The organism is Halomicrobium sp. HArcel3 (genome assembly GCF_058933135.1).
This window is the reverse complement of the sequence record NZ_JBZYDN010000004.1, coordinates 277,025-372,993: the sequence shown is the minus strand read 5'-3', so window position 1 is coordinate 372,993 and position 95,969 is coordinate 277,025. Positions and strand designations below refer to the sequence as shown.

Here is a 95,969-nt window from a genome sequence, read left to right as displayed (position 1 = left end):
CCGAGCATGTTGTCACCAGCGGGGTCAGCGTTAGTGTAGGAACCGCCTTCCTTCTGGAAGGTGACGGTGTCGTCGTCGTCCTCTGCCCAGACCTTCTGATCATCAGGAGCGCCGGATCCTGCAGTGTAGGAGTTGAACTGGACGGTGACTTCGCCGTCGTTGTCACCGTCTTCGACGTTCGCCTCGAGCCAGTAGTTCTGGTCCGAGCTACCGATGACGATCGTCCCTTCGTCGGTGTTCTCCATCTGCAGGGTGATGTCGGCGACGTCACCGACCTGATCCTGAACGACGTCTTCTTCGAACTGGATGTCGCCGTCACCGGCCTCGCTCACGTTGACCGAGGCGCTGGAGCTGGCGGTGGTGTCGTCAGCTTCGAAGTCGAACGTGTACTGACCAGCGTCGACGCCAGAGAAGTTCGCTTCGTAGTCACCACGCGTGACTCCGGAAACGGTGATGCGGTCCTCGTCGTCGTCCTCGTCGATGTTGGACGCTTCGAACCCGGCAGTGTTACCCACGTCGTTGAACGTGGCGTTCAGTTCGCTCGCGCTGAGGTCACCGTCAGCGGAGATGTTAACCGCGAAGTTGTTCCGGTTGGAACTGAGTTCGTACTCAGCGTTCTCCTCTTCGTCGGTGACGTTGGTGTCGTCGAAGTCGACATCGAGCGTCTGCTCGGTCACTTCGAACGAATCACTAATGTCAACGGTTTCCCCACCGGTGGTGAGGAAGTAATCACCTTCACCGAGGTCATCCGTCTCGATGGTGATCGCTCCGTTCGAGCCGGAATTGTAGTTCCGTTCGTGAGAGCTATCCGTGATGTCACCACTACTACTATCTGTGTCGTCGACACTACGCAGTTGATAATCTACACCCTGATCCAGACCTGTCGCATTGACGGTCTGACCAGCGTACACGAGGTTCGTGGACGATCCATCCACCTCGTAAGTTACACCGCTGTGATTCGCAGCGGCTGAGCCAGGCAGCGCGACGGTCATCGCGAAGACCGAGAAGACCATCAGCGCAGCCAGGAACAGGCTACGAAGTTTGTCGTTTGTCGTTGTCATAGGTTGTCGATTGTCCGATTGGGCGGCGTCAACAGCTTTCCTCCCAGCACGGACGCGGTCGCCCCGCGTCCGAACCGAACCTGAGTACTCGTTGTCGGCGCCATGGGTAGGGGTGCTTGAATGGTCTTATCTAAGTGGTAATAAGCCTTGTCGATACTGTTGAGTATAGAATATATTTACGGAGGGAACGGAAGTGCGATATTTCAACGTCTTCGGTCTAGACAATTACCATCAGGGAATCGGTGATCGGCGACGTGTTACAATTCATAAACTAATTCTCATTGACGTTATGGGTGCCGTCAAGGAGGTTCGATTCCCCCACGACAGTCGATGGACTGACCCCCAACGCAGTGCTCGAACGAATGACTCGTAGCTGATTGGGCCAGCGTGACCAGAACGAGTATCGTCAGAAAGCAGGGACCGCCGCGATTGAGCCTACCGCTACGCCGTCACGACTTCGATCTCGTGACCGTCGGCGTCCTTCGTGAACGCGTAGTTCATGTCGCAGGACTCGGGGTCGCGGTAGTCCTCAGCGTCGCGCTCCAGCAGCGTCTCCCAGGCCGCGGTCAGGTCGTCAGTCCGGACCGCGAGGTGACCCCAGGCGTCGCCCATCTCGTAGGACCGCCCGTCGTAGTTGTAGGTGAGTTCGACGGTCATCGCCTCTTCGGCGGCGTCCTGGGGCGCGACGAAGTAGTTCGCGAAGGTGTCGGACTCCCAGCGCCCGGCGGGGGCGTAGTCGAGCTTCCGGGTGTACCAGCCCAGCGCGTCGTCGGCGTCCTCGACGCGGATCATCGTGTGGTCGAGGCTCCAGCGGGCGCCGTAGTCGCGCTCGACGATCTCGATCTCGTGGCCGTCCGGGTCCTTCACGAAGGCGTACCCGGGGTTCTCTTCCGGCGGGCGGTAGTCCTCGACGCCCTCGTCCATCAGCTCGTGGTAGGCCTCGGTGACGTCCGCGACGCGGACGGCGATGTGGCCCCAGGCGTCGCCCATCTCATAGGAGCGCCCGTCATGGTTGTAGGTGAGTTCCAGCAGGGCGCCGTCGTCGTGGACGTCCTCGGGCCCGAGGAAAACGTTGGTAAAGGTGTCGGCCTCCCAGCGGCCCTTCTCCTCGTAGTCGAGGTGGGACTGGTACCAGTCGAGGGACTCGTCGAGGTCTTCGACGCGGATCATCGTGTGGTCGACAGTGAACGTCATAGTGGGATAGACGCCCGGACGGCCGAAAAACGTACCGCCAGTGGTCGCGCAGGTGACAGAGCAGCGAGCGAGTGGGAAATCGACCCCCGGATACCGGGCTTGCGCTCACGTGCGTGCGCGAAGGAGAACCACCTGCTCGTCGTGTACTACTTGCTCGTCGTGATCCGGAGCACGTCCTCGTCGGCGAGTTCGTGTGACTGCCCGACCTGTTGCTCGTCGTGTTTGGCGCTCGGACCGGTGACGCGAGCGAAGCGGAAGCGGTCCTCGAAGTCGCCGCCGAGTTTCTCGCAGGCGTCTTCGACGGTCTGGCCCGCCCGGAGGATGAGCGGTTCCTCGTAGTCGATTCCGCGGCCGGGCTTGTCCATGTAGATACGGATGAGGCCCAGTTCCTCCCAGATGACGTCCTTGAGCGCGTCGAGGCCCTTCTCCTCCGCGGCGCTGATGAAAACGGCCTCGTCCGGGTCGAGATCGTGGTCGCGCAACTGCTCGTCGACGGTCCCCTTGTAGTCGGGCTCGATCAGGTCGGCCTTGTTGACGGCGACGACGGAGGGGAGGTACACCCGGTTGTCCATCACGCCGTCGATGAGGCGGTCGATGTCGACCTGTTCGCCGATGGTGACGTCGGCGTTGACGTGGCCGTGCTCGCGCAGGACGCCCTTGATGGTCTCCTCGTCCAGGTCCAGGTCGACGCTGGAGTTGACCGACAGGCCGTCCTTGGCCTTCCGGCGGATCGAGACGCGCGGCGGGTCGCGGTCGACGCGGACCTTGTTCTTGTAGAGTTCTTCGCGCAGGCGGGCGTACTGTTCGATCTCGAAGACGGAGAGGACGAAGACGACGAGGTCGGCCGTCCGGACGACCGAGAGCACGGCCTGGCCGTCCCCGCGGCCGCTCGCGGCGCCCTCGATGAGCCCCGGGACGTCGAGCATCTGGATGTTCGCGCCGCGGTACTGCAGCATGCCGGGGTTGACGTCGAGCGTCGTGAACTCGTAGGCGCCGGTCTCGCTGTCGGCGTTGGTGAGGGCGTTGATGAGCGTCGACTTGCCGACGCTGGGAAACCCGACCAGGGCGACGGTGGCGTCGCCGTGTTTCTCGACGGAGTAACCGGTGCCGCCGCCGGCGGAGGACTGGTTCTCGAGTTTCTCCTTCAGCTCCGCGAGCTTGGACTTCAGCCGACCGATGTGGGCCTCGGTCGACTTGTTGTAGGGCGTGCTGGCGATCTCCTCTTCGATCTCGCGGATCTCCTCTTCGAGCCCCATTACGTTAACGTCCGCCCGCCGTCCCGAATAAGGCTTTCCTACCGTCCCGGCGACGGGCCTCCGGTCGGCGCGCCCCCGGCCGCGGTCACCCGCCGGGTCACTGGCAGCGTCGGCTCGTGAGACCCGGCGGCGTGGGCCGTCGGTGCCGCGTGCAACCGACACGATGAATTCGAGGGAACGGCTTCGACACTCCTCCTGACGGGCGAATCTCTCAGTCACACGTGCATTTCGACACACTAATACGGGGCCCCACACCACAACCGACAATGGCAGACGTCGATCGGTTTCGCGACAGCACGCAGATTCTGCTGCCAGCGACTGCCCTCGACGGGATTCGGGACGAACTCGAAACCCGATTTACCCTCACCGTTCGCCAGGAAGGCCCACAGGTCCGCATCATCGGTTCGCCGGTCGAGATCAAGGAGGCCACGGACTTCCTGGCGATGAACGGCGTCACCCTCGCCTGAGAGGGGTTCTCGAATCCCCATTCTGTCGGTCAGTGTGCGACAGTAGGTCGCGTCGGTAAGAGCCGGTCGCACGTAGAAGCGCCGAGCGTTCCCAGCGAACCCTCAGAACAGCGCGTCGGACTCGTCGAGGACCTGTGCGGGACCGCCGACCTTCCACTGGCGGGTGTCGACACCGCAGTCGGCCACCGCTTCCTCGACGCGATCGACGTACTCGGCAGTCGTGTTGACGTAGACGCTCGCGCCGGTGTCGACGGAGAAGTAGACGGGGACGTCCTCCTCGGTCCTGAGCTCTCGCACGGCGTTGAAGATTTCGATGGTCCGGGGCTGCCAGTACACCCACCCCGCGGGGCCGGTCATCGTCGTCGCCGCCAGCGAGAGCGAGTCGTGCTCGGCGAGTTCGAAGGCGTCCTCGAAGTCGCCATCGCGGAGTTCGCCGCGCATCGCCGCGATCTGTCCGTGGATGTGGGCCATCCGGCCCTCGAACATGTGGCTCTCGGCGGCCTCGGCGTGGGCGGAGTCGGTCTCCTTGTAACTCGGAACCATGCCGGCGACTATACGAACGTCCTCCTCCAGTTCGTCCGCCACGTCGATGCGCTCGGAGCGGCAGTCCTGGTCGTCCGCGCCGGTGCGCAGGTGTGAGTACGCGCCAGTGACCGCGCGCGCGGCCGAAGCGGACCCGCGACGGGCGATGGCGGACACCTCGGGTCGGGTCAGGTCCAGCCCCGCCGCCTCGCTCAGCGCCATCGCGGCAGCGGCGAATCCCGACGCCGAGGACCCGAAGCCGATGTTCGTCGGGAAGTCGTTCTCGGACTCGAAGCGGACCCGTTGGTCGACGCCCGCCCTGTCGCGGACCTCGTCGACGACTTTCCGGATGCGGTCGGCGCCGTGTCCCGCCACCGATTCCCCGTCGATGACGTACTCGTCCGCATCGAGCTCGGGATCGAACTCGACCGTCGTCAGGCTGTGGCTCGGCGCCGTACAGACGCTGATCGAATCGTGGTAGGGGAGCCGCAACTCCTCGTCGCGCATCCCGTGGTACTTCACCAGCCCCTGGATCGGGTGTGCCTTCGCCGTCGCTTTCATACTGGTTTCTTCTGTGGGGTGTACTTTGCAGTTGCGTCTCTCAGCTGCCAGTGTTTCCTCGTTGAACGGTGGACAAACACCGCGACCGGGCGGACCGTTTCCCCGATCGGGACAGTCCATCGACACCCCCATGATGGACGCAGGCGATTCCCCGGGACGAGATGGACGAGCCCGACATCGACTACAGCGAGCCCATCAGCGTCGTCGAGTACGATCCGGCGTGGCCAGACCGCTTCGAGCGCGAAGCGGCACGCCTCAGCGACGCCCTTGCTGAACTCGACGTCCGCCGGATCGAACACGTCGGTAGCACGTCGGTGCCCGGCCTCGCGGCCAAGGACATCGTAGACGTCCTCGTGGTTGTCCCAGACGAAAACGTCGGCTGGGAGTGCGTGGACCGACTCGAATCGATAGGGTACGAGTTCTTCGGGGAGTGGGACGAGCCCGACGGACGGCTCGAACTCGGCCGGTGGCCCGAGGACGGACAGCGGTTCAACCTCAACGTTCGGTTCGAGGACGGGGACGGCTGGCGACGAAACCTCCTGTTGCGGGAGTACATGCGCGAACACCCAGAAGCCCGCGAGGGCTACGAGGCGGTCAAACGCGACGCCGCCGCGCGACACGCCGACGAACCGTTCGAGTACACGAAGGCCAAGTCGGACGTCATCGAGGAGATTCTCGACGACGCGCAGACCGCCGGATACGACGACCGAATCTAGATCAGGACGTCGCTCCGCTTCGTTCCCGAATTCCGGGACCGATCGCGGTTTTGAAGCCTGTCGGGCACAGAGTCTCGGACAATGGACCGTCGCGCGTACCTCCGGGCCGTGGGTGGGCTCTCGACCGTCGGGCTGGCTGGCTGTTCCGGACTCGTCGCCGAACAGGGGACCGGGAGTCAGGCCTACGACGTCGGGATGTCGTCGTCCGCGTTCCGACCGGCGCGTATCGAGATCGACCCCGGTGAGACCGTGGTCTGGCGCAACACCAGTTCCCACGCCCACACCGTCACCGCCTACGAAGACGCCATCCCAGCGGACGCCGCGTACTTCGCGTCCGGCGACTCTGACTCGCAGACGGCGGCCGAAGAGGGCTGGAGGCAGGGGTCCGAGGGCGCGCTCTACCAGGGCGACGAGTACGAGTGGACGTTCGAGGTCCCCGGGGAACACCACTACTTCTGCGTCCCCCACGAGCAGGCGGGGATGGCCGGGACCGTCGTGGTCGGCGAGGCCGAGCGAAGCGAGCCGTGAACAGCGACACAGAGACAGAATCGACCGAATAACGAACGAGTGACGAGCGAACGCATCGCCACTCGTCGACGGTGAAAAATCCGAAACGCTGCGGCGAAAACCGGCTTACTCGGCGGCTTCTTCTTCCTCGACGACGTCGCCGACGTCCTCCTCGTCGACGTCGACGGAGGCCTCCTCTTCGGCGGCGACTTCCTCGGGGTGTGCCTCGAGGGTCGTCTTCTGGATCTCGACCCGGCGGAGCGGGTAGATGTCCTTCGCCTCGCCGTAAATGGCCGAGGAGAGCCGCCCCTCGACGATGGAGTCGACGACCTGCTCGAAGGTCCGGTCCTGGGCCGACTCGCGGACGAGGTCGATCATCGTCCGGCGGATGGCCTGCTCCTGGGACTCGTCGGCGCTCTTCGTGGTGAGCGCGACGGGCTGGATCTGGACGCGGTAGTCGTCCGTCGTCAGGACGGTGATGAACGCCTCGATCTTCGAGGATCCCCGGCGGACGAGCGAGCGCAGGTAGTCCCGCGTCAGCTCGTGTTTGACGAACTCCGTGTAGGCGGAGTCGGAGGCGACCTCGTTGATCTTGAAGGTCAGCTTGATGTTGTTCTCGCTGGCGTCGTTGTTCAGGTCACCCAGCGTGGTCTCGATGGTGCGGCCGAGCACCTTGTCCGGTTCGTCTGCCGTGGTCTGGCCGAGCTCCGCCCGGTCGAACTGTTCGGGGGCGAGCACGGTGTACCACCGCTTCTGTTGCTTGCGTCGGGATACGGATCGTTCGCTCATGTGTTGTTAGTAGTCGTGTGGTCGGATAACTGTGCCGCGACGGAGAGGTTGACGACGTAGTCGTCGACAGTCGACTGCAGCCCGCCAGTCGTCTCGCGCTCGATGGTCGTCACGAGCGCGTCGTCCTCGACCGTCGTTCGTATCTCGTCGGTGTTGTCCGGGCGGACGGCGCACGCGAGTCGCTCCGCAGTCTCACTGTCGCCGTGGGTCGTGCGGATCGTCGCGCGTCTCATAGTGCCTCCCGGAACGTCTCGACGAACTCGTAGCGTTCGCCCGCGAACTGCGCGCGGGCCCTGTCCTCGGTACCGGTCGCGTCGCCGTCTGCCGCACTGGCCGCGGCGGAAAGCGCCGCGAAGACGTCGGTGCCGTCCGTCGACCGGGCGGCCGCCCGGTCCTCGCCGACGACGAGCGTCACCGGTTCCGGCGAGCGGAAGTCGGCGACGAGTCGCGCGACGGTGCCGACGGGCATCGCGGCCCCACGGGCGACGAAGACGCCGTCGTACCGGCGCGTCGTCGCGTCGGCGACGGCATCGTGTGCCCGCTCGGCGTGGCTGCGCCACGCGGCGAGCGCCTCCTCGCGGAGGCCGTCGTGGCCGAGCGCCAGCGCGACGGCGATACCGGGGCGCTCCCTGGCAGCGGCGTCGAGCACGTCGGCGTACCCGTCGACTGTCTCGAAGGGCCCACCCACGTAGGGCTGGAGCGCGCGTTCGACGCGTTCGCCCGCGCGGTCGGCGGCGTCTTCGGAGCCCGTGACGGCGAGGGCGACCAGCGACGCGACGCGCCGGTGGTCGTCCTCGTCGAGCGCTTCGGGCACTTCGCCGTCCGCCGGCAGGTCGAGTTCCGCGAGCGTCTCGGCCGTCGCGTCCGCGTCGCCGGAGAACGGCGCGTTGACGAGCGTCGAGTGTGCGAGCCCGTCAGCCAGGTCCGGGACCGGGACGGCGACGCCCAGACGGCGTTCTATCCCGGCGGTTTCGGCGGCTTCGGCAACCAGCCCCGACACGTCGCCCGCGGCGATCGTACCGGCGAGGGCGAGGGTCGGATCCGCTGGGTCGCCGAGTTCGCCAGCTGCCTCGAAGGCGGTCACGCTGGACGGCTCGGGGCCCGTGACGGAGACGTCGGCCGTCGCGTCGTCGTGGCCGACGGCGACGGTCAGGTCGGCGTCGGTCGCGCGAGTCGCGTCGCTGAACGGGCGCACCACGGTCGCCTGGAACGGCGTCCCGCGAGCGTCGAGCGCCCGGGCGAGCACACCCGTCGCGGCCAGCGAATCGCCGTCGGCGCGGGCGACGAGGCGGACGAATCCGGCCTCGCGGAGCGCGGCGGCGAGGTCGCTGGCGGCGGGGGCGGACGACTGGTCGCGACCGGTCGTGGACATCTAGTCGAGGAGTTCGACGGCGGTGTCGTAGCTGTAGGTGAAGTCCTGGTCGATTTCGTCGCCGCGGTAGTAGTCGACCATGCGACGGATCTTGGACTGCGTGTTCTGCAGCGCGCGCTTGTTCTGGTGGTCGCCGGGGTTCTCGTCCATGTGCTCACGGAGTCGAACGGCCCGCTCCATCAGGTTGCGCAGGTCCTCGGGGAACTCCGGCTCGGCGTCGTTCTCCTCGAGGATCTCGGTGACTTTCTTTCCCGTCGCGAGTTTGACGTCCGGCACTGGCGTGCCCTGGACGCCCTCGTCGCGCAGTTTCTGGCCGATGACGCTCGACGAGTGGCCGTCCTCGGCCAGCTCGACGACGCGCTCTTCGATGGCGTCTTCGTCTACGTCGCTCCACTCCGGCGGTTCGTCTGCCGCGGGCCTGTCCGAACCGGACGAGCCTCGGCGGCGTGTGTGCATTCGTGCCATTGTTCGTATTGGAACGGCACAGACCGCTATGACGCTCCTGCAGAGCAGCGTCTGGCGTGATGTTGCGTGGTCCGAGCGAAGTGAGGACCACGTCGAACGCGAACGGCGTGAGCCGTGAGCGCTGGTGGTTCACTCGCTCCGTCCGGACGCACGGAACACGGCCGCAATCTCGGAGCCGCCCAAACGGGCGACGAGTCAGATTTGCGGTCGTGCTGTTCCCGTCTCTACAACGACGAGCGCCCGACTAAACGGTTTCCATCTGTCCGTCCGAAACCGGTCCTTCGCGCGCGAACTGTACCGAATCGCCGCCGGGGAAAATTTCGGCGCGGCCTTCTCAGAACGCGAAACCGGTCGCACGGATATAAGACGCCGGGGAACAGGGAACACACAGAGATGTGGAGGATTACGGACAGGGTGGGAGTATCGACTGGGGGAAGGGGGGATTCTCGCGCCCAGACTGCGCCGCTCGCAGTCATTCTGGTCCTGGCGATGGTCATCGCGGGATCGACGCTCGTCATCGCCGTCGGCGGGCAGGCTATTTCTGAGACGCAGACCCGACTCGACGGGGAACGGGCAGAGAACACGATGACGCAATTCGACTCCCAGGCCGCGATGGTCGCGATCGGCAGTGCCAGCGTTCAGCAGGTGAGTCTGGAGTCGAGCGGGGCATCGAAGTACACGGTTCGGAACGAATCGGGCTGGATGAACGTCTCCTACACGGACGGTACCAGTGGCGACGTCACCACGGTGTACAACTCCTCGATGGGAGCGGTCACCCGCACGTCGGGAGACAGCACGCTGGCGTATCAGGGCGGTGGCGTCTGGCGGTCTGACGGCGAGGGGAGCGTGATGATCTCCCCGCCGGAGTTCCACTACCGCGACGCGACGCTCACGCTCCCGATGGTCCAGGTCAGGGGCGACTCGTCCCTGAACCGGCGGGCCACTGTCACGCACAACAGCACGACCCAGCACTACCCCGACCGGGACAACAGCGACTTCAGAAACCCGCTCGACGACGGACGGGTCGAAGTCACGGTCCAGAGCGAGTACTACGAGGCGTGGGGGAAGTACTTCGAGACGAGAACCGACGGTGACGTCGAGTACGACCACTCGAACGGTCGCGTGACGCTGGAGCTGGTGACCCCGCCCGAGAGCACGACCGTCACGTCGGCACTCGCAGCAGGCGCCGGTGGAAATCTCAACGTCCAGGGAACCGGTGGTGGCCCAGGTTCGTGTGCGGACTGGAACTACCTCGACAGCTACAACTCCTCGAACACGCTCGACGACTACTGCAGCCAGACCCACGGTACTAACGGGAACGTCACCTACGCAGGCGATATCACGATGTCCGGGAGTGCGAACTTCGAAGGGAGTATCCGAGGAGGAGGATACGTCCACCTCACGGGGAGTTCCTACGTCACGGATGACGTTTACTACGCCTCGGGATCCGAACCGAGCAACTCCCGCGTCGGTGGGTCGGTCGAACAGATAGACGGCGTCGAGTCGGCGAGTCCGATCAACACGCACGTAGCAGGGCGTGTGAACGACATCGAGAGCAACAACGACAACGGCGACACCGGCGTTCCGATAGACGGGAGCGACCGACTGACCGGGAGTGATCCGACGCTCGAAAGCGGTACGTACTACCTCGAACGCATCGACATGGGAAGCAGTTCGGTCGACTCACTCGAGATCGATACGACAGGCGGCGACGTCACCATCGCAGTGAACGATTACATCCACGTCAGCGACGGCGGATACGATATCACTGTTACCGGTGGCAACGACGTGCGGGTCTACGTCAACACCTCCGAGAAGAAGGGCGGAAGCACCGGCCTCCACGTCGGAAAGAAGTCTTCGATTGCCACTCCGCACAACAACGCGACGCAGCTCTACGTCTACGGGAAAGACGATTTCAACGCGACGATTCAGGGGGCAGGCGGCTCTAGCAGAGCCCGCTTCTCCGGCGTCATCTACGCACCGTCGGGCAGTGACGGCCCAGGCACAGTCACTGTCGGGCACGGCGACGTCTACGGCGGTATCGTCACCGGCACGGCGAACATCAACACGCAAGCGGGACTCCACTACGACGAGGCGCTCGCCGCGGAACAGGCGCTCTCGCCCGACGCAGACGTCGTCCGGGTAACGTACCTCCACATCTCCGTCAATAGCGTCAACGTGACGAGTGGCTGATTCCCCCTTCGCTGCTCCCTACGCTGCCCACTTCACTACTCCCTGAAGCTGTACCTGAAAAGACAGGTGGCCACAAGCGCTAATGAGTGTCCCCCGAGGGCAGCTAGCATGCTATCCGAACAGGGGTCACCTCACGCTGCGGTGAACTGGTCTCTCACCGCGGGAATCGAAGCCGAGCTACAGCACGATTACACGGAGCGATAACCTGACGTGCTAGTTTATGGCCACTGGTACACAACACGGAGAGAAGAATGAGTGAGCCGGAACTCCGTTCTACGCTCCGGAAAAAGGGGATCGGGGGATCGCGAGGGCAGACGGGACCGCTCGCTGTCATACTCGTGTTCGCGCTCGTGATAACCGGGAGCACGCTGGTCGTCGTCACCGGCGGCCAGGCCATCACCGATACCCAGAACAGGCTCGACGTCGAGCGAGCCTCGAACACGATGACCCAGCTCGACTCGCAGGCGGCGATGGTCGCCATCGGCGACTCGAAGACCCAGCAGATCCCACTGGACTCGGAGTCTGTCGAGGGATTCAGCGTCGAGAACGAGTCGGGCTGGATGAACGTCTCCTACCAGAACACGGCCACGCGCGCCGTGACGACCATCTACAACGAGTCGATGGGAGCCATCGTCTACCGGAGCGGGACCGAGACCATCGCCTACCAGGGCGGCGGCGTCTGGCGGGCCGACGGGGACCGGAGCGTGATGGTCTCCCCGCCGGAGTTCCACTACCGCGACGCGACGCTCACGCTCCCGATGGTCCAGGTCAAGGGTGACCGTTCGCTCACGCGCCGTGCGACCATCACCCGCAACTCGACGACGCGGTACTACCCGAACGAGAGCATCAACTCGAATTTCGTGAACCCGCTCGTGAGCGGGAAGGTCAACGTCACGGTCGGTGGGCCGTACTACCGCGCCTGGGGGTCGTACTTCGAACAGCGAACTGACGGCGAGGTTACCTACCAGCACGGCAAGAACAGGGTCACGGCGTCGCTCACGGTCCCAGTCGGTGACCGGCGAGTGAAGGAAGCAGTTCACGCCTCGTCGACGTCGGGGACGATTACGTTCAAGGGATCGACCGACCCCAGCATCGACGCGTACACGTCGGCGGACGGCGACGGATACGCCGGCGAAGGAAAGGACAACAGCTGGAACAACGCGACGCTCACGACGGCCGGCGACGTCGACGTCCAGGACAACGGCGTCCAGATCTACGGGAACATCTCGGCCGGCGGCGCGGTCGACATGAAGGACTGGTCCAACAACTTCCACGGCCAGCGCGTCGAGTACGGGACGAGCATCAACCCCTCGCCGCCGGCCGGTATCGAGACCGAGCAAATCTCCGAGACCGCCGACACTTCGAAGATAGACGGACCGATTAACGAGCGCGTCGACCACATCAGGAAAAACCGGGACGGTGACAGCGACTTCTCGGGCGACACGATCACGAGCAGCGCGACCATCGGCGAGGAGTCGCCCGGCGGAACGATGTTCTACGTCGACCACATCGACCTCGGGTCGACCGAGACTCTGACCGTCGACGCGACTGACGGCAACGTCTCCATCGCCGTGCGCGACTACGTCCGGCTGGACCAGGGGACTATCGAAGTGGTCGGCGACCATCCAGTGCGCTTCTACATCAAGGGCGAGAACTCGCTCTCGTCGTTCTCCCCGTCTGCGACCAGCAACTCGGTCGAGCCGAACTTGCTCGTCGAGGGCGGTACCGTCCACACCGGCGGTGACGAGAACGCCACGCAGGTGTGGTTCTACGGGAAGAGCGACTTCGAGGCCGCTTCAGTGCAGAACGGCGGAGACTCGAAGATCGTCGGCGTGATATACGCACCGGGGAGCGACAGCGGGATGATACTGCGGAAGAGCGAGGTGTACGGCGGTATCGTCACGAACGAGATCGAAATCCTGGACGACGGCGTCATCCACTACGACAAAGCGCTGGAGAACACGCGCGCCGTCCCGGAGGCAGCCCGGACGACCAAAGTCACCTACCTCCACATCTCCGTCAACCGCGTCAACGTCACGAGCTGAGACTCACCCGGAACCCGCGCCGCCGGCGGTGTCTATCACCGGTCGATGGTGACGCCGACGTCGTAGACGACGACGTGGACGACGCGTGGGTTCGAGTGCTCGCACTCCAGGTACTCCTCACCGTTGATCGTTTCTATCGGCGTCGCGCCACAGTCGAAGTCGGGGTCGTCGACGAAGTAGTCGCGCCACAGTTCGTTGCGAGGCGAAGAGACATTGAAGTACAGCGAGTCGACGGAGCCGCGAGAGTCCGACACGGCGACGTCGGTCCCACGGTTGTTGGCACGCAACAGGACAGTCGACCCGCCAGTGCTCTCCACGCTCGAAGACTGAGTCGCGACGACCGGGAGCAGCACGCGGTCGTTCTCGACGACGAACGGCGGTTCCTGCAACACCAGGGCCCCATCACGCTCGACGCGGAACACGGCGCCGGCCTCGTAGACGAGTTCGCGTTCCCGGTCCCCGTCGTAGACGATCGGACGAATGTCGCGTGTCACCGTCGTCGGGTTCCCAGCGCTGTCTTTCACGGTGACGTTTATCGAGACGTTCTCGTCGGTGTACAGCTGTGACTCACCGAGGCTGACCTCCGTCGCACGGCTCGGCGCCCCGCGTTCGTAGATGTCGGCCATGTTGTCGCCGAGGACGTCGAAGGCCCGCTCGGCGTTGTTCATCTGCTCGGCGTCGCGCGCCGACTCGAGCGATCCCAGGCCGCTGACGCTGACGATAGCCACGGAGGCGACGACGAGACCGAACACGAGGGCGAAGCTCAGCACCTCGCTGGCGGCCCGGTCAGTCATTCGTCACCTCCAGTTCGTTCGCCGAGGTGTGCGTGACGACGACGGTCCCGCCGCCAGCGTTGGACGCCGCCACGTGCGTGGTCGTCTGGATGCGCACCGAGACGGTTATCTCCGGATCCGTCGAGGTCAGGACGAGTTCCGTCTCGGGAGTGGTCTCTAACGACAGCCGATACCCCGTTCCGCTGATCCGCTCGGGAAGCGACTGGGAGAGGGTTACCTCCTGGTTGCCGTCACCGGCCGTCACGAGCCGGTCGGCGCGCTGGACGTCCGAGGCGACCTGTTGGCCGATGACCTCGAGTTCGGACCGGATGACCTCCTCCTGACGGTCCTCGACGAAGCCGCCGCCCGCCGACAGGAGCCCGGTGACGAGTACCGCCATGATGCCCAGGCTGAGCACGTAGTTCAGCGTCGACGAAACGGCACGGTCGGTCATCGTGGCTCACCCGGGGCGACCCGGACGTCCGTCTCGTACTCGAGCTTCGGTGAGTTGTAGACGTACCGGACGGTCACGTCGTAGATGGCGTCGTCCCAGTACGGTGAGTCCGAACCGACGCTGGCGTTGAGGGTGTTCGAACTCGCCATCGACTGATTTCGCGTGACCAGCGAGTAGTTGCCGTGGGCCTCGTCGCCGTGCTCGAAAGTGACGTTGTACCGGTCGCCCACGCCGCTCGCGAAGCGATAGTTCCCGAAGTCGCCGTTCGTATTGGGACCCTGCCGGAGCGCCCCACAGGGTTCGCCGGCGAGGCGACCCTCCGTGACGTCGACGTGGACGAACGCCCCGTCCACCTCCTGCATACATCGTGCCTCGGGCTCGCTGTCGACCTCGACTTCGACGTGGACGTCGTCCGACGGTCCGTCGCGCCACAGCGTCATCGTCCAGGTCGCGGAACCCTTCCACTCCTCGACGACGATCTGGAAGGCGCCGCTCTCATCGGGTTCGAGAGACGACTTCGTGACGTTCAGTTCGAACGCCCGCGTCGCATTCCCCTCGCTCCCGGATCGGTCGACGTCGTCGACCACGTGCCAGTCGGAGTTCCCGTTTCTGTCCTGGAACGCCCGGCCACCGCTGGTGTTCTGTGCGATCCGAGAGCCGTACTCGATAGATCCGGATTTCCGCGAGACGTTGACGATGGCCGTGTCGGCCGCGCTCTGTTTCGAATAGGCCGTGTTCACGTTGCCGATTCCCCTGTCGACGCCCTGTTCGAGTGTGCTCTGGTCTGTCGTGTTGTAGACGTTCGCCGACGCGATACTCTGGCCGACGCCGCGTTCGACGTCGTGTCTGAGCGTCAGGGCGTCGCCGCTCCCGCCCGTCTCGCCGCGACTCGCCAGGTTCTCCGTGAAGATGGCGGAATTGACCACGAGCGCGAGCGCGACGAACGTCACGGCGAGGGCGAAGGCGGCGACGAGGATAAGCTGCCCGCGGCTCCGTGACCCTAGATCCGCCACGCGACCACCTCCACGCGGACGACGTTGTACACGCCCGTCCCCACGTCCTGGGCGTAGAACGACGACGACTCGTTGAGCGTCACGTTGGTCCGCCGCAGGTCGTGATCGTACAGTCGGTCGTCGTCGGCCAGCGTCACCGTGCGCGACGCACTCACCGCGTTGTCGCTCGGGACGCCCCGATACACGACGCGGTTCTGGATGGTTTTCCCGGAGGGTGACTGGAAACTGACGTACAGGTTGTACGAGATTCCCTTCTGGTCGAACGACCGAGACAGCATACTCCCGAGCGTCGTGTTCGGCGGGTCCGACGTGTAGTAGCCGATGGAGCTCGTGTTGTGGAAGTCGCCGTCGCTCTCGTTCCAGTAGAGTACCGTTTCTTCGAGTCCATCCCGCTCGGCGGCGGCCGAGAGGACGCCGGACGCGACCGACCGCTGCTGGTTCTCGATGTGCTGGCTCGACGTACTCGCCGATAGCGGCGTCACCGCCGTCATCTGCAGTGCGAAGATGACGCTCGCGAGCAACAGCAGTGCGGCGACGACCCCCTCCAGCGTGTGTGCTTGGCCTCTGTCCATCTTACCACATCTCCACGACGACCGTCACGTCCTCGCCCGCGAGGGACGCGACGCGCGTCGCCGTCACCGCATCCGCGTTGGTCGTCGGTGGCGTCTCCCCGGCAGCCAGCCTGACGTCACACGTCCCGTCGTCCGCTTCGACCAGCGCGTCGCTCGAGCCGTCCCAGCAGAGCTGTTCGGACCCGACGTCCGCGGCGGACGTGTTACCCTGGACTGTGACGTTCACGTTCTGTCTGTCCTTGATCCCGACGAAATCGGCCAGGTCGTCCTTCGACGGGCCACACGCGGTGATGTCGGTCCCGTCCTCGGCGTGCTCGAAGAAGTCGACCGTACACGCCGTATCGAGGACACCGGGCCGCTGGGACGACCCGAGCTGGTTCTGGGTCAGCCCGTCAGCGACGCGATTGACCGTCACCGTCTCGTCCTGGGCACCGACGGTGAACGGCTCGACGATACCAGGGACGAACAGGAAGATGAACATGACCACCGCGAGGAAGATACTGATCCCGATGGCGAAATCGAGCGTCGTCTGGGCGCGACTCTCTCCGCTGCTTCCCTTCGCATCGTCGTCCCCCCTAAACATTGGTAATCCAATCAACGCCGAACGTCTCTAATCGCTCGACGGACCGTGTCTGCAGACAGGTTAGTCTCGACTCTCTTAGCCATTGTGGCCGATTCTACCCGAGGAATAACGGGAACGTGTGACACGCCGTCCGGCGCTTCGATGCCTTTATCAAAACCGACCGGATACGAATGAGTGCGGGCTCGTAGATCAGTGGTAGATCACTCCCTTGGCATGGGAGAGGCCCCGGGTTCAAATCCCGGCGAGTCCATCCCGTTTTGGCTGCTGTGCTCGTCGAACTCGATTCTCGCTCTGGCCGATACTCAGATGACGCCATCGATTGATCCGACCAACTCGCCCATTGCAATCGTGGACTCGACGAACGATTTCACGTGAGCTATCAGTGACGCGGGCGCGCTACGTGAGATCTCGCGAACGGCGGTCCGGGGTGCGATTTTTTACACGAGTCCCACATAACAACGTCTGCAACTCGACTTCGCTGGTGCCGAAAACTGTCATTGCAGCGACGTAGGGCCATTTTTCCCATTACGAGTCGTGAAACGATCGATAGTTTTTCGTACCTCCATACTCCTTCAATTAACGATAATCATGGGGTGTGGGCCCGAATCCGAACAGCGTGGCATATCTCACCTCGTTGGCGCAGTCCTGCTAATCGGTATCACGATGACGGCAGTCGTGCTGATCATCGTCGCCGGCACAGGGACGATAGGGGACGTCAACGAGGACAACAAGGCAGAGGTCGCTGGGCAGACGTTCGCCCAGACCGACGAAGCGTTCCAGGCGTTCGCGCGTCAGGATCGAAACCGCAGTCGAACGGTCGAACTTCCCGAGTCGATGAACGGGGACGTCGAGGTCCGGGACTCGTCGTGGCGGTTGCGACTCAACGACGATTCCGATTGTTACTCCGGAACGCGTCGAATGGGGGAGATGCGTTACGAAAGCGACGAACAGACCGTCGGCTACGAAGGTGGCGGCATCTGGAAGAAAGACGAATCCGGCGCGACGATGGATACACCGCCGGAACTAACGTACCAGGAAGGTTCTCTCAGCGTTCGATTCCCGAACATCACTGGAGAGATGACGACGTCGAATCGGGTCTCGCTCTCCTCGAACGTCTCTCGACAGGACCTCCACAACCAGCGACTCTCGAAGGCTCTCTACACCGACCTCGACTACGACGAGACTGGCAGTTACTCGGTCGTCTGCTCGCCGGCCGAGCTCGACAGCGCGACGCTCTGGATAGAAGACAGCGAGTACGCCAGTGCATGGGCTCGGTACTTCGAATCGAACTACGAAGATAAGCTGGTAAGCGTCGAGACTTCGGATCCGATCGAACCTGGAGACACTGTCAAGGTCAAGTTCCAGCTTGGAGACGTCTCGAATCCGGACTACAACATCACCGATTACGACGTGTCGCGCGCGACTGGCACGTCCGACATGATCGTCGAGGCAGAGATAACCAACGACGGGGGCCTCGACGGGAGTCAGGACGTCAAGTTCGACTACACGGGCCCAAAGACTGGTTCGGATGCGAAAAACAATGTCGAACTCGAATCCGGGGAATCGACAACGGTATCGTTCAGCGTCCCGGATGGGGACATCGAATCTACCCCGCCAGAATACAACCTGGAAGTCCGGACCGAGAACGACTCGAAGGATGTCGACATTGCGTTCGGGTCCCCAACTGGAACGCCTAACGCGGCACTCGACAGTGACGTGCCACAGAACGCCAGTACACGAGAGGACGTCGAAGCAGACGTCACTATAGACAATACGGGCGGGATGACTGCCTACGAGGACGTCGAATTCGAGTACAAAGCCGCCAGTGACTCCGATTGGACCTCAGTGGGGACGAAGACAGTCGTAGTTGATCCCGGTACCGACGAGACGGTCCAATACGACTTGCCAACAGAGAGTCCAGGATTGTACGACTGGCGGGCAAAGATAGACGGAAGCACGGAGTCCGGCCAGTATGCCGTCGGGTCCAATCCGTACTTCTCAATCAAGGAGACGGACAGTCCCGCAGTGGTCCACTCGTACAACGACTACGAACTGGACGTCACCATCGAGAACATCGGAAACCTACAGGGAGAAATGCCCGTCGACGTCATCATCGAACGGAACGCGAGTTCCGGTTGGTCACACGTGGATACGAAACGTGTGACGCGAACGATCGACGGGACTGCTTACTCGTCGAACGAAGACGACGTGACCTACCGGAATACGTTCACTCGACAGGGTGAATACCGGTACACGATCGAGACGCCGAACGAGACGACGTCCGAGACGTTCCACGTCGGTTCCCCGGAGAAACCGATGCTCGTGGTCGATTCGGTCGAAATAGATCCGAACCCGACGACGTTCGACAGGTACTCGTGGTTCAACGTGACGGTCGAAAACGCCGGACCTGAGACTGCGAACCAGCACGTCCAAGTTCGCAACGAAGACGGCGAGACCATCGCTTCGGAGTTCGTCTCTGTCGACCCAGGTGAAAGTGAGACAATCCATCAACAGGGCCACGTTACCGACTCGCGGTTCGATATCGGACACAACTCCGTGACCGTGAAGACAGCGAACGCCTCCGTCTCGAAGACGCTGATAGTTCAGGAACGCGATAACATCGGTGGAGGTGACAACGGTACTATCGTCGTCAACGAAAACGTCAGGGCCGAGATACAGGTTCTCGGCGCCGAACTAGAAGGGAGGAATTGGTATTACGACGACGGAAACCACATCACACAGGCGCCGACGGAGATGTGGCTGGACGTCGAGAACGACAGTTCCAACGAGCGGGTCGATCTCTTCGAAGACGAATACGACGGGGACGTCAACCACCCCGCGGCCGAGAAAGCGATGATCGAGAATTCGAGCGCATACACCGTTACACAGACGTTCGGCGCCGGTACCGAGATATCCCTGTTCGCGAGGTCGTACTACTGCGGGGACACGTCTGAGACGGGTGTGATATTCGAGGGGATCATGCCTGGCGGTGAGGACGCAGAGGGGCTAAAGTGTACAAAGGGGGGTGAACGAATCACCATCAGTGACGACTCGAACAGCCAGAACGTGGTCATCCTGAGTGACGGTGACGAGGTTCCCGCGTTTGGTGCCGCCGATGCGTACCAACGTGACCTCAACGACATGCTGGGGCACCGCATCGAAGACGACGGAACGCTGTCGCTGGGGAACGACGAACGAGTGTTCCTCTACGAACTGTCGGATCCGAATGCCCGCCCGGAGGAAGCGACAGGGTCGGGCGACCCAGACTACAACGACGCCGTCGCGCTGTTCCGCGTAGTCGACGTTCAGCGAACAGTGCAGACTCCAGCGGACTTCACGATAGAGGACGTCGACGCTCCTGAAAGTGTCTCGCGCGGCGAAGACGCCCAGATATCGATCACCGTCAACAACACCGGCGGAACAGCGGGCGACACGAGTGTCCTGTTCGACATGGAAGCCCAGGACATGATCCAGGGGCAGACGAACGAACTGGAGCCCGGGGAAACTGACACCGTGACACTCGACATTCCCACGGACGTGGATCCAGATACGTACCAGTACACCATTCTGCTCGGGTCCGCACCGCGCGAGTCCCACTACGGGGCAATCACGATCGGCGAGGAAGACGGGCCGAACTTCCAGATCACGTCGATGTCAGCGCCCAACGTGAACGAGACCCACGAATCTCCGACAGTCGAACTCAAGGTAACGAACACCGGGAACAGCGCCGGTTCACAGGACGTTCGAATTCTCGAAGAGCCCTACAACTTCGGTGACGAGATCGACTCCGTCCAGATGGACCTCGCCTCGCACGAGTCGAAGACCGTCACCCTCGATCTCCCTACACGGGGTAGCTCCGGCGAGGTGTACTTCAAGGCGGCGACGGACGACACGACGACACGCGAACAGCGGATCTACTACGGTGAATCCGACGTCGCCATCGAGTCGCTGGCCATCGGAACTTCGACGTACGGAAGCGGTGGCGACCTGATCGAACGCCGCAACGCGGACACGATGAGCTTCAAACTGGAGAACGGCGGCGACGTCGGTGGCGTCCGCGACGTCGAACTCGTCGTCGGGAACGACACTGATCAGCAGAAGTTCACCGAGGATTCCGTCCAGGTCGGTGATGGCCGTATCTACTCGTCGTATCCCAAGTGGCTCACGTTCCCCGTGGGCCTCGACACCGGATACTACGACTACTCGCTCACCGTGGAGGACCACGCGGGAGTCGAAGATACGTGGGAGGGTGAACTGTTCATCAGTAACGAAGTAGACGCAGGGGACGCGAAGAACAGTAGTTCGCCCATCTCTGTCGACTCGAACGAAGTCGTCATCTCGGGCTGACCGGGTGGTTGCGAGCGGTTTGATTTTCGTCGCCTGAACAGGCGACACGCCTTGGAAGATTTCCGAACAGTCCTCGATACGTCGAAAGAACGCACGTGTATCAGGATCTGGACAACGTTGCCCCGCACCGTATCAGATTCCACTTGCTCGAGAAGCCAGTTGACCAGCGCCACTTACAGGTAGTCGGTTGACCCGTCAGCCTGATCAGTTACTGACTTGACCGTCAACTCCGACCACGTTTTGAAACGCGCGAGTAGCACCGTACCGTCCGTGTCCTCAAACTGATTCAGTGGGGAGTAACTGACGTCGCGGTGCCAATCTCGACACATGACTAGCACGTCGAGCGCTTCGCTCTGCGTGCACGCAAACGATATATCCCGAAACAGGCAGACTTCATTCCTCGTCGGCGCACAGTCGTCGGATGGTAAATTACGCCGCTACGGAGAGCGATCCGTCAGTTCACAGCAGATAGCTCGACCGACGTGTTATGCACGTAGACGCGGTCGACGTCGTCACAGGTGTAGGTTCCGCCGCCCCCAGTCCACTCGTCCATCTCGCGGTCGAAGAGTTGCTGCCAGGCGTCAGGGTTGTGCGTCCGGCTAACGTCGATCGTAACGTCCGACGCGGACCCGTTCTCACCGTCAGTCAGCTTGGGATACGCCGACATAGACCCGTTCTCGCGAGCCCGCAACGCCAGCGAGTCGCTGGAGACGTTCACGTCGCCGCGCACCGACACCAGACCGATGTTGGCAGTATCCGCCCCGCAACGGAACGGCGGTTTACTGACGACTGTCTGCCCGCGGTCTTGGCTCCGGTAGACGGCGCCGCTTTCGTAGGCAATCTCCGTATCACGGCCGGTCTGGCGGACGAACGCACCGACGTCGACGGTAATCGATAGCGGTGGCGGTCCCCGCGGCGTCCCGGAGATAGTGATCTCGATAACGGAACTGTGGCGTTCGAGCTGGTCACCGTTCAACTGGAGCTGGTGGGAGCGCTGTGGGACGCCGTCGACCCTGATGTCCTCCATCGACGAGTCGAAACCGGTCATCGCCACCTCGGCGGACTCGGCGCGCGCGCCGTCGCGGTAGTCCTCCAGTGACCCGAGTCCACCGATAGAGACGACGCCGACGGCGGTGATGATGATCGAGAACGTCAGGACGAACGCGACGAGGTCAGAGACACCGCGTGAATCGCTGCTGGCCCAGTCAGGGAGAGGTATCTTTCGCATGGTCAGTTCTCCCTCAGGACGATGCAGCCTCTGTCCGTGTCGTAGGCGACTTCGACCTTGCCACCGTCGACAGTGCTCTCACAGACGTCACTCTCGGCTGTGAATCGGACCGGAACCGAGTCGTGCCTGACCGACGCACTGCTATTGACGAAGACGATGGTCTCACTCGGTTCCGGATGGACGTCGATACTGTAGTGGCTGCCACCGATCCGTTCAGGATGCTCGGCGGTGAACGACACCGGCGCGTTCGTCGTGTTGAACTGATCGATCCGCATCAGATCGCTGACGACGGCGCTACTGACGTCTTCGAGCCCGCGTTCGACGACGTACTGGCGCTGGTCGTCGACCATCTGGCTGGCACCGATCATCAGCCCGGTAAGCATGATGGACGTGATGCCGATGGTTATGGCGTGGGAGACGGCCGTCGAGACGGCGCGGTTGTCGCGGATCATCGTGGCGCCTCCGGATCCTCGATCAGGATAGTTCGGTTGTACGAGAGCTCTGCGCTCCTGTATCGGACCGTTACACCGGGGCGGACGGGGTAGTCATCGGCGGCTACACGCGGGTTACCTTCAACCAGGGCTCGATAGGTTCCCTCGACGTCGTCGTCCCCTTCAAACCGGAACGAGGAGGGCGTGCCGATGTCCTCACGGACGCCGGGGAACGAACACTCACCGCTCTCGTTCGTCCCCTGAACGAGGTCCAGCTCTGGGGCCGCATCGGTATCACAGTGGGTCACGGACCCGTCGGCCGTCGTCACGGTTACCCGTGCCGCCGGCGTCGGCGGATACTCGTACGCTTCGAGCTTCCAGGTTTCGCCGGTCGTGGCGTTCCTGGCGACGACGTCGAACGAGTTCGTACGCCCCGGTGCAGAGAACGAGTCGATCCGAAGGACGAAGCTCCGAACGTATTCGACGTCGTCGACGACGAGGTGGGGCGTTCCCGGCGCGAACGGCTGACTCGTCGTCTGCTGGATTCGGTAACCCTGGTGTCCACGAGTGACCGAGTCGTTGTACGTGACGTTGACGGTCCCACTGGAACCGTCAAGCGTCATGTTCCGCGTGTAGTTGTGGTACGTGGTCACATTGCTTTCGACGTACGTGAACGCGTTTCCGGGATCCGGATTTTTCGCCAGGATCTGACCGGTCAAGCGGCCGATATCGCGCTCGACCATCTCCTCTGTCCGCTCGGCGTCGTCGAGTACCCGGTACTCGGTCTGCGTGCCCGTGGCGTCGGCGTACTGCATACCGTTGAGCATGACGACGGTTCCGAGGATGGTGAGGCCGATCAGAACGGCACCGATGAGTAACAGTTGGCCGCGGTCCGTTCTCACCATACGATGAGTCGCACCTCCACGACGTTGTACAGCTGCGAGTCCTCGTTGACGTCCGGGACGTAGAAGTCGTCGAGGTCGGATATCCGCGGCCCTTCGTCCGAACAGTCGTCGCCATACCGGGCCCGGTCGTCGTCGTAGAGGGCCAGCTGGTACGTCGCCGAACCGGCGTTTTGCTGCGGGATGGCGAGCGAATCGTCGTCGGTACTCGTGAGAACTGCACGCTCTCGTCCATCGGAACCAGTCCAGTAGCTGACGTAGAGGTTGTAGTTCACCCCCTGTCTATCGAACGTGTGGTTCAACTGTCGCTCGAACGGAGCCGGATCCCCGCCGGGCGAATCCCCGTCGATGACCGGTTTGCTCGAGCTGTAACACCTGACCGCCTCACCGAGCGACCCGTTGGCGGCGGTTACGCTCAGGAAGTCGGCGGCCTGGGTACCGAGCTGGTCCGGTTCCCGGTCCGAATCGCCCGACCACGGCCCCGTGTCGACGGCCTGGAGGCCATAGAACACCGCCAGGACGATGACGATGGCGGCGATGGTACCCTCCAGCGTGTACGCCTGGGCTCGGTCCATCTTACCACGCCCTCACTGTCAGCCAGCACACTGTCTTGCACTTGTGCCCGGGGTCGGAGAGGCGAACGATCCGGGTCGTACTCGCCGCGCCGTCCTGTCCCCTGTATTCGGGCCCCCAGGCCAGGTGGTCCGAGTCCACACCGCGTTCGGCGGGGGCGCGTGTCCCGTCCTCTATCGCCGAACTGTTGACGATGGTGACGTTGACGTTCGGCGTTCGCCGTCGGTCGGTCCCGACGTCGATGCCACTGGCGGCTTTCAAATTACGCAGATCGGTGTCGGCCTCGAGTTCCTCGTAGATGCCGTCGGACTCGTTGTACCGGAGAACGTTTCGCTCGGCGTCGACGCTATAGTGTTCCACGAGGTACGTCGCCACCTGTCCGGACGCGGTTTCGAGGTCACCGTCGATCGGATCCTCGTAGGCCTGGTAGACGCTGCCCTGGACGAACGTGAACGTCGCGATGATCGTCACGAGCAGGATGCTCGCGCCGACGACGAAGTCCTGCGGCGTCTGGCCCCTGTTATTCATCGGATCCCACACCCCTGGTCGCTGCTGCGAATTTGCTGTCGTACATTGGTTCCCACACCCGTGTTCCGCCCGCTAGCCCACTGCCATCCACACCACCAGCGCGATGGTCGGGAGTATCACCGCGAATTTCACTCCCGAAATCAGGTCGACGTCCCTGATATAGCCGGCGATGAACGACGACAGCAGCGCCTGCATCGTCACCGCGTGGAAGAACAGCATCGAGAGCTGTTGTGTGTCCACGCTGCCGCCGAAGCCGGCCCCGGAGCCACCGCCCGATCCGCCGAGCCCGGACATCACGTCGAGGAACTGCGTCTTGAGCAGCGCCATCACGCCCAGCAGCGTCAGGTAGGTCATCAGGATGATGACGACCTGCATCCGCGTCCGGGCGATGCGCTCGCGGTCGATGTCGTCCTGGTTCTCGGAGGCCTGCGCGGCCGTCGAGAGCACGTCCTGGATCTGGCTGGAGGCCTCCTGGGCTTCGCTGATCAGCTTGACCGTCCGCGCCAGTCGCGGGACGTGGTAGTTGTTGTTGAACTCCCGGAGCGCGTCCTTGAGGCTGGTCCCGTAGTTTACCTTCGCGTGCATCACCTCGAACTCGTCGGAGAGTTTGCCGGCGGAGGTGTCTGCGACGACGCGGATGGACTCGAGCAGCGTCATCCCGGTGTCGTTGGCGCTGGCGAGTTTCCGCAGGTTCTCCGAGAGGTTGCCGACTATGGCCTTGCGTGCGCGCTGGTTCCACTCGTAGAAGATCGCCAGCGGCAAGAGGTTCAGATAGAGCGGAACGTACACCCAGAAGAACGTCCCGCGGACGGGGTTCGCTATCATTCCGTCGAGCGACATCGGCGCCCAGTTGAAGACGACGGTAAAGATGAGCGCGACGATAGTCAGCGGCGTCGACACGGCAAGGACCATCAGCGGGTGGTCGCGGAAGAAGATGTGGGGCGCCGTGATGATCTGCATCAGCTCGTAGGTCCCCTCCCGGTTCCGGATCCGGTCGAAGAGGCTGTAGTCGCCGGTGTAGTTCTCGATGAGACCGAGATCCAGGATGCCCATCCCCTCGTCGACGACGAACTCGTCGTCACCGTCGCTCGGGCGGAGGTAACCGTCACCGATGGTGTCCTGGGTCACCGTCGAGACGAGGACGAGGAAGCCGACCCCCACGAGGGGGATGAGCCCGTAGACGGTACCGTACAGCAGCGTCTCCTGGGACTCGCCCATCATCGACATGATGACGAGGATGATGATGAGGAGGAGCGGGAACAGCGAGAGCGTCATGTACATCTCGCCGAAGAGCTCGAGGGTGTCGAGTTGCTTTTGCTGTTCCTGCTTGGCGGTCCGCATGTGCTTCTCTTTCTGGTCCTGGAGGAAGCTCGTCATGTCACCACCGGAGTTGATGATCGAGAGCATGTCCGTCAGGAACTGGCTCAACTCCCCGGAGGGAGTCTCCAGGGCCTGGTTTCGGATAGCCGTCCGGTAGTCCGTATCGAAGTACTCGGTCTCGAGGACGATGGACTGGAACTCCTTGGCGCACTCGCCGTAGGTGTCGTCGGCCTTGGCCATCGCCTGGAGGATTTCGAGCTGATTGAGCCCGCCCACGGAGAGGGCGTACATGAACGAGATGGCGTCGGAGAGGAGGACGTTGACTTCGCGCTTGCGGGCGGACGCGCGGAAGTACGGAATCGAGACGAGCGAGCCGAAACCGATGCCGAAGCCGATGGCGCCGAAGACGACGCCCGTGACCACGATGAGGAACGGGATCTTGACGGCGTTGAGCACCGCCACGACCCCCTCCGGGAGGCCGGTCAGGCCGAGGAACGTCGGTGCGTCGCCGGCGCCGGCGAACAGCATGGTGACGACGAGATAGCCCACGAGCGTGCCGACGAGCCACAGCGCGACGCCCGAGAGCGTGCCGACGGCCATGGCTCGCGCGAGGAACATCTCGACGTTGTCGGCCATCCGGGCCTGGGCGAGTTTCTTCTCGACGCTCGCGACGAACTCGCCCTCCTCGTCGAAGGCCCACTGGTAGGCCGGGTAGAACGTGTCGCCGAGCGCACCGCCACTCCCGAGTGTCTGCTGGTCCCGGGTGTCGACGCTCATTCGCTATCTGCCTCCTTCCCCGCCTTGGGGACGAACTGGCCGAAGTCGATGCCGTCCTCGGCCTCCCCCGCTTCGCCGCTACCGTTCTCGGAGTTGACGCTCGTGAGCGCGGAGATGATGTCAGGCGTCTCCATCTCCTGGTACCGGTCGAACAGGGGCTGTGCGTTCTCGAGGACGTCCCCCGTCTCCTCCAGCATCTCGCCGCTGGCGTCCGGCCGGGGAACCATCTCCTCTTTGGCCTCGTCGATGTCGATCTCGACCGACTCCATCTCACGGAGGTCCTCGAGCGAGTGTTCCAGCTGGTCGTTCGCGATGAGGGTCAGGATGGTGTCCGGATCGTTGACGAACGCCTGTATCGTCGCCGCCACCTGCGCGTACGTGTTGAGCCCGTTCTCCATGAGGTAGGCGAGGACGACCTTTCGCTTGAACAGCTCCTCGTCGAGTTTCTCCTGGGTCCAGCCGCGGTCGAACTTGATCTCCTCGAGGGTGTTCGAGTTGCCCATCTGGATGTACTCGTCCGTCTCGGCGCGCCACTCGTAGACGTCCCGGACGTTGATCTCGTCGTTCTCCGCGGAGTACTCGTTGATCTCCGTGAGCGACTTGTTCCGGCGGACTTTCTTGCCGTCAACCCGGGTCTGGGTCTGGATAGAGACGAGATCCAGCGCCGTGAACAGCGTCTTGGAGACGTTGATCGGGTCGGTGGTGAACCGCTTGATGACTTCGCCGACCGAGTCGGCGTGGAACGTAGTGTAGGTGGTGTGACCCGTCGACATGACCTGGAAGAGGACACGACCTTCCTCACCACGGATCTCACCCATGACGATGTAGTCGGGGCGTTGCCGCAGTGCGGCCTCCAGCAGGTCGAACTCGTCGACGTCACCCTTGTCGTCCTCGCCGAAGGAGGGGCGCGTGACGGAGGCGACCCAGTTGCGCTGGGGCAATTCGACCTCGCGCGTGTCCTCGATGGAGACGATCTTCGAGTTCGACGGGATGAACAGCGAGACGGCGTTCAGGCTCGTCGTCTTCCCCGATGCCGTACCACCGGCGAAGATGAGCGACTTGTTGTTCTCGATACAGAGCCAGAGGAACGCCATCTCGTCGAGCGAGAACGTGTTCCAGTTGATGAGGTCGATCGGTGTGAACGGGACGTCCTTGAACTGACGGATGGTGTAGTTGGTCCCGTGGTCGGACACCTCGCGCCCGAGCGTTAGCTGGGCACGCGAGCCGTCCGGCAGCGTCGCGTCGACCTGGGGCTGGCGCTTGGAGATGCCTTTGCCGGAGCGCTGGGCGAGTTTGACGACGAAGTCGTCGAGGCTCTCCCGGCCGTGCTGGACGTTGGAGATGATCTGCTCGTAGTCGGTGTGGTAGACGAACACGCGCGAGTCGTAGCCGTCACACGAGATGTCCTCGACGTTGATGTCGTGTTTGACCGGGTCGATCTTCGCGTAGCCGATGAAGTCCCGCTTGAGCATGTACAGGAGCTTCTCGACCTGGTACTCGTTGAGGTCGTCCGGGTCGTCGGCGACGATGGCCGGTTCGGGCCGGGCCTCGATGCCCTCGAGTTCGCCGGCCCGTTCCTCGACCTCGCCGCCCTCGACGCCGAACAGCTCGCCGATCTGGTCGAGGAACCCGCCACCGCCGGCGCCCTGGCTCGCCTCGACGCTCCCGTCGTAGAGGTCGTAGCGGCCCAGCAGCCGTTCGGCCTCGCGCTGGATGACGTCGGCCCGGTCCGCGTCAGACCCCTGGACGATGACGTCGTCTTCCGAGTACTTGATCGCGGTCTTGAGCTTCCGCGAGAGAAAGCCCTTGAGTTCGTCCTCGATCTCGTTGAGGTGGGGCTGAATCACGTAGTACTTCTTCTCGTTCTCCTTCTTCGAGTGGAAGATGACGACGCAGGCGTAGGGCTTGTTCACCCAGTAGCGTTCGATCTCCTGGAAGTGGCTCTTCTTCTTCAGGGGAACGGACTTCTCCAGGTCGTAGCGGTTGACGACCGTCGTGTGACCCTCCTGGGTCGAGAAGAACTCGTCCTCGTCGAGTTCGGGGTTGACGTTGACCGTGTGCTCCTCGATCAGGTTGGACATCAGGTCCCCGACGTCGCCCGCGTGGGCGAGTCTATTCTCGGTCTCTTCGGGTTCGAAGCCGAGGTACTCCTCGGGTTCGAAGGGTACCTTTTCGCCGCCGCGAGTCCGCGGGACGGAGCCGTCGTCCTCGTAGTAGTACTCCCGCTTGAAGTGCTCCCAGGTGTAGACGTCCTTGGCGACCGGCGTCGCCTCCGGGTCGAGGAACTCCTCGAAGACTTCGTTCAGTCCCTTCGCCTCGCCGGCCGCGGTTTCGATGCGGTCGCGGATGCGCTGCGGTTCGAAACCGAGGTACTCGCTCCGGTCGAATCGTCCCCCCGTGTGGTGGTCGCGCCGCAGGTCGTCCCACGTGTAGTCCCCGACGGAAACGTCCTCACGGTCGGTCTGCGAACCTCCCCCGCGGTTCGCGCCGTCGGACGCCTGTCCACCCGTATCATCAATAGCCATTATCATTCATCTACCCGTATGGGTGAAAAAGCTTTACGCCGTTATACCGGTCGAAAACCGGATAGTTATCAACTGATGAACGTTTCGATGCGGGCCATCGCTTCTTTGAGTTCCCCGAGTCCCGTCGCGTAGGAGACGCGGAGGTGGCCCGCGCCGCCTTCGCCGAAGGCCGTCCCGGGGACGACGGCGACTTGCTGCTCCTCCAGGAGCGCCTCGGCGAACTCGTCGGCGTCCTCGCCCGGACACTCCGGGAACGCGTAGAACGCGCCCGCGGCCGGGAAACACGAGAGGCCCATCTCCTCGAACCGCGAGAGGACGAAGTTCCGACGGCGGTCGTACTGGGCGCACATCTCCTCGACCTCGTCGCCGCAGGTCTCCAGGGCCTCGATGGCGGCGTACTGGGCCGTCGTCGGCGCCGACAGCATCGAGTACTGGTGGACGCGGTTCATCGCCGCGATGGCCTGGGGTGGCGCGAGCGCGTAGCCCAGGCGGAGCCCGGTCATCGCGTAGGCCTTCGAGAAGCCGTTGAACACGACGGTCCGCTCGCGCATCCCGGGCAGGGTGGCGATGGAGGTGTGCTCGTGCTCGTAGCTCAGCTCCGAGTAGATCTCGTCGGCGAAGACGAGCAGGTCGTGCTCGCGCGCGAACGCGGCGACCGGCTCCAGTTCCTCGCCCGTCATCGTCGCACCCGTCGGGTTGTTGGGGTAGCAGTAGACGAGCGCGTCGGCGTCGGCGGCGCCCGACTCCCGGAGCACCTCTGCGGTGAGTTTGAACTCGTCTTCCGCACGCGTGGTGACGTCCACGACGTCACAGCCGGCGAAGATGGCGCCCGGGACGTAGGAGACGTACGCCGGCTGGACGACGGCGACGGTGTCGCCGGGGTTGAGCAGCGCCCGGAACGCCAGGTCCAGGGCCTCGCTCGCGCCCGCGGTGACGAGTATCTCCTCGTCGGCGTCGTAGTCGAGGTCGTAGCGGTCGTCGACGTCCTCGGCGATCAGTTCGCGGAGTTCGCGCTTGCCGCGGTTGGCCGTGTATGAGGTCTTCCCCTGCTCCAGCGAGGCGATGGCCGCCTCGCGGGCGGCCCACGGCGCGGAGAAGTCCGGCTCCCCGACGCCCAGCGAGATGATGTCGTCCATCTCCTCGGCCAGTTCGAAGAAGCGCCGGATCCCCGACGGTGGCACCTGGTCGACGCGGTCGGCCGGCTCGATGGTCATGGGGAGATCGATAGCCGGTCGTCGTCGTGGCCGTCGCCGAACTCGATGCCCTGCTCCTTGTAGGACTCCATCACGTAGTGGGTGACCGTCTGGGTGACCTCCGGAATGGGCGCGACCTTGTCGCTGATGAAGTGCGAGACTTCGCTCATCGAGTCACCCTCGACGACCATGTCGAAGTCGTAGTCGCCGCTGATCAGGCGCAGGGAGCGGACCTGTGGGAACTTCGCGATGCGGTCGGCGATGTCGGCGTAGCTGGTCTCCCGGTCCAGCGTGACGTTGAGTTCGACCGACGCGCGGACCGGCTGGTCGTCCTCGTCGACGGCGCCCCAGTCGAGCACCGCCTGGTACCCGCGGACGATGCCCGCGGACTCCAGATCCGCGATGGCCGCCTCGACGTCGTCCTCGCTGGTATCGCTGAGCCGGGCGATGTCCTCGACACTGTACCGGGCGTTTTCACGGAGTAACTCCAGAATCTCGCCGCGACTATCCATACCTACACCCTCGGGGGCGCGGACTAAAGGATTTCTACATGTGTGTGGCGGTGTGTCACTCTGACTATCGGCCCACGAGGGGACAGGTGGGTTTATCCCGGTCCGGTCGGTTTCCCACCGCATGGACGGGTCGGACCCCCTCGATTCGACGGGCACCGTGGGTGGGATGGACGGGCAGGACGACGACGCGACAGGCTGGGACCTCGTGGCCGACTACGACGGTGCCGCGGCGCTCATCGCCGGGCTCCTCGAACTCGACGCCGATTCGGAGTACACCAAGACCGAACTGAGCGACGCCTCGGGCGTCGCCTACAAGACGCTCTATCTCGACGGCACCGTCGAGGCGCTCGTCGACGCCGGATTCCTGGAGTGTGAACAGCGCGACGGGGAGGAGACGACGTTCCGCATCGACCCGGAGTCACCGGTGTTCGAGGCGGCGGCGGCGTTCGAGATCGCGGCGGCGGACGGCTAATCAGTCGAGTGCGTCACCGTCGCTCGTACCCCTTCGAGGGGAAGTTTCATCTGTGAGAATAGCCGACTACCCCCAATGCGTGTCGTTGCCAACCGGAGCGCTGGCACGATAATCGCCGGCGCCGGTCTGCTGCTGACCGGCTTTCACCTGTCCAGCGCCACCGGGTTCGAAACGAGCGCACTGGCGGTGCTCGTCACGTTGCTTCCGGTCGTGTTCTCGCTCGTCATGACGGCCGTCGGCGTCCAGGTCGCCCGGGGCCGTCTCGTTCCGGACCGGTTCGCGGGCCGGATGTTGGCCTGGACCGGTGTCGGCGTCACGGTCCTGTTTGCGTTCGGCCTCTGGATGTTCGCCGTCACCCTCGTGCTGGAGGTCACGCAGTCGAACTCCATCGTCCCCATGGTCAACGTCGCGACGTTCGGCGCGCTCGTCGGGCTCCTCGTCGGACTCTACGACGTCCGTCGCCTGGAGCAACGGCAGTCCGTCGAGCAGCTGAACCGGATCAACGACACGCTCCGCGTCGCCACCGAGGAACTGGTCAACCAGACGGACCGGAAGTCGCTCGAACAGGCCGTCTGCGACCGATTGAGTGAGTCAGCGGCCTACGAGTCCGTCTGGGTCGGCCGGTACGACGATGCCGAGGGCGTCGTCCGTCCGGCGGCGTGGTCCGGGCTCGACGACGACTACTACGAATCGATCGACGTCACCGTCGACGACAGTCCCACCGGCGGTGGTCCCGGAGGGCGCGCGATCAGAGAGCGCGACATCCAGTGCGTGCCGAACGTCTTCGCGGACCCGTCCATGGAGCCGTGGTGGGACATCCTGGAGAGCCGTGGCGTCCAGTCGATGGCCGTCGTTCCGATCGGACACGAGGGGACTGTCTACGGCTTCATCAGCATCTACGCCGACCGACCCAACGTGTTCGAGGAACGCGAACAGGCGGTGCTCACCGACCTGGGCGAGACCATCGGTCACGCCATCGCCTCCATCCAGGCGAACGAACGCCTCGCCGAGCGCGAGCGCGAACTGGCCCGACAGAACCAGCGTCTGGAGGAGTTCGCCGGCATCGTCAGCCACGACCTCCGGAACCCGCTGACCGTGGCGGTCGGCAACCTCCAGCTCGCCCGCGAGACAGGGGACGAGGAGTGCTTCTCGAAGGCGGCGGACGCGCTCGAACGGATGGACGAACTCATCGAAGACCTGCTGACGCTGGCCCGGCAGGGTGAGGCCATCGACGAGTTCGAACCGGTTCCGCTTCGAGAAGTCGTCGAGGAGGCGTGGGCGACGACCGGAACCGACTCGTCCACGCTCGTCTGTGAGGACGACCTCGGGACGCTGTCTGCCGACCGGAGCCGATTACGTCAGTTGCTGGAGAACGTCTTCCGCAACGCCGTGGAGCATGGCTCCACGAGCCCTCCTTCGCACGCTCAGGAGGACGGCATCGAACACGGTGGCCCCGACGTGACCGTCACCGTCCGCCGGACCGACGGCGGGTTCGCCGTCGAGGACGACGGGCCCGGGATTCCGGCCGACCGGCGCGAAGCGATATTCGACGTGGGCTACTCGACGAACGAGGACGGGACCGGCTTCGGCCTCGACATCGTCCGGAGCATCGTCGACGCCCACGGCTGGGACGTCGCCGTCGGCGAGAGTCCCTCCGGCGGCGCCCGCTTCGACTTCTCGGATGTCGAGCGGGTCGAACCGGAGACCGAACCCGCGTGAGGGCCCGCCGGACGTCGCGCCAGGCCCTGCACTACTTAGTTTCCAGCGCGATTAGTCCCTCACATGGTCGAACTCGAATCCGAGGCGGACGTACTCCAGCGCGGCGACGAGGCACCGGAGTTCGAACTCCGGGGGACCGACGGCGAGACGCACTCGCTGGCCGACTTCGCCGACCGCGAGGCGGTGCTGCTGGTGTTCACGTGCAACCACTGCCCGTACGCGAAGGCGAAGTTCGACGAACTGAACGCCCTCGCCGACGAGTCCGACGACCTGGCCGTCGTCGGCGTGAACTCGAACGACCCGGACGAGTACCCCGACGACTCCTTCGAACGCATGCAGGAACTCGTCGAGGACGGGACCATCGACTACGACGCCTACCTCTTCGACGCGACCCAGGCCGTCGCGGCGGGGTACGGCGCCCGCTGTACGCCCGATCCGTTCCTGCTCGCTAACGACGGGAGCGGAACGTTCACCGTGGCGTACCACGACCGCCTCGACGACGCCACCAACCCCGACGACGAACCCACCGAGCGGGAGATGAAAGCGCACGTCGAGACGGTGCTGGCCGGCGAGGAAGTCACCGCCGAGCAGCGGCCCTCCCGCGGCTGTTCGATCAAGTGGCGCGACGGCAACGAACCCGACTACTGGAACAGCTGATTCCGAGACGTCGGCTGCGACGGGACCGGCCGGCGTTCGACGAAGTCCCCGGGCGCGTCGGACTCCTGGTCATCCGGAACCGGGGTTCCGGGCGGCGTCGTTCGGTCCCGCGCTCTCACAGCGCGTCGCGAACGAACTCGGTGACGATGGCGTCCTCGGCTTCGCGCAGGCGGTACTGGGCGGTCGAACGGGCGACGTCGAGTTCGCTGGCCAGTTCCTGGACTGTCGTCTCCCGCGGGCGCTCGTAGTAGCCCGCGGCCACCGCCGCTTCGAGTATCTCGTGCTGTTCCGGCGAGAGCTGGTGGGTCGTCCGCGTCTCGGCGCTCCAGTTGCCCGACTGCGTGAGGTGGGCCAGTTCGAGCGACAGCCCGTCGCGCAACTCGGCCTCGATGGCGTCGAACAGTTCGCCGACGGGTTGCTCGTCCGGGAAGAGGGCCTTCCAGCGGTACTCGTTGCCCGTCCTGTGTGACTGGAGCACGGCGCCGTCGCCGACGTGGTCGACGACGAAGTGCGGGACGGAGTGACACCTGTGGACCTCCTCGCGGAAGGTGTAGACGGTCCGCCCGCGGGGTTGCCGGTCGAGGACGTGGTACTCTCGCGTCGTGTTGCAGTCCGGCGCGTTCAGGCACTCGTTGCAGCGCGTGTCGTCGAGGAACGTCTCGTCGAAGCGCGCCATCGCCTCGCGGGACCCGCTGGCGTGGTCTATCCGCCACATCGACGAGTCGTCGGTGTAACACGCCGACGACCGGACCGACAGCGACGGGTGCTCGCGGAAGACGTCCATCAGCCTGTCGGCGCCCGCCTCGTAGGCGACGACGAACTCGAACTCCTGCATAGCCGTGTGTACGCCCTGCGAGGCTTGAAGGTTAGCATGTGCCAACACGAGAGTGGCGAAGCGGTCCGGACGTCTCCGAACATCCCAGTTCGGCGACGGGCTGTTCCGCGTCCCTTCGGTGGGCCACCCTCGCCCGCCGTAAGCCAGCCTTACTGCGGTTTTGGCGCTAAATACTAATGACCGGTAGTCGGTATCGGTGTTGCCATGCGCTACGAAGGGATACGGACGAGGGGCGTGGCACTCGTACTGGTCGTGATTACCGTCGTCGCCGTCGGAGCGGGGGGTGGGCTGGCTGTCGCGGACCTCGGAGGACCATCCGTGGACGCCGGAGCACACGGCTTCCAGAGTGAGAACGTCACCGAGGGGACGGCCGGCGACGAATCGGGCGACGGCGCCGACGGCGATTCTGAAACGGCGACCGAGACGGAGCCCACAGAGTCGGCCACGACCGAATCGAGCGACGCGGGCGCGTCCGCCGACGGTGGCGACGGTTCCACAGCAGACCGTGACGGTTCCACCGCCGACGAACCGGCGGACGAGACGATGGCGACGGAGTCGGCGACTGTGAGCGAAACGGAGTCGACCGAGTCGACGGAAGCGCCATCCGACGGGGACACGTCGACGCCCGACGACGCGGCGACTGACGAGGCGGCGACTAACGACGCGGCGACTGACGAGGCGAACACCACCACGGTGGAGAACGACGCTGGACAGGTCAGCGCGAGCGGAGGCGCGAACGACACGCAGACGCCAAACGGGAGTGCGGCGGATGGATCGGTGGCCTCGTGTGCCGTCATCGACGAGCCAGGCCAGTACGAACTGACCGGTGACGTCTCGGGCGAGTCTGAAACCTGTCTCGTCGTGGCGGCGAGCGGCGTCGTCCTCGACGGGAACGGACACACCGTCGCCGGGTCGGGGAGCGGCACTGGCATCCGGGTCGCCGGCGGCGTCTCCGACGTGACCGTGCGCGACGTCGACGTCAGCGGCTGGGGCGTGGCCGTCGCGCTCGGCGGCAGCGGCGCGAGCGGGCCGACGGCGAACCTGGTCGAGGTCCGGGCGACGGACAGCGACACCGGCGTCCGCCTGACGGCGGCCGACGGCTCGGCGATGCAGGCCGTGACCGCGCGTGACAACGGTGACGGGGTCGTGCTCGTCGACACCGCCGACGTGCAGGCGAGCGACGTCACCGTCGACGACAACGACGGCACGGGTCTCTGGTTGGCCCGCGGCGTCGCCGACAGTTCCTTCAGCGTCGTCCAGGCCACCGACAACGGCGACCGGGGCATCCACGTCGCGACGGGGGCCGTCGACAACTTCGTCGGCGACGCGACGGTGACCGACAACGGCGGTCCCGGCGTCGAGTTCGCGGACAGTTCGAACAACGTGCTCGCCGACAGCCGAATCGAGCGCAACGACGGGCCGGGCGTGCTGAGCTACCCCGCCGGCGGCGACAGGCTCGAGAACGTCCAGATCGCCGACAACGGCGACGGCGCCTACCGCGATCAGGCCGAGCGAGCGGGGGCAGTCGCCGATACCGTCAGCCTCGGCGGCGGGACCTCGGTCCAGTTCGACCAGGGCGTGACCCACCTCGCGTCGGTGGGGACTCCCGGTTCGCTGCCCGACGGGACCGAAGCAGTCGGACCCGCCGTCGAAGTAATGGTCCGGGACGGCGACAGCGCGGCGGCGACGGTGACGGTGCCCGTCGACGTCGACGGCGACGTCACGGCCTACCAGCGCGTCGACGGGACCTGGCAGGAAGTCGACGGCGTCACGGTGGCAGACGGCGAAGCGGAGATGTCAGTCACGCAGAGCGGCACCGTCGTCCCGGTCGTCCAGAGTGCCGGCAGCGGGACCACCGAAGCGACGCCCGGGGACGGCACCGACACAGCGCGCGACGACGACGAGGCGACCGAGAACGAACCGGGCGACGACACCGTCCGCGCCGACGCAGCGTCGAACGAGGAACTCGCCGCGAGCGACGGGGCGTCAGTAGGGGACGAGGCGACAGCGGGGGCGAACACAGGGACCGAGAGCGGCGACCCCTTGCCCGCGAGACGGTACGCGTTCGACGACGACCGGTTCGCCGACGTCGGCGCGCCCGCCGCGGCGCAGTACGAGAATCGGACCCAGACGCTCGTCATCGGTCCAGCGGCGGTCGACGACGCCATCGAGTACACGTTCGCGGTCGACGGGAACGTCTCGAAGGTCACGACGGGCGGCGTCACCGCTGACGAGACCGACGCGATATCGCGGACCGACGGGACGGTCACGGTGACCGGAACGACGTCCGCGGGCGACGCCTACCTCGTCGACGGTGACCTCAGGTCGATTCGCCAGACGGACGGTGCAACCGGATTCTTCGTCCGCTACGACGGTCCCGTCGACGCTAACGGAACCCGACCCTGACGGGAGGCCGGTTGTTCCGCCGGCCCCTGTCGTTTTGTGACCGCCCACTGTAGTGGACGCCATGAGTGACCCGCTGCCCGACGTGACGGAGGAGTTCGCCCGGACGCTGGCGCCGACTTCCGACGAGGTCATCGAGGAGATGGACGCCCGCGCCGACCGAGAGGGGTTCCCGACGGTGGGCCCGGCGGTCGGCGGGTGGCTCCGTCTGCTCGCCCGCTCCGTCGACGCGGAGCGAGTCTTCGAGTTCGGCTCGGGCTACGGCTACTCGGCGTACTGGATGGCGCCGGCGCTGCCCGAGGACGGCGAGATCGTCCTGACCGAGATCGACGCGGACGAGCTCGACGACGCCCGCGAGAACCTGGAACGCGGCGGGTTCGCCGACCGCGCCCGCTTCGAACACGGCGACGCCATCGAGACCGTCGAGCGCTACGACGGTCCCTTCGACGTGGTCCTGATCGACAACGAGAAGCACCGCTACGCGGAGGCGTTCGAGGCCGTCCGCGACAAGGTTCCCGTCGGTGGAATCGTCGCGGCGGACAACGCCATCGAAGCGGGCCCGCTCGACTTCGACGACGTGCGCGCGCTGCTTGCCGGCGAGGACGTCGACGCCAACGAGATGAGCCACGGCATCGGCGACTACCTCCAGACTGTCGGCGAGGACCCCGCGTTCGAGACGGGTCTGTTGCCCCTGGGAGAGGGGGTCGCCGTCTCGATCCGGATCTGACCGGTCTCGCCCCGTCGTCGCTCCAATTCTCGCCTGCGAAAATCGGGGTGGATCGCTTATGTGGGTGGCCGGGAAACGACCCGCAACGTTCGTGTTACGCCCATGAGTCTGAAGATAGATATACGCAAACTGGGGTTGTTCAACCAGATGGCCAAGGAGGGCGGGAACACCGTCGCGGACCACCTGAGCCAGATGACGGGGATGGAGACGGAGATGGAGATCACCAAGATCAACTTCATCGACGTCGCCGACATCAAGACCCACGTCGGCGACCAGAAACAGATCGGCATCAGCATCAGGCTGCTCGAACCGCCCCACGGCCACATCCTCTTTCTGTTCAACGGCTCGAGCGCCAAGGAACTCGCCCAGGGAATGGTCGGAGACATGGGCGAGACGGACCCGAACGGCAGCGGGTTCACCGACATGGAGCGCTCCGCCATCCAGGAGATCGGCAACATCATGACCTCGGCGTTCATCGACGGCTGGGCGAACGTCCTCCAGACGACCATCGACATCGGGCCGCCGAAGTTCACCTTCGGCCCGGGCAGCGGGATGGTCGACGGACTCGTCGGAGGCCGCGAGACGGACATGTCGCTGATGTTCGACTCGCGCGTCCACGCGCTGAACTCCGACATCGACGTCACGGTGTACACCTTCCCCGAACTCGAAGAGCTCGTGTCACTGATGCAACAGATAGACGTCTGACCGGGACAATTTCTACGATCTACGCTCGCGGACGCCGAGTAAACTCGTTTTAGATTTGTAGTTGTTTCAATGTGTATTTGGCGCGGGGTACCGTCTATCGTGTATGGAACTGTTCGACGACGACATCGTCCCCGAAGCGGCACGCGAGGTCAAGCAGGACGCGCGGGCCTTCGCCGAGGAACACATCGCGCCGAACGCGGCGGAGTACTACGCCTCCGGGGAGTACCCCCACGAAATACTCGAAGCGGGGATGGACGCGGACCTCGTCGCCCAGGACATCGGCGAAGAGTGGGGCGGTCGGGGCCTGTCCCTGCACCAGGTGCTGGCCATCGCCGAGGAGTTCTACCGCGCCGACGCTGGCATCGCGCTGACGCTCCAGCTAGCGAGCTTCGGGGCCGAAATCGTCGAGGAACACGGCGACGACTGGCAGAAAGAGGAGTTCCTGCGGCCCGTCGCGGAGAACGACCAGATCACCGGTCTGGCGGTGTCTGAGCCGGAGACCGGGAGCGACCTGGCGGGGATGGCCACGACCGCCGAGAAGGAGGGAGACGAGTGGGTCATCGACGGCGAGAAGTACTGGATCGGCAACGGCGTCGAGGCCGACTGGGTGACCCTGTACGCGAAGACCGGCGACGACGAGGACAACCGGTACGGCAACTACTCGCTGTTCATCGTCCCCACGGACGCCGAGGGGTACGAGGCCGAACACATCCCGGAGAAGATGGCCATGCGGGCGTCGAAGCAGGCCCACATCACCCTCGACGGCTGTCGCATCCCCGAGGACCACCTTATCGGCGTGGAGGGTGCGGGCTTCTACATGCTCGCGGACTTTTTCAACCACGGCCGCGTCATCGTCGGGGGCCAGGGCGTCGGCCTCGCCGCGGCGGCTATCGAGGAGGCATCGGAGTTCGTCCACGACCGCGAGGCGTTCGGTCGCACCGTCGACGAGTTCCAGGCCGTCCAGCACCACCTCGCCGACATGCGCCTGGAGTTCGAGTCCGCGCGCACGCTCGTCTGGCGCGCCGCCGACAAGGTCGCCGACAGCGACGACGCCGGCTACTGGGCGGCGCTGGCCAAGACCAAGGCGACCGAAACCGCGACGGAGTGCGCCGAGACGGGCATGCAACTCCACGGCGGCCGCTCTGTCCTCACCGACCGACGCATCTCCCGGGTCTTCCGCGACTCCAGGATCCCGGTCATCTACGAGGGCGCCAACGACGTCCAGCGGAACCTCATCTACCGACAGGCGCCGAGGTAAGGACGCAAGCGAGGCGCTTTCGCGCGCGACAGGTCGCTACCCACGAAGGAACCCACACGATTGATCACCAGGATCCTGACACGTATTCCGAGCGGGTCGACGGTTTTGACAGAATGTGGAGAGATCGGTTCGAGAGACCGGAGCCGTGCGGCTGGGTATCACCCGAGTGAGCGGGTGGCGCGTTCGACGTGCTAGCTGACCACTCGCGGAGTCAAAATCGTTCAGTTGAACCCCATCTTGCTATCGATAACGATTAATGAACTGCGTTATAGTGGAAAATCTTTAGTCACGGCCCTCCTAAGCCCGATACACGGCACCCGATCTGGGGCCGATGATTTACCATGACAGGCCAGGAACTAATCTGGCGAATCGCGGGCGGTTCCGGTGACGGGATCGACTCGACGAGTCAGAACTTTGCAAAGGCCCTGATGCGCTCGGGACTGCACGTTTTCACCCATCGACACTATCCCTCGCGCATCCGGGGCGGCCACACCTACGTAGAGGTACGCGCGAGCCAGGAAGACGTCCGGTCTCGCGGCGACGGCTACAATTTCCTTCTTGCCCTCGGAGACTCCTTCGCACGGAATCCACAGGAAGAAGCGTACTACGGGAACGAAGAGCTCAAACCCCTCTCGGAGAACCTGGACGACCTCCGCGAGGGCGGCGTGATCGTCTACGACGAGGGGCTCCTCGACGAGGACGACGTCGCGGTGACGGAGCTGGAGGCGCGTGCCGAGGAGAACGACTGGCACGTGTATCCGCTCGATCTGCGCTCTATCGCTCGGGAACACGGCCGCGAGGTCATGCGCAACACCGCCGGCGTCGCGGCGACCGCCGCGCTGCTGGACATGGATCTCTCCTACTTCGAGGAGCTGATCCAGCAGAACATGTCCGGCGACATCATGGAGGCGAACCTCGACGTGCTCGACCAGGCCTACGAGCAGGTCCAGGAGATGGAGCACGAACACGAGCTCCGAATCCCCGAGTCCGAGCCCCACGACGAGGACCAGGTGCTCCTCTCGGGGTCGAACGCCATCACCTACGGCGCGCTGGACGAGGGCTGCCGGTTCATCGCCGGCTACCCCATGACGCCGTGGACCGACGTGTTCACGCTCATGTCCCAGCACCTGCCCAAGTTCGGCGGTATCTCCGAACAGGTGGAAGACGAGATCGCCGCGGCGGCGCTCGCGCTGGGCGCGTCTCACACCGGCGTCAAGGCGATGTCCGGCTCCTCCGGCGGCGGCTTCGCGCTGATGTCGGAACCCCTCGGCCTCGCCGAGATGACGGAGACGCCGATCGTGCTCGTCGAAGCGATGCGCGCCGGCCCCTCGACGGGGATGCCGACGAAGCCCGAACAGGCCGACCTCGAGCACGTCCTCTACACGAGCCAGGGCGACTCGGCCCGCGTCGTCTTCGCGCCCGGGAACATCCGGGAGTGTTACGACCAGACGCGCCAGGCGTTCCGCATCGCCTACGAGTACCAGATCCCGAGCATCGTCGTCTACGACCAGAAGCTCCAGGGCGAACTCCGCAACGTCGACGAGAGCTTCTTCGACCGCCAGCCCAACTCGGACCCGGGCTCGGTGCTCACCGAGGAGGAGATCGCGGAGGCGGCCCACCACTCCTCTGGCAAGTTCCAGCGCTTCCTCCACGAACCGGAGGACGGCTCGAACGTCAGTCCGCGGTCGGTTCCCGGCCAGGAAGGCGGGCGCTACCTCGCGACCGGCAACGAGCACAACCCGTCGGGCCACATCAGCGAGGACCCCGACAACCGCATCGCGCAGATGAACCGTCGGCTCGACAAGCTCGACGACATCCGCGCCGACCTGGACGAGAACAGCTCACACCAGACCTACTACGGACCCGAGGACGCCGACCACGGTATCCTCATCTGGGGGAGCCACCAGGACACGGCCTTCGAGGCGGTCGACCGGCTCAACGACGCCGGCCACTCGGTCAAGGCCCTCGGCGTCTCCGATATGATGCCGTATCCGATCGAAGAGGTCAGCGAGTGGCTCGAATCAGTCGACGAGGCGCTCGTCGTCGAGATGAACGCCTCCGGTCAGTTCCGCGGGCTGACCCAGAAAGAGATCGGCCGATTCGGGCCGAAGCTCTCCAGCCTGCTGAAGTACAACGGCAACCCGTTCGAACCGGCAGAGATAGTCGAGGGCTTCGAGACCAGCATCGACGGCGAGGAACTGGCCGCGACGAACATGAAGTACGTCCCCGCGGCAGGTGACTAACAATGAGTGCATTCTCAGCAATCGGCAACGAACGAGAGACCGAACGAGACGAGTTCACGCCCGGCATCGAACCGCAGGCGACGTGGTGTCCAGGGTGTGGCGACTTCGGCGTCCTGAAGGCGCTGAAACAGGCCATGCCCGAGGTCGGGAAGAACCCCGACGAGGTGGCGCTGTTCACCGGCATCGGCTGCTCGGGGAAGCTCAACAGCTACTTCAACAGCTACGGCTTCCACACCATCCACGGCCGTGAGCTCCCGGTCGCACGCGCAGCGAAGCTGGCCAACCCCGAGTTGACCGTCATCGCGGCAGGCGGCGACGGTGACAACTACGGCATCGGCGGCAACCACTTCATGCACACGGCCCGGGAGAACCACGACATGGTCTCCATCGTCTTCAACAACGAGATCTTCGGGCTGACGAAGGGCCAGACGTCCCCGACGTCGCCGAAGGGCCACAAGTCCAAGACCCAGCCCTCGGGCAGCGCCAAGTCGCCGATCCGGCCGCTGTCGCTGTCCCTGACCTCCGGCGCGACGTACGTCGCCCGGACGGCCGCGGTCAACCCGAACCAGGCCAAGGAGATCATCGCCGAGGCCATCGAGCACGACGGCTTCGCGCACATCGACTTCCTGACCCAGTGTCCCACCTGGAACAAGGACGCGAAGCAGTACGTCCCCTACACCGACGTCCAGCAGTCCGACGACTACGACTTCGACGTCTCGAACCGCGAGGAAGCGGCGGAGATGATGTTCGAGACCGAGTCCAAGCTCTACGAGGGCGAGGTGCTGACCGGACGTTACTACGTCGAGGACGAGCGGCCGTCCTACGGCGAGGAGAAGCAGGCCCTCGGCGAGGCGCCGGAAGAGCCGCTGGCCGAACGGTACTTCGACGAGGATTACCAGTGGGAGCGCGCGGCCGACGAACTCCTCGAACACCACAAATAACCGTCGTTTGCGAATCCGGAACATATTTTCATACGCGGGAAAAAGAACTGGCTATGAGCGCGGAGTCTACGGAGCGTCGCATTCTGTCTGTTCTCGAGGAGGACGCGCAGGCCTCGTACGCGGAGATAGCGAACCGGGCCGACGTCTCGAAACCCACGGTTCGAAAGTACATCCAGAAACTCGAAGAGGAGGGGGTCATCGTCGGCTACTCCGCCGACGTCGACCCGAAGAAGCTCGCGAGCCAGACGATCGCGCTCGTCGGCATCGACGTCGCGAGCGACTGTTACGTAGAGTCCACCCGCGAACTCGCCGACCTCGAGGAGGTTGAGTCGCTGTACACCTCTAGCGGCGACCACATGCTGATGGCAGAGGTCCGCGCGGCCGACGGCGGCGCCGTCGGTGACGTCATCGAGGAGTCGATCCTCGGCGTCGAAGGAGTCACGGCGGCCCATCCCTCCTTCCTCCAGGAACGACTGAAGTGATCACCGGGTCCGTCTCGCCCGATGTCCACCGTACGTCGATGCGTGCCTTTTAGACGCTCGAAGGCCGAACACTCTCCATGACTTCTCGCCTGGTGCTGGGGACCGGTCCCCTCGGCAGGAGGCTGCTCTCCGCTCTCGAAGACCAGCGCGGGGACCTGCTCGTCGTGACGGACGACGAGCACCGGGTGGACACGCTCCGGTCGGGCGGGATTCGAGTCGTTCCGGGCGACCCGAGCGACCAGGCGACGCTGCGCGACCTCGGCGCCGACCCCGACTCGGTGCTGATTACCGCCGAGGACGGCGAGACCAACCTGCAGGCCGCCAGGGCGGTCGCCACGGTGTTCCCGGAGTCGATGGTCCTGGCGTACGCCGGACGGAACCCGACGCCGGAGATCAGTGGGGCGCTCGCGACCGTCGCGGACCAGGTCGTCGATCCCGGCAACGTCGTCGCCGAGGAGCTGTGCCACTCCATCGGTGACGGCGGGCTGCAGGTGCGCCAGCTCCAGCGGGTGTTGCGCGACGTCGACGGCCGACTGGCGGTCGTGACCCACGACAACCCGGACCCCGACGCCATCGCCAGCGCCATCACGCTCGCCCGCATCGCCGAGGCGGTGGGCTGTGAGACCGACGTCTGCTACTACGGCGAGATATCCCACCAGGAGAACCGGGCGTTCGTGAACCTGCTGGAGTTCGACCTCCACAATCTCGACGACGAATCGGACCTCTCGGAGTACGACGGCTTCGCCCTGGTCGACCACTCCCGTCCTGGCGTCAACGACCAGCTCCCCCACGAGACGGAGATCGACGTCGTCATCGACCACCACCCGCCCCGGGCGCCCATCGAGGCGCGGTTCGTCGACCTGCGGAGCGACGTCGGCGCGACGAGCACGTTGCTGGTCGACTACGTCCGCCGCCTCGGCGGTGACGTCGACCAGACCGTGGCGACCGGGCTCCTGTTCGGCATCCGCGTCGACACGAAGGAGTTTCGCCGGGAGGTCTCGCCGGACGACTTCGAGGCCGCCGCGTTTCTCCTCCCACACGCCGACATGGAGGCGCTCCAGCGCATCGAACAACCCAGCATCACCGCCGAGACGCTCCAGACCGTCGGCCGCGCGATACAGAACCGCCGGGAGGAAGGCTCGGTCCTGCTGAGTTGCGTCGGCGAACTCTCTGACCGGGACGCGCTCGCCCAGGCCGCCGACAGGCTCCTCACGCTGGAAGACGTCAACGCGACGCTCGTCTACGGCGTCCAGGACGGCACCATCTACGTCTCGGCACGCGCCCGCGGGACGGACATCGATCTGGGCGAGACGCTCCGGGACGCATTCGGCCAGATCGGGAGCGCCGGCGGGCACGCCGACATGGCCGGCGCGCAGATCACGCTGGGCGTCCTCGACACCATCGAGGACCGCGACGAGTCGCTCCACGAGGTCGTCCGCGCCGTCGTCGACGACCGCTTCCTGGAGACGCTCCAGGGCAACTCCGACCGCCTGCTGACGTCCGTGTACGGCCTCGAGACGTTCGAGATCGACCGGGAGTTCCTCGAAGAGGTCACCGAGGAGTGAGCGCCGGGGAACCGCCCCGCCGCCGAACGGGGTCTTTTTCCTCCACCGGCGTCTGATCCCACCAATGGCCGAGGAGGGCAAGCCCCGCGTCCGGGAGTACATGACCAGCGAGGTGTCGACAGTGTCGCTCGACGACACGGTCGCCGACGTCGCCCGTCGCATCGACGAGAGCGACGACCACAGCGGGTTTCCCGTCACCGACGGCCGCCGAGTCGAGGGATTCGTCAGCTCCAGGGACCTGTTGCTCGCCGACGACCACGAGCCGATGTTCCGGGTGATGAGCGACGACATCCTGGTCGCCCACCCGGAGATGGCCGTCCAGGACGCCGCACGCGTCATCCTCCGTTCAGGCATCCAGAAGCTGCCCGTCGTCGACGACGCCGGCCACCTCGTCGGCATCATCTCCAACGCCGACGTCATCCGCTCACAGATCGAACGCGCCACCCCGAGCAAGGTGGACAAGCTCACCCGGACGCTGGAGAGCATCCACGACGTCACCGCTCGCGAGGAGCGCCGCCAGGTCGACCTCGCGGCGCTGACACCGACCCAGGACACCGTCTACGCGGACGAACTGGAGGGACGGATCTACGAACTCCGGCGCGGTCTCGCCGAACCGCTCGTCGTCATCGACAACGGCGGCGGTCGCTCGCCCTCACAGTCTACCGTGGAGGACTTCGGAGGGAGCGCCGGTGACGAGCAACAGCCGACGCTCCTCCTGGCCGACGGCCACCACCGGGTGAAAGCCGCCGAACGGATCGGCGTCGACACGATGGACGCGTACGTCATCGTCCTCGACCAGCCGGTCGACCTGGGGATGGCCCGCACCGCCGAGAAGTCCGATCTCTCCTCCATCGCGGACATCGAGGTGGTCGACTACGGAGCACACCCGCTCGTCGAGACGACCAAGCGACTGCAAGAAGACCCGGAGTAAGGAGACGTCGGTCCCCGGGAGCCTTATTGTCGTTAGCTACCAACTAGCAGGGTATGTTCGACGAGGAGGACCTCGCTGCTATCAGGGAGGCCCACGAGGACTGGACGGACGACACCCTCGGGCCGGTCCTGGAGAACTACGGCGAGCGGCGGGAGCGGTTCGCCACGGTGTCGAACCTGGCGGTCGACCGCCTGTACACGCCGCTGGACGTCGCCGACCTCGACTACGGCGAGGATTTGGGGTTCCCCGGCGAGGAGCCCTACACCCGAGGCGTCTACCCGACGATGTACCGCGGCCGGCCGTGGACGATGCGCCAGTTCGCGGGCTTCGGCACGGCCACGGAGACCAACGAGCGCTTCCACTACCTCGTCGAGGAGGGGCAGACCGGCCTCTCGACGGCGTTCGACATGCCGACGCTGATGGGTATCGACTCCGACGACCCGATGGCCGAGGGCGAGGTCGGTCGCGAGGGCGTCGCCGTCGACACACTCCGCGATATCGAAGTTCTCTTCGACGGCATCGACCTGGCCGACGTCTCGACGAGTTTCACCATCAACCCGAGCGCGCCCGTGGTCTACGCGATGTACGTCGCGCTGGCGGACGAGCGAGGCGTCCCGCGCGAGGAGTTGCGGTGCACCCTCCAGAACGACATGTTCAAGGAGTTCATCGCGCAGAAGGAGTGGGTCGTCCCTCCAGAGCCCTCGCTGAAACTCGTCACCGACGTCGTCGAGTTCGCCAGCGAAGAGACGCCGAAGTTCAAGCCGGTCTCGGTCTCGGGCTACCACATCCGCGAGGCCGGGTCGACGGCGGTCCAGGAACTGGCGTTCACGCTCGCCGACGGGTTCGCCTACGTCGAGGACTGCCTCCATCGCGGCCTGGACGTCGACGACTTCGCCCCCCAGCTATCCTTCTTCTTCAACGCCCACAACTCCATCTTCGAGGAAGTGGCGAAATTTCGCGCGGCCCGTCGCATCTACGCTCGCGCGATGGACGAGTGGTACGGCGCCGCCCACCCCGACAGCAAGAAGCTCAAGTTCCACACGCAGACCGCCGGCCAGTCACTCACTGCCCAGCAGCCCCTCAACAACGTCGTCAGGGTGACCATCCAGGCGCTGGCCGGCGTCATGGGCGGCACGCAGAGCCTTCACACCAACAGCTTCGACGAGGCCCTCGCGCTACCCAGCGAGGAGTCGGTCCGCGTCGCGCTCCGGACCCAGCAGATCATCGCCGAGGAGTCCGGCGCCGCCGACATCGTCGACCCGCTCGGCGGCTCCTACGCCGTCGAGGCACTCACCGACGAGATAGAAGAGAAGACGATGGCCTACATCGACCACGTCAAAGAGGATCTCGGCGATGGAGCGATGCGCGACGGCGTCCTCGCCGGCATCGAGCAGGGCTACTTCCAGCGCGAGATCCAGGACGCCGCCTACGACTACCAGGAGCGCGTCGAGGACGGCGACGAGACCGTCGTCGGCGTCAACGCCTACACCGTCGAGGAAGAGACGGAGCCGGAGATTCTCGAGGTCGACGAGACGGTCCAGGAGCGCCAGCGCGAGCGACTCGCCGACGTGAAGGCGTCGCGGGACGACGACGCCGTCGACGCGGCGCTGTCCGAGGTCCGTCGAGCGACCGAGAACGGCGAGAACGTCGTTCCGGCGATCATCGAGGCGGTGAAAGTCGGGACCACGATGGGCGAGGTGATGGCCGTCTTCGAGGACTACTACGGCACGTACCGGGAAACCGCCGGCGTCTCGTAGTCTCCCTTCATTTCGAGTTCGTCTCAATAACCTTATCACCTGTGGGCAAGGTTGCCACCCTATGGGTGTGATTGGTTCCCTCTCGACCGGTATCGGCACGCTCAAACGAAACCCCGTCATCTGGGCCTTCGTCCTGGCGTACTCGCTCGCGGGCGCGGGGCTGGCCGCGCTCCAGTTGATCGATCCGCTGCTGGTCTTCGCCAGCTACGCCGTGCTCCTGTTCGTCGTCCCGTTCTACATCGGCGGCATCGTCGGAACCATCAAGGAGGGCCTCCACGGCAGCGCTACCGTCGGCCAATTCTTCTCCGCCGGGACGTCGAACTACCTGTCCATCTTCGGCGGCACCGTCGTCCTTGGTATCGTCTCCTTCTTCCTCTACTTCGTCGTCGGTATCGTCGGCCTCATCCTCTCCATCTTCGTCCTCGGCTTCGGGAGTATGGCCGACGTGACTTCCGCCGCCGTCGCCGTCCTCGTCGTCGGCGTCCTCGCCTCGATGCTGGTCGTCCTCCTGCCGTGGTTCGTCCTCCAGTTCTTCCCCGCCGCCGTCGTCGTCGACGACCTGGGACTGGTCGACTCGTTCAAGCGCAGCGGCAGCATCGTCAAAGGGAACTTCCTCTCCGTCGTCGGCTTCGACCTGCTGGCGTTCCTGATCAGTCTCGTCAGCTACATCCCGACCGTGTACATGTTCGCCCTCTCGGCGGACGATCCCACGAGTCTGGAAACCGCTGGCCAGACGGCGCTCCACGCGCTTTCGACCACCGAACTGGGGATCTATCTGGCGATGACGGTCGTTCTCGGAACGATAGTGTACGCCGTCTCGCACGCGTTCTACGTCGCCTACTACGACCAGCTTCCGCGGTAACGGTCGACGGCGACCACCTTTTCCAGCCAGGCAGGGTCCAGCGCCGGAGCCCTCTTCCGGACGCACCGCTGCTCGCGGCGTCAGCGACGGAGAACCTGGTAGCGAACCGCGTTACGCGTCCGCGTACCGGTCGGAGACGTAGACGACGAGCGCCAGTAGCACGCCGAGGCCGACGCCGACGGTCACGATTCCGTACAGCGCGACGCCCAGCGGCGTGGGCGGCAGCGCGACGACGCCGAACAGTTCGGGCTCCAGGTCCGCCGGGCTGATCGTCCCGAGCACGAACCCCATCACGCCGGCGATAGCGACGATGATCACGTACAGCTGTCCGACGACGCGGTCCCCGGGCCGCGTTCGGTTCGAGTTACTCACGAACCGAGCTTCGACCGCGAGACGATTAGCCTTTTTCACTCGACGTCGAAGGGCGAGCCATGACAGAGAAGGACCTGCTGTTTCTCGTGCTGGCCGGCATCGCCGCGATGATGTTCATCACCGGTATCGTGCTCATCGCCGGCGGTCTGTAGCCGCCACTCGAGGAGCCGTTCTCGTCGGCCCGCTGGACTGTCGTCGACGAACCCGACTGAACAGCAGGCGACGTGGTCGCCGGGGTTCTCGGGCCAGTCCCCGGATTCGGTGACTGAAGGCTTCGCAGAAAACGTGACTCCGGTAGACCTTGCGGTCTATCGAGGCTCGGAATCGTCTTCCGACGATTCCTCATTGGAACTCGCTCGCGCGAGTTCCAACTTCCGAGAGAGCTCCGCTCTCTCGACGTTCGAACGAGTTCTCACTGCCAGTAGACCTCCGGTCTACTGTTGCTCGGAGTCCGCTGACGAGTCTGAGGATTCCTCTTCGAAAATCACTCCGTGATTTTCGACCTACGGTAGAGCTTCGCTCTACCGAGGCTCGGAATCGTCTTCCGACGATTCCTCGCCCCCGTCCGTGATCGCTCGCTCTCGCTTCAGCTTGCGTTCGAACCAGGCGAAGTCCCGGCCCTTCATGTTGTCTTCCTCGAGGTTCCACGGGTCACCGGTCTCGACGACCGGTCCTTCGAGCCACGACTGGACGAGGTTCCAGACGAGGATGACGCTCCCAGCGAGCAGGAGCAACGCGCCGAGCGAGGCGATCTGGTGCCAGGTGGTCACCTGGGCGAGCGGCGCGATGGCGCCGTCGAACTCGTAGCTCGCGTAGCGCCGGGGCATACCGAGGTACCCCAGCACGAGCATCGCGAAGAAGGTCAGGTTGGTCCCGACCATCGAGAGCCAGAAGTGCCACTTCGCGAGCGTGCGCTGGTACATCCGCCCGGTGAAGATGGGGAACCAGTAGTAGAGGCCGGCGAACGCGGCGAAGCCGATGGCGCCCATCACGATGTAGTGGAAGTGGCCGACGACGTAGTAGGTATCGTGGAGCACCAGATCGATCGGAATCGACGCGAGGAAGACGCCGGTGACGCCACCGATGATGAAGTTCGAGATGAACCCGATGCAGAACAGCATCGGCGCGGTCATGCGGAGCCGGCCGTTCCACATCGTCGTGATCCAGTTGAACGTCTTGACGGCGCTCGGTATCGCGATAGCCAGGGAGACTGCCATGAACGACGCGCGGAGGCGCGGGTCGATGCCAGTCGTGAACATGTGGTGGGCCCAGACGCCGAAGCTCAGGACGCCGATGGCCAGCGTCGAGTAGACGACGAACTTGAACCCGAACAGCTTGCGCGCCGAGAACTTCGGCAGCACGTAGCTGATGATCCCCATCGGCGGGAGCACCAGGATGTACACCTCGGGGTGGCCGAAGAACCAGAACAGGTGTTGCCAGAGGACCGGGCCGCCGCCGCCGACGGTGAAGAACGTCGTGCCGAGGTTCCGGTCGAGCAGCAACATGATGAGTGCGCTCCCGAGCAGCGGGAACGCGAAGAGGATGAGGCCGGACTGCGTGAGCATGGTCCAGCTGAAGATGTCCAGCGTCGCCCAGTTGACGTCCTCACCGCGCTCGGTGAAGATGGTCGCGATGAAGTTGATCGCACCCATGGTCGCCGAGACGCCCGAGAGGTGGAGCCCGAGCAACATCAGGTCGATGCCGAACATCGACTGTTCGATAGAGAGCGGCGTGTACATCGTCCAGGCCGTCTGGGCCGGGTCGATCGTCGGGACGAAGAAGCCCGCCCAGATGAGCAACGCCGCCGGGGGCAACAGCCAGAACGCGATGGCGTTGATCCGCGGGAACGCCATGTCGTCCGCCCCGATGAGCAGCGGGATGAAGTAGTTCGCGAACGCCGCGATGATGGGCGTCCCGAAGAGGAACAGCATCGTGATCCCGTGGCTCGTCATGATGGAGTTGTAGAACGCGTTCTCCACGATCGCCCCGGAGGGAACCACGAGCTGGACCCGGATGAGGAAGGCCATGATCCCGCCGACCGCGAACGAGATGATAGCGAAAGTCCCGTACAGGATCCCGATGTCCTTGTGGTCGACCGTCGTGAGCCAGCGGACCAGTCCGCCTGGCTTCTCCTCGTGCCCGTGCGTGGCCTCGTCGCCGTAGCCTACGCCGCCCCCGCCCGCCAGGGGAGTGTAGGACCGCCAGTCCTCCAGACGAGTGAGGACGGCGACGATGGCGACGAGGAGCACTGCCATGAAAACCGTCAGCGCCAGCTGCTCTCCTGCCATGGCTCAAACTGAGGTTTGATGCATTATGAAAGGGTCGATCCGCGGCCGGTCGTTCCCGCGCGTGTCTGTCGATTTCGGCGGATACGCGGGGCTCCTCCTCTCGAAAGGGCGGTGTAAAAAACGGGAGTGTACCGACGGGTCGGCGATCTACTCCGACGCGGCGTCGGCCGCTTCCTGGTGGTTTCCTTCGTCGCGCTCGACCACTTTGCCCGCGTAGTACGTCAGCACCGCGAGGGCCGCGAGCGGCACCAGGAGCAGCGAGTACTGCACCGTCGTCAGCACCGGATCGACGCCGAACGCGGGGACGACGCCGAAACCGACGATGAAGAAGACGATGATCGCCATCGGAATCACGTTGACCGTCAGGTCGAGCAGCGTCTCCCGTTCGAATCCCAATAGTGACATGGACAGTAGTTCATCGACCCGGACTAATAGAGTATTGATTTCCGTCGACGACGGGAGGTGGCAACTCGCCAGGCACGCACGCGTGTGGCCGTCAGTGCTTCGTCTGCTCGACCGCGGCGGCCACGGCGCCGGCGACGGCCATCGTCAGGCCCGCCGCGACGAGGGAGAGGCTCCGGGAGAGGATCCCGTTCCGACCGAAGTTCTCGAGCGTTAGCTGGTCGACCGGCACCTGCCAGCCGATCAGGACGACGCCTGCCACGGCGAGGATGGCGCCCAGCGCGACCAGCGCCGACCACGGTCGCTCCGTGTATCCCGACTCCGTCAGGATGCCGGCGACGCTCCCCCCGAACAGCAACAGGCCGAAGACGGCGACGGGAAACACGCCCACGAACACCCCAATCTCGGAGAGTGCAAGCCCGAGCGCGACGAACAGCGGCCACGGACTCGCCCGCTTGTACTGATCGCTCAACCCCGATTGCTCGTTCATGGATGGGCTTGCGCGCCGGAACCAAAAGGTGCATCGAAGCAGGTCCGTCGACGGACACCGGTCGTATCGAGCATCGTCGACACACAATTACACCAGTGAGCTGCCAGTTCGATGCCAGTCGTTCCGGGTTCAGGCGTCCTGGCCCGTCGAGTTGTTCCGCGAACGACATTACACGTCCCGAGAACGGGACGTATTGGCGTGACAACCCACGGAGACGGCGCAAACTATTTGTCCCGGTTGGGGCTTTGCATTGATCATGAGTCCGCGCACGGTCGAACGGGTCGACGACTGGGAGACTGTTCCGTTCGGTGGTGGATACAGTGGCCTGCGCGACCTCGCTTCAGCGGAGTTCTCCGGCGTCGTGACGGCCGGACACACGCGACTGTTCATGATTAGGGGGACAGTCGTCGGCATCCTCGAGGGGTCAATAGACGATTTCGAGGAGGCGAGTGGGAACGCCCGCGAGGCGCCCCACCCCGCGTTGCCACTGCTCGCCGTGATGCAGGAGCGCTCCGACGAGGTCCGCGCCAAGTACTACACCGAAGACACGCCGATCGCCGACGTCGACCGGACCCTGTCGGACGGTTCCTTCACCGGGTTCGTCGAGCTGTCGGAGAACGTCCTCTCGGGCGACTACTACCAGGTGTACCACCAGGGACGCTCGATGAGCGTCGCCTACGTGGGCGCCAGCGAACGTCTGATCACAGACGACGAGGCGTTCGAACAGGCCGACGACGAGGTTGGCATCTACGAGGTCCGACCGGTAGACATCGAGCCCATCGACGTTCCGGAGCCCGCGACCGACGCGGACGACTCGGCATCGGTCGACCCGGATCCCGGCGCTGACGCGTCTACCGACGCGGGCATCGACGAGCCCGCACAGGATCCGACCGGCGACGACCCAACAGAGCTCGATCCGGACCCTGCGGCAGTTCCCTCGACGGACGAGGAAGATGCCTCCGTGGCCACAGGCACCGAGACGGATACCGCGTCCCGGGACGTCGAGGGCACCAACGACACAAGCACCATCGATGACGAGCCAGTGGACCGCGGGACGTCCCCCGCTGAATCGACGGAGCCGATCGCCGAGGCCGAACCGGACGAACCGGCAGACGCCACGGCGACCGGTTCCGCAGACGAGCCCGCGTCCGTCGACGACGAGGTCCCGGCCCGGTCGGCGAAACCGGACGAGACCGGCCGGGACGCGGGAACGAACGAGTCGACAGCCGAGACGCGCGACCCGACGGCGGAGTCGGACGACTCGACGGCAGAGACGGACGACCCGACGCCCGAGCGAAACGACACCGCTGCCCGAAGCGAACCCGGTACGACCGACGAGCCCCATCCGGGCGCCACGTCCGCGTCGTCGACGGGCCAGTCGTCGGGCCAGCAGTCCCCCGGGCCCGGCAGCGACTCGGGACAGACCGATCCGGCGCCAGGTGGACGGTCACAGACGACCGACCCGGCTCCAGGGACGCCGAACGACGGACAACGACTCGGCGGCTCACCCGCGAGCGGGTCGGCGAGCGACCTGGAGGTCCGGTCGATACCGTCACTCGACCCATCCCTGACCAGCGCGGCGAGTAGATCCACGCCGTCGGACCCGTCCGTGGGCCGAAACGGTGGCAGTGCGCAGTCTGCCCAGACGCAGCGGCCCCAGGGCGGACAGCGACCCCACCAGCGCGAGGAGCCCTCGTCGCGAACCGCCGACCAGTCGGTGAACGGGTCGGCGAACAGAGCAGAACCGAACGCTCGACGTGAACCGAACGAGGCGGCGGCCACACCGGAGAACGGTCAGAAGGGCTCTGCGCCTGCGGAGTCCCGGTCCACCGGCCCAGACCAGGACCAGTCCGGCCACCCCGCAGCGGACGGTGACGACGCGGGTGAACTCGCGAGCGAACTCGAGGCGCGCGAACAGGAGGTAGACGACCTCCGGACGGACCTCGAGCGCGTCGAGGCCGAGCGGGACGAACTCGAGACGAAATTCGCCGATCTGGAGACCGAACGCGACCGCCTCCAGTCCGAACTCGAGGAGGCGCGCGCCGAGATAGAGCGCCTCACCGAGCGTCTGGAGGACTTCGCCGAGGACGGCGCCGCTGGGGCCGGAACCCAGGTCAGTGCGAGCGAGGCCATCGACAACACCAACCTGTTCGTCCGGTACAACTCCAAGGGCGACGCGACCCTGGAGACCGCTCACTCGGGCAACGCCGACCGGTCGGCCGTCGCGGAGAACATGCGTCTGGAGTACCACACGCAGTTCGACGCCGACGACGCCGCGGTCGGCAACGAGCCCTTCGACGACTTCCTGACCGGGACGATCCAGTACCGGTTCGTCGACTGGATCATCGGGAGCCTGCTGTACGAGGTGCGCGACACCGGCCACGCCGACGGGATGGCCGACCTCTACAACGCGCTCCCGAAGATCGACCGCGCGGAGCTCAACGGCCAGGTGAGCGTCAACTACACCGAGGACGGCGAGGAACACCGCTCACAGGAACGCTTCGACATCGTCGTGCGCGACCGCATGGGCAACCCGCTCCTCCTCGCGAACATCAACAACTCCCGGGACCCCGCGACCGACGCGATGATGACGGACCTGGTCAAGCGCGCCTCGCGGGTCGGTGAGTCGAGCGACTCGCTCGCTGGCGCGTTCCTCGTCACGGAGAGTTTCTTCGAACCCGCAGCCCTCGAAACCGCCGAGGAGGCCACCTCGAGCGGCCTGTTCAGCCGTGACAAGCGGAAGAGCTTCGTCAACCTCTCGCGCAAGGGCGGCTACCACCTCTGCCTGGTGGAGGCGCGAAACCAGGAGTTCCACCTCGCTGTCCCCGAACTGTAACGACGCAAACAAAAAGCTGCGTTACCCTTCGATCTCCGCGGCGTCTTCGATCTTCATGCCTTCGAGCTTGTCGATGATCTCGTCGACCTTGTCGTCCAGGTCCTCGACGAACTCGGAGGTCTGTTCGGTCGTGATGGCGCCCTGGCTGGATGGCTCGATGAGGTTCTCCTCTTCGAGCACGCGCAGCGAGTAGCGAACCTTGTGGTGTGGGTAGCCCGTCTCGTTGGACATTTTGACGATCCCGATCGGTTCGTTCTCGATGACCATCCGCAGAACCTGCAGATGTCGCTCCAGCATGTCTACTTCCTTCTCAAGCCTGTCTATCATGGCAATTGTTAACTTGTGTTTGCAGGATTTAAAAGTTGCTGTCCGACCGGGTCCTTCGCTGGTCTAATTTTCGAGTAAGGTGTGTATAAAGCTATCGTGGTCCGGAGGCGGGCGACCGTGACGGGGCGTTTCGGACCGTAATCTGTTTACCACGGCCCCCGAAAGTCCCGACTGATGACCGTAACCATCGTCGGCTCGCAGCTCGGCGACGAGGGGAAGGGCGGCATCGTCGACCTGTACGGCGACGACGCGGACGTCGTCGCTCGCTACCAGGGCGGCGACAACGCCGGCCACACCGTCGTCGACGACGGCGAGGAGTACAAACTCTCGCTCGTTCCGAGCGGAGCCGTACGCGGCAAGGTCGGCGTACTCGGTAACGGCTGCGTCGTCAACCCGCGAACGCTGTTCGACGAGATAGACGCCCTCCGCGAGCGCGGACTCGAACCCGACGTACGGGTCGCCGAGCGCGCACACACGATCCTCCCGTTCCACCGCGTCCTCGACGGCATCGAGGAGGACGTCAAGAGCGAGACGGACCAGGAAGTCGGCACCACCGGCCGCGGCATCGGGCCGACCTACGAAGACAAGGCGGGACGGCGCGGCGTCCGCATCGGCGACCTGACTGACCCCGACGTCCTCCGGGACCGCCTGGACTACGTCGTCCCGCAGAAGCGGGCGCTGGCCGAGGAAGTGTACGGCGTCGACGTCGGCGAGGAGTTCGACGTCGACGCGCTGTTCGAGGAGTTCAGCGAGTTCGGCGAGCGTCTCCAGCGGGAGGGGATGCTCGTCGACGCCGGCGACTTCCTCGCCCGACAGATCGACGACGGCCGGAACGTCATGTTCGAGGGCGCCCAGGGCACAATCATCGACATCGACCACGGGAACTACCCGTACGTCACCTCGTCCAATCCGACGGCCGGCGGCGCCTGCACCGGCACCGGCCTCGGTCCGACCGTCGTCGGCGACGGCGACGTCATCGGCATCGTGAAGGCCTACCTCACCCGCGTCGGGAGCGGCCCGCTCCCTACCGAACTCGGCGGCGTCGTCGGCGACACGCCCGGCTACGACGAGTCCACGGAGGGCCGCAACGAGGAACTGGCCGAGCACATCCGCGAAGAGGGCGACGAGTACGGCACCGTCACCGGCCGCCCGCGGCGGGTCGGCTGGCTGGACATGCCGATGCTCCGCCACGCTGCCCGCGTCAGCGGGTTCACCGGCCTCGCCGTGAACCACGTCGACACCCTCGCCGGCCTCGACGAACTGAAGGTCGGCCACACGTACACCCTCGACGGCGAAGAGCGAGAGACGATGCCCGCGACGACAGAACAGTGGGCCGCCTGCGAACCGAACTTCCGGTCGTTCGACGGCTGGGAAGCGGCCGACTGGGCCGCCGTCGCCGAGGAGGGCTACGAGGCGCTCCCAGAGAACGCGCGGACCTACCTCGAATACATCGAGGACGAGGTCGGCGCACCGATATACGCGATCGGTCTGGGCCCGGGCCGGTCCGAGACGATCGTTCGCGAACGACCGTTCTGAGGTTCGTGGGCGGGTCACCGCCCCATCGAGTTGCCGGATTCTCGCCGCCACCGACCGCTATCAGTCGTCAGTTCGACCCGGCGAAGGGGGACGTCCCGTCCGGTTACCGCCGGTCGACACCGGCGAACTCGAATCTGGCGCCGTGGTCTGCGGACTCGGTCAGTTCGACCGTCCAGCCGTGGCCTCGTGCTATATCGCGGACGATGTTCAATCCCAGGCCGGTTCCGTCCGACGTCGACGTCGTTCCGGGTTCGAAGACGTCGTCGCGCTCGTCCTCGGGAATCCCCGGCCCGTCGTCGGCGACGAAAAAGCCGTTCGCGTCGTCGAGTTCGCCCACCGTGACTGTGACGTCGTCGCCCGCGTGCTCGCGGGCGTTCCGGAAGAGGTTCTCGAACAACTGCATGAGTCGGTCTTCGTCCGCGAGCACGGTGGCGTCGAGGTCCAGAACCAGGTCCATCTGTCCCGTATCGACGGTTTCCCAGCAGGCATGGACGACTTCACGGAGGTCCAGCGGGCCGGGGTCGTCGATGGTGCGGCCCTCCCGGGCGAGGTCGAGCAGGTCGTTGACGAGGTCGTCGATTCGGTCGAGCGCGTTGGCGACTTTCTGGAGTCGCTCCTCCTCGTCGGGTGCGTCCACGAGTTCGAGGTGCCCGGCCGCGACGTTCAGTGGGTTGCGCAGGTCGTGACTCACGACGCTCGCGAACCGTTCGAGTCTGTCGTTCTTGTTCGAAAGCTCTGCGACGGTCCGCTGGAGCTCCTTTTCCAGCTCTTTGAGTTCGGTACCGTCGGTGAGCATGACGTGCGCGCGCTGCTCGACGTTCCCGTAGCTGTAGGGAGAGAGGCGAAGTCGGTAGTATCGCCGCCCGTCGGCAGTCGACAGGGAGAAATTGACCACGACGGTACGCCCGTTTTCCACGGCTGAGATCAGGTCGACGTCGTCGGTATCGACGGCCACGACCGACCTGAACTCCGGTCTCTCGTCGTCTTCGACGACGGGAAACCAGTCCCGGAAGGCGTCGTTGGCGGCGACGATGACGAGCGTGCCATTCTCGACGGTGAGGTCGGCGATCGCCGCCGGGACGTTCCTGAAGAGCGAGCGCCAGCGGTCCCGCTCGCGCTCGCTGGTGGCCCGAGCGGCTTCCCCCTGCGCGATACGCACGCCCGCGAGGGCTCCACCGACCGTGCCCCAGAGCGCAAGCTGGAAGACCCCGACAGCGAGTTCGACGCGGTCGGTTACCGGCTGAAACCCGAGCACCAGGGCCCCGACCACGACTGCTCCCAGGAACCCACCGACCGTCCACTTCGCCAGGATGGGATACTGCTGGCGACCGACGTCGTCGAGGCTCCGGGTCGTGGCGTACAGAAGCACACCGACGGTTGCGAGAGAGAAGACGGTAGCTGCCAGTGCAGCCGAGTTCGCCCCTCCCACGACCGACGTCGCTTCGTGTACATTCTGCAACGGTAAACCTCGTCTCACAGCCGGTGTTTCCGCGAGTGCCGCTGAGAACGAATCCCTGGCCAGTTCCACACCGGTACTACCTGGGGTGGAATTGTAAGAATACCGCCTCTAGTATCGCGCGTGAGAGTACGGGATGCTCGCGCGGTATCAGTTGCCGAGCCGAGAAGACGACGCTCTCGACACCCGGCATTCTTTTTACGGGTCAGTCCGGATACCGTGGTATGAAAGAGGACCTGATGGACATCATCTGCTGTCCCCTCGACAAGCAGGAACTCGAACTGACCGTCGACGAGCGTGACGGCGACGACGTCATCGACGGCACGCTCACCTGCACCGAGTGCGGCGAGAGCTATCCGATCGAGGAGGGCATCCCGAACCTCCTGCCGCCGGATATGCGCGACGACATCCCCGCCTGATACTGTCGGTCGTAACTTCTTCCCTGCGGTAGATGGCACCGGTCGCGTCGAACGTCGGTACGGGGTACGACCGACACTATGACACCGCCGGACGGAGCGCTACTGGTTCGTCACCCGCTGATGGTATCGTTCGCCGGTTCTCGGGCAGTATCAACCTTTTTCTACCGTCCCGCCGGAGGTACGGTATCGTGCCAGACACGCTGCCCGTCCACCTCAACCGCGAGTCCCTCCACTCGCTGGACGTGCCGACCGGAATCGAGACCGACGGGTCCTTCGACGTCCTGCTGGTCAACCACGGCGAAGCGGTCCACGTCCACCTCCACCTCGACGACCCGCTCTCACGCCTGGCGACCCTCGACGCGAACAACCACTACGTCCAGGCCGAGTCGGAACGCCCCGTCCGAGTCACCGTCGACCGCGGCGCGACGGGCCACGGCAAGCTCAAGGTCGTCACGAGCTACGGCGCCGAGACGCGCTACGTCGACGTCGACCTCGTGGAGCCTGCTGAATCCGAACAGCCGGTTCAGGTCGACGAATCCCTCTCGAAGCCGCAGCCGAAGGAACCCGAGTCGAGCAGCGGTCCCTCGCTGGCCGACCGTATCGGGTCACCGGTGTTCCTGCTGGCCGGCGTCGCGCTGTTACTCGCCGCCGCGGTAGTGGTCGTCGTCCAGTCACCGATCGTCCAGTTCGGCTCGGCCGTCGTCTTCTTTGCGGTACTCGTCGGTCTCTTCCTGGCGTTCTCGGAGTGACTACTCGCCCGTCTCCACGCCGCCCAGGTTGCCGTCCTCGTCGAACAGCTTCGCGCGGAGGAACCGGGCCCGGTAGCGGTTGGCGCCGTCGTACACGTCCGCGTCCCTGATCTCGTCGGCAGTGCCGTCGGCGACGGCGTCGATGATAGCCTCGATCTGTTCCTTCTCGCTGGGCGTCAGATCGAACTCGTAGGTCCGTGACTCCTCGGATTCGAGTTTCGTCCACTTGCGCGCGGCGGCGACGACGAGCGAACACGGCTCGCGACACGGGAACTCACCCTCGCCGCCGGGCGCGTCGAGTTCGGTCTCCTCGTCGTACTGCCACTCCCGCCGCTTGAGACACTGGGAGTCGTCACAGCAGGCCTCCGCGACCCACTCGACGTGTTCGTGGCCCTCACCGCGGTCCCAGGTCTCGATGAGCCCGTAGATGCCGGTCTGGCGGGCCATCGTCTCGCGCCAGTGGGAGACGTCGAGTTCGCCCTCCTGGCTCGCGTGTCGCTCCGCTCCCGCTCGCCCGGCCGGGGCGTCACTCCGTTTCGTCCCTCGCTCCCGATGCCAGTTGGTGACCGTCGCCGGGTAGAAGAAGTCGACCGCAGTCACGAGGTCGGCGCCGGAAAGATCCGTGAACTGCCAGCCGGTCTGGAGCGTCGGCGCGGTCTTGAGCGGCCTGAACTGGCCGTCGTCGTCGTACTTGGTCAGCGTCCGCGCGTCGAGCGGGTCGTCGTGGGAATCGAGGGCCGTCTCGGGCTCGTCGGCGTCGTCCACGTGGCCGAGTCCGTACCGGCGTTCGCCGTCCGCGTCGATGGTGACCGTTATCCTGAGCTGTCCCCAGTTCCGGGCGAACTTGCCGTCGCCCATCGCGGCGTAGCGCCGCTCAACGTCGAGGTCCCCGGCGTGCTCGACCCACCGGAGGAACGCCCAGCGGTCAGCTTTCTGCGGGGCGACGGCGTGCCAGTAGTACCAGTTCGTGACGTAGTCGGCGTGGTTCGACAGCGCCGCCCCGAGTTCGTCGTTCGCGATCGAGCGGGGCTCACCGTCGCCGACGAGGAGGTGGTACTCCGCGCCGGCCGGCGAGAGCCGGAGTCCGTCGAAGTCGATGCCGTCGATGGCCGCGTCCTCGGCGGCCGCGACCTGGTCGTCCCGCATCGTCAGTCCCCCGAGGCCGGCGATCCGCCGGTAGTCGACCGCACTTCGTCTATCGCGGCGTCGACGTCGGCGCCCGCGTCGGCCGCCCGCTCCAGTACAACGTCGGCCATCAGTGGCTCCGTCCCGACCGCGCCGGAGTACCAGATGCGGTGGCCGTCGACTTCGGCCGGCGTCTCCCAGCCCGTCCGGTAGTCGTCGGTCAGCCCCATGTCCTCCGGGATGTCCTCCTGCGTGTGGAAGCCGTCGGCGACGAACAGCGGGACGACGACGATATCGTCGCTTTCGAAGAAGTCGGTGACGTCGTCGACCTCCGGGTCCTCGTCCATGAACAGCGCCTGGACCTCGTCGAAGCGCCCCGACTCGCGAATGCGGTCGGCGTGGTACTCGATGGCCTTCGCGCTGTTCTCGTTGCGTTCGGTGCCGTGGCCGACGACGGCGAGGCCGAACCCGTCGCCCACGTCGGTGTTGCCGGTCACCGACTCCGCCCGCTGGACGATGACGTCGCTCATGGAGTCGTGCGTCCCGACCGGGCCACAGTAGTGGACGGTCTGACCCGTGTCGCTGGCGGTCAGCGTGGTGTGGGTCGCGCTCGTCCCGTCGGAGTCCCAGTCCTCGGGGTCCCAGCCGTCGAGGCGGAGCTCCCGCGGGATGACCTGTTCGGTGAAGTACCCCTCCGAGATGAACAGCGGGACGACGTACACCTCGTCGGCGTCGACGGTCCTGAGCACCTCCCGGAAGGAGGGCTCCTCCTTCCAGAAGGACTCGCGAACCTCGTCGAACGCGCCCACCGCCCGGATGGTGTCCGCGTGGTCGAACGTCGGCTGCGAGGACCCGGCGTTGAGGTGCGACCCGTGGGCCGCGATGACCAGCGCTTGCATGCTAGGCATATCTTTCGTGAGACGGGACTTAGGGGCTTCGCTGGACTGGTTGGGTACGAGAAGCTGTGTTCGTGTGAAACAAGAACCGCACGAGCAACCAGAAAGCCCCGACCTGTTCGGCTGTCTCGTCAGGAGAAATGGGTGGGAATGAAAGGGGCGGCCCGCTCCGGGAACCCCGACGATGTTAGCACCGAAGGAACGAGCGTAGCGAGTGACGAGGCGCGCAACGAGACGCGGGACCGGAGCGGGCCGGGGCTTTCTGGTTGTTACCGGCCTCATCTCCTGCTGTTTCGATACGCAAGGCAACCACCCACTCTCCAAACCCGCGCCACTTTTGGGGATACACCACTCGATGAGGGACATGCGATCGAAATCACTCGCCCAGCGGACCCGAGACGCGGTCCGCGACGAGCCGTTCCTCTACGACGCGCTTCGCGCGGGCGTCCTCAACTACAGCGCGGCGGCCCGGTACCTCCCGGTAGAGGGGGAACGCGACGCCATCGCGACCGCGCTGCGTCGCTTCGGCGACGAACTCGACGAGTTCGAACCGGCCGGCGGGGACGTCCGGGTGTCGATGCAGAGCGGAATTGGCCCCGCTGCCGGTGCCGAGCCGTTGCTCGCCGTCGGGGACGTCGACTTCGCGGCAGAGGGCGGCGGGTCGACGGCCATCGTCGGCTCGGGATCGGTCGACGCGGGCGTCCTGCGGCGCGTGCTCGGGCGGCTCGAAACCGCCGGCATCGAGGTGGAGGCGGCAGGCGTCACCGAGGACGCGCTGGTGGTCGTCGTCGAACGACGGGTGGGCGCCGACGCGATCAGGGCGGTCGAGGCAGCCGTCGACGCCTGACCGCAGCGCCGAACGATATCCGACTGCGAGGGCGACCGACACACTCGTTCGCCGCCATTCGACGGTTTGAAGCGCCCCGACCGACTTTTCGTCCACAATGACGCTGCGCGTGACGAACACGCTGACGGGTGAGAAGGAGGAGTTCGAACCACGGGATCCCGATTCGGTGCTGTTCTACTACTGCGGTCTGACGACCTCCGACCCTTCGCACCTGGGCCACGCGCGCGGCTGGGTCCACGTCGACGTGATGTGCCGGTGGCTCCGCTGGCTGGGCTACGACGTCCGCCACGTCGAGAACTTCACCGACGTCAACGAGAAGATCGTCGCCCGTGTCGGTGAAGTGGGCGACAGCGAGGCCGACGTGGCCCGCCACTACGTCCAGTCCGTCATCGACGACATGCGGGCGCTGAACCTCGACCGCGCCGAGGTGTACCCGCGAGTCTCCGAGCACGTCCCACAGATCGTCGACCTCGTCGAGACGCTCGTCGAGAAGGGGTACGCCTACGAATCGAACGGCTCGGTGTACTTCGACGTCACCAGCTTCGAGGACTACGGCAAGCTCTCGAACCAGCAGGTCGACGAGATAGAGGCCCAGGGCGAGCCCGACGAGCAATCGGAGAAGCGCAACCCTGCGGACTTCGCGCTCTGGAAGGCCGACGGCGTCGACCCCGCCGCCATCGCAGACCACCGCCACGAGGGCGCCGCGCCGGCCGAGGAGGCCTGCGAGACGGCCCAGACCTGGGACTCGCCCTGGGGCGAGGGGCGACCGGGCTGGCACATCGAGTGCTCGGCGATGAGCATGACGCACCTCGACGAGTCTATCGATATCCACGCCGGCGGGCAGGACCTGGTCTTCCCCCACCACGAGAACGAGATCGCCCAGAGCGAGGCCGCCTCCGGCGAGCAGTTCGCGAACTACTGGCTCCACGTCCGCCTGCTGGAGACGAAAGGCGAGAAGATGTCCTCCTCGCTGGGGAACTTCTTCACCACCGAGGCCGCCGTCGAGGAGTACGGCGCCGACGTGGTGCGGACGTTCCTGCTCTCGACGGCCTACCACAACCGCGCCGTCTACAGCGAGGAGACCATCGCCGAGGCCACCGAGCGCTGGGAGACGCTGGAACGGGGGTACGAGCGGGCCGTCGGCGCGTGCGACGACGTGGACGCCTACGCGACCACGCGTGACGAGTCGCTGCGCGCGGCGGTCGCCACGGCGCGCGGCGAGTTCGAGCGGGCGATGAACGACGACTTCAACACCCGGAAAGCGCTCAGCGTGCTGACCGAACTCGTCGGCGCGGTCAACGTCCACGTCGACGGGGCGGACACCTTCGACTACCAGGGGCTCCGGGAGACCATCGAGACTCTCGAGGAGTTCGGCGGCGACGTGCTGGGCCTCTCCTTCGGCGACGGGTCGGCTGGCGGCGACGTCTCCGTCGCCGAGGACCTGGTCGAACTCGTGCTCGACCTCCGGGAACGCGAGCGGGAGGCCGGGAACTACGAACGGGCGGACGAACTCCGCGACGAAGTCGAGGCCCTCGGCGTGGAAGTGCAGGACACCGACGACGGCCCGACGTACCGGATCGAGTGAGGCCACTCCAGGGCCTTCGCAGGTCGTTCGTTTCGGGCGACACGTCGCCGCTCCGTCAGGATCTGTCCCCAGTGACGACCTTTATCGGTGAGTAACGCCTAGCAACTGGGTATGAACCGCCGAAAGACGCTGGGAATCGCGCTGCTGGCACTGCTCGTCGCGACGGCCGGCTGCGTCGACCTGGTACTGGGCAACACGCCGACGTTCGAATCCTCAGAGGCGAACGTCTCCGAGACGGCCCTCGACGGGTCGGGCTACGAGCTGTCGAGCTCGGACACGCAGGTCATCTCCAGAAACGTCTCCGTCGCCGGGCAGGAACGGACCGTCCGCGTTATCAACCACGTCACGCAGTACAACCGGACGCTCTCGCTGGGTCCGTTCGGCGACCGGGAACTCGGCCGCGTCATCGTGTTCACGACGCCGCAAATCGAGATGGCCGGTCAGGCGCTGAATCCGGCCACGGACTGGTCTGAACGCCGCGTCGTGACCGAAGTCGCCCAGCGGTACGCCGGGATAGACGACGTCTCGCGGGACAGCAATCGGACGGTCCCCATCCTCGGGGCCGAGCGAGAGGTCGTGAAGTTCTCGGGAACCACGACCGTCGGCGGGGACGACGTCGGCGTCTACGTCCACGTGACCAAGTTCACCCACGAGGGCGACGTCGTCGTCGGAATCGCCGTCCACCCCCAGCAACTGCCCGACGAGGAAGACAGACAGGACGTCCTGCTCAGCGGCATCCAGCACTGAGCGGGACCGGCCGGTGCCGGGTGAGGATCGGATCCCCGACGCGCCAACGCTTTTTGGCGACCGGAGACATTGGAGAGCTATGTCTATCGCACGCGCTAGCGTGAGAGCGACGAGAACCACCGGTTCCCCATGATCACCGCTATCGTCTACGGCGACGGCGAGACGACCGAGTACGACGACCTCGCCGCGGCCAGGAGCGCCACCGGTACGACCTGGGTCCACGCGACGGCGGTCACCGACGCGGAACTCGAAGCAATCGCTGACGAGTTCGATATCCACGGCCTGGCTATCGAGGACCTCGGGAACGACGTCCGGGCGAAGACCGAGGAATTCCCCGACCACACGTTCGTCCTGTTCAAGACCGCGACGCTGGCCCGCGGGGAGACCACGTTCCGGGAAGAGGTCGCCACCTCGCCAGTCGGCCTCTTCCTCGGCGACGACTGGATCGTCTCCGTCACCCCGGACGACGCGCCGGTCGTCGAACGCGTCAGATCGGCCGTCGCCGCCGGCGACGAGCGCCTGCTCCACCGCGGCGCCGACTTCACCGCCTACCGGATCCTCGACGTCGTCGTCGACGACTACTTCGACCTGCTCGACCGCATCGAGGACGAGATCGAAGCCATCGAGGAGGACGTCCTGGAGACGCCCGACAGGGCGACGCTCGAACGCATCAACAGCGTCCGCCGCGAACTGCTCTCCTTCCGCAAGCAGGTGTGGCCCGCCCGCGAGGCCGTCGGCGTCCTCGCCCGCGGCGACCCTGCCCAGGTCGACCCGGAGACGGAGAAGTACTTCCGCGACGTCTACGACCACCTCGTCCAGCTCGCCGACCTCACCGAGACCTACCGCGACCTGGTCAGCGGCGCCCGCGACATCTACCTCAACGCCCTCTCACAGTCCACCAACGAGGTGATGAAGACCCTCACCGTCGTCGCGACCATCTTCATCCCGCTGACCTTCGTCGCCGGCGTCTACGGGATGAACTTCGATCCGGCCGCGAGCCCGTACAACATGCCGGAACTCGGCTGGGCATACGGGTATCCGGCCGTCCTCGTCCTGATGGGGGCTATCGCCGCGGCGATGACCCTCCACTTTCGACGGCGTGGGTACATCTGAGAGAATAATTCGGTCGAGTGGTGCAACTACTGTGTCTATCATTCGCATACAGCTGAGCAGATGGTGTGGCTACCAACAGAGGAAAGCCCCGGTATGCTCCGGTCCCGCGACTCGTTGCGCGCGCTCACTCCGTTCGCGTGCTTACGTCGCCGGGGTTCCCGGAGCACGCCGCCCCTTTCATTCCCACCATTTCTCCTGGCGAACCAGCCGACCCGGGTGGGAATGAAAGGGGCCGAGCGCTCGGGGAAGGCGGCCCCGATAAGCACCGCAGGCGAAGCCGAGGAGCGCAGTCGCGGGGCCCCGACCCGAGCGGGAGGGGGCTTTCCTCTATTAGTGGTCGCTGTGTCTGTTGAGGTTCTCGTTGATCAACACAGTAGTTCAACTCCTCATGAAAGCGCGAGCGGGCCGAGCAGGACGCCCATGCAGTTGGCTCGCTTGGCACCGAAATGTGCAGGAATCGACCCGACGAGCGTCGCCACGCCGAACGCCGCGACGCCGACGAAGCCGGCGAAGAGGAAGGAGAGTGCCACCAGCAGTGAGAGAATCCCGACAGCGAGACGGTTCTGGTTCGCCCGTCGGGCCCATTCGAGGTACCGATCACCCAGCACGGGAACGAGAACTGCCGCGACAACCGCGGCGAGGCCGACGCTCGCGAGCAGGACCGGCAGGTTGAGCGGGACGCCGGCGCTCTCGACTGCGACCAGCACGCCAGTTCGGGGGCTCCCGAGTGCGACCAGGGAGAAGAGGGCGAAGACGGCCGTCGCCGTGTTGACGCCGCTGGTCGTGACGACGAACGCTCGCGGTCCGGACCCGGAGAGGACGCCGAGCGCCGCCGCGGACGCGATGGCCGCCGAGACGCCGGGGATGTACCCCACGATAGCGCCGGCGCCGGTCCCGAGGAGCGCGAGGGCGCCGACGTCTCGGCGGGAGAACGCCAGCGTCGCCTCGTCCTGCGGCGGAACGCCGCCGCCACCGAGACTCTCGATCAGGACCGGCGCGCCGAACAGGCCGGCGAACAGCGGCGCGAGCATCCCGCCGACCGGGAGCGGCGCCTGGGGCGTGAGGTCGAGCGTGACGAATCCGAGCGTCGCACTGGCGACGAGCGTCATCGTCGCACCGACCTTGCCGCCCGGCGTGCGTTCGGTGACGACCAGCAACACAGCGACGAGTACGAGCAGGAGCGACAGGTGCGCCCGGATGGTCGGATAGGCCCGCTCCATCGCGAGCGTCACCGGGATCGCGAGCGGGACGGCGAAGACGACAGCGAGGCCGCTCCCGAGCGCCGAGAGGCGAATCGCCTCGCGCCCGCGACCCGCGATGACCAGTCGGTGCCCCGGCAGCGCACTGGCGGCCATCGCGGGGTCGGGCACGCCAAGCGCCAGCGCGGGGACCACGTCGAGGAACGTGTGCGTGGTGCCCGCGGCGAGCATCGTCGCCCCGACGAGCGTCGGCGGGCCCGGAACCGACGACGCGACGGCCGCGAGGCCGAGCGCGAACGTGTTGGCGTGGAGTCCCGGCGTCAGACCACTCACCGTCCCGAGGGCGACCCCGGCCAGGATGGCGGCGAGCACTGCAGCGGATCCCTCGGGCGTGACGGTGAACCGGACCGGGAGGAGCATCTGGGTCCTCTGGTCCCGCCTTCAGTGATAAACCTGCGTCTCCGGGGTGGTCAGGCAGTCGGACGGAGTTTCGCCGGTCGCAAACTGCCCTCGACGGCCGATAGTAGCGCTGCCGCTCCCGAACTCGCGTCGCGCAAAAGAAACGGCTCGTCGAACCGCTCTAACCGAAGAGTTCGCCGAGACCTTCGCCGCCTTCGCCGTCGTCCTCGTCATCGTCCTCTTCCTCTGCTGCCTCTTCCTCTTCGGCCGCTTCCTCCTCGTCCGCACCGCCGTCGTCGGAACCGCCCTCGGCGGGCGCTGCGGCGCCACCGGCCGCGACGGGTGCGGCGGCGGCCTCCTCGACGGCCTCGGAGATGTCGACGTCCTCGAGCGCGGCGACGAGGGCCTTGACGCGGGACTCCTCGACGTCGACGCCCGCTGCGTCCAGCACGTCGGTGAGGTTCGCTTCGTTGATCTCTTCGCCCGATTCGTTCAGGATGAGTGCTGCGTAAACGTATTCCATTGTTGTGTAGTGGGTGTGTTAGAACATCGCTCCGAGCGCGTCGCCAGCGTCCTCGTCGTCGTCATCGTCGTCCTCGGCCGCCTCGGCCTCGTCGGATTCTGAGTCGGAGTCGTCGGCGTCGCTCTCGTCGGATGCGTCTGCTTCGTCGCTCGATTCGTCCTGCGCGGTCGCGGCCGGCGCCTCGACGCCGCGGAGTTCCTCCGGCAGGGCCTCCTCGTCGTCGATTTGCGAGGCGATGGCGCGAACCTGCGCGTCGGCCTTGGTGACCAGATCCGGCATGACGTCCGGGTCCTCGACGGCGGCGTTGATCGCGAGTGCCTTCGCGTCGCCGCTGGCCTGCTGCAGGAGCACGCTGGCGTTCTGCGTGGTGGGGTACTCGGCGTTGACCGAGAGGTTCCACGCGGCAGACGCCGCGGCCCTGACGTCGGCCTCGTACTCCTCGACGTCGAGTTCGAGCTCCTCGGGTTCGAACAGCACGCCGTCGGCGAAGACGGCGCGCAGGTCCAGCCCGACTTCCTTGGGCTCGATTCCGAGTTCGCTGAGGACGTTCGCGAGGTCGGCCGAGACCTCCTCGCCGGTCTCGAGGACCGTCGAGTCCTCCATGACCTTGATCGAACCCTCGTCGATGCGCGCGTTGGCACCGACGCTCTGGAGTTCGCCGACGAACGGCCCGGGGTCGACGCCGGTGTCACCCTCGGGGATGACGATGTCGTTCGGCGTGACCTCGCCCGCGTTGATCGGCGCGGGCGTCTTCGAGGCTTCGAGTTCTTTGAACAGGCCGAAGGGGTTGTCGTCGGTGCCGATGAGACCGACCTGGCCGGAGACGTACTCGGCCAGCTGGCTCAGGTCCGCGTCGGCCTCGTCGAGCGCGCGCTTCAGGAGCGTGTTTCGCGAGACACGAAGCTCTGCGGAGCCGTGAATCTCGCGGCGCATGTCCTGGAGCTGGCGGCTCGGGATGCCGGCGATGTTGACGACGCCGACGCTCTCGTAGGAGTTCAGGATGTCGACGATGGCGTCGACCTCCTCCTGTTTCCACTCCGGAATCGTCTCAGTCTTGCGTTCTGCCTCGGCGCTCATATCAGGCCACCTCCACGGACGGACCCATCGTGGTCTTGATATACACCGAGTCGATGTTCATCGGGCCCTTCTCGAGGTCGGCGTGAAGGCGCCGGATGATCACGTCGATGTTGTCGGCGATCTCCTCGGCCGACATGTCCTCGGCACCGACGCGGGTGTGGAACGTGCGGCGTTCCCCGCTCCGCATCTGGACGGTGTTTTTCATCCGCTCGACCATCTCGACGACGTCGTCGTCCGGACCGATGGGGTCCGGCATCTTCCCGCGCGGTCCGAGGACCGTCCCGAGATACCGACCGATGTTCTGCATCATGTTCTCTTCCGCGAGGAAGAAGTCGGTGTCGTCGGCCAGGTCCTTGGCCGCGTCGTCGTCGTCGCCGAGTTCGGCGAGTTCGTCGCCGGAGAGCACCTGGTCAGCGACGTCCTCTGCGCGCAGGGCGGTCTCGCCCTCCGCGAAGACGACGATGCTGGTCTCCTGCCCAGTGCCGGCAGGCAACACGACGCTCTCGTCGACGCGATTCGACGGTTCGTTGAGGTCTAGGTCGCGCAGGTTGATGGCGAGGTCCACTGTCTCGGTAAAGTTCCGAGGCGGGGCCTCCTCTAGTGCGCGAGAAACTGCGTTCTCTATGTTCTCGTCTGCCATTGTTCACCTCCGTAGTACGCCCGAAGGCTGCTACGGGTCAGTGAAACAGGGGTACTGTCGTCGGACGGAGTCGCCCGAAGCGACGGTACGGCCGCTGTCTCGTGCGGAACGAAGCCGATGCGACACTTAAAACCGTCGAACCGGAGGCGAGAGCCGTCGCTCGAACCAGTCGAGTCGACGGTCGAAAGAGAAGTTCGACCGAGCAGTTACGCAGCCGCTTCGTCCGCCAAGACACCGAGGGACTCGCGATGCTCGTCCCTCAAGCCCTCGTCTCGCTGCCTCGCTACGCTTCGGCAGCGTCGGCGAGGACATCGTCGTACTCGCCGGCGTCGACCTTCTCCTTGAACTCGCGGGCGTTCTCGCCCTCGATGGTGACGCCCAGGGTGACGCAGGTGCCGACGACTTCCTTCGCCGCGTTCTTGGTGTCGTAGGCGAGGAGGTCGGGCTTCTTCTGTTCGGCGATTTGTTTGACCTGTTCGACGGAGAGGTCGGCGACGAAGTCCTCCTGGGGCTCGCCGGAGCCGGTGTCGAAGCCGGCCTCGTCCTTGATCAGCTCCGCCGTCGGCGGGACGCCGACTTCGATGCTGAAGGAGCCGTCGTCGTCGTAGTCGACGGTGACGGGCACTTCGGTGCCGTCGAACGCTTCGGTCTGGTCGTTGATATCCTGGACGACCGCCTGAACGTCGACGGGCGTCGGTCCGAGCTCGGGGCCGAGCGGCGGGCCAGGGTTGGCCTCTCCGCCCGGGACGAGCACTTCGATAGTTCCAGCCATGTCTCACAGAACCGGCGCGCCGGTTTTAAGGATTGCTTTTCCCGGACGGCGCGTGCGAGCGGTAGACATACCACCGTCTCCCGACCATCACCGGCGTGTTCCTCCAGTGACCTTTTCCCGACTGCGACCGACTGTCCTGCATGCGCGTCGCCGTCCTCGGCGCCGGCTACGCCGGCCTGACCCTCGCCCGGAAGCTCCAGACCGCTCTGCCCGACGACGCGACGCTGGTCGTCGTCGACGAGTCCGACTCCCACCTCGTCCAGCACGAACTCCACCGGGTCGTCCGCCGGCCCGCCCTGGCCGAGGAGATCACGATACCGCTTGAAGACGTACTCGATTGTGAGATTCGACAGGCCAGGGTGATCGACGTAGAACCGGAGGAGGGGACGGTGACTCTCGACGGCGACGACGCCGCAGACAGCAAAGACGGCGAGCGGCTGGACTACGACGTCGGTGCCGTCTGTCTCGGCGCCGAGACCAACGACCACAGTCTGCCGGGGGTCGCCGACTACGGGACTCCGCTCAAGCGCCTCGCGCACGCACGAGAGATCCGGGAAGCGTACCTGGACGTACTGGACGCCGACGGCCGAGCCATCGTCGGCGGTGCCGGCCTGTCGGGCGTCCAGCTCGCGGGAGAACTCGCGGCGATGGCCGACGAAGCGGACGCCGACCCCGAAGTCGTCCTCCTGGAGCGACTCGACGACGTGGCCCCGTCGTTTCCCGAGAACTTCCAGCGGGCGATTCACGACCAGCTCGAAGCGGTCGGCGTCGGCGTCCGGACGGGCGCGGCCGTCGAATCGGCCGACGCCGACGCAATCACGCTCGCGAGGGGCGAGGAACTCGCCTACGACCAGTTCGTCTGGACCGGCGGCATCCGCGGCCCCGACGCGATGGACGCCGAACGCCCGGTAGTCCGCAGCGACCTGCGACTCGCCGGCGACACGTTCGTGGTCGGTGATGCCGGCCGCGTCGTCGACGTCGACGGGGAGGCAGTCCCGGCCAGCGCACAGACGGCCGTCCGCCAGGCCCGCGTCGCGGCCCGGAATATCACCGCGCTCGTCGACCACCGGATCGGTGGCGGCGGCGGATTCGAGCCCGAACTCGACCGCTACGCGTTCGACTCCCCCGGCTGGCTCGTCAGCGTCGGCGACGGCGCCGTCGCACAGGTCGGCTCGCGCGTGCTGACCGGTCGGGCCGCGCTGGCGCTCAAGACGTCGGTCGGTGCGGGCTACCTCGGTAGTGTCGGCGCCGTGGAGAACGCCGTCGACCTGGTCCGCGGGGAGTTGAACCTCGCGGTGGAGGCGGACGAGTCCCACGGCGAGTCGATAGAAGAGACCCGGGACGAGGAATCCCGAGATCCGGATGGGGAGTCTTGAGACCCGAACGGAGAGTCCTGAAACTCAGTCGTCGCTCTGTTCGCCCGTCGCGAGTTCGATTGCCACTCCGGGGTCAGTCCAGATGACAAACTCTTCCTCGTCGTCGCGGTCGATGACGCCCTCGATGTAGTCGGCGTCGACCGGTGCGGCGCTGACCTCCGATTTCACGATGGGCGCGACCTGGCGCACCTCGTCGACGACCCAGCCGATGGCCCCCTGGTCCTCGAACTCGTCGGGCGCGAAGACGACCAGCAGCGACTCCGAGCCCTCCTGGTCGATGTCGAGCAGTAGCTTCGGGTCGAGGATGGTCGTGATCTGGCCGCGGAGGTCGACGACGCCCTCTACGTACTCCGGCGTGTTGGGTACGCGTGTGATAGTCTCCCGTTTGACGATCTCTTCGACGTGGGCGATGTCGAGGCAGTAGTGTTCGTCGCCCAGCGTGAACTCGAGCACGCGGACGCTGTCCTCGGCCGTCGCCGCGTTCGCAGCGTCGACGCCGCGCCTGGTCGCCGGCGTGGCGGGGCCATCGGCCTCGGATTCCAGCACCTCGTCGGCGATGGCGGACTGGATCGAGGCCTCGTCTGGCAGTTCGACGCCGGTCGGACCCTGCTGGGTCTGGGCGGCCGCCGCTCCGTCAGCGGCGTCCGGTTCGACCGCCGACTCCTGGGCGGCCGCGCCACCTCCGGCAACCGCCGCGTCGACAGGCCCACTACCGGTGATCTGTGCGGCGGCCTGCGCTGCACGCTGGGCGGCCGCGGCGGCGGCGTCCTCGTCGGCGCTCCCGCTCCCGCCCGGGTCGTCGTCGCTGTCCGGAGCGTCGGCGGGTGCGTCGGCGTCGGCGGGTGCGTCGGCGGGAGTGTCGGCGGGTGCGTCGGCGTCGGCGGGTGCGTCGGCGTTACCGGCGCTACTTCCGGTGTCGTTGGTGGCGACGCGCTGTTCGACGGACGCGTCCGCATCGTCGGGGGTACCATCCTGGTCGTCGGAGGGATTCGCATCGTCGGCGCCGTCGCCGTCGGCGTCCGTCGCGTCGTCTTCGCGATTCGCCCGCTGGCCTTCGCGCATCTGGCGGATGCGGGAGGCCCGGTCCATCCGTTCGTCCGTCTCGTCGGTCATTGTATCACTGTCATGCTGGAACTTTCTCGTAGCCGAATCGGTCGTCGAGCGACGCCGCGATCTCCAGGAAGACGTCCGCCATGTCGACGGACGCGTCGTAGGCGAAGATGGACTGGCCGGCCGAGAACGCTCGCTGGAGCGCGACCCGTTTGCGGACCTGCCACACCGGGAAGTCCGTGAACACCTCCTCGAGCCACTCGATCATCGTCAGGTCCTCGTTGGTCTTCTCGACCCGGTTGGCGACGACGCCGAGGGTGTCGACCGTGATGTCGGCCTGCCCTTCGAGGGCGGCCATCTGGTCGATGAGTAACTCGATGGCCCGCTCGGAGGTGGCCTCGGTCAGCGCCGGCACGACGATGTGCTGGGTGGCGAAGATGCCCGCGTCCGTCAGTTTGCCGTAGAACGGCGGCGAGTCGACGACGACGTAGTCGTAGTCGTCCTCGACGTGGGCGAGTGTCTTCGCGAACAGGTCCAGCGCGTGAGGACCGTCGACAGCCTCCGGGGTGACGTTGACAGCCAGCGAGGCCAGGGCGTCGGGGTCGAGCCCCGTTTGTCCGGCTTTCGCTCGCGCGATGAGGTCGGCGATTGTCAGTTCGTGTTCGGCCTGGAGCATGTCGATGTTGCTCGGCAGGACGTCCATCTCGGGGTGCTCGACGATCAGGTCCGACACCACCGACCGGCGGTCGGCCCGGGTCAGCGCGTCGAAGAGGGTCGGCGGCGCCGCGTCGTACGCCTCGGTCAATCCAAGCCCCTCCGTCGCGTTGCCCTGCGGATCGAGATCGACGAAGAGGACGTCGCGACCGCGCTCGTTGAGCGCCCCGGCGACGTTGATAGCCACCGTCGTCTTGCCGGTCCCACCCTTGGCGTTTGTCACGCACAGGCGCGCAGGTCCGGCCTCTGTTTGCCTACTCATCGTCGAATTACAAGTCCCTGGTCCGTGTCGGATTATAAAGATACGCCCCCGATTATCAGCGACGTAACTCCCAGCCCAGTTCAGTCGACTATCGGCAACGGCCAAATTCCCGGTCAGCCGGCCGTCAGACGGTGTGCAAGATTTAACACGGAGTAGTGATACACGTACAGTATCATGACGATCAACCCGCGGGACTACGACCTCGACGAGCTGCGGAAGATGGCCAGACAGCAGCGTCCGAACGGCCTCGGCGAGGGCGAGGAACCCGACCCGGCGGATCTGGACGTCGCCTTCGAGGGCGAAGAGGACGTCGCGGCGGGGAGTTCCTTCCGCGCCGGTCTGTACCGCGAACTCCTCCCGTTCCTCGACGACGACGCCGAGAAACCGTACCTCCGGAGCCTGCCCCAGAAGTACGCCGCCGAGTTCGTCGTCTTCGAGTGGCTGGAGTTCCTCCTGATGCACTCGGGCTACCAGGGCGCCAACGACGCGCTGGACTACTACGAGTCGACCGACTGGATCACCGAGGAGGTCCAGTCGGACCTGGCCGAGTACCTGCGCGGCATCGACGAGGCCGGCTCCAACGACGGCAACGACCTGGGCGTCGACGACCACATGCTCAGCCTGGTGTACATCGCCAAGCTGAGCGCCATGGTGTAGTCTCTCGGAATTTCGCTGATTCTCCCGATAGTTTCTCTCTGCTCTCTCGTCGCTTCGGCTTTCGATCGTTCGACGACGCCTCGCTGCTCACGGCTTCGCCGTTCGCTCGGTCGGCGGTGCTCACTGCGTTCGCACCGCCCTGTCGGCGCCGTCCGTCTCACGGTTCGCTCCGCTCACCGTTCGATCGTTCGACGACGCCTCGCTTCCGCTCGGCGTCGTCCGTCTCACGGCTCGTTTCACTCGCCGTTCGAACATTCGACGGCCTCTCACTGCGTTCGAGCCCGTCCGTCTCTCAGTTCTGATAGCTGCCGAGTAATGTATACAAACCCCCTCTCGAAATACGTCTTCGTATGAGCGAGGACGCCGACGAAGGCGCAGACGTCGACGGTGTGGACACGGACGGTGGCACGGTGACCGCCGCCGGCGGCACCCAGAGTACCGAACCCCAGTCAGCCGTGCCGGTTGGCGTGAAACTCGGGAGCACGCGCACGGTTATCTCCCGGCCCGACCGTGAGGCCGGCGAGGACCTCATCCGGACGCTGACCTGTCTCGCGACGTACGAGGACGCGCTCACTGGCGAGGAGAAGGTCCTCTACGGCGAGGAGGCCGCGACGGAGTACCCCGACCGCGTGCAGTTCATGCTCCGGTCGGGCCTGCCGGAGGACGCGGACCGGGCGGACCTCACGCAGACGTTCTTCGAGGCGCTCATCGCCGAGAACGAACTACCCCAGAACAGCGCCGTCGTGTACGCCATCCCGACCATCGACAACCCGCGCGGGCTGGACAACCTCCGCTACGTCATCGAGGACAGCTCCATCGGCAACGGACTCGTCGAGAGCTACCCCGAGTCGCTGTGTGGCGCCATCCCCGCCTTCGGCGACGACCTGGAGGCCATCGACGAGATATTCGTCGCCATCAACCTCGGGTCGACGAACCTGGAGGCCTCGGCCTACCGCCGTGGCGAACAGCTCTCACCCTTCACGACCGGCGCCGTCACCGGCAACGAGGTCGACCGCGTCATCGCGAACTACGTCGAGGAGGAGACTCAGGGCCGCGTCAACATCGACACCCAGACCGCCCGCGAGTACAAGGAGACCCACGCCGACTTCGTCGACTTCGAGCCGTTCACGGACGTCATCCAGCAGCCCGGCGGCGGCTCCCACGAGTTCACCATCGAGCGCTCTGTGATGGACGCGGTCGACGAGTACCTCGACGACGTCGTCGAGGAGGTGGCCAACACCTTCCTCCCCGAACTCGCCAACGACTACATGAAGGTCTACCAGCTCGCCCTCGACCGACCCATCGTCCTCACGGGCGGGATGGCCTGTATCCCGGGCATCCTCGAGGAGTTCGAGCGTCGGCTCAGCGAGGAACTCCAGCGCGACGTCGAGGCCATCGCGGCGGACGAGCCGGACATGGCGGCGACTATCGGCGCCCAGCGCATCGCGACGCGACTCGTCGAGAACAGCTAGCGGTCGACGCCCGCCCAGGTGCCGAGCCACCGGACGACCCGAGGCCGATTTTCCGACGCCGCGTCACCGGTGAGCGAGAGCGCCGCGAACGTCTCGTCGTCGATTCGGATAGTGGGTGAGCCGCCGTCCCGTCTCGGCTGCACGTCCGCGTGACAGTCCGTCGTCGCTCGTGCCATGAGTGTCAACATTGACTGCAGCCCGTCCCGTAAAGGCCAGTCAGACGACCGTCTGCCAGACGTCCGCGCGTCCGCCCTGACAGGTGGGATCCCGCCGCCTCGCCGGAGATTCGTTCTCCCCGACCGTCGTTAATTTTGCACGAGTTATCAGATCCTGAGACGAGGGAATGATAGTAACCCGGATACAACACCGCTACAATGGGTCAAGTTATCGAAGTAGATAACCAAAGAGGGGAGACACACCCCCTCCTCACGGAGACAGGAACAGGGGGGCTGTTCTCCGCGGGATATCTCCGCGACCGCCCGGCGGGGTCGTACCTGGAAGACGACGAGACTCCCGTCTTCCTGCTCACGAACGGGAAGCGAGGCGTCGAGATCGGCCGCGAAGACGGAACCGAACAGCTCACCGCCGGCTCGGGGTACCGAACGATCGCCGTCCTCACCGACCGTCGAATGGTGATCCTGGTCGGCGACAGCGACGCCGCGTCGGTGGACGGCGACCAGTGCCTCACCGTGCGACTCGTCGACGTCGACGGCGTCGCCGCCGAAACCGGTCGCCGCGAGGGCCGACTCTCCATTACCCGGACCAGCGGCGGATCGCTCACGCTCCACGCCGGTGCCGACGGGCTGGATGCAGCAGCGGCGTACCTCACGGCGGCCTCCCAGGCCTGGATACACGTCGAAAACACGCTCGACGACGTCCAGCGGTCACTCGTCGCGGCGACCGGCCACTGCGACGCCGGCGAGTACGACGCGGCGCTCGAGGCCGCACAGGAGGCCTACCACGGGCTGAACGAACCGCGCCGCGCGGCGAACCGGTTCGACGGCGAGTGGACGGCGAGCGCGATGGTCGCCCGCGTCGACCAGGTCCAGCGTCGGTGCGCGAGCATGCTGGCCGAAGCGCGACTGGGGCGCGCCCGCCGGTTCAGCGACGACGCCGAGTCCCACTGGCGCGACGACGAGTTCGAGGCGGCCCACGACGCGTTCGACGACGCGCGCGAGGAACTCGAGACCGTGCTCACCTACGACTCCGCCGCCGTATCGGACAGGGACGCGGTTCACGAGGAACGCGACCGGGTCGAGCGCGTCGCGGCGGAACTGGCGGCGGCCCCGCTCCGACGCGCCGTCGAGGCGGACCGGGACGCCACCGACGCCGACGACCCGGCCGACGCCGCCGACCACTGGGACGACGCGCTCGAGGCTTACTGCACCGTCCTGGAACTCGACTGGGGCGCCGACGAACGGCGCTTCGAGGGCGAGCCCGACCAGCTTCGAGAGCGGCTCGGCGAAGTCGTCAAGCGCCTCGTCTCCGCCCGACGGACTGCCGCGTCGAAGGCGAAGCGGGCCGGCGACTGGTACGTCGGGGCCGAACAGTACGAGGTGGCCATCGAGGAGTTCGAGGCGGCCCGCGACCAGTACGACCTGGCACTCGCCGTCGCGCGGGAACGGTACGCCGGCGCGACGGACCACCTGACAGTGGAGCGCGAGGCCATCGAGTCCCGGCTGGAGCGAGCCACTGCACTGCGCGACGGGGAGGAGGTCGGCCCCGTCACGACGCCGGACGAGGACGCCGAGGGCGTGTTCGACGTCGAGGCCACCATCGGCGATGGCGAAGCCGATACGACAGTTTCGGTGGACGGTGAAGACGCGCCAGACAGTGAAGGGCACACGGACGAGACGGGCGAGGTGGCAGCGATCGATTCGTCACGGAACGGCAGCGTCGAACGGCCTGACCGCTGAGGGGCCGGACGAACGGTTACTCTTCGTCGGTCTCGACGCCCTCGGGAGCCCTGATATTCAGAGGCCGAATATACGCGTACCAGATGAACAGCGCCCCCGACCCGTAGCCGACCGCCCAGACGACGCTCCCGAGCGTGCCGTAGCCAATCTGGGAGAGGACGGCGTTGGCAACCCCCGGGATCACGATAATCGCGACCAGCGTGAGACCGAACGCGATCTTGTCGCGACGCCCCATCAGGCGATCACCCGGCGCTGGCGGACGGCGAGCGACCGGCCGCGCGAGGGATTCGTGTGCGAGGAACCGGCCGGCTGGTCGGGGTCGAACGGCGCATTCATACTCGCCGTTCGGCCGCGAGCGCCTAAAGAAATGACGAACCCGCCGTCGGACCGAAGTCGTCGCGGACAGATCTGTCGAGCGGTGCGACGGTCATCCGCCCCACTCCGCGGTTTCGGCCGCCATCGGTCCGCCGATCAGGGCGCGCGTTCACCGGCGACTTCGTGGGAAGCACGAGAGCGGGAACCCGCAACGACCCCGCCAGTTTTCCGCCCGGATACGCTGGTCGACCGATCCGCTAACGATCGGCTTTCAGTAGCGGTGCGACGGCGAGACACACGCGAATCGCTCGACCTGGTAGCCAACAGACCGTTTTCAGGGAGAAGTTCGCCACGGCGTGTGAGTACGTGATGATCGCTTTCCGTCGTCCCGGTCACACGTTGTCTCAGGTGAACGGGGGAGCGCGTGCCGTCGAACACATACGATTTGGTAGAGGATACTGCATAATCCACCGACTGCAGTGCAATTCAAACGGATCGTATACTGACTATATCCGCCGATAAGTCAGATAATCGGTCCCGGTCGCGCGTTAATCGGTCCCCGTGTGACCGCTACGGCGAGTATAACTAATCACCAGACACGAGTGCGATCCTCCATGGGTTCGACAGACAGCAGACGAGGTAGCGACCACGAACGACGAACGGAGACAGTTCTCGGCCAGGTGGCGACGATCGCAGTAGTCGTCGTCACGATAGTCGGGATGACGGCCGGCGTCGCCGCGGCCGACGTCCAGCAACAGGAGACGAACGACACGTACGCGGTCGTACAGGGCGAGGACTGCACGGAGCTATCGCCGCTCTACGGTAACGAGTCGGTGAAGTCGTTCTACGACTACCGGTCGCCGATCCCGGAGAACCCCTCAACGAACCAGACCGGGCGTTCCTACAGCTCCAAGGGGACGATCGCGCTCCAGCAACCCGACACGAGTAGCTTCTTCCTGTACGAGGATAGCGACGGTAACCTGAGCCTCGTCTTCCTCCACGGGTCGACCGGCAACGCCTCCGACGGCGGCGCCGCGACCTTCACCATCGCCGGCCTGCCGGACGACGGCAACTGGACCGTGAAAGACGACTCCTACGAGGGCAAACACAACTACGACTCGTGGCGCGAGGCCGACGGCGTCCACCGCGTCAACTGGACCTGGGGCGAGGGCAAGACCGACGGCGGCGCGTACACCGGCCTCGGCGAGGACTTCACCGTCACCATCGACCCGGCGTTCAACACCGACGCCGAACTGCACAGTCACCACTACAACGGAACCATCAGGTACTGGACGGCCATCTCGAACGGACAGGCCACCTACGACCACACGTCCCTGACCGCAGAACAGGTCACCATCACGAGCGAGGGCTGCTGAGTACCGAACAGCGCGTTTCGACGAAGCACTGACCCGACCGAACGAACAGGTTCGACGCCGTAGCCCCCAGAAGCGTTCTGGTACGTACGTCGCATTTACGTTTTTCAGTGATGAGGAAGAAGCCATCAGTAGATGAGAACGCCCGACACTGGTCCCGTATCGCACTCGCGTCGCGCCCTCCTCGGCGGCGTCGCGGGACTCGCCGTGAACCAGACCCTCCCCAGCACCGCCCTCGCCGCGCCGTCGTCGGCGCCCCTGTCGGTACTGACGCGAAACCTCTATCTGGGCGTCGACCTCTCGAAACTCTTCGACGCGACCTCGATGAACGACGTCCGCCACATTGCTGGTGAGATGCTCGACGAGATTCGAGCACATCCCTACGAGGCCCGCGTCGACGCCATCGCCGCGGAGATAGAGACCAGCCAGCCCGACGTCGTCGGCGTCCAGGAGGCCGCCCACCTGCGGGTCCAGACCGAGAGCGACTTCTCCGAAAGTCCGATTCCCAACGCCTCGACCACCGTCGTCGACCTGCTCGACCTGCTCGCGTCCGCCCTCGACGACCGCGGCCTGTCCTACGACGTGGCCGCCGAGACGGTCACGACCGACATCGAAGTCCCCGCCGACGACGACGGCGGAACGACCGACGTCCGCCTCACCGACCGAACCGCCCTGCTCGTCCGGAGCGACCTCGAGACGACCGGTAGCCGCTCGGAAACCTTCGACAGCGCGCTCCGGTATCGAGTCCAGGGCGCCACCGTCCCCATCCAGCGCGGCTTCTGCCAGGTCGACCTCTCCCTGGACGGCGCCGACGTCGCCGTCGCAAGCGCCCACCTCGAATCCGCGGACGACGACACCCGCCTGGACCAGGCCGAGGAACTCCGCGACGAACTGCCGACGGACCGGCCGGTCGTACTCGCCGGGGACCTCAACAGCGGCCCCGGCGGCCCGACCGCCGCCTACGACCTGCTGACCGAGTCCTTCGCGGACCCCGCCTCCGACAGCGAGTCCGACGCCGCCGACCCGACCTGCTGTCAGGCCAGCGACCTGCGCAACGAGACGTCGGACCTCTCCCGCCGCGTCGACCACGTCCTCTCCCGCGGCGACGTCGACCCCACCGGCGTCCAGCGAGTCGGCGCGGATCCGGACTCCCGCGTCACCACGGCCGTCGACGGTGAGTCGGTCGAACTCTGGCCCGCCGACCACGCCGGCGTCGTGGCGTCGTTCGCCGTCCCGACTCCAACGCCTACGCCCACCGCCACGCCGACGGAGACGGCGACCGAAACCGAGCGGCAGGAAGAAGAGGATTCGGCGAACCTCCCGCTCTACGGAACCGTCGCTGGAATCGGGAGTGCTGCCCTCGCTGCGCTCGTCTGGTACCGGAAGCGAAGGTAAGCGTCGCTGGGCGAGTCGAAACTGCCTGCTTCAGACTCGTTTGGGCCTGCTCCACCCGATCTGTAGGTGCGCGTACTGAGCGGGTGGTTCTGTGATTTTTAGCTGGAAGAAACGAGACCGCCAACAGCCAGAAAGCCCTCGGCGCGCTCGTGACTCCGCGGCTCGCTGCGCTCCTGGCTCCGCTCCGGTGCTTACTTCGCCGGGGAGCCAACGAGCACACCTCGCCCTTTCAGTCCACCAGGAAACCGCACCGCGGCCCTGCCCTTCCCCTGGTCGCGCGATGAAACGCGCTCTCGGCCGACCACCGCGCGGTTGCGTTGAGCCGAGCACGGCGAGGCGATGCTCGTCAGAACTTCGTTCTGACGGCGGAGCGGTCAGGACGCGTGATTCGCGGCGGACGCCGCGAATCCGGGGAGGTTTGGCGGATTCAATCGCGCGCGCCCCTGTGGCGCAAGCAATGCGGTACCTGGAGGACTGAAAGGGCGAGGTGCGGTCGGCGAAGTCCGAACCCGCAAGCACGCGAGGAACGAGCGCGCGCAGTGGGTTCGCACGAGTCGAGCGTGCCGAGGGCTTTCGAGTTCTTTGACGTCGTGGTCACAGCGGCTCCGCCAAATCACTCAGTCCTTGATCTGTATTGATCACTCGTCAGTGACCATTCGACTCTCTACCGACGAATTCCATTCCATGTTCGTCTGAACGACGCACTCCCTTCGTCCTTCCCTCGAAGAATGGGTTGGGGCGGATTTGAACCGAAGCCAGACGTGCTCGCTACGCTGCGCGCGACTGGCAGGGTTCAAATCCGCATGGACCATTTGCTGCCCACGAATTGTTCGCAGCAAAATGGGTTGGGGCGGATTTGAACCGCGAGGACTTCGCTTCGCTCGTCCTCTGGGCTCAAACCGCCACACCCAGTTGTCACTCACGGATTGTTCGTGACAACATGGGTTGGGGCGGATTTGAACCGAAGCCAGACGTGCTCGCTACGCTGCGCGCGACTGGCAGGGTTCGAATCCGCTTGCACCATTCGCTCCTCACGTCCGTTCGTCGCAGAATGGGTTGGGGCGGATTTGAACCGCCGACTTCCTCCGTGTGAAGGAGGTATCATAACCGGACTAGATCACCAACCCGGACGTTTTCCAGTATCCGAGGCCCGGACTTAAGAATTGTCTTCCGACGGACGACTGAGAACCCCTCCCGGGGTGGGTGGTCCACTCGACACGGGGGGTGTGCCTGACAACCTGTCCAGGAAAAATCCGTCGTCGTCGCGTCAGGCAGACTGCTTGCCGCGGTACTCGTCGAGTTTTTCGCGGGCGTCGCCGATGGCCTCGCGGGCCTCACCTTCGGCTTTGGTCTGAACCTCCCGGAGATCCGCCTTGATCTCCTCGAGCCGGCTCGGGTCCGGTTCTTCCTCGCGGCCGGTGAGTTCGTCGAACCGCTCGCGGACCGGTTCGAGTTCGGTCTTGACGCCCTTCGTGGCGGTCGCGCCCGCGCGCTTCAGGTAGTACCGTGCATCTTCGAAGTGTCGATTCATATCTGTCCTTTGCCTTCCGACGGATATAACCTTTGTGCCCAGATGGAACGTTTTCGAGGTAATCGATGAACGAACGGGACGTGAAAGTGGTTCGAACCCCTGCAACACAGACATCTCCGAGGAGTTGGAGCTCGTGGTCCTGCAGTCGAGTGGCCGACGTGAGCCGCGTCCACCGTTCGTCTCACCCGGTCCGAACGCCCCGAACCACCTCCATCGTTTACACAGGGGACGAACCGTTAACCCACTCCCCTCACAAGCACGGCCATGTTCAGTCGACTATCGATTCCCACGCCGTTCCAGGTCGGACCGGTGAACGCCTACCTCGCCGGACGGACGCTCGTCGACCCCGGACCGGACAGTGAGGAGGCGTGGGCGAAACTGCTGGCGGCGCTCGAAGAACGGGATCTCTCGCCCGACGACGTCGAACAGGTCCTGATCACGCACCCCCATCCGGACCACTTCGGCGTCGCACACCGGCTCCGTGAACGAGGCGCCCGCGTGCTCGCCAGTCCCGAGGCGAAGTCCATCGTCGAGGACTTTCCCGCACGCCTCGAGCACGAACAGGCCTACTTCGTCGACTTCTTCGAACAGTGCGGTATGGCACGCGAGACGGCCGAGACCGTGACGAACCTCCCCGAGGCGTTCCTGGCCTACGCCACGAGCGTCGACGTCGACCGGGAACTCGAGGCGGGCGACGACGTCAACGTCGACGACGTCCACCTCACGGCCGACGCGGTCACCGGCCACGCTCCGGGCGAGCTCCTCTTCGCCTTCGAGGAGGGCGACGAGCGCGTAGCGCTGGTCGGCGACAACGTGCTCGCCGACATCACGCCGAACCCGTTTCTCCAGCCGCCGCCCGAATCCGGCGGCCCGCGGCCCCGGGTCCTCCCCGGGTACAACGAGTCACTCCGGACACTACGCGCCGACTCGTTCGACCGATTTCTCCCGGGCCACCGCGAGCCCATCGACGCACCCGCCGCCCGCATCGACGCCATCCTGTCCGAACACGACGAGCGAACGGACGAGGTCGCGGCCATCGTCGACGGCCCGACGACGCCCGTCGAGGTGATGGGCGAACTGTTCGGTGATCTCCCGGCGACCGAGCAGTTCTCCGGCATGAGCGAGGCGGTCGGGCACCTGGACGTGCTCGAAGACCGCGAAATCGTTACGAAACGAGAACGGGGCGGACTGGTCGTCTACGAACGAGTCTAGACCAGCGACGCCGCGCTCTCGGCGAAGCCGATGACGACGTCGAATCCGGGGAGCAGCAGGAACGTGACGACGCCCGCCGCGACGACGGCCGTGTACAGTCCCACCGGGTAGTCGTCGAGTTCGAGCCCGTCGGCCGGGTCCTCGATCCACATCGCCTTGACGACCCGGGTGTAGTAGAACAGACTGAGCGCGCTGTTGATGATGAGCGCGGCGCCCAGCAGCCACGTCCCGGAGTTGACCGTCGCCATCAGCAGGGTGAACTTCGAGAAGAAGCCGCCGCCGATTGGCAGGCCGGCCAGGCTGAACAGGAAGACGGTCATGGCTGCACAGGCGAGCGGCGCCTGCGTCGCGAGGCCGTTGTAGTCCTCGAACGTCCGACCGACGCCCCAGTACTCCGCCAGCGCGACGAACAGGAACGCGCCCGTGTTCATGAAGCCGTAGACGAGCAGGTGAGCCATCCCGGCGCCCAGGACCTGGCTCTGGTCGACGCCGCCGGTCAGCGCCGCGAGACCGATGAGGACGTACCCCGCGTGACCGATCGAGGAGTAGGCCAGCATCCGCTTGACCTTCTCCTGGGTGGCCGCCGCGAAGTTCCCGACGAACATCGTGACGATGGCCAGCACCTGGAAGACCAGTACCCAGTCGATGGCCGCGCCGGCGACGTCGACGGGGAAGGCAGTGAGGAACACGCGGAACGCCAGCACGAAGCCGGCCGCCTTCGAGGCCGAGGAGAGGAACGCCGAGATGGGCGCGGGCGCGCCCTCGTAGGCCTCCGGCGCCCAGAAGTGGAACGGCGAACTCGCCGTCTTGTACGCGACGCCGCCGACGATCATCAGGATGCCGATGCCGAGAACGCCCGTCTGGACGCCCTCGCCGATGGCCGTCGCGACGGCGTCGAACTGGAGCGCGCCGGTCGCGGCGTACACCAGCGAGATGCCGTATGCGAACACCGCCGACGACAGCGCGCCGATGAGGAAGTACTTCAGCCCCGCCTCGACGCTCCCCTTGTTCGACTTGAGGAAGGCGACGAGAGCGAACGACGGCAGCGATGCCAGTTCCAGACTGATGAAGGCGATGGCCAGGCTGTTCGCGCTCGCGAGGAGGCTCATCCCGGTCGACGCCAGCAGGACGAGCGTGTAGTACTCGGCCTTGTAGCGGTGGTCCCGGAGGTAGTCGCTGCTGGCGACGACGACCAGCGTCACAACGCTGGCGACGATGAACGTGAAGAACAGCGACATCTGGTCGACGACGAGCTGGTCGCCGAACAGCGAGACGATTCCCTGACCGCCCTGCTCCGTGGGCAGTCCCCGGCCGCCGAACAGGAACACCATCGTCGTGACGGCCGCTGCGAGCGACCCGAGGCCGGCGACGCCGGCGAGCAGGGTGCTGTCACTCTCCTCGGGGCTGATGCTGTCGACGAGCAGGAGGGCGAGCGCGGAGAGGCCGAGCAACAAGGTCGGCGCGAGCGCCGTCCACGACGACTGCGTCATCTGGAGTGCGAGTTGTGTCATTAGATACCACCTCCGACGTCGAGGATCGGATTAACCGCGTGCTGGATCATCCGGTAGGACAGATCCGGCGCGACGCCGAGCGCGATGACCAGCAACAGGAGGACCACCAGGGGCGCGACGTCGTGGAACGGTGCCCCGGCGACCTCGTAGTCGGTTTCGAGCCGGTACGGACCGAACACCGAGCGCTGCATCGCCCACAGCAGGTAGCCCGCCACGACGACGATGCCGAACATCGCCACCCCGGTGAACAGCGGTGCGTACGGAAGCACGGTCGACTGGAAGGAGCCGAGGAAGACGAGCACTTCGGCCGCGAACCCGGACATGAGCGGCAGGCCCATGTAACCGAACGCGGCGCTGACGAAGATACCAACCGTCCAGGGCATCCGGTCGGCGAGGCCGGACATGTCGCCGACCATGCGCGTGTGCGTCTCGTTGTAGATGACGCCGACGGCCATGAACATCAGCCCGGAGATGAGGCCGTGGGAGATCATCTGGAACGTCGCGCCGCCGACGCCGTGGGGCGTGAACGCGACCAGTCCGAGGATGACGTAACCCATCGACGAGATACTACTGTAGGCGACGATGCGTTTCAGGTCACGCTGTGCGAGCGCGAGCATCGCGCCGTAGATGACCGACAGGACACCGATGGCTGCGATGGGGACGGCGAGGGTCTGTGCGACGTCCCCCAGCATCGTGAAGTTGAACCGGAGCAGCGCGTAGGTCCCCATCTTCAGGAGGACGCCGGCCAGCATCACCGACACCGGCGTCGGCGCTTCGACGTGAGCGTCCGGCAGCCACGTGTGGACGGGGAAGACGGGCACCTTCACCGCGAAGCCGAAGAACATCAACACGAAGGCGACCGTCGCGAGCGGGAAGCCGAAGAGGCTCCCGAGTTCGGCGCCGCCGCGCAACGCCTGTGCGATGGCCGGGAGGCCGAGCGTCGAAATCTCGTCGCCCAGCCCGAAGACGAGGCTGAAGAAGCCCACGAACATGACCAGCGAGGCCACGTTCGTGTAGACGAAGAACTTGATCGCGGCGTACTTCCGGCGCGGGCCGCCCCACACGCCGATGAGGAAGTACATCGGGATGAGGACGCCCTCCCAGAAGACGAACCAGAGGAAGAAGTCCAGCGCCGCGAAGACGCCGATGAGGCTCGCCTCCATCAGGAGCATCAGCCCGTAGAACTGGTTCTGCCGTTCCGAGATGGGCGTCCAGCTACTGACGAGCGCGAGCGTCGTCAGCACCGTCGTGAGCGTCAGCAGCGGCATGCTCACGCCGTCGAGGCCGACGTAATACTGGAGCTCGAACCCGGCGAGCTCGATCCAGGGAATTTGCTGGACGAAGGCGGCCTCACCCGGCGTCAGCAAGGCGTTGCCCGCCTCCTGGAAGTTCTGGTAGTACTGCCAGTACATCCAGACGCTCAGCAGTGCCGGGATGGAACTGATGGCCGTCGCGAGACGAGCGGCGTAGCGGTCGTCGGCGAAGAACGTGACGACCGCGCCCAGCAGCGTGATACCGAGGAGTGCGGCGATCATCACCATCTAGAACCACCCCCCGATGAGTCCGAAGGCGACGAGCAACACGACCAGCGCGGTCGTGATGAGGGTCGCGTAGTTGCTGACGACGCCGGACTGCAGGCGACGCATCCGCCCGCCGCCGAACAGGCTGACGCTACTGACGCCGTTGACGACGCCGTCGACGACGCCCTGGTCGAACTTGTCGGCCGCACGAGCCAGCGGGTAGGTGACGCCGGTCGCCAGCCACACCTGATACTCGTCCTGGTAGTAGTTGTGCATGAGAACGGTCTTGAGAGAGCCGAGTTTGTCGGTGTGTTCGGTCGGTTCGTCCACGTTGTACAGCGACCACGCGGTCCCGACGCCCGCGAGCGCCAGGCCGAGCGAGACGGCCGCCGAGGCGAGCGTCGTGCCGAGTTCACCGAGCGGGTAGTGCGCCGTGACGCCGGCCACGTCGTGGAGCAGCGTCCCGTACGTCTCGCTGGTGGTCATCTCGATGCCGCCGTGTGCGAGCCAGTCGTGGAGGAAGGAGAGGTGAATCCCGGTCAGCTTCTCGAGGGGGACCATGTTGAGGAAACCGATGGTCGCGGCGAGGACGCCCAGAACCGCCAGCGGGAACTTCACGTTCCAGCCGACGCCGTGGGGCTTGCGTGCCGTCTCTGTGCGTGGCTCGCCGTGGAAGGTGAGGAACACCATCCGGAAGGTGTAGAAGCCGGTGAAGAACACCGACAGGAGCCCCATCGCGTAGGCGGCCAGCAGCACCGTGCCGAGGCCGCCCTCGGAGCCCAGGCCGTGGATGAGGGCCTCGAACAGCACTTCGTCCTTGGACCAGAAGCCGGCGAACGGAACGATCCCCGCGAGCGCGAGCGAGCCAGAGAGGAACGTCCAGTAGGTCACGGGCATCCGGTCTTTCAGACCGCCCATGTCCCACATGTTCTCGTTGTGGTGCATCGCGATGATGACCGAGCCGGCGCCCAGGAACAGGAGCGCCTTGAACATCGCGTGCGTGGTCAGGTGGAAGACGGCGGCGACGTAGCCACCCGCACCCAGCGCGAGCATCATATACCCGTACTGGGAGATGGTGGAGTACGCCAGCACCTGTTTGAGTTCCTGCTTGACGACGCCCATCGTCGCCGCGAACAGCGCCGTGAAGCCGCCGACCAGCGCGATGATGGCCAGCGCCGTCGGTGAGAGGGCGTAGAACCCGTACATGCGCGCGACGAGGTAGACGCCGGCCGCGACCATCGTCGCCGCGTGGATGAGCGCCGAGACGGGCGTCGGGCCCTCCATCGCGTCGGGGAGCCACGTGTGCAGCGGGAACTGCGCCGACTTGCCCATGACGCCACCGAGGACGAGGAGTCCCAGCACCGTGAACCAGGTCTGCGGGTCCATGCCGAAGAACGTCGTCACCTCGGCCTCGCCGTTGAGCGCTTGCTCGGCGATGGCCGGGAACGACTCCGCGCCCGCGAACGCGCCCGTGCCGAACGTGGCGAAGATGCCGACGACGCCGACGAGGAAGAAGTAGTCACCGAAGCGGGTGACCAGGAACGCCTTCTTCGCCGCGCTCGGCGGGGCCGCCTCGCGGAACCAGAAGCCGATGAGGAGGAACGAGCACAGCCCCACCAGTTCGAAGAACATGAAGGCCATGAGGATGTTGCTCGCGTAGACGAACGAGAGCATCGAGAACGTGAACAGGCCCAGCCCGGCGTAGTACCGGGGCAGGCCCGTCTCGCCCTCGTCGTTCATGTAGCCCAGCGAGAACACGTGGACGAGGAAGGCGATCAGCGAGACGATGAGCAACATCAGGGCCGTCAGCGGGTCGATGAGGATCCCGAGCGTGAGCTCGAAGGTGTCGATCCCCTCGACGAAGGTGTACAGCGTCTGGTTGTACGTCGCCCCGCCAGCGACGGTCAGCGCGACCCACGCCGACAGTAGTAGCGACCCGGCGGTGGCCGCGATGCCCGCGAGCGCGCCGCCCTTGGGCATCCGGTCGCCGAGGAACAGTGCAACGAGGAACGATACGAACGGGAGCGCCGCGATCGCGGGCGCGTATGTGAATGCTCCTGCCATCTTACCACCTCATCGTCGTCGCGTCGGTGACGTTCACGTCGGAGAAGTTGCGGTACAGGACCAGGATGATGCCGATGCCGATGGCCACCTCGGCGGCCGCCAGCCCCATCGTGAACAGGCTGAACACCTGCCCGGTCAGGTTGCCGTACTGGGCCGAGAACGCGACCAGGTTGATGTTCGCCGCGTTGAGCATCAGCTCGACGGACATCAGGAAGATGAGCGCGTTCTCACGAGTCAGGATGCCGAACAGGCCGATACAGAAGACGGCCGCGGAGAGGACGAGATAGTACTCGGCCGGCATCATCGGTCCTCACCCCCGGAGACGCCGCCGTCGGTCGCGGTCGCGGGCGACTCTTCGCCACCGACCACGTCCGTTCCGACGGTGACGTTCTCGCCGGCCTCCTCGCGTCGTGCCAGCATGAGTGAGCCGTCGAGCGCCGCGTCGAGTGCGACGGCGATGACGATGAACGAGACGAGGAATCCCTCGCTGGGGACGGCCGCTCCCTCCCCGACGATGGCGCTCGCCTCGACGCCGATGAGTGCGGCACCCAGGCTCTTCATGATGGCCGCGTCCGCACCGAAGCCGGCCGCTTCGGGAAACGACGCCGTGAGGAAGACGGCGGCGAACACGACGAACAGCGCCACCGCGGCCAGTCCCGGCACGAGGTGTCGTCCCGTCCGCAGGCGCGGGCGGGTCATGGCGTCACCTCGACGGCGCCCTGGTCCGGGCGCGTGAGCATGACGGCGAAGCTGATGAGGATCAGGACCCCGCCGACGTACACCAGGATCTGCATCGCCGCGACGAACGGCGCATTTACCATCACGAAGTGGACTGCGACGCTCAGCAGCGCCATGCCCAGCAAGAGCGCCGAGTGCCAGACGTCCCTGACGAGCACGACGCCTAAGCTGCTCGCGATGGTGACTGCCGCGAACAGCACGAACGCCATTGTCTCCAGCAGTGGTGCCATTGTTGTTTGTGTCTCCTTTCGGCGCGCTTTTGAAGATTCCTCTTTCGTCTCGGCAGAGCACCGCCTCGGACCACCATACTAACAATTAACGGGAGAATATCACAACCACCTTTTTCGTCGTCGGGTTTCCTCGCTCGCAACGCTCGCTGCGGGAACCGGTTGGCGGCTTCGCCGCTAACTCATGCGGCCGCGGGCCGTCGGCCCGCGACCCGCTCCTCGAAAAACGTGGTCCACGCGAGCGAAGCGAGTGTGGGCTCGGGAGAGCTTGCTCTCCCGGTGGCGAAAAAAGGCCGACCGCGAACGAAGTGAGCGGTCGGTACCGGGCCTTACTGGTAGTCGACTTCGCCTTCCCCTTCGCCGATCCAGACCCCGCGGTCCGGTTCTCGTGACGCGAGCGGGTCGATGTCCTTGTACCAGGGGACGTTCTTCAGCTGTTCCTTGTTGTACGCGAAGTCGTCCTTCGTGTCCGCGGTGAACTCGAAGTTCTGCGTCAGGATGATGGCGTCGACGGGACAGACCTCCTCGCACAGTCGGCAGTAGATGCACTGGCCGACGTGGAGGTTGTACTGCTCGCCGTTGCGCTGGTCGTCCGTCACGATCTGGATCGTGTTGTTCGGACAGACGTTCTCGCACTGACGACACCAGATACACCGCTCCTGGCTGAACTTGTGGACCCCGCGGAAGCGCGGGCTCACTTCGGGCGCGACGTCCGGGTACTCGACCGTGAACGTCTCCCCGTCCAGTGCGTGCTTCATCGTCGTGGCCATCGATTTGAGGACGCCGATCATTGTAGGTCACCTCTCGTGTCGGGGACAGTCACCCGAGGACCAGCTCGAGTCATGCGATCACCCCGACGATGATCGCCGTGAGGACGAGATTGGCGAAGGAGAGCACGAGGATCCCCTTCCAGCCGATCTCGATGAGCTGGTCGATGCGCACCCGGGGGACCGCCGAGCGGGCCCACTGGGTGAACAGGTACACCGCCACAATCTTGATCAGGAACCAGACGATACCCGGGAGCACCGGGCCCGCCGGGCCACCGAGGAAGATGGTGGCGATGATGGCCCCGCCGAGGAAGATGTGGATGAACTCGGAGAGGTACGCCAGCACGAAGTACACCGACGAGTACTCGGTCTGCCAGCCGGCGACGATTTCGGTCGGCGCCTCCGGAATGTCGAAGGGATTCCGGCCGACCTCCGCGAGGTTCGCGACCATGAACAGCACGAACGCGAACGGGTTGACGAACGCGTACCACTGCGGGATCGCGACCGGACCGAGCGCGATCAGCGTGTCGGCCTGTTCGGCGACGATCGTGCTCATCCGGAGCGAGCCGGCGAAGATGACGACCGACATCCCGGTCAGGATGAGGGGAATCTCGTAGGCGAGGTTCTGCGCGACCGCGCGCAGGCCGCCGAGGAACGAGTACTTGTTGTTCGACGAGTAGCCGGCCATCACGAGACCGAGCGAGGCGACGGAGGCCATCGCGAACACGTACGCGAGGCCGACCTCGGGGTCGGCGATCTGGATGCCGTTGCCCATCGGAATGACGGCGAACCCGGCGAGCGCCGAGAACACCATGATGAGCGGCCCCAGGTCCCACGCGGGCCGGTCGACGCCCTCGGGAATGATGAGCTCCTTCGAGAGGAGCCGGAGCGCGTCGGCCGGGATGATGAGCAGCCCCATCGGGCCGTGCCGGTTGACGGCGATGCGGTCCGTGAACGCCGCCGTGATCTTTCGCTTGCCCCAGATGCCGGAGACGGCGACCAGGGTGAGCAGTCCCGACGCGACCACGAGCGACGCGACGAACGCCATCACGAAGATGACGAGCGGGTTCGACGGGTCGAGCCCGAGCAGGTCGGCCATCGCCGACGGCAGCGGCGTCTCGGACTGCATTACCGGTCCACCTCCCCGAGGACGATGTCGAGGCTACCCAGCGAGGCGATCATGTCCGGGATGTACTCGCCCTCGGACATCTCCGCCAGCGACTGGAGGTTGCTGAAACACGGACTCCGGATCTTGAACCGCGCCGGCTTGTCGGTGCCGTCCGAGCGGATGTAGATACCGAGTTCGCCCTTCGCGCCCTCGACCGCGCGGTAGATTTCGCGGTCCGGGTCGGGCTTGAGCGTCCGCGGGACGTTGGCCTGGATGGTGCGGTCGTCTTCGGGCCACTCTTCGAGCAGGTCGACGCACTGTTCGATGATGCGAGCCGACTCCTCGAGTTCGCGCAGGCGCACGAGCACCCGCGAGAAGTTGTCGCAGCCGTCCTCCGTGACGACGTCCCAGTCGAGTTCGTCGTAGTAGCCGTAGGGGTCGTCGCGGCGGAGGTCGTAGTCGACGCCGGACCCACGAGCGACCGGTCCGGTCGCGCCGTAGTCCTTGACCTTCTCGGGCGTGAGGATCCCCGTGTCGACACAGCGCATCTGGAATATCTCGTTGCCCGTCACGAGGTCGTGGTACTCCGCGAGTTTCTCCGGGAGGTCGTCGAGGAAGTCCCGGATCTTCTCGAAGTACTCCTCGCGGGGTTCGGGCAGGTCCCAGGCGACTCCGCCCAGTCGAAGGTAGTTGAACATCAGGCGCTGACCGGTCAGATCCTCCAGGAGGTCCTGAGCGATTTCGCGGTCGCGGATGCCGTACTGGAAGACGGCGGTGAAGTCGCCGAAGACGTCCAGTGCGAACGTCGCCAGCGCGAGGGAGTGACTCGCGATGCGACACATCTCGGCGGACATCGTCCGGATGACCTGCGCGTACTCCGGCACCTCGATGTCGGCCAGGTCCTCGGCCGCGCGCGCGTAGGCCCACTCGTTGAGGATGCCGGCCGAGATGTAGTCCCAGCGGTCGGGATACGGCATGATCTGGTGCCGGTACGTCCCCTGCTGGCACATCTGCTCCTCGCAGCGGTGGAGGTAGCCGATGTCGGGGTCGATGTCGACGATCTGCTCCCCGTCGAGCACCGTCTTGACGTGCAGGACACCGTGTGTCGCCGGGTGGTGGGGCCCGATGTTGATGAACATCGTGTCCGGGTCGTCCGGGCTCTGTTTGTCGTCCTGCAGCGGGTTCGCGTGCTCGCGCAGCGAGACGACCTGCGGCTGGTCCTGGTTGAAGTCCTGGGAGAGCGGGTGGCCCTGCCAGGTCTCGGGGAGGAGGATACGTCGCTGGTCGGGGTGGTCGTCGTACTCGATGCCGACCAGGTCGTAGGCCTCGCGCTCGTGCCAGTTCGCCGTCTCGTAGACGTCGGAACCGGTCTGGTGGCGCGGGTCGTCCTTCGGCGTCGGGACGACGACGGAGACTTCCTGCGTCGGGTCACGGTACTTCTTCAGGTGGTAGATGGACTCGTACCGGTCGTCGTAGTCCTGTGCGGTGACGCAGGAACAGTGATCGAAACCGGCCTCGTCCTTCAGCGTCCGGAGGACCGACTGGACGTCGTCGGGTCGAATGACGAACCCTTCGGCGTTGACGTGGTGTTCACGGTCGATAATCGAATCCCCGAGCAGGTCGGCGAGCGCGTCGTAGTCGACGCCGTCCTCGGTGACGCCGACGTCGTCGACGACCGGCGTCCTTTTTTCGAGACTCACGCGAGACACCTCCGGTGTCGAGTGTGAGGTAGATAGTCGCAGCCCGCACAGTGAACGGACGTGAGCGAGCAGGAACGTCTATCGGAACTCACGGCGAGTCCCCCCAGTTGTAGCGCATGACGAGGTCTTCCTCGTCGATCTGGTCGGCGAGCTTCTGGACGAGTTCGTCTTGCTCGAGGTCGCCGAACTGCTCCAGTTCGTAGGGCTTGACGGTGACGGGCGAGGACTCGCCCTCGGCGATGCGCTCCTGAAGCTTGGCGACGCCGTAGATGAGCGCCTCGGGACGGGGCGGGCAGCCGGGGACGTGGATGTCACACGGGATGACCTCCTCGGCGCCCTTGACGACGTTGTACCCCTCCTGGAACGGACCGCCAGAGACGGTACAGGAGCCCATCGAGACGACGAACTTGGGCTCGGGCATCTGGTCGTAGACGCGCTTCATCCGCGGGGCGAACTTCGAGACGATGGTCCCCGGCACGATGATCACGTCCGCCTGGCGGGGCGAGGCGCGCGGGACGCCGGCGCCGAAGCGGTCGAGGTCGTGCTTGATGGCGTACGTGTGGATCATCTCGATGCTGCAGCAGGCGATCCCGAACTGCAGCATGAACATCGAGGAGCCCCGCACCCAGTTCATGAACTTGTCGAACTTGGTGAGGATAAACGGCGTCGAGCCGAACGCTTCCCGCAGCTTCGAGTTGAAGCGGTCGTCGGCGCCCGAACCCATTCGGGCCTCCTGCGTAGACTGTGCGTCCGCCAGCTTCGTTTGGTCACTACTCATGGTTTGTGGTCGAGTTGCCGACTGGCACGCGGGCTCCGCACCCACTTCACTGCACCATTGCGCCACGCCCACGCGAGACCGACGACGAGTATCCCGACGAAGACGAGCATGGGATACAGAGCCTCGGCGAGTCCCACGTTCGCGACGACGTCGCGGTAGACGACCGTCCACGGGAAGATCAGGACGGTCTCGATGTCGAAGACGACGAACAGCAGTGCGACCATGTAGTACTGAATGTTGAACTGGATCTGCTGACTGCTGCCTGTCGGGACCTCACCGCTCTCGTAGGTGGCGCTCTTTCCTTGTTCCGGGACGCTCGGCCGCAGGAGGTACGAAGCGGCCATCATCCCCACTGGGATGAGAACCCCTACGAGCGCGAGCGCGCCGATCGCGATCCATGGATTACTCATTCCGAAATCTCCTAACGTTCTGGGGTTGGGAACACTCGCATATAAGGGTTGATTGTTGCGCTCGCCGACCGTCGCGCCGGTTTTTCAGGATTTTCGATCTGTCTGAACGGCGGTCGCGTCGAACTGGTCGAGGTCCGGCCGATCCGGCGCGGGTGCCACGATGTCGCGCTCCTGGTCGTACCGGACGAAGCCAGCGTTCTCGAGACTGGGAACGTGGCTGTGATACAGCGTAACGTAGACGTGCTTGACTACCTCCGCGGAGATGTCGGTGATGGGTGCTCCGCGTTCGGCGACCGCGACTTCGTCGGCCAGGTCGGCGAGCGCCATCGGTTCATCGTGCGCCGCCAGGCAACGAAGGGCCTCCCGCCGACGGCGGTTCGATAGGACGTCGAACGTCGCGTCGAGCGGCGTCGCATGCGAGCGTTCGAACGAGTCGGACGAAGCCGGTCCGGTCGCGTCGGCCGAGTGCTCAGACATCGTGCGATCGGCTAATGAAACGGACGTGAGACAGATAAGCCCATCCCAACGCGGATAGGCCCCGTCAGGAGGACAGAGCGCGCTTCGCTCGCGCGATCCGGGGTTCCAGACGGGGGCCGCAGCGTCACTCCCAGTACTCGTCCTTGAATCCCGGCGTCCCCAGCTCGTGGAGGTCTCGCGAGACGTCGCCGACTGCCTCCTGCAGGCCGTCGTGGTACGCCTGCAATCGCTCGCGCAGTTCGGGGTACTGACGTGCGAGAATCTGTGCCGCCGTCAGCGCCGCGTTGAACGACTTGCCCGCGTCGACGGCCGTGATCGGTGCGCCCTGGGGCATGCCGATGACGCTGTCGACGGACTTCTCCTGGACCGGGACGCCGATGACCGGCAGCGGGTAGGCGATGCTCGCAGTCATGTTCGGCAGGTCTGCGCTCTTGCCGCCAGCGCCCGCGATGACGACGTCGATGCCGCGGTCCTCGGCGGTCTCCGCGTACGCGTACATCAGCTCCGGCGTCCGGTGGGCCGAGACGACGAACGTCTCGAAGGTGAACCGGGACTCGGGAGCGCTCTCGTAGTCGGTCTGTTCCGCGAAACCGAGTTCCTCCGTGAACGCGGCATACGCGCCTGGACGCTTCCCCTTCCCCCCGGCCATCGTCGGGAGGTCCGAGTCCGACCCCATCACGATGCCCACGTCGGGCGTCTCCTCGCTGGGCAGGTCCATCTCGGCCTCCGCGTGGAGCTGGTCGATCAGCGACTGCACCGAGTCGGCGTTGGTCATGTCTGGCCCTCTGCGTGGCGCCGACGTAAGTGTGGGCGATCGATCGTCGCGAGAATCGAGTTCGGGTCCCCCGCGGCCAGAAAACGGCCTGGGGTGAACGCTACTGCTGGAACGTTAACTCGTCCCGAAGCGCTCGAACCTCCCCGAGCAGGTCGTCCGTGTCTGACTCCTCGTCTCCGTCGTCCCCGCCCACCAGCGTCACGTGACCCATCTTCCGGAGCTCGTAGACGTCGTGTTTCCCGTACCAGTGGAGGTGGGCCCGCGGCGTCGCGAGCACAGATTCCTCCCCGGAGAGCGTAGCTGGCCGTCGTTCCTCGACGTCGCCCAGGACGTTGGCCGACACCGTCGGCGCCCGCAGTTCCGTCGTCCCCAGCGCCATTCCCATCA

At 65.4% G+C, this 95,969-nt stretch carries 90 protein-coding genes and 2 tRNA genes (1 of these 92 cut by a window edge); 36 read left to right on the top strand and 56 right to left on the bottom strand.

The annotated features are described in order from the left end of the window. From AC5FRV_RS13515 to AC5FRV_RS13505, 3 genes are all read right to left on the bottom strand, one after another. Nucleotides 1–1,061, bottom strand: a 1,061-nt coding sequence (locus AC5FRV_RS13515) for a DUF7827 domain-containing protein (protein WP_493561610.1), incomplete at its 3' end; no start/stop codon positions are given. Nucleotides 1,062–1,502: 441 nt separating this feature from the next. Continuing rightward, nucleotides 1,503–2,255 carry a VOC family protein gene (locus tag AC5FRV_RS13510; protein WP_493561609.1) on the bottom strand — a complete coding sequence of 251 codons (753 nt, stop codon included), beginning with the start codon at nucleotides 2,253–2,255 and terminating at the stop codon, nucleotides 1,503–1,505. 146 nt (nucleotides 2,256–2,401) lie between these two features. Continuing rightward, complete coding sequence (locus AC5FRV_RS13505) at nucleotides 2,402–3,511, bottom strand: OBG GTPase family GTP-binding protein (RefSeq protein ID WP_493561608.1); 1,110 nt, start codon at nucleotides 3,509–3,511, stop codon at nucleotides 2,402–2,404. A 266-nt stretch (nucleotides 3,512–3,777) separates the two neighbouring features. Between AC5FRV_RS13505 and AC5FRV_RS13500 the strand changes: the two genes are divergently transcribed. Then, entirely contained in the window at nucleotides 3,778–3,978 is a 201-nt protein-coding gene (locus AC5FRV_RS13500) for a VNG_1110C family protein (RefSeq protein ID WP_089815446.1), read from the top strand. 102 nt (nucleotides 3,979–4,080) lie between these two features. Here the strand turns inward: AC5FRV_RS13500 and mvaD are convergent, their stop codons facing one another. Continuing rightward, entirely contained in the window at nucleotides 4,081–5,061 is a 981-nt protein-coding gene (gene mvaD / locus AC5FRV_RS13495; RefSeq protein ID WP_493561607.1) for a phosphomevalonate decarboxylase MvaD, read from the bottom strand. Nucleotides 5,062–5,222: 161 nt separating this feature from the next. Here mvaD and AC5FRV_RS13490 point away from each other — a divergent pair, with 161 nt between their 5' ends. Together AC5FRV_RS13490 and AC5FRV_RS13485 are read left to right on the top strand one after the other, a co-directional pair. Further along, on the top strand, nucleotides 5,223–5,777 hold the full coding sequence (locus AC5FRV_RS13490; RefSeq protein WP_493561606.1) for a GrpB family protein: 555 nt from the start codon (nucleotides 5,223–5,225) through the stop codon (nucleotides 5,775–5,777). An 81-nt stretch (nucleotides 5,778–5,858) separates the two neighbouring features. Next, nucleotides 5,859–6,305: a plastocyanin/azurin family copper-binding protein gene (locus AC5FRV_RS13485; protein ID WP_493561605.1), complete on the top strand. Its 447-nt coding sequence runs from the start codon at nucleotides 5,859–5,861 to the stop codon at nucleotides 6,303–6,305. A gap of 105 nt (nucleotides 6,306–6,410) precedes the next feature. On the opposite strand, the gene AC5FRV_RS13480 is transcribed toward AC5FRV_RS13485, so the two are convergent. Genes AC5FRV_RS13480 through AC5FRV_RS13465 form a run of 4 tightly spaced genes read right to left on the bottom strand, consistent with a single transcriptional unit; the run spans nucleotide 6,411 to nucleotide 8,910 of the window. Further along, nucleotides 6,411–7,073 (bottom strand): 30S ribosomal protein S3ae, encoded by a 663-nt coding sequence (locus AC5FRV_RS13480; RefSeq protein WP_493561604.1) that lies wholly within the window; start codon nucleotides 7,071–7,073, stop codon nucleotides 6,411–6,413. Further along, nucleotides 7,070–7,306: a KEOPS complex subunit Pcc1 gene (locus AC5FRV_RS13475; RefSeq protein ID WP_493561603.1), complete on the bottom strand. Its 237-nt coding sequence runs from the start codon at nucleotides 7,304–7,306 to the stop codon at nucleotides 7,070–7,072. The genes AC5FRV_RS13480 and AC5FRV_RS13475 overlap by 4 nt, the downstream gene beginning before the upstream one ends. Beyond that, nucleotides 7,303–8,445, bottom strand: coding sequence for a hypothetical protein (locus AC5FRV_RS13470; RefSeq protein ID WP_493561602.1), 1,143 nt, complete (start codon nucleotides 8,443–8,445; stop codon nucleotides 7,303–7,305). The genes AC5FRV_RS13475 and AC5FRV_RS13470 overlap by 4 nt, the downstream gene beginning before the upstream one ends. Further along, entirely contained in the window at nucleotides 8,446–8,910 is a 465-nt protein-coding gene (locus tag AC5FRV_RS13465; RefSeq protein ID WP_493561601.1) for a 30S ribosomal protein S15, read from the bottom strand. It lies immediately after the preceding gene. Between the two features lie 393 nt (nucleotides 8,911–9,303). On the opposite strand from AC5FRV_RS13465, the gene AC5FRV_RS13460 reads away from it, so the two are divergent. Together AC5FRV_RS13460 and AC5FRV_RS13455 are read left to right on the top strand one after the other, a co-directional pair. Then, entirely contained in the window at nucleotides 9,304–11,103 is a 1,800-nt protein-coding gene (locus AC5FRV_RS13460; protein WP_493561600.1) for a DUF7289 family protein, read from the top strand. 251 nt (nucleotides 11,104–11,354) lie between these two features. Beyond that, nucleotides 11,355–13,148, top strand: coding sequence for a DUF7289 family protein (locus tag AC5FRV_RS13455; RefSeq protein WP_493561599.1), 1,794 nt, complete (start codon nucleotides 11,355–11,357; stop codon nucleotides 13,146–13,148). A gap of 35 nt (nucleotides 13,149–13,183) precedes the next feature. Here the strand turns inward: AC5FRV_RS13455 and AC5FRV_RS13450 are convergent, their stop codons facing one another. From AC5FRV_RS13450 to AC5FRV_RS13430, 5 genes are read right to left on the bottom strand one after another with little or no spacing between them, the layout of a single operon-like run. Further along, nucleotides 13,184–13,942: a DUF7289 family protein gene (locus AC5FRV_RS13450; protein WP_493561598.1), complete on the bottom strand. Its 759-nt coding sequence runs from the start codon at nucleotides 13,940–13,942 to the stop codon at nucleotides 13,184–13,186. Next, nucleotides 13,935–14,375: a DUF7266 family protein gene (locus AC5FRV_RS13445; protein ID WP_493561597.1), complete on the bottom strand. Its 441-nt coding sequence runs from the start codon at nucleotides 14,373–14,375 to the stop codon at nucleotides 13,935–13,937. Before AC5FRV_RS13445 ends, AC5FRV_RS13450 begins: the two co-directional genes overlap by 8 nt. Further along, a complete protein-coding gene (locus AC5FRV_RS13440; protein WP_493561596.1) occupies nucleotides 14,372–15,388 on the bottom strand; it encodes a DUF7261 family protein in 1,017 nt (338 codons plus the stop codon). Before AC5FRV_RS13440 ends, AC5FRV_RS13445 begins: the two co-directional genes overlap by 4 nt. Further along, entirely contained in the window at nucleotides 15,376–15,960 is a 585-nt protein-coding gene (locus AC5FRV_RS13435; protein WP_493561595.1) for a DUF7288 family protein, read from the bottom strand. Before AC5FRV_RS13435 ends, AC5FRV_RS13440 begins: the two co-directional genes overlap by 13 nt. Before the next feature lies 1 nt (nucleotide 15,961). Beyond that, nucleotides 15,962–16,543: a DUF7287 family protein gene (locus AC5FRV_RS13430; protein ID WP_493561594.1), complete on the bottom strand. Its 582-nt coding sequence runs from the start codon at nucleotides 16,541–16,543 to the stop codon at nucleotides 15,962–15,964. A 178-nt stretch (nucleotides 16,544–16,721) separates the two neighbouring features. Between AC5FRV_RS13430 and AC5FRV_RS13425 the strand changes: the two genes are divergently transcribed. Both AC5FRV_RS13425 and AC5FRV_RS13420 read left to right on the top strand, forming a co-directional pair. Next, nucleotides 16,722–16,793 (top strand) — tRNA-Ala (locus AC5FRV_RS13425). A 338-nt stretch (nucleotides 16,794–17,131) separates the two neighbouring features. Next, nucleotides 17,132–20,890 carry a DUF7289 family protein gene (locus AC5FRV_RS13420; RefSeq protein ID WP_493561593.1) on the top strand — a complete coding sequence of 1,253 codons (3,759 nt, stop codon included), beginning with the start codon at nucleotides 17,132–17,134 and terminating at the stop codon, nucleotides 20,888–20,890. Nucleotides 20,891–21,344: 454 nt separating this feature from the next. Here AC5FRV_RS13420 and AC5FRV_RS13415 read toward each other — a convergent pair whose 3' ends face one another. From AC5FRV_RS13415 to AC5FRV_RS13375, 9 genes are all read right to left on the bottom strand, one after another. Next, entirely contained in the window at nucleotides 21,345–22,118 is a 774-nt protein-coding gene (locus AC5FRV_RS13415) for a DUF7289 family protein (RefSeq protein ID WP_493561592.1), read from the bottom strand. Between the two features lie 2 nt (nucleotides 22,119–22,120). Then, on the bottom strand, nucleotides 22,121–22,570 hold the full coding sequence (locus AC5FRV_RS13410; protein ID WP_493561591.1) for a DUF7266 family protein: 450 nt from the start codon (nucleotides 22,568–22,570) through the stop codon (nucleotides 22,121–22,123). Then, complete coding sequence (locus AC5FRV_RS13405; protein WP_493561590.1) at nucleotides 22,567–23,454, bottom strand: DUF7261 family protein; 888 nt, start codon at nucleotides 23,452–23,454, stop codon at nucleotides 22,567–22,569. The genes AC5FRV_RS13410 and AC5FRV_RS13405 overlap by 4 nt, the downstream gene beginning before the upstream one ends. Further along, nucleotides 23,448–24,026 carry a DUF7288 family protein gene (locus tag AC5FRV_RS13400; RefSeq protein ID WP_493561589.1) on the bottom strand — a complete coding sequence of 193 codons (579 nt, stop codon included), beginning with the start codon at nucleotides 24,024–24,026 and terminating at the stop codon, nucleotides 23,448–23,450. Before AC5FRV_RS13400 ends, AC5FRV_RS13405 begins: the two co-directional genes overlap by 7 nt. Nucleotide 24,027: 1 nt before the next feature. Beyond that, nucleotides 24,028–24,552 carry a DUF7287 family protein gene (locus AC5FRV_RS13395; protein WP_493561588.1) on the bottom strand — a complete coding sequence of 175 codons (525 nt, stop codon included), beginning with the start codon at nucleotides 24,550–24,552 and terminating at the stop codon, nucleotides 24,028–24,030. A 72-nt stretch (nucleotides 24,553–24,624) separates the two neighbouring features. Beyond that, complete coding sequence (locus tag AC5FRV_RS13390) at nucleotides 24,625–26,649, bottom strand: type II secretion system F family protein (protein ID WP_493561587.1); 2,025 nt, start codon at nucleotides 26,647–26,649, stop codon at nucleotides 24,625–24,627. Continuing rightward, entirely contained in the window at nucleotides 26,646–29,174 is a 2,529-nt protein-coding gene (locus AC5FRV_RS13385; RefSeq protein ID WP_493561586.1) for a type II/IV secretion system ATPase subunit, read from the bottom strand. Before AC5FRV_RS13385 ends, AC5FRV_RS13390 begins: the two co-directional genes overlap by 4 nt. Nucleotides 29,175–29,242: 68 nt before the next feature. Next, nucleotides 29,243–30,388 (bottom strand): pyridoxal phosphate-dependent aminotransferase, encoded by a 1,146-nt coding sequence (locus tag AC5FRV_RS13380; RefSeq protein ID WP_493561585.1) that lies wholly within the window; start codon nucleotides 30,386–30,388, stop codon nucleotides 29,243–29,245. Continuing rightward, nucleotides 30,385–30,879, bottom strand: coding sequence for an Lrp/AsnC family transcriptional regulator (locus AC5FRV_RS13375; protein ID WP_493561584.1), 495 nt, complete (start codon nucleotides 30,877–30,879; stop codon nucleotides 30,385–30,387). The genes AC5FRV_RS13380 and AC5FRV_RS13375 overlap by 4 nt, the downstream gene beginning before the upstream one ends. Before the next feature lie 121 nt (nucleotides 30,880–31,000). Here AC5FRV_RS13375 and AC5FRV_RS13370 point away from each other — a divergent pair, with 121 nt between their 5' ends. From AC5FRV_RS13370 to AC5FRV_RS13360, 3 genes are all read left to right on the top strand, one after another. Beyond that, entirely contained in the window at nucleotides 31,001–31,351 is a 351-nt protein-coding gene (locus AC5FRV_RS13370) for a hypothetical protein (protein ID WP_493561583.1), read from the top strand. 75 nt (nucleotides 31,352–31,426) lie between these two features. After that, nucleotides 31,427–33,070, top strand: coding sequence for a sensor histidine kinase (locus AC5FRV_RS13365; protein ID WP_493561582.1), 1,644 nt, complete (start codon nucleotides 31,427–31,429; stop codon nucleotides 33,068–33,070). Nucleotides 33,071–33,133: 63 nt separating this feature from the next. Beyond that, a complete protein-coding gene (locus AC5FRV_RS13360) occupies nucleotides 33,134–33,727 on the top strand; it encodes a thioredoxin family protein (protein ID WP_493561581.1) in 594 nt (197 codons plus the stop codon). Between the two features lie 115 nt (nucleotides 33,728–33,842). Here the strand turns inward: AC5FRV_RS13360 and AC5FRV_RS13355 are convergent, their stop codons facing one another. Further along, the gene (locus tag AC5FRV_RS13355) at nucleotides 33,843–34,562 is read right to left on the bottom strand and encodes a helix-turn-helix domain-containing protein (protein WP_493561580.1); all 720 of its coding nucleotides are present in this window, start codon (nucleotides 34,560–34,562) and stop codon (nucleotides 33,843–33,845) included. A 234-nt stretch (nucleotides 34,563–34,796) separates the two neighbouring features. Here AC5FRV_RS13355 and AC5FRV_RS13350 point away from each other — a divergent pair, with 234 nt between their 5' ends. The 11 genes from AC5FRV_RS13350 (at nucleotide 34,797) to AC5FRV_RS13300 (ending at nucleotide 48,436) form a co-directional block, all read left to right on the top strand. Beyond that, on the top strand, nucleotides 34,797–36,968 hold the full coding sequence (locus AC5FRV_RS13350; RefSeq protein WP_493561579.1) for a right-handed parallel beta-helix repeat-containing protein: 2,172 nt from the start codon (nucleotides 34,797–34,799) through the stop codon (nucleotides 36,966–36,968). 61 nt (nucleotides 36,969–37,029) lie between these two features. Continuing rightward, a complete protein-coding gene (locus tag AC5FRV_RS13345; protein ID WP_493561578.1) occupies nucleotides 37,030–37,692 on the top strand; it encodes an O-methyltransferase in 663 nt (220 codons plus the stop codon). A 102-nt stretch (nucleotides 37,693–37,794) separates the two neighbouring features. Next, complete coding sequence (locus AC5FRV_RS13340) at nucleotides 37,795–38,397, top strand: chemotaxis protein CheC (RefSeq protein ID WP_493561577.1); 603 nt, start codon at nucleotides 37,795–37,797, stop codon at nucleotides 38,395–38,397. Between the two features lie 103 nt (nucleotides 38,398–38,500). Then, nucleotides 38,501–39,655, top strand: a complete 1,155-nt coding sequence (locus AC5FRV_RS13335) for an acyl-CoA dehydrogenase family protein (protein WP_493561576.1) — start codon at nucleotides 38,501–38,503, stop codon at nucleotides 39,653–39,655. Nucleotides 39,656–39,996: 341 nt separating this feature from the next. After that, nucleotides 39,997–41,898: a 2-oxoacid:acceptor oxidoreductase subunit alpha gene (locus AC5FRV_RS13330; RefSeq protein WP_493561575.1), complete on the top strand. Its 1,902-nt coding sequence runs from the start codon at nucleotides 39,997–39,999 to the stop codon at nucleotides 41,896–41,898. A gap of 2 nt (nucleotides 41,899–41,900) precedes the next feature. After that, nucleotides 41,901–42,839 (top strand): 2-oxoacid:ferredoxin oxidoreductase subunit beta, encoded by a 939-nt coding sequence (locus AC5FRV_RS13325; protein ID WP_493561574.1) that lies wholly within the window; start codon nucleotides 41,901–41,903, stop codon nucleotides 42,837–42,839. Nucleotides 42,840–42,892: 53 nt separating this feature from the next. After that, entirely contained in the window at nucleotides 42,893–43,321 is a 429-nt protein-coding gene (lrpA1, locus tag AC5FRV_RS13320; protein WP_493561573.1) for an HTH-type transcriptional regulator LrpA1, read from the top strand. Between the two features lie 77 nt (nucleotides 43,322–43,398). Next, complete coding sequence (locus AC5FRV_RS13315) at nucleotides 43,399–44,886, top strand: DHH family phosphoesterase (RefSeq protein ID WP_493561572.1); 1,488 nt, start codon at nucleotides 43,399–43,401, stop codon at nucleotides 44,884–44,886. 64 nt (nucleotides 44,887–44,950) lie between these two features. Next, on the top strand, nucleotides 44,951–45,817 hold the full coding sequence (locus AC5FRV_RS13310) for a CBS pair associated ParBc domain-containing protein (protein ID WP_493561571.1): 867 nt from the start codon (nucleotides 44,951–44,953) through the stop codon (nucleotides 45,815–45,817). A gap of 53 nt (nucleotides 45,818–45,870) precedes the next feature. Beyond that, nucleotides 45,871–47,574 (top strand): acyl-CoA mutase large subunit family protein, encoded by a 1,704-nt coding sequence (locus AC5FRV_RS13305; protein ID WP_493561570.1) that lies wholly within the window; start codon nucleotides 45,871–45,873, stop codon nucleotides 47,572–47,574. 61 nt (nucleotides 47,575–47,635) lie between these two features. Then, nucleotides 47,636–48,436: a DUF7847 domain-containing protein gene (locus AC5FRV_RS13300; RefSeq protein WP_493561569.1), complete on the top strand. Its 801-nt coding sequence runs from the start codon at nucleotides 47,636–47,638 to the stop codon at nucleotides 48,434–48,436. A 111-nt stretch (nucleotides 48,437–48,547) separates the two neighbouring features. Here the strand turns inward: AC5FRV_RS13300 and AC5FRV_RS13295 are convergent, their stop codons facing one another. The 4 genes from AC5FRV_RS13295 to AC5FRV_RS13280 all read right to left on the bottom strand — a co-directional run bounded on the left by AC5FRV_RS13295 (nucleotide 48,548) and on the right by AC5FRV_RS13280 (nucleotide 51,988). Beyond that, nucleotides 48,548–48,808 (bottom strand): DUF7520 family protein, encoded by a 261-nt coding sequence (locus AC5FRV_RS13295; RefSeq protein WP_493561568.1) that lies wholly within the window; start codon nucleotides 48,806–48,808, stop codon nucleotides 48,548–48,550. Nucleotides 48,809–49,329: 521 nt separating this feature from the next. Further along, nucleotides 49,330–51,096 (bottom strand): cbb3-type cytochrome c oxidase subunit I, encoded by a 1,767-nt coding sequence (locus tag AC5FRV_RS13290; protein ID WP_493561567.1) that lies wholly within the window; start codon nucleotides 51,094–51,096, stop codon nucleotides 49,330–49,332. A 147-nt stretch (nucleotides 51,097–51,243) separates the two neighbouring features. Further along, on the bottom strand, nucleotides 51,244–51,501 hold the full coding sequence (locus tag AC5FRV_RS13285) for a DUF6684 family protein (RefSeq protein WP_493561566.1): 258 nt from the start codon (nucleotides 51,499–51,501) through the stop codon (nucleotides 51,244–51,246). 91 nt (nucleotides 51,502–51,592) lie between these two features. Next, nucleotides 51,593–51,988: a DUF7541 family protein gene (locus AC5FRV_RS13280; protein ID WP_493561565.1), complete on the bottom strand. Its 396-nt coding sequence runs from the start codon at nucleotides 51,986–51,988 to the stop codon at nucleotides 51,593–51,595. A 256-nt stretch (nucleotides 51,989–52,244) separates the two neighbouring features. Here AC5FRV_RS13280 and AC5FRV_RS13275 point away from each other — a divergent pair, with 256 nt between their 5' ends. Next, nucleotides 52,245–54,824 carry a DUF7527 domain-containing protein gene (locus tag AC5FRV_RS13275; protein ID WP_493561564.1) on the top strand — a complete coding sequence of 860 codons (2,580 nt, stop codon included), beginning with the start codon at nucleotides 52,245–52,247 and terminating at the stop codon, nucleotides 54,822–54,824. 21 nt (nucleotides 54,825–54,845) lie between these two features. On the opposite strand, the gene AC5FRV_RS13270 is transcribed toward AC5FRV_RS13275, so the two are convergent. Then, nucleotides 54,846–55,151 (bottom strand): hypothetical protein, encoded by a 306-nt coding sequence (locus AC5FRV_RS13270; RefSeq protein ID WP_089815353.1) that lies wholly within the window; start codon nucleotides 55,149–55,151, stop codon nucleotides 54,846–54,848. Between the two features lie 174 nt (nucleotides 55,152–55,325). Between AC5FRV_RS13270 and AC5FRV_RS13265 the strand changes: the two genes are divergently transcribed. Continuing rightward, the gene (locus tag AC5FRV_RS13265) at nucleotides 55,326–56,687 is read left to right on the top strand and encodes an adenylosuccinate synthase (RefSeq protein WP_493561563.1); all 1,362 of its coding nucleotides are present in this window, start codon (nucleotides 55,326–55,328) and stop codon (nucleotides 56,685–56,687) included. Nucleotides 56,688–56,790: 103 nt separating this feature from the next. Here the strand turns inward: AC5FRV_RS13265 and AC5FRV_RS13260 are convergent, their stop codons facing one another. Further along, entirely contained in the window at nucleotides 56,791–58,056 is a 1,266-nt protein-coding gene (locus AC5FRV_RS13260; RefSeq protein ID WP_493561562.1) for a sensor histidine kinase, read from the bottom strand. 311 nt (nucleotides 58,057–58,367) lie between these two features. On the opposite strand from AC5FRV_RS13260, the gene AC5FRV_RS13255 reads away from it, so the two are divergent. Then, nucleotides 58,368–58,562 (top strand): methytransferase partner Trm112, encoded by a 195-nt coding sequence (locus tag AC5FRV_RS13255; protein WP_493561561.1) that lies wholly within the window; start codon nucleotides 58,368–58,370, stop codon nucleotides 58,560–58,562. Nucleotides 58,563–58,750: 188 nt separating this feature from the next. Continuing rightward, nucleotides 58,751–59,311 carry a DUF7524 family protein gene (locus AC5FRV_RS13250; protein WP_493561560.1) on the top strand — a complete coding sequence of 187 codons (561 nt, stop codon included), beginning with the start codon at nucleotides 58,751–58,753 and terminating at the stop codon, nucleotides 59,309–59,311. Here AC5FRV_RS13250 and AC5FRV_RS13245 read toward each other — a convergent pair whose 3' ends face one another. Both AC5FRV_RS13245 and AC5FRV_RS13240 read right to left on the bottom strand, forming a co-directional pair. Beyond that, complete coding sequence (locus AC5FRV_RS13245) at nucleotides 59,312–60,457, bottom strand: DR2241 family protein (protein WP_493561559.1); 1,146 nt, start codon at nucleotides 60,455–60,457, stop codon at nucleotides 59,312–59,314. Nucleotides 60,458–60,459: 2 nt separating this feature from the next. Next, entirely contained in the window at nucleotides 60,460–61,335 is an 876-nt protein-coding gene (locus tag AC5FRV_RS13240; protein WP_493561558.1) for a CbiX/SirB N-terminal domain-containing protein, read from the bottom strand. A gap of 361 nt (nucleotides 61,336–61,696) precedes the next feature. Here AC5FRV_RS13240 and AC5FRV_RS13235 point away from each other — a divergent pair, with 361 nt between their 5' ends. From AC5FRV_RS13235 to corA, 4 genes are all read left to right on the top strand, one after another. After that, nucleotides 61,697–62,179, top strand: coding sequence for a DUF7523 family protein (locus tag AC5FRV_RS13235; RefSeq protein ID WP_493561557.1), 483 nt, complete (start codon nucleotides 61,697–61,699; stop codon nucleotides 62,177–62,179). Between the two features lie 97 nt (nucleotides 62,180–62,276). After that, nucleotides 62,277–63,764, top strand: a complete 1,488-nt coding sequence (gene cysS, locus AC5FRV_RS13230; RefSeq protein ID WP_493561556.1) for a cysteine--tRNA ligase — start codon at nucleotides 62,277–62,279, stop codon at nucleotides 63,762–63,764. A 111-nt stretch (nucleotides 63,765–63,875) separates the two neighbouring features. Next, nucleotides 63,876–64,511: a DUF6517 family protein gene (locus tag AC5FRV_RS13225; protein ID WP_493561555.1), complete on the top strand. Its 636-nt coding sequence runs from the start codon at nucleotides 63,876–63,878 to the stop codon at nucleotides 64,509–64,511. Between the two features lie 129 nt (nucleotides 64,512–64,640). Next, nucleotides 64,641–65,624 carry a magnesium/cobalt transporter CorA gene (gene corA, locus AC5FRV_RS13220; RefSeq protein WP_493561554.1) on the top strand — a complete coding sequence of 328 codons (984 nt, stop codon included), beginning with the start codon at nucleotides 64,641–64,643 and terminating at the stop codon, nucleotides 65,622–65,624. Nucleotides 65,625–66,010: 386 nt separating this feature from the next. On the opposite strand, the gene AC5FRV_RS13215 is transcribed toward corA, so the two are convergent. From AC5FRV_RS13215 to AC5FRV_RS13195, 5 genes are all read right to left on the bottom strand, one after another. After that, the gene (locus tag AC5FRV_RS13215) at nucleotides 66,011–67,243 is read right to left on the bottom strand and encodes a tripartite tricarboxylate transporter permease (RefSeq protein ID WP_493561553.1); all 1,233 of its coding nucleotides are present in this window, start codon (nucleotides 67,241–67,243) and stop codon (nucleotides 66,011–66,013) included. Nucleotides 67,244–67,403: 160 nt separating this feature from the next. Continuing rightward, complete coding sequence (rpl12p, locus tag AC5FRV_RS13210) at nucleotides 67,404–67,745, bottom strand: 50S ribosomal protein P1 (protein WP_493561552.1); 342 nt, start codon at nucleotides 67,743–67,745, stop codon at nucleotides 67,404–67,406. A gap of 18 nt (nucleotides 67,746–67,763) precedes the next feature. Continuing rightward, on the bottom strand, nucleotides 67,764–68,822 hold the full coding sequence (locus tag AC5FRV_RS13205) for a 50S ribosomal protein L10 (protein WP_493561551.1): 1,059 nt from the start codon (nucleotides 68,820–68,822) through the stop codon (nucleotides 67,764–67,766). Between the two features lies 1 nt (nucleotide 68,823). Next, nucleotides 68,824–69,462, bottom strand: coding sequence for a 50S ribosomal protein L1 (locus tag AC5FRV_RS13200; protein ID WP_493561550.1), 639 nt, complete (start codon nucleotides 69,460–69,462; stop codon nucleotides 68,824–68,826). A gap of 283 nt (nucleotides 69,463–69,745) precedes the next feature. Continuing rightward, nucleotides 69,746–70,234 carry a 50S ribosomal protein L11 gene (locus tag AC5FRV_RS13195; protein ID WP_493561549.1) on the bottom strand — a complete coding sequence of 163 codons (489 nt, stop codon included), beginning with the start codon at nucleotides 70,232–70,234 and terminating at the stop codon, nucleotides 69,746–69,748. Nucleotides 70,235–70,374: 140 nt separating this feature from the next. On the opposite strand from AC5FRV_RS13195, the gene AC5FRV_RS13190 reads away from it, so the two are divergent. Continuing rightward, nucleotides 70,375–71,610, top strand: coding sequence for an NAD(P)/FAD-dependent oxidoreductase (locus tag AC5FRV_RS13190; RefSeq protein WP_493561548.1), 1,236 nt, complete (start codon nucleotides 70,375–70,377; stop codon nucleotides 71,608–71,610). Between the two features lie 24 nt (nucleotides 71,611–71,634). Here the strand turns inward: AC5FRV_RS13190 and AC5FRV_RS13185 are convergent, their stop codons facing one another. Beyond that, complete coding sequence (locus AC5FRV_RS13185; protein ID WP_493561547.1) at nucleotides 71,635–72,723, bottom strand: chemotaxis protein CheW; 1,089 nt, start codon at nucleotides 72,721–72,723, stop codon at nucleotides 71,635–71,637. A gap of 10 nt (nucleotides 72,724–72,733) precedes the next feature. Next, complete coding sequence (locus AC5FRV_RS13180; protein WP_493561546.1) at nucleotides 72,734–73,636, bottom strand: ParA family protein; 903 nt, start codon at nucleotides 73,634–73,636, stop codon at nucleotides 72,734–72,736. A gap of 174 nt (nucleotides 73,637–73,810) precedes the next feature. On the opposite strand from AC5FRV_RS13180, the gene AC5FRV_RS13175 reads away from it, so the two are divergent. Both AC5FRV_RS13175 and AC5FRV_RS13170 read left to right on the top strand, forming a co-directional pair. Continuing rightward, nucleotides 73,811–74,293 (top strand): FlaD/FlaE family flagellar protein, encoded by a 483-nt coding sequence (locus tag AC5FRV_RS13175; protein WP_493561545.1) that lies wholly within the window; start codon nucleotides 73,811–73,813, stop codon nucleotides 74,291–74,293. 350 nt (nucleotides 74,294–74,643) lie between these two features. Continuing rightward, complete coding sequence (locus AC5FRV_RS13170; RefSeq protein ID WP_493561544.1) at nucleotides 74,644–75,765, top strand: actin-like salactin; 1,122 nt, start codon at nucleotides 74,644–74,646, stop codon at nucleotides 75,763–75,765. On the opposite strand, the gene AC5FRV_RS13165 is transcribed toward AC5FRV_RS13170, so the two are convergent. Continuing rightward, a complete protein-coding gene (locus AC5FRV_RS13165; protein ID WP_493561543.1) occupies nucleotides 75,762–75,941 on the bottom strand; it encodes a hypothetical protein in 180 nt (59 codons plus the stop codon). The genes AC5FRV_RS13170 and AC5FRV_RS13165 overlap by 4 nt on opposite strands. 198 nt (nucleotides 75,942–76,139) lie before the next feature. On the opposite strand from AC5FRV_RS13165, the gene AC5FRV_RS13160 reads away from it, so the two are divergent. After that, nucleotides 76,140–77,681: a hypothetical protein gene (locus AC5FRV_RS13160; RefSeq protein ID WP_493561542.1), complete on the top strand. Its 1,542-nt coding sequence runs from the start codon at nucleotides 76,140–76,142 to the stop codon at nucleotides 77,679–77,681. Between the two features lie 16 nt (nucleotides 77,682–77,697). On the opposite strand, the gene AC5FRV_RS13155 is transcribed toward AC5FRV_RS13160, so the two are convergent. Continuing rightward, complete coding sequence (locus AC5FRV_RS13155) at nucleotides 77,698–77,916, bottom strand: DUF7996 family protein (protein ID WP_493561541.1); 219 nt, start codon at nucleotides 77,914–77,916, stop codon at nucleotides 77,698–77,700. Between the two features lie 694 nt (nucleotides 77,917–78,610). On the opposite strand from AC5FRV_RS13155, the gene AC5FRV_RS13150 reads away from it, so the two are divergent. Both AC5FRV_RS13150 and AC5FRV_RS13145 read left to right on the top strand, forming a co-directional pair. After that, the gene (locus tag AC5FRV_RS13150; protein WP_493561540.1) at nucleotides 78,611–79,372 is read left to right on the top strand and encodes a hypothetical protein; all 762 of its coding nucleotides are present in this window, start codon (nucleotides 78,611–78,613) and stop codon (nucleotides 79,370–79,372) included. Between the two features lie 132 nt (nucleotides 79,373–79,504). After that, nucleotides 79,505–80,764 carry an endonuclease/exonuclease/phosphatase family protein gene (locus AC5FRV_RS13145; protein ID WP_493561539.1) on the top strand — a complete coding sequence of 420 codons (1,260 nt, stop codon included), beginning with the start codon at nucleotides 79,505–79,507 and terminating at the stop codon, nucleotides 80,762–80,764. Nucleotides 80,765–81,816: 1,052 nt separating this feature from the next. Here AC5FRV_RS13145 and AC5FRV_RS13140 read toward each other — a convergent pair. Beyond that, a tRNA-Val gene (locus tag AC5FRV_RS13140) sits at nucleotides 81,817–81,891 on the bottom strand. A gap of 140 nt (nucleotides 81,892–82,031) precedes the next feature. Continuing rightward, the gene (locus AC5FRV_RS13135; protein WP_493561538.1) at nucleotides 82,032–82,295 is read right to left on the bottom strand and encodes a DUF7553 family protein; all 264 of its coding nucleotides are present in this window, start codon (nucleotides 82,293–82,295) and stop codon (nucleotides 82,032–82,034) included. A 264-nt stretch (nucleotides 82,296–82,559) separates the two neighbouring features. Here AC5FRV_RS13135 and AC5FRV_RS13130 point away from each other — a divergent pair, with 264 nt between their 5' ends. Continuing rightward, nucleotides 82,560–83,507 (top strand): MBL fold metallo-hydrolase, encoded by a 948-nt coding sequence (locus AC5FRV_RS13130; protein ID WP_493561537.1) that lies wholly within the window; start codon nucleotides 82,560–82,562, stop codon nucleotides 83,505–83,507. On the opposite strand, the gene AC5FRV_RS13125 is transcribed toward AC5FRV_RS13130, so the two are convergent. The 14 genes from AC5FRV_RS13125 to AC5FRV_RS13060 form a co-directional block, all read right to left on the bottom strand. Then, nucleotides 83,504–85,018, bottom strand: coding sequence for an NADH-quinone oxidoreductase subunit N (locus AC5FRV_RS13125; RefSeq protein ID WP_493561536.1), 1,515 nt, complete (start codon nucleotides 85,016–85,018; stop codon nucleotides 83,504–83,506). The two genes, AC5FRV_RS13130 and AC5FRV_RS13125, sit on opposite strands and share 4 nt — an antisense overlap. Beyond that, entirely contained in the window at nucleotides 85,018–86,556 is a 1,539-nt protein-coding gene (locus AC5FRV_RS13120; RefSeq protein ID WP_493561617.1) for a complex I subunit 4 family protein, read from the bottom strand. Before AC5FRV_RS13120 ends, AC5FRV_RS13125 begins: the two co-directional genes overlap by 1 nt. A 3-nt stretch (nucleotides 86,557–86,559) precedes the next feature. After that, entirely contained in the window at nucleotides 86,560–88,602 is a 2,043-nt protein-coding gene (gene nuoL / locus AC5FRV_RS13115; protein ID WP_493561535.1) for an NADH-quinone oxidoreductase subunit L, read from the bottom strand. Nucleotide 88,603: 1 nt separating this feature from the next. Beyond that, the gene (gene nuoK / locus AC5FRV_RS13110) at nucleotides 88,604–88,906 is read right to left on the bottom strand and encodes an NADH-quinone oxidoreductase subunit NuoK (RefSeq protein WP_089815290.1); all 303 of its coding nucleotides are present in this window, start codon (nucleotides 88,904–88,906) and stop codon (nucleotides 88,604–88,606) included. After that, a complete protein-coding gene (locus tag AC5FRV_RS13105; protein ID WP_493561534.1) occupies nucleotides 88,903–89,301 on the bottom strand; it encodes a proton-conducting membrane transporter in 399 nt (132 codons plus the stop codon). The genes nuoK and AC5FRV_RS13105 overlap by 4 nt, the downstream gene beginning before the upstream one ends. Continuing rightward, entirely contained in the window at nucleotides 89,298–89,570 is a 273-nt protein-coding gene (locus AC5FRV_RS13100) for an NADH-quinone oxidoreductase subunit J (RefSeq protein ID WP_493561533.1), read from the bottom strand. The genes AC5FRV_RS13105 and AC5FRV_RS13100 overlap by 4 nt, the downstream gene beginning before the upstream one ends. Nucleotides 89,571–89,896: 326 nt before the next feature. Next, a complete protein-coding gene (locus tag AC5FRV_RS13095; protein ID WP_493561532.1) occupies nucleotides 89,897–90,358 on the bottom strand; it encodes a NuoI/complex I 23 kDa subunit family protein in 462 nt (153 codons plus the stop codon). Nucleotides 90,359–90,407: 49 nt separating this feature from the next. Next, nucleotides 90,408–91,463, bottom strand: a complete 1,056-nt coding sequence (locus tag AC5FRV_RS13090) for a complex I subunit 1/NuoH family protein (RefSeq protein ID WP_493561531.1) — start codon at nucleotides 91,461–91,463, stop codon at nucleotides 90,408–90,410. Continuing rightward, nucleotides 91,463–93,142: an NADH-quinone oxidoreductase subunit D gene (locus AC5FRV_RS13085; protein WP_493561530.1), complete on the bottom strand. Its 1,680-nt coding sequence runs from the start codon at nucleotides 93,140–93,142 to the stop codon at nucleotides 91,463–91,465. The genes AC5FRV_RS13090 and AC5FRV_RS13085 overlap by 1 nt, the downstream gene beginning before the upstream one ends. Nucleotides 93,143–93,230: 88 nt before the next feature. Beyond that, on the bottom strand, nucleotides 93,231–93,920 hold the full coding sequence (locus AC5FRV_RS13080; RefSeq protein ID WP_089815275.1) for an NADH-quinone oxidoreductase subunit B: 690 nt from the start codon (nucleotides 93,918–93,920) through the stop codon (nucleotides 93,231–93,233). Continuing rightward, a complete protein-coding gene (locus AC5FRV_RS13075; RefSeq protein WP_493561529.1) occupies nucleotides 93,917–94,330 on the bottom strand; it encodes an NADH-quinone oxidoreductase subunit A in 414 nt (137 codons plus the stop codon). Before AC5FRV_RS13075 ends, AC5FRV_RS13080 begins: the two co-directional genes overlap by 4 nt. An 84-nt stretch (nucleotides 94,331–94,414) precedes the next feature. Further along, on the bottom strand, nucleotides 94,415–94,807 hold the full coding sequence (locus AC5FRV_RS13070; RefSeq protein WP_493561528.1) for a DUF7344 domain-containing protein: 393 nt from the start codon (nucleotides 94,805–94,807) through the stop codon (nucleotides 94,415–94,417). Nucleotides 94,808–94,931: 124 nt separating this feature from the next. After that, the gene (purE, locus tag AC5FRV_RS13065) at nucleotides 94,932–95,582 is read right to left on the bottom strand and encodes a 5-(carboxyamino)imidazole ribonucleotide mutase (RefSeq protein WP_493561527.1); all 651 of its coding nucleotides are present in this window, start codon (nucleotides 95,580–95,582) and stop codon (nucleotides 94,932–94,934) included. A 100-nt stretch (nucleotides 95,583–95,682) separates the two neighbouring features. Then, on the bottom strand, nucleotides 95,683–95,969 hold the final stretch of the coding sequence (locus AC5FRV_RS13060) for a 5-(carboxyamino)imidazole ribonucleotide synthase (protein ID WP_493561526.1). The gene runs 889 nt beyond the window's last position; 287 of the gene's 1,176 nt are visible here — the last part of the coding sequence; the start codon falls outside the window, past its right edge — the gene reads right to left on this strand; it ends in the stop codon at nucleotides 95,683–95,685.

Excerpts from the sequence above, each read along its gene's own strand:
- AC5FRV_RS13455 (WP_493561599.1), top strand. The coding sequence starts at position 11,355 with ATGAGTGAGCCGGAACTCCGTTCTACGCTCCGGAAAAAGGGGATCGGG.
- AC5FRV_RS13485 (WP_493561605.1), top strand. The coding sequence starts at position 5,859 with ATGGACCGTCGCGCGTACCTCCGGGCCGTGGGTGGGCTCTCGACCGTC.
- AC5FRV_RS13315 (WP_493561572.1), top strand. The coding sequence starts at position 43,399 with ATGACTTCTCGCCTGGTGCTGGGGACCGGTCCCCTCGGCAGGAGGCTG.
- AC5FRV_RS13380 (WP_493561585.1), bottom strand. The coding sequence starts at position 30,388 with ATGACCATCGAGCCGGCCGACCGCGTCGACCAGGTGCCACCGTCGGGG.
- AC5FRV_RS13155 (WP_493561541.1), bottom strand. The coding sequence starts at position 77,916 with ATGGGGCGTCGCGACAAGATCGCGTTCGGTCTCACGCTGGTCGCGATT.
- AC5FRV_RS13365 (WP_493561582.1), top strand. The coding sequence starts at position 31,427 with ATGCGTGTCGTTGCCAACCGGAGCGCTGGCACGATAATCGCCGGCGCC.
- AC5FRV_RS13330 (WP_493561575.1), top strand. The coding sequence starts at position 39,997 with ATGACAGGCCAGGAACTAATCTGGCGAATCGCGGGCGGTTCCGGTGAC.
- AC5FRV_RS13240 (WP_493561558.1), bottom strand. The coding sequence starts at position 61,335 with ATGCAAGCGCTGGTCATCGCGGCCCACGGGTCGCACCTCAACGCCGGG.
- AC5FRV_RS13465 (WP_493561601.1), bottom strand. The coding sequence starts at position 8,910 with ATGGCACGAATGCACACACGCCGCCGAGGCTCGTCCGGTTCGGACAGG.
- AC5FRV_RS13370 (WP_493561583.1), top strand. The coding sequence starts at position 31,001 with ATGGACGGGTCGGACCCCCTCGATTCGACGGGCACCGTGGGTGGGATG.
- AC5FRV_RS13125 (WP_493561536.1), bottom strand. The coding sequence starts at position 85,018 with ATGACACAACTCGCACTCCAGATGACGCAGTCGTCGTGGACGGCGCTC.
- AC5FRV_RS13385 (WP_493561586.1), bottom strand. The coding sequence starts at position 29,174 with ATGGCTATTGATGATACGGGTGGACAGGCGTCCGACGGCGCGAACCGC.
- AC5FRV_RS13175 (WP_493561545.1), top strand. The coding sequence starts at position 73,811 with ATGACGATCAACCCGCGGGACTACGACCTCGACGAGCTGCGGAAGATG.
- AC5FRV_RS13075 (WP_493561529.1), bottom strand. The coding sequence starts at position 94,330 with ATGAGTAATCCATGGATCGCGATCGGCGCGCTCGCGCTCGTAGGGGTT.
- AC5FRV_RS13280 (WP_493561565.1), bottom strand. The coding sequence starts at position 51,988 with ATGAACGAGCAATCGGGGTTGAGCGATCAGTACAAGCGGGCGAGTCCG.
- AC5FRV_RS13265 (WP_493561563.1), top strand. The coding sequence starts at position 55,326 with ATGACCGTAACCATCGTCGGCTCGCAGCTCGGCGACGAGGGGAAGGGC.
- AC5FRV_RS13450 (WP_493561598.1), bottom strand. The coding sequence starts at position 13,942 with ATGACTGACCGGGCCGCCAGCGAGGTGCTGAGCTTCGCCCTCGTGTTC.
- lrpA1 (WP_493561573.1), top strand. The coding sequence starts at position 42,893 with ATGAGCGCGGAGTCTACGGAGCGTCGCATTCTGTCTGTTCTCGAGGAG.
- AC5FRV_RS13235 (WP_493561557.1), top strand. The coding sequence starts at position 61,697 with ATGCGATCGAAATCACTCGCCCAGCGGACCCGAGACGCGGTCCGCGAC.
- nuoL (WP_493561535.1), bottom strand. The coding sequence starts at position 88,602 with ATGGCAGGAGCATTCACATACGCGCCCGCGATCGCGGCGCTCCCGTTC.
- AC5FRV_RS13300 (WP_493561569.1), top strand. The coding sequence starts at position 47,636 with ATGGGTGTGATTGGTTCCCTCTCGACCGGTATCGGCACGCTCAAACGA.
- AC5FRV_RS13130 (WP_493561537.1), top strand. The coding sequence starts at position 82,560 with ATGTTCAGTCGACTATCGATTCCCACGCCGTTCCAGGTCGGACCGGTG.
- AC5FRV_RS13245 (WP_493561559.1), bottom strand. The coding sequence starts at position 60,457 with ATGCGGGACGACCAGGTCGCGGCCGCCGAGGACGCGGCCATCGACGGC.
- AC5FRV_RS13135 (WP_493561538.1), bottom strand. The coding sequence starts at position 82,295 with ATGAATCGACACTTCGAAGATGCACGGTACTACCTGAAGCGCGCGGGC.
- AC5FRV_RS13255 (WP_493561561.1), top strand. The coding sequence starts at position 58,368 with ATGAAAGAGGACCTGATGGACATCATCTGCTGTCCCCTCGACAAGCAG.
- AC5FRV_RS13390 (WP_493561587.1), bottom strand. The coding sequence starts at position 26,649 with ATGAGCGTCGACACCCGGGACCAGCAGACACTCGGGAGTGGCGGTGCG.
- AC5FRV_RS13165 (WP_493561543.1), bottom strand. The coding sequence starts at position 75,941 with ATGGCACGAGCGACGACGGACTGTCACGCGGACGTGCAGCCGAGACGG.
- AC5FRV_RS13170 (WP_493561544.1), top strand. The coding sequence starts at position 74,644 with ATGAGCGAGGACGCCGACGAAGGCGCAGACGTCGACGGTGTGGACACG.
- AC5FRV_RS13180 (WP_493561546.1), bottom strand. The coding sequence starts at position 73,636 with ATGAGTAGGCAAACAGAGGCCGGACCTGCGCGCCTGTGCGTGACAAAC.
- AC5FRV_RS13470 (WP_493561602.1), bottom strand. The coding sequence starts at position 8,445 with ATGTCCACGACCGGTCGCGACCAGTCGTCCGCCCCCGCCGCCAGCGAC.
- AC5FRV_RS13335 (WP_493561576.1), top strand. The coding sequence starts at position 38,501 with ATGGAACTGTTCGACGACGACATCGTCCCCGAAGCGGCACGCGAGGTC.
- AC5FRV_RS13145 (WP_493561539.1), top strand. The coding sequence starts at position 79,505 with ATGAGAACGCCCGACACTGGTCCCGTATCGCACTCGCGTCGCGCCCTC.
- AC5FRV_RS13070 (WP_493561528.1), bottom strand. The coding sequence starts at position 94,807 with ATGTCTGAGCACTCGGCCGACGCGACCGGACCGGCTTCGTCCGACTCG.
- AC5FRV_RS13355 (WP_493561580.1), bottom strand. The coding sequence starts at position 34,562 with ATGCAGGAGTTCGAGTTCGTCGTCGCCTACGAGGCGGGCGCCGACAGG.
- AC5FRV_RS13500 (WP_089815446.1), top strand. The coding sequence starts at position 3,778 with ATGGCAGACGTCGATCGGTTTCGCGACAGCACGCAGATTCTGCTGCCA.
- AC5FRV_RS13305 (WP_493561570.1), top strand. The coding sequence starts at position 45,871 with ATGTTCGACGAGGAGGACCTCGCTGCTATCAGGGAGGCCCACGAGGAC.
- AC5FRV_RS13275 (WP_493561564.1), top strand. The coding sequence starts at position 52,245 with ATGAGTCCGCGCACGGTCGAACGGGTCGACGACTGGGAGACTGTTCCG.
- AC5FRV_RS13435 (WP_493561595.1), bottom strand. The coding sequence starts at position 15,960 with ATGGACAGAGGCCAAGCACACACGCTGGAGGGGGTCGTCGCCGCACTG.
- AC5FRV_RS13415 (WP_493561592.1), bottom strand. The coding sequence starts at position 22,118 with ATGCGAAAGATACCTCTCCCTGACTGGGCCAGCAGCGATTCACGCGGT.
- AC5FRV_RS13475 (WP_493561603.1), bottom strand. The coding sequence starts at position 7,306 with ATGAGACGCGCGACGATCCGCACGACCCACGGCGACAGTGAGACTGCG.
- AC5FRV_RS13150 (WP_493561540.1), top strand. The coding sequence starts at position 78,611 with ATGGGTTCGACAGACAGCAGACGAGGTAGCGACCACGAACGACGAACG.
- nuoK (WP_089815290.1), bottom strand. The coding sequence starts at position 88,906 with ATGATGCCGGCCGAGTACTATCTCGTCCTCTCCGCGGCCGTCTTCTGT.
- rpl12p (WP_493561552.1), bottom strand. The coding sequence starts at position 67,745 with ATGGAATACGTTTACGCAGCACTCATCCTGAACGAATCGGGCGAAGAG.
- AC5FRV_RS13510 (WP_493561609.1), bottom strand. The coding sequence starts at position 2,255 with ATGACGTTCACTGTCGACCACACGATGATCCGCGTCGAAGACCTCGAC.
- AC5FRV_RS13205 (WP_493561551.1), bottom strand. The coding sequence starts at position 68,822 with ATGAGCGCCGAGGCAGAACGCAAGACTGAGACGATTCCGGAGTGGAAA.
- AC5FRV_RS13080 (WP_089815275.1), bottom strand. The coding sequence starts at position 93,920 with ATGAGTAGTGACCAAACGAAGCTGGCGGACGCACAGTCTACGCAGGAG.
- AC5FRV_RS13430 (WP_493561594.1), bottom strand. The coding sequence starts at position 16,543 with ATGTTTAGGGGGGACGACGATGCGAAGGGAAGCAGCGGAGAGAGTCGC.
- AC5FRV_RS13345 (WP_493561578.1), top strand. The coding sequence starts at position 37,030 with ATGAGTGACCCGCTGCCCGACGTGACGGAGGAGTTCGCCCGGACGCTG.
- AC5FRV_RS13445 (WP_493561597.1), bottom strand. The coding sequence starts at position 14,375 with ATGACCGACCGTGCCGTTTCGTCGACGCTGAACTACGTGCTCAGCCTG.
- AC5FRV_RS13410 (WP_493561591.1), bottom strand. The coding sequence starts at position 22,570 with ATGATCCGCGACAACCGCGCCGTCTCGACGGCCGTCTCCCACGCCATA.
- AC5FRV_RS13285 (WP_493561566.1), bottom strand. The coding sequence starts at position 51,501 with ATGTCACTATTGGGATTCGAACGGGAGACGCTGCTCGACCTGACGGTC.
- AC5FRV_RS13215 (WP_493561553.1), bottom strand. The coding sequence starts at position 67,243 with ATGCTCCTCCCGGTCCGGTTCACCGTCACGCCCGAGGGATCCGCTGCA.
- AC5FRV_RS13290 (WP_493561567.1), bottom strand. The coding sequence starts at position 51,096 with ATGGCAGGAGAGCAGCTGGCGCTGACGGTTTTCATGGCAGTGCTCCTC.
- AC5FRV_RS13360 (WP_493561581.1), top strand. The coding sequence starts at position 33,134 with ATGGTCGAACTCGAATCCGAGGCGGACGTACTCCAGCGCGGCGACGAG.
- AC5FRV_RS13340 (WP_493561577.1), top strand. The coding sequence starts at position 37,795 with ATGAGTCTGAAGATAGATATACGCAAACTGGGGTTGTTCAACCAGATG.
- AC5FRV_RS13100 (WP_493561533.1), bottom strand. The coding sequence starts at position 89,570 with ATGGCACCACTGCTGGAGACAATGGCGTTCGTGCTGTTCGCGGCAGTC.
- AC5FRV_RS13395 (WP_493561588.1), bottom strand. The coding sequence starts at position 24,552 with ATGAATAACAGGGGCCAGACGCCGCAGGACTTCGTCGTCGGCGCGAGC.
- AC5FRV_RS13420 (WP_493561593.1), top strand. The coding sequence starts at position 17,132 with ATGGGGTGTGGGCCCGAATCCGAACAGCGTGGCATATCTCACCTCGTT.
- AC5FRV_RS13490 (WP_493561606.1), top strand. The coding sequence starts at position 5,223 with ATGGACGAGCCCGACATCGACTACAGCGAGCCCATCAGCGTCGTCGAG.
- AC5FRV_RS13105 (WP_493561534.1), bottom strand. The coding sequence starts at position 89,301 with ATGACCCGCCCGCGCCTGCGGACGGGACGACACCTCGTGCCGGGACTG.
- AC5FRV_RS13310 (WP_493561571.1), top strand. The coding sequence starts at position 44,951 with ATGGCCGAGGAGGGCAAGCCCCGCGTCCGGGAGTACATGACCAGCGAG.
- cysS (WP_493561556.1), top strand. The coding sequence starts at position 62,277 with ATGACGCTGCGCGTGACGAACACGCTGACGGGTGAGAAGGAGGAGTTC.
- AC5FRV_RS13505 (WP_493561608.1), bottom strand. The coding sequence starts at position 3,511 with ATGGGGCTCGAAGAGGAGATCCGCGAGATCGAAGAGGAGATCGCCAGC.
- AC5FRV_RS13480 (WP_493561604.1), bottom strand. The coding sequence starts at position 7,073 with ATGAGCGAACGATCCGTATCCCGACGCAAGCAACAGAAGCGGTGGTAC.
- AC5FRV_RS13195 (WP_493561549.1), bottom strand. The coding sequence starts at position 70,234 with ATGGCTGGAACTATCGAAGTGCTCGTCCCGGGCGGAGAGGCCAACCCT.
- AC5FRV_RS13270 (WP_089815353.1), bottom strand. The coding sequence starts at position 55,151 with ATGATAGACAGGCTTGAGAAGGAAGTAGACATGCTGGAGCGACATCTG.
- mvaD (WP_493561607.1), bottom strand. The coding sequence starts at position 5,061 with ATGAAAGCGACGGCGAAGGCACACCCGATCCAGGGGCTGGTGAAGTAC.
- AC5FRV_RS13200 (WP_493561550.1), bottom strand. The coding sequence starts at position 69,462 with ATGGCAGACGAGAACATAGAGAACGCAGTTTCTCGCGCACTAGAGGAG.
- AC5FRV_RS13400 (WP_493561589.1), bottom strand. The coding sequence starts at position 24,026 with ATGGACCGAGCCCAGGCGTACACGCTGGAGGGTACCATCGCCGCCATC.
- corA (WP_493561554.1), top strand. The coding sequence starts at position 64,641 with ATGATCACCGCTATCGTCTACGGCGACGGCGAGACGACCGAGTACGAC.
- AC5FRV_RS13160 (WP_493561542.1), top strand. The coding sequence starts at position 76,140 with ATGGGTCAAGTTATCGAAGTAGATAACCAAAGAGGGGAGACACACCCC.
- AC5FRV_RS13225 (WP_493561555.1), top strand. The coding sequence starts at position 63,876 with ATGAACCGCCGAAAGACGCTGGGAATCGCGCTGCTGGCACTGCTCGTC.
- purE (WP_493561527.1), bottom strand. The coding sequence starts at position 95,582 with ATGACCAACGCCGACTCGGTGCAGTCGCTGATCGACCAGCTCCACGCG.
- AC5FRV_RS13405 (WP_493561590.1), bottom strand. The coding sequence starts at position 23,454 with ATGGTGAGAACGGACCGCGGCCAACTGTTACTCATCGGTGCCGTTCTG.
- AC5FRV_RS13190 (WP_493561548.1), top strand. The coding sequence starts at position 70,375 with ATGCGCGTCGCCGTCCTCGGCGCCGGCTACGCCGGCCTGACCCTCGCC.
- AC5FRV_RS13185 (WP_493561547.1), bottom strand. The coding sequence starts at position 72,723 with ATGACCGACGAGACGGACGAACGGATGGACCGGGCCTCCCGCATCCGC.
- AC5FRV_RS13090 (WP_493561531.1), bottom strand. The coding sequence starts at position 91,463 with ATGCAGTCCGAGACGCCGCTGCCGTCGGCGATGGCCGACCTGCTCGGG.
- AC5FRV_RS13095 (WP_493561532.1), bottom strand. The coding sequence starts at position 90,358 with ATGATCGGCGTCCTCAAATCGATGGCCACGACGATGAAGCACGCACTG.
- AC5FRV_RS13325 (WP_493561574.1), top strand. The coding sequence starts at position 41,901 with ATGAGTGCATTCTCAGCAATCGGCAACGAACGAGAGACCGAACGAGAC.
- AC5FRV_RS13460 (WP_493561600.1), top strand. The coding sequence starts at position 9,304 with ATGTGGAGGATTACGGACAGGGTGGGAGTATCGACTGGGGGAAGGGGG.
- AC5FRV_RS13375 (WP_493561584.1), bottom strand. The coding sequence starts at position 30,879 with ATGGATAGTCGCGGCGAGATTCTGGAGTTACTCCGTGAAAACGCCCGG.